The following is a 108,993-nucleotide window of genomic DNA, read 5'->3' as shown; positions in this document are numbered from 1 at the left end:
ACCGCCGGCTATACGGTCGACGATCTCTCGGTCACGACTGGCCTGACGGAAGTTGAAATCTCAAAGATCGAGCTTGGCGCCGATACCGATCCTGCCAAGCTGCAGCGCATCGCCGCCGCATTGCAGGTCTCGCCGCAGACCTTTACAGCCGCCTGACAAGCGGGGGCGGTGCGCCAAAGACAGCGCGCCGCCGCCTTCTACCTTCGCGCCTCCTGTGGCGACCGGCCGCTTTGGCCGAAATGGCCAGCGACAGCCCGCTTGCCGAAACATCCAAAAATCCGCTCGCCCGCTCTCAAAGCAGCGCCTGCCTTTTCATTCGGCAACTGTGCATCCGCAGCACCGCGCAACGACGGGTCGCGCCGTGGCCCACGCTCACAGCGTCTGGCTCTCGAGAAGCCGTGGCAGCTTGAATAACAAGAAAAATAAATGGACGAAAAACCCGCCATTTCAGGCCTTTGCAGATGTTTTCGCGATCGCTCAAAATCAAATAATTTAATATTTTCATTGAGTTTCAAAAAGTATCGTCTATATATCACCTCATCGAATATTGCTTGTGACCTTTGACACGGCGCTTCCGCGCGGCCAGATCTCCTCTCAAATATCGATCACCGCCAGAGAAATATTTCTGGTAAATTCAGCGATTGAAAGGAAATCGTCATGGCTTCAGGCACGGTAAAATGGTTCAACGGCACCAAGGGCTTCGGCTTTATTCAGCCCGACGACGGCAGCACGGACGTGTTTGTACACATCTCCGCGGTCGAACGGGCTGGCATGCGCTCGCTCAACGAAGGTCAGAAAGTGACCTTTGACGTTGTTGCCGACCGCAGAACGGGCAAGAGCTCGGCCGACAATCTCAGGGCCGAATAATTTGTCATTCGCCCTCCTCTGACCACGGATGTACTGGCAGGGAGGCGCTTGAATGACGGGAAGAGGTCGGGGAACAACCCGACCTTTTTGCGTCTCTGGGCCCCGTTTTCAGGAGACCACCATGAGCCGCAAAACCTATGAGATTGGCGACAAGGTCACGCTGAGGGCGAGTGCCGCCCAGTCGATCTTGAACAGCCGTCTTGGTCTGATCGTCGGCCTTTTGCCCAATGATCGTGGCGAGGCGCGCTTTCGCGTAAGGGTCGAAGGCGAGACGTTCGAGCGTTGCGTGCTGGAGACTGACATCGAGCATGCCGAGACTTCGAAAGAGGACGCCCCCCAGGCGGCCATCACCGGGCCCTGGCTCAAAAAATTGAGCACCAAACCCGGCAGATAATCGCGGCTTCAGGGAAATCCGCGACCGACAACAGGAGAACATCTTTTGCAGGTACTCGTTAGAGACAATAACATCGATCAGGCCTTGCGCATCTTGAAGAAGAAGATGCAGCGCGAGGGTCTGTTCCGTGAATTCAAGGCGCGCAGCAGCTACGAGAAACCTTCGGAAAAGCGCGTCCGCGAAAAGGCAGAAGCGGTACGGCGCCAGCGCAAGCTGCAGCGCAAGAAGCTCCAGCGCGAAGGCCTGTTGCCGGGACCCAAGAAGGCAGCGCGACCTTCTCGCTGAGGCTTGGGGTCGGCAAAAATCCGTCCGTTTCAGGAGACAGGTCATGACGCCACACCCCAACACTGCATTTAAACCGGCCAAGACCTCTGCGAGCGAGAAGGCCTCCGCCACCGATCACACGGCGAGAGCAATCGTTGCTGCCGAAAAGATCGCCCGCGACAAGAAGACCGAGAAGCTCAAGGCCCAGCGCCTTGAGCGCGCCGCTGCCGAACCGCCTGCGGAGGTGCCCGCAAGCAAACCATCCCGAAAATCGCGCCGGCCGCAATAGCGGCTGAAACCGAACGCGCAAGCCCGGGCACAGGCACAAGGCCTTGCGCAAGCACCTACAGCGCCGCGCGTCCTATCAGACGCGCAAAGGTCGCTGTAGACTTTGACTTGCTGCATGTCGTCGTCCTTAAATCGAGGGCGATTGAAGGAGACATGCAGTAGGATAGAATTGTCGGAGCGTCGCTTGAGCGTTCAGATGAACGTACGGCGCGCGCCGAAAACGACGGTTCCCGTCAACAGGAGGTGGCTTCATGTCATCCGCTCAGCGGCATCCATTGGCGCCCTCCGACCTGGCAATGCTCGATGGCGTGTTGCGGCGCGCAGGCTTTCATCAACGCGTCGACCTTGACGATCAAGACAGCCTTCGCCTTGCCGCCGTCTTTCTTGTCAGAAGGTTCCAGGCGGGCGTCACCACCGCAGATGCTCTGCTCGCTGAACTGCAGAGCCGGGATGGGCTGCGCACCCCGCGGCAGATTGAAACCGCAAATCTCGAACAGTGGGAAAACGACGGCGGCGCGCCGCAAAGACCCAGCGCGATTACCCGCTACACCGGTGCCCGACGCCTCCCCTGGCCGGGCGCGATATCGCCCCTGAACCCGACACCCCGTTCCGGCAGGGCCCCGAAATCCGGCAAGTCCCCAAAATCCAGATAGGCCCGAATTCCGGACAGGCCCAAAACCGCGACAGGCCACGTGCCGGAACGTCGAAGGGATGCCCTTCGAAAGGGATCTCCCTTGTGCTGGACACATTTGAGGCGCATGGTTCGACGATCGACACTGGCCGACTTGGCATATCGCGGTAGGGGGACTCCCGACCGCCAATTTCCTCCTTTATCGACAGCAGTACGTCCGCGATTTTGCGCGGAGGCGAGAGGCAACCGTGAGCCGAACGGGTGTGTAACGGGTGTGTTCGGGGCCTGAGCAGACATTCTCGCCACAGCCAATTTACGGGCGCCGCATTGCGCTTGAACGAACGGCGAGGAGCCGCAGATCCCTTACGATTGGACGAACACATGTTCCAGACGCTCGCACACAGACTTCGCCGATACGACTACACTCTGGCAGCGATCAAGGCATCGCTCGTCCTGTCCCTGCTCTTCATCGCGCTTATGACACTGAGCGGTCTTTTCTGGTGACGGGCGCTGTCGCTCCATCGTATCCCACGACATGACGCGGCCATCCGCGACTGCACCCCTCCCGTGTTGCGTTGAACTAGCGATCAGGGGCAAATTGCTTCAAGATTCTCCCGCAGGAGCCATTGCAACAAACCGGCCTCCAGCACCGCGCGCTCAACGGAACATCCCATGGCACTTCACCTCGAAACTCCCCTCCTTGAATCCCGCCCGCTAAGCCTCGCGTCCGATTGCTCCATCTGGCTGAAGATGGAGGCGCTACAGCCGCCCGGTTCGTTCAAAATCCGCGGCGTCGGTGCTGCCTGCGAGCACCATGCGCGAAACGGCAAGCGGCGTTTCGTCTCCTCCTCCGGCGGCAATGCCGGCATGGCGGTTGCCTATGCCGGCCGCCGGCTCTCGATCCCCGTTTCCGTCTTCGTTCCCGAAACGACCACCGAACGGGCAAAGGCGCTTATCCGCCAGGAAGGCGCCGAGGTGATTGTCCACGGGGCCGCTTGGGATGAAGCAAATGCCCGCGCGCTCGCATCCGTCGATGCCGAGACCGCTTTCATCCATCCCTTCGACGATCCGCTGCTGTGGGCTGGACATGCGACGATGATCGACGAGGTCGTCAAGGCCGGCCTCGCCTTCGATGCGGTCATGCTCTCTGTCGGCGGCGGCGGGCTGCTGTCGGGCGTCGCCGAGGGACTGGAGCGCAACGAGCTCCGAGAAATTCCTATTGTCACCGCGGAGACTGAAGGCACCGCGTCCTACCTCGCCTCCGTCAAGGCGGGAGAGCTGGTTGAGCTTCCCTCGATCAGCGGCGTCGCCACTTCGCTCGGCGCCCGAAAGGTCTGCAAGCGTGCCTTCGAGATCAGCCAGATCCGGCCGGTCGAATGCGTCGTCGTCAGCGACCAGTCGGCGGTAGACGCCTGCGCCCGCTTCCTCGACGACCACCGCGTGCTGGTGGAACCCGCCTGCGGCGCCGCCCTGGCCATCGCCTACGAACACGCCGATCAACTCCTGCGTTTCAAGCGCGTGCTGATGATCGTCTGCGGCGGGGCGACAACGACGGTGGAACGGCTGCAAGCCTGGCAGGCCTGATCTTTAGGCGGCACCGCCCCTTCCCGCGTGGAGTGGGAAGACAGCAACCAGTCCCCGAGGTGCCAGCGCTATAGGGGGATCGATTGGGAGGCGTCCGCCGCCCAACGTTGACCATGGTCTGGCGCTCAGGCAGTCTCTTGCCATGGCAAGAGGCGTGCTGCTCGATCTCTCCGGCGTGCTCTATGACGGCGACACGGTGTTGCCGGGTGCCATCGCGGCGGTGCTGCGGCTGCGCGCAGCTCGCCTCCCCGTCCGCTTCCTGACCAACACCACCCGCCAGTCGAAGCGCCAGATCGTCGCTCACCTCCAGCGCCTTGGCTTCGATTGCGCTGCCGACGAGGTGTTCACGCCGGTTGCCGCCGCGCGCGCCTGGCTCAAGGCGAACAGCCACCAGCCCCACCTGCTCATTCATCCCGCGCTTGAGGAAGACTTCGCCGATTGCCGCATGGACGGCCCCGTCGCCGTCGTGCTTGGCGATGCCGCGGAGCGCTTCAGCTATGAGGGCCTCAACGCCGCGTTTCGCGCCCTGATGGCCGGCTCGCCGCTGCTGGCGCTCGCCCGCAACCGCTTCTTCCGTGATCGCGACGGCGAGCTGAGCCTCGATGCCGGCCCCTTTGTCGAGGCGCTGGAACATGCGAGCGGCATCAGGGCGAGGCTCTTCGGCAAACCCTCGGCGGATTTCTTCCTGGCAGCGGCAGCGAGCATGGGCCTTGACCCGGCCGATTTGGCCATGATCGGCGACGATGCCGAAAGCGATGTCGCCGGCGCCCTTGCCGCCGGGATCGGCACCGCGATCCTCGTGCGCACCGGCAAATACCGCGAGGGCGACGAGAGCCACTTCCAGCCGGCGCCTTCGGCGGTTGTCGACGACATTACGGCAGCCTGCGATCTCATCCTGGCGGCGCAGCAGGACTGACACCCGAGGTACAGCGCCGCGCGTCTTATCAGACGCACAAAGGTCGCTGTAGAACTTCGATTTGCTGAAGCCGATTAAAGGAGACATGCAGCAGCCGAAACGGAACGGCCCTCTCTTCGGACCTCCTCGCTCCTGGCCCCTGGCGATCACGCATACGCGAACTTATATGCTGAAGTGAACCATAGATTGTTCCGCTCTACGCCAGGAAGGCAAGCATGCGCGAGACGTTCCTGTTCATTGTTCGGTGTCTTTGGTGCGTCTCCGTGGTTGGTGCCGCAACGGCCGTCGGCGCCATGATCGGCTGGCAGAGCCATGGTTGGGGCGGAGCATTCGGTCTGGCGTTGGTCGGGTTCGGCACCGGCTCGGCCCTTGCGGCCTCCCCTTCCTTTTGCCTCGACCTGCTCTTGAGCCTTGCCGATCTCGCGTAGCGACAGCGAGAACGAATGTCGCTCTCACGAAAAAAGCCGGGGCACTGCCCCGGCTTCCTGCATTCAACCGTTCGCTAAGGCTTAGTTCTTCGCCTTGTCGACCAGCTTGTTCTTGCCGATCCAGGGCATCATGCCGCGAAGCTTCGCGCCGACTTCCTCGATCTGGTGGCTGTCGTTGACGCGGCGGATGCCCTTGAAGCGGGCGGCACCCGACTTGTATTCCTGCATCCATTCCGAGGTGAACTTGCCGGTCTGGATGTCCTTGAGGACGCGCTTCATTTCGGCCTTGGTTTCTGCCGTGATGATGCGCGGGCCGGTGACGTATTCGCCCCATTCGGCCGTGTTCGAGATCGAATAGTTCATGTTGGCGATGCCGCCTTCATAGATCAGGTCGACGATCAGCTTCACTTCGTGCAGGCACTCGAAATAGGCCATTTCCGGAGCGTAACCGGCTTCAACCAGCGTTTCGAAACCGGCGCGGATCAGTTCGACGAGACCGCCGCAGAGAACAACCTGTTCGCCGAAGAGGTCGGTTTCGCACTCTTCCTTGAAGTTGGTTTCGATGATGCCCGAACGGCCGCCGCCGACGCCGCAGGCGTAGGAGAGCGCGAGGTCGAGAGCGTTGCCCGAAGCGTCCTGGTGAACGGCAACGAGGCAGGGAACGCCGCCGCCCTTCTGGTATTCGCCGCGAACCGTGTGGCCCGGGCCCTTCGGCGCAATCATGACGACGTCGAGCGAAGCCTTCGGCTCGATCAGGCCGAAATGAACGTTAAGGCCGTGGGCGAACGCGATCGCAGCGCCGTCACGGATGTTGCCGGCGATGTCGGCCTTGTAGATTTCGGCCTGCAGTTCGTCCGGGGTTGCCATCATGATGAGGTCGGCCCACTTGGCGGCTTCCGCAACCGACAGAACCGAGAGACCGTCGGCCTCGACCTTGGCAGCCGTTGCCGAACCCGGCTTCAGCGCGATGCGGATTTCCTTGGCGCCGGAATCCTTCAGGTTCAGCGCATGGGCGCGGCCCTGGCTGCCGTAGCCGACGATGGCGACCTTCTTCGACTTGATCAGGTTGATATCGGCATCACGATCGTAATAGACGCGCATTTTAGTGGTCCTTCCCGTTGTTGTCAGTTGTCTCCGCTGCATGGCTCAGGAACCATGCAGCAATTCCTGGTGCTGCAGCGGCCTTTGCGCTTCTCACGAAGCGCGGCGCTGCCATTCCTTGTGCTGCAGCGACCTTTGCGCTTCTTGCGAAGCGCGGCGCTGCCATTCCTTATGCTGCAGCGACCTTTGCGCTTTTACGAAGCGCGGCGCTGCAGTTACCTTTTCGTGCCGTAAAGCGCGAGGAAGGACGAAACCGCCTGCTCCGCCTTGCGGCTGAAACTCTTCTTCATCTCGCCGGCCTCTTCGCCGAGCAGCATCTTCAGATGCCAGTCGGAGACAACAAGCCCGTAGAGCGCGCCATAGGCCTCGTCGGCGTCGTCGAAGGTGAGTAGCCCCGCCTTGCGCCCGGCTTCGAGCAATGCTGCCGCGCGGCGGCCGATCTGCCGGCGCCCGCGCTCCTGCAGCATGTGGCCGAGCTTGGAGCCGTCGCGGCTCGCCTGGCCGATCGCCAGCCGGTTCAGCGCCAGCGACACGTCGCCCGCGAGCACCTCGAGCAGATCCTTGGCAAACACGATCAGATGACGCTCAAGGCTCTCGGCGTCGAGCGCCCTGGCGGCGACGTCCTGCGTGCGCACCTTGCTCGCCTGGAAGCCGATCATCGCCGAAATCAGCCCGTCGCGATCGCCGAACCACTTGTAGAGGCTTTCCTTGGAGCAATTGGCAGCACGCGCGATGCCGGCCGTCGTTAGCGCCTTTTCGCCGCCGTCGACCAGAAGTCGCAATGCCTGCTCGAGAACGGCGCCCTGACGTTCCGTCAGCCCCTCCCCGGCATTCGCCTCCCTTATCGCCGCAGTCATCTGCACGTCGCCTCGCTCCCGATCAGTACCGTACGGTACGGTTCGCAGTGTTCTAGTGAAGCGCACCGGAGGCGTCAAGACGATTCTCACAAGCGGGCAAAATTTCGGCGGGGACGCGGAGAAAGAGCGCCATAGGTTTCGAGGGGACTGGACCGAGGTTGATTTACCCCCACATCAAAAAGCCTATGTGCTGATCTTGCTATGCACCTTTATCGCCTGCTCCATCAAAGGCGTTCGGCACTTCCGCGGCGAAAGGTGCTGCGGGGCTTACCGGCATGGGCGGCGCACTTGTCCTTGCCCGCTTCGTTCACGTCGCCTGGGACTGAGCGTTAGCGCCCGGTTCATTGATGCGAGATTTGGTGTCAATGGAAGCAGCGCGCTGAGCGCTATGGCAACTGTGGGCCAAGAGCAGACACTATGCGGCTCGAACTGGGTAGCAATCATCAGTCCCCGACCTCATTGCGGCAGAATGTTCTGGTTCAAGTGGAAGAGATTGTCTGGATCGTAGTTGCGCTTGACCTTCTGAAGCCTTCCGTAGGTTTCAGCACCGAACGCATCGCGAACCAGATTTTCACCTTCCCCAAATCCGGGAAAGTTCAGATACAGGCGGCCAGTGGAATAGGGCTGCATGTCCCGCCAGACGTCGCGAACCCACCCGATGTTGGTGTCGTCATCAGTCGGATCGGACCAGATTGCATCGAGGCTCAGCATGAAGGGCATGGAGCGGTCGCCAAAGGCGGTGGCATCGGCGGCAACGCGTTGTACCGCACCGCCAAACTTCCAGATCGAGGCAAAAGTCTTCTCGGACGGACGTTTAGCCACCCGCTCGGTGATATCGGCGATAACGCCGTTGTCGAGGCCCGACAGGTATGTCGACTTCCAGTAGCAGCGGTCGCGGCCCGCGGGAAACAATCCGTTGTAGATGGACTGCAGCGCACGGTATGACATGCGGCCACTGAAATCGAGCAGCGGTTCACCAAAGCTGCGCAACGGCTGGGTGACACGCTCGCCCTCTTCAGCCGGACCATCATAGACTGTGGCGAGCGCCAGCACACGCTTGCCCCATGTGTATTCCGGATACGCCGGATCCCTGGGTATGGTGGAAAATTCGGCGAGACCGCTGACTTCGTCCGGCGCCGCGGCCATGTAGTCACGCCATTGCGGAAGGATGTCGTCGGCGCGTTCTTCTGGATAGGCGGGAGCGCAGAACATCAGCTCCTCTGCGATCGGATGGAGCCGAAATTCAAAGTTCACGACGATGCCGAAGTTGCCGCCGCCGCCCTTCAGCGCCCACAGCAGGTCGGCGTTTTCCGTCTCGCTCGCATGGATGAGGTCACCGCCGGCGGTAACCACATCGGCAGCAACGAGATTGTCGCAGCTAAGACCGTGCGTTCCCCGCAGCCAACCGATGCCACCCGACAAGGTAAGCCCGGCCACACCCGTGGCTGAAATCAGTCCGCCGGGCGTGGCGCGGCCGAAAGGCGTCGTTGCGGCATCGACGTCGCCCCAGGTGGCACCGCCTTCAACATACGCCCGGTCAAGTCGAGACGTGATGCGGGACGTGATGCGGGCGGCATTCATCCGAGACAAGTCGATCATCAGCCCGCCATCGCAGACGGCATAGCCGGCGACATTGTGTCCGCCGCCGCGAACGGCAATGGCAAGCCCGTGGGTGCGGGCGTGGTTTACCGACGCGATGACGTCGGCGGTGTTGCGGCACCTGGCGATCAGCGCGGGCCGCCTGTCGATCATCCCGTTCCACACCACCCGCGCAGCCTCGTAGGCGGCGCTTCCCGGAGTGAGCAGCTCGCCGCGCAGTTCATAGCGGAGTGCTTCATGCGTCATGTCGAGACCTCCTCTAGGCTTGTATCAGCCTAGTAGCGTCGGACGTTTGGGACTAAAGTCAAATTTGCTGAAAAGCGGTCGTTTCTGCCATGCTCGACCAAGAGAGCCGCGTCAAAGTTGCCATCCTCGCGGTGCCGGAGGTCACGGCCTCGGCGTTGTACGGCATGTTTGACCTTTTTTCTTCACCGGGTCGGGACTGGTCCTACATCGTCAGTGGCGAAGCAGGCGAACAGCGCATGCAGCCCTACATTGTCGCTCGATCCCGTGAGGGTTTCGAAGCCACGAATGGCATCCGGGTGCAGCCGGACCATGACTTCAACGGATGCCCGCGCCCTGATATCGTCTGCATCCCGGATTTCTTCGTGAATCCGGGCGCAAGCGTCACTGGACAGTATGAACCTGAAGCGAGATGGCTGAAGCGGTCGCATGAGGACGGCGCGATGTTGGCCAGCGCCTGTTCAGGTGCGGTGTTGCTCGGCGAAGCCGGGCTGCTCGTTAATTGTGATGCTACCATTCACTGGGGCTATGTCGCGACGCTCACCAACAACTATCCGGGCGTCCGGGTGCGAATGGACCGGTCTCTCGTGCTGAGCGGCGAAGCGCAGCGCATCGTCATGGCGGGGGGAGGATCAAGCTGGCAGGACCTCGCACTGTATCTGATCGCGCGGTTTGTCGGTCTGAAGGAGGCAATGGAAGTCGCCAAGGTCTACATGCTGCAATGGCATGACATGGGGCAACAGCCATTCGCATCGCTCATGAGCCGCCGGCAGACCACGGATGCGGTGATCAACAGATGCCAGCACTGGCTGGCGATGAACTACAAGACTCACACGCCGGTCGCCGCGATGGTAGCACTTTCCGGCCTTCCGGAACGCTCCTTCATCCGGCGCTTCACCAAGGCCACAGGTATGACTCCCCTCGACTATGTGCATGCACTGCGTGTCGAGGAAGCCAAGCAGATGCTGGAGACCACCGACCTACCGATCGAAGCCGTCGCCAACGAAGTTGGCTACGAGGATGCGAGCTTCTTCGGTCGACTGTTCCGCTGTGAGACGAGCCTGACACCTCGGCACTATCGCCTGCGATTTGGCTCCTTGCACAGAACGCTGAAGCACAAATACGGGGACGTGCGTCGAAACTGATTGTTCTCCTGTGTTGAGCGAGTGGCTGCTTGGTGCCATCAGCGGTCATTGGTGTGCCTTGCTACCGCATTTATGTCACTTGGGGCCGGCCGTGCTCACCGCGCCGCGCGGCTAGCGCACCGTTCGGCGGACGGAGCATAGGGGGCGCCGGCACCTTGTGGGCGCACCTGCGGCACAAGGCGGCAAAGATTACGAAAATATAATAATCTCAATGCTGTTCGCCGGACCCGTTCGCTTCTATTTTTAGAAGGGATTATGCCGGATAAGGCGAAGCGATGAACAAGACAGCAAAGACGGCGCGAGCCGACACCACGCCCCGCGACGACGCGGCTCCCAACGTCACCTTCATTCCCGGTGCGGTGCAGAAGGTGAAGCGCAAGCGGCGCACGCGGTCCTGGCTTTGGCTGCCGGTCGTTTTCGCAGTTGCCGGTGCCGCCTACTACGGCTGGACGCGCTTCGGCGAGGAACCGGCAACGGCTGCCATGGTGACCGATGTGGTGACGCGCGGCGACATCGAAAACAGCGTCACCGCCGTCGGCACGCTCGATGCGGTCAAATCCGTCGATGCCGGCGCGCAGGTCTCCGGCCAGTTGAAGGCGCTGCATGTCGCGATCGGCGACAAGGTCACTCAAGATCAACTGGTCGCCGAGATCGACCCGGCAACGATCGAGAACCGCATCGAGATCGACCAGGCGGAGCTCGCCAATCTCCAGGCGCAACTCATCTCCAAGAAGGCGCAGCTGGTTCTGAAACAGGCCAATATCGACCGTCAGCGCAATCTCGTCGAAACCAAAAGCGTGGCGCAATCGACGCTCGATCAGGCGATCGCCGATCTCGCCGCGGCCGAAGCCGACGTCAACGCCATCGAAGCGCAGATCCGCAAGCAGCAGGCGACGCTTGCCGGCGACAAGGTCGATCTCGGCTACACCAAGATCTATGCGCCGATGACCGGCACCATCGTCGCCAACCCGGCGAAAGAAGGCCAGACGCTGAACGCCAACCAGACGACGCCAACCATCGTCACCATTGCCGACCTCTCGACCATGACGGTGAAGGCACAGGTTTCGGAAGCCGACGTTACGAGGCTGAAGGTCGGCATGGATGCCTATTTCACGCTGCTCGGCCAGCCGGGCAAACGTTTCGTCGGCAAGCTCCGGCAGATCCAGCCGATGCCCGACACCACCAACAACGTCGTGCTCTATTACGCCCTCTTCGACGTGCCCAATCCCGACGGCGAGCTGATGATGTCGATGAGCGCGCAGGTGTTCTTCGTGCAGGCCGCCGCCAAGGACGTGCTGATCGTGCCGAGCGCCGCGCTCAGCCACCCCGCCAAGGGTACAGGCGAAGCGGCCGGCCAAGGCAATGGCCAGGCGGGCGGCGCACGGGGAGAAAGCCGCAAGGCTGAAGTCACCGTCGTCACCGCCTCCGGCGCGCTCGAAACGCGGAACGTCGAAGTGGGTATCCGCAACCGCGTCAGCGCCGAGATCAAGAGCGGCCTCGAAGAGGGCGAGAAGATCGTGGTCAGCACCGGTTCCGGCAGCAGCGGCAACGCCCGGGACGGCCGCAGCCAGCGCGGCATGCGCATGCCGCCGATGTTCTGAGGTTGGCCATGTCCCCGCTCATCTCGCTCAAGCACGTCAGCAAGACCTATTTCAACGGCGATCTCGCCGTCGAGGTCCTGCACGGCCTCTCGCTCGATATCGAGGCGGGCGAGTTCGTGGCGATCGTCGGCCAGTCCGGCTCCGGCAAGTCGACGCTGATGAACATTCTCGGCTGTCTCGACCAGCCGACCGGCGGCGACTATCTGATCGACGGCGAAAGCGTCGCCGACCTCGACACCGATGAATTGGCGGCGCTGCGCCGCCGCACCTTCGGTTTCGTCTTCCAGAGCTACAACCTCATCCCGACGGCAAGCGCTCAGGAGAATGTCGAGGTGCCGGCGGTCTATGCGGGCATGTCGGCGCGCGATCGGCACGACCGCGCCGAGGCGCTGCTTGAAGCGCTGAAGCTCGGCGAGCGGCTCGACCATCGCCCGAACCAGCTCTCCGGCGGCCAGCAGCAGCGCGTCTCCATTGCGCGCGCGCTGATGAACGGCGGCCGGGTGATCCTCGCCGACGAGCCGACCGGCGCGCTCGACAGCCAGAGCGGCTCAGACGTCATGGCGCTCTTGCGCGACATGAACAACCAGGGCCACACGATCATCGTCATCACCCACTCGCGCGAGGTCGCCGAGCAGGCCGACCGGCTGATCGAGATCCATGACGGCCGCATTGTCGCCGATCGGGCCAAGAAGAGCCGCAGCAATGCCGAAGGCGCGGCAGCGCTTGCCCACCATGTCAGCGAAGGTTCAGCGGCGATCGCCGATGTCACCGAAGCGGTGAAGATGGCGTTCCGGGCGCTGAAGGCCAACCTCTTCCGCACCATCCTGACGCTGCTCGGCATCGTCATCGGTGTCGGTTCTGTCGTCGCGATGCTGGCGATCGGCACCGGCGCGCAGGATTCGGTCCTGAGCCGTATCTCCTCCATGGGCTCGGACCTGCTCGTCGTGCGCCCCAGCATGGCGAATTTTCGCGGCAGCGCCGGCGGCAGCAACGTGACGCTGGTACCGGCCGATGCCGATGCGATCCTCGAAGTGCCGAACGTCGCCTTCGCCGTGCCCGAGATGACGAGCTCCGTCACGCTTCGCCACGGTAACATCGACTACCAGACGACCGCCAACGGCACCGTGCCCCAGTTCACGACGGCAAAATCCTGGAAAATGGCGAGCGGCGAATTCATCAACCAGAACGACATGGACACCTACGCGCCGGTCGCCGTCCTCGGCCAGACGGTGGTGAAAACCCTCTTCCCCGATGGCGACAACCCGATCGGGCAATATGTGCTCGTCAACAAGATCCCCTTCCAGGTCATCGGCGTGATGACGGAAATGGGCGCGACGTCGTTCGGCAACGATCAGGACGACGTGGTGCTGGTGCCGCTGACGACGGGCAGCATCCGCCTCTTCGGCCAGCGCAACATCAGAACCATCACAGTGCAGGTGAAGGACGGCTCGGCGATCGACATCACCCAGCAGACGATCCAGGCGCTGCTCGACCAGCGCCACAAGCGCCAGGACACGCAGATCACCAACATGTCCTCGGTGCGCGAGGCCTTCACCGAGACCTCGAACACGCTGAAGCTGTTCTTAGGCTCCGTCGCCGCGATCTCGCTCTTGGTCGGCGGCATCGGCGTGATGAACATCATGCTCGTCTCGGTCAGCGAGCGCACCCGCGAGATCGGCGTCCGCATGGCAACCGGCGCCCGCCAGCGCGACATCCTGCTGCAGTTCATCATCGAAGCACTGGTCGTCTCGGCGATCGGCGGCGCGCTCGGCGTGCTGCTCGGGCTCGGCACCGGCGCGCTTGCCGGCCAGTTCGGCATGCCCGTTTCCTTCACCCTCGGCCCCGTGGCGCTCGCGTTTACCTGCGCCTTCCTCACCGGCCTCGCCTTCGGCTTCCTGCCCGCCCGCAACGCCTCACGCCTGCAGCCGGCCGTGGCGCTGAGTGCGGATTGAGCGGCGCGGCGCGCAGCCGTCAGCCGTGCCGTGGACAAAGCGAACGCCACCACGGAAGACAGCATCCGGGCGAAGGAGGGCGACCTCAGACACGCCTGACCTCGTTGTGACACATCTCGTCGCTGGACGATGGACAGGCCGCCTGTCACCACCCAGGATAGAACCAGCGTAAACCGGGGATGATTCGCGATGTGGAAGGCGTTTGCGGTTCTTTATGTGCTTGGCTTGGTTTTCGGCCTGGTAATCGCCGCCAACCTGCTGCTGAGTTCATGGGGGCAGATGGCGTTGGCCATTGTGATCCTGGGCGGCGTGAGCACGGCCATCGCAACGCTCGCGGCAATCGGCCTCGTCGCCTATGCCTTCAACCTGCAACTCCCGCCCTTCGGTCTCTGGCGACCGTACAGCTGGCTTCTCGGCATCCTGCTCGGCGGCCTGTCGTTGATCAGCGTGGTGCAATTCGTCACCCGGTTCGAAAGGAGCGATGATGTCACCAGCCTGCTCTGGCTTTCCCTGTCGCTTCTCGTCAATTATTTCAGCTGGCTCGGCGTCTGGCGTTACGGCCGCCGCGTGTCGGCCAATGCCTAGTGCGGCGGGATCTCGCGAACGTTCACAAGGCTCACTTACCAGGAGATGCGATTGGCGATGTGGAAAATCTTTGCTGTTCTGACGTGCGGGCTGACCGCAGCGGCCTTCATCTGGTTTGCGCTCATTGTCTCCGGGCAAGCGCCAGGCGAAATCAACGTGATGGACCTGATCAGCCTGGTCATATCGGTGCCGGCAAGCATCGGCATCGTCTGCTACGCCTATGGTAAAGACATTCTGCCGCCAGCCTTCTGGGCACCTTTCGCAAAAGTCCTCACCTTCTGGACCGCGCTCTATCTCGTCGGCACGGCCTGGATGGTCCTCTCCCTCGGCATCGCCAATTCTGCCTGGAGCGAGCTGGCCGCAATGGCGGCGCTCTACGCGATCTCGCTGGTCTTTACCTATTTCGGCTGGCTTGGCGTCTGGCGCTATGCCCAGCGCGTGAAGCTGCGGCCTGCTGGCGCGAACTAGCGTACGAGCAGCGACGCTGTTGCCGATCGAGGTGTGGGGCGCGCCCATGCGCCTCCCTGCACAACAGCAGAGCAAGCGTCGTCAAGGGTTGCCGATGGTCACCCGGCGTAAGCGAAGTAGACTTTGCCGCGAGCGGGATCAACGATCGTGACACTTCCGCCCTTCCCGTAGGAATAAAACGATCCGCCTGACTGGATCGCCTTGTTGGCGTCGTCAGTCCGCCCCTCTTCAATCGGGATCGAGAAGCCGTACTTTTCCAGGTATTCCTCCAAGTTAGGAGGATGGCGCAGGGGAAGCTCCACCGCCATCATCTCCGGTTCGTCATCGTAGGGATGCCATTCGTCCCTCCTGTCGTCGACCGGTGTTGCCCGCCACGCTCCTTTTTCGCCCGAAAGCACATCGCCGAGCCCGTTGCCCTGTTTTCGCGCCCAGTCTGCGCTCTCGTCGGTCAACCGATAGACAACGAAACCGGTCTCATTGTCGCCGGGCATGAAGCCGACACCGAACAGTTCCTCGAGACGGTATTCGACTTCCGCGACTTCGAGCGGCTCAGGCACGCGTGCGAGAAGGTGGTTTCGCTCGGCAATCTTGCTGGAAATGTAGGGCGACAGGATCGCCAGCAGACCCACAGCAATGATCAGACGTCGGCGATACACCTGATCGGGACGCGTCCGCCGCCAAAGGCGCCTGAGGCCGAGAAAGAAGAGGACGACGGCGGCGATCGCCAGCAAGGCGCAAACGGCAAGCACGGCCAACACGAAGGCTGCGAAATTCATACGGGCTCACGCGAAAACATGATTGAAAACTGCCGGCGTCCCGGCAACTTGAACGGTACTGCGATTACTCAAACGCCTTGGTGGCTTTCTTGTGATCTCCGCTATCTGACGTTGAGCCGCCTGGCAACGCCACGACACAAGCACGCAAGGCCGCTGCTCCCGCTCATGATCCGCAGATTGAGGCAGAACTTGACCGCGTCCCGTTGCCGATCGACAAAGCGCATTGCATGAGGCGACTGTAGTCGCGCCCGCCAATCGTCACAGGCAACCACACAAGAGGCTCAGTTGCTCAACCTCATCCTCTACAGCGACCAGATCCACCCCGACTGCTCGGCGATCGACCTCAGGCTCGTGGACTTGCTGAAGGCCGGTGGCCGCGGAAACCGCATCGCCTATGTCGCCTCCGGCCCGGAACCGGACCGCGGCTTCTTCCTCGCCGCCCGGTCCTACTACGGCCGCTACGGCCTCGATCTGGCGCTGTTCTTCGATCTCGACGAGCCGCATTCGCCAGGCGACGTCGCGGCGCTTTTCGCCTGCGACGCCATTCATCTTTCAGGCGGGCATACCGGCGAATTTCTCGAACGGCTGAAGCAAAGCCGCATGCTCGGCCCGATCCGAGACTGGGCGCTCTCCGGCGGCATTCTCATCGGCGTCAGCGCCGGCGCCATTCTCATGGCCCCGACGATCGCGACCGATGCGCTGTTTATCGGCCTGAGGCCCGAGGACATAGCGGACGGCGACGCGCTCGATCTGGTGCCGTTCGAGTTCTTCCCGCATCTCAACGACGCCGCCGCCTACCTGCCCGCGCTCTTGCGCTACAGCACGCATACGGCACGGCCGATCATCGCCTGTAACGATAGCGCCGGCATCGTCGTCACAGGCGGGCAGATCGAATGTTTTGGAGATCCCGTGTGGATCGCCGCTGGAACCGTGCAGACAACGGGCGATATCAGGCTCGACGGATTCTCGATATCCAGGGCGTGAGATATGACAGATCCCGCGACCCTCTCATACCGAAGGCAACCTCCGATGCGCGAGCGCGACGAACTGCGGGCTATCGTCCTCAAGAGCCCGCTCCTTTCTCCGATCCTCGGAAACTGGGAGAAGATTGCACTGCCGGATGGCTGGCTGGTGGCCGGGGCAATCGCGCAAACTGTCTGGAACCACGCTTTCGGATTGCCGCCCACGCACGGCATCAGCGATATCGACATCGTCTATTTCAACGGTGACGACCTTTCCGAAGAGGCGGAGGCCGCGCACGCCGCCCGGATCGGAAGCCTGTTTGCTGGCTTGCCCATCCGGATCGATGTCAAAAACGAGGCGCGTGTCTATCTCTGGTATCGGGAGAAATTCGGCAGCCCGATCAAGCCCTATAGCTCGATGGAAGAGGCCATCGCGACATTCCCGACCACGGCAACCGCCGTTGGCATTCGCCCGGCCGGCGACGGGCTCGACATTTGCGCGCCCTTCGGCCTTGGCGACCTGCTGGCTCCCACCGTGCGGGCCAACAAGAGCCAGATCACGCGTGAGATATACGAGCGGAAGGTCAATCGCTGGCGCGCTCTTTGGCCGGGCCTCACCATCGAAAGCTGGGATTAGCGTCGGATTGAGCCAAGGCTTTCACGCGTTTGGCCGGCGCCCCTCGCCCCACCGCGTCAAGAGGCGAAATCGTCGCCCATACCTGCAGCGCCTACATCGCCCCTGCCCGCACAGCTTCGGCATGCCGTGTGGGCATTGCGCTTTCTCGCGCCCACACCGGGGCTGCCTTGCGCCTTCCAAGCTGCGCCTCGGCTTGTGTGATGCCGATGTCGGCGAGACGCTCGGCGTCGAGTTCACGCAACTGCTGCAACTGCCAGTACCGCGAGCGCGGCGAGGAGACGAGATAGAGACCGATTTCCCTGAACATGTCGAACACCCATGGTTTGTTTCTCACCATGGGCACAGTCTGCGCCTCGACTTTGCATAAAAGAAGCTTAGCATTCATATTCAAAGCATAAGAAAAACTTTGATATGAGCGCCCTGAACCTCGACTATCTCAAAACCTTCGCGCTGGTGGCCGAACTCGGCAGCTTCTCGGCGGCCGCCGAGCGGCTGGGGCTGACCCAGCCTGCGATCAGCCTGCAGGTGCGGGCGCTGGAAAAACAGCTCGGCGTGCGCCTGGTCGAGCGCGTCGGCCGCACGGCAAGGCCAAGTGCCGCCGGCGAGGAACTGCTTGCCCATGCCGGCCGCATCGAGGCTGCAACCAGCCAGGCCATCGAAGCGGTGGCGCGTCATGCCAAGGGCGTTCTTGGCCGCGTGCGGCTCGGCACCGGCGCCACCCCTTGCGCCTTCCTGCTGCCGCCGCTGCTCGCCGATCTCAAGCGCCGCTTCCCCGACCTCGATATCACGGTCACGACCGGCAACAGCGCCGACATCGTTCGGGCGGTCGACGACAACCTGCTCGATATCGGGCTGGTCACCCTGCCCGTCACCGGCCGTATCTTCGATGTCGCGCCGCTCTTCGACGAACGCTTCGTCGCAATCGCCCCTCTGGGAACCGATCTCCCCGAGAGCGTGACCGCAAAAACCCTGGCGAAGTACCCGATGATCCTCTACGAACCGGGCGCCAACACCCGCCGGATCACCGATGAATGGCTGGTGTCGGGCGGCACCGACGTCAAACCGCTGATGTCGTTCGGCAGCGTCGATGCGATCAAGGAAATGGTCGCCGCCGGCCTGGGTGCTGCCCTCGTTCCGGAGATCGCGCTGCGCGCCGGGGATCGCGAACGGCTGGAGGTGCGGCAGGTTACGCCGCCCTTCTCACGCCGCTCCGCCCTCGTGCTTCGCCGCGACAAGCGGCTCGACCGGGCGCTGCGCGAAACGCTGGCCGCCTTGAGGACGCTGGAGAACCTGGACGAGGACTAGTGAGAGTTGGACAGGTCACGGAGACCGCCAGTCCCTATCGACACCGCCTCTCGGGGACGGCACTGTTCGAGATCACGCATTGCGTGCAGGTCCTGCAAGAGTTTGAAGCCCACGTAGTCGCGGCGCGAAAACTGCCAGCGGTAGTAGCAGTCCCAATAGCTCATCACCCGATCACACGTGAGCTTATAAAACACCGGGTTCGCCCTGATAAATGCCGAGACGACGTCCCGCTCCAGGTCGGGTAGAGCCGCGTGGATATCCCGGATGATTTCGACGACGTATTCGCCGATCAGCGCGATGACGAACGGAATGGACCAGGGCTTGTTGATGTGAAGGATTTCTCGCAGAGCGGCCTGCCGCTGAAAGCCGTCCGTGCTGCGGGTGAGCAAGCAAAGGGCCACCTGGCGCTCAATCAGGCTCAGCCCCGGAAACTCCGGCCTTACCGATGGATGAACCCGGCCGGGTATACGCAAGGTCTCTCCGAGAACGTTGACCGAAAACTCGCTGTAAACATAGTCGGAACTCAGCTTGAGTGCCGCAACAGCGTTCACGGACTGGCCGCGAAGTGCCGTGGGGAAAGCCTGAGGAAATGTCCGTTCAACCATCAATCAGTTTCCGAACTACAAATGCCGCACCTCGGCCGGTGTCTCGCCCCAGTTGTCGTTCAGCCCATCGCAATAGGTCACGGGGGCTGAGACCAGTTCGTCGATATCGACGCCATCGAGGCAGGCGACGTTGATGTTGTAGTAGGTGTGGTTGGTCATGTTGGGCGCGTCGATCCGCTCGAATGGCCTGACGCCGCACTGGCTGCAGAAGAAATGATGGGCGACCGGGTTACGGCCGCGATAGTCCGTCAACGCCTCCTCGCCGGCGATCAGCCGGAAAGCCTCGGGCTTCACCACCACCGACCAGAGCCGCATCTTCAAGCAGATGGTGCAATTGCATTTCCCGGTGCCGGCGCTGATGTCCATGTCCGCCTCGATGCGCACCGCGCCGCAGTGGCAGCTCCCCCGATAGGTCCTCAGCATCCCGTTCCTCCCTGCCCCTTTTGTCGGCCGCGACTATGCCACCGGCCCCGCCGGTTGAAAATCGTCGTCCCTCAACCGTCTTCCGAATTGAGTGGGCGGAAATCGGGTGGGCGCTGCCGTCCGCCGGCAGTAGTCAAGGCGCCTCAACCAAAGAGGAGAAAGTCCATGACTATGCTGCAAGACAAGATCGTTATCGTCACCGGTGCCTCCTCGGGCATCGGCCGCGCGGTCGCCAAGCTCTTCGCCGCCGAGGGTGCGAAGATCGTCGCCAATGCCCGCGGCGAAGCGCAGCTTATGGCCGTTGTCGAAGCGATCCGCGAGGATGGCGGCGAAGCGATCGCCGTCAGCGGCGACGTCACCGAGGAAGCCACCCATATCCGGCTGGTGGAAGCGGCGCTGAAACAGTTCGGCGGCCTCGACATCGCCGTCAACAATGCCGGCGCCGTCAACGTCATGAAGCCGGTCGCCGAGATCATCGCTTCGGAATGGCAGCATTCGCTTGCCACCAACCTCACCTCCGCCTTCCTCGGCGCCCGCCACCAGATCCCGGCGATGCTTGCGCGTGGCGGCGGATCGCTGGTCTTCACCTCCACCTTCGTCGGCACCAGCGTCGGCATCCCCGGCATGGCCGCCTATGGTGCGGCGAAGGCCGGGCTGATGGGCCTCGTCAAGGGCATCACTGCCGACTATGGCGCAAAGGGCATCCGCGCCAACGCCCTGCTCCCGGGTGGCGTCGATACGCCGGCGGGCGGCAGCGCCGAGCAGAAGGAATGGGCCGCCGGCCTGCACGCGATGAAGCGCATCGCCCGGCCGGAGGAAATTGCGCAAGCCGCCCTCTTCCTCTCCGGCCCGATGGCAAGCTTCGTCTCCGGCGCGGCGCTGTTTGCCGATGGCGGCAATGCTGCGGTGAAGTGATCGTCGCGACAGTCTTGTGCGTCGGGACACGTTGCCCCGGCGCGAACCAAGCGCGCGGCCGTGTGTCCCGGAGCGACGCTACCCCAGCGGTATCTCCGTCGTCTCCTTCCCCGTGCGGATCACGAACGCCGTGTAATAGCGCGCAACGTTGCTCTCTTCGCGAAACAGCCGCTCGGTCAGGGCGTCGAGCTCATCCATGTCCTTCAGTCGCAGCATCAAAAGTGCGTCGGTCTCGCCGCTGACGCTATAGGCCTGGACTACCGCCGGCTCCTTGGCGGCCGTGTCGAGGAAGCGGCGCACGAATTGTTCGCCGTGGCGCTCGAGCTCCACAGTAATGATCGCCTTCATGGTCCGCCCGGCCTTTGCCGGATTGAGGACAGCGACGACCCGGTCGATGACGCCGGTCTGGTGAAGTCGCCTTATGCGGCGCAGGCAGCTCGATGGCGACAGGCCGACTTCAGCCGCGAGATCGGCATTGGTGCGCGAGGCATCCTCCTGCAGTAGCCTCAGAAGCTTGCTGTCGATCTTGTCCATCTCCGTCCCCCGTTGCAGCCATTTGCAATTTTATTGCATGAAAGTGCATATTTTGACCACAACTGCGAAGGGCCTCGCGCTAGTCCTTGGACAACACATTCAAGGAGACACCGTCATGGCCGTTCACATCATTTTCTACCGCAAGACGCTCGCCACACTCGAAGTCTACTTTGACCTGGTGCGCATCATCGTGCCGGTCACGATCGTTACCCATGTGCTGCAGGAACTCGGCGTGATCCGCGCGGTCGCACCCGCCTTCGAGCCGCTGATGACACTCGTCGGGCTGCCGCCAGAGCTCGCCTTCGCCTGGCTGACCGGCCTGCTTGTCGGCATCTGGGGCGCCGTCGTCGTCGTCTTCGCGCTGGTCCCGGTCTCGGAGCTGACGACTGCCGACATGACCGTCTTTTCGGCATTGATGCTGGTGGCGCATGCCATCCCGATCGAGCAACGCATCATCCAGAAGGCCGGGCCGAGCTTCCTCGTCACCGGAGCACTCAGGATCGGCGGCGGGCTCGTCTTCGCGGCATTGCTACACCAGGTCTTCGCGGTAACCGGCTGGCTTGCCACGCCGCTGAATCCCACATGGATACCGGTCAACGAGGGCTCCGGCTGGCTCGCCTTCGGCTTGAGCACGCTGAAGACGCTCGCCACCATGCTCGTGGTGCTGCTCGCCCTGAGCTGGACGATCGAGATTCTGAAGCTCGTCGGCATCCTCGGCTGGCTGAACCGGGGCATGGCGCCATTCTTCCGTCTCGCCGGCATAAAGCCTGAAACGGTGCCCTTTGCCGCCGTCGGCGTGCTCCTCGGGATCTCCTACGGCGGTGCGCTGCTGATCCGCGAGGCGCGTGAGGCCAAGGTGGAGCCGCGCCAGGTCTTCCTCGCCTGCGTCTTCATGGGCTTTGGCCACAGCCTGATCGAGGACACATTGGTGGTCGTCGCCCTCGGTGCGGATTTCACCAGCGTGTTCTTCGGCCGCCTGCTCTTTGCCATTGCGGCAACAGCCATCGTCGCGCGGGTCATCGCCTCGGCGCCGGACGCGGTGTTCTTCCGGTCCTTCTTCCGCAGGGAAGGCGTCAGGTTGGCGCCGTCGGAAGCAGGCTAGCGGTGAAGCAAGTCCAGGAAAAGTGTGAAACGGTTTTCCTGGAATTGCGTCACTTTGAAATTGCGGTATCGCAAATGCCACCAGCGGCACGGGCCGCCCCTCGATCGATCCCGAGGAGGGCCGGAGGACAGCTTTTGATCCGAGGAGGTCGTTCCTGATGACGAACTTGGATGTCCTGAATACACTTGAAAGCTGCCATCAGGCTCATTTGAGACCATCCAGCGTCAACGCGATGATGCGTACGTAGTCGCGAGTGGTCGAGTTGAGGGCCTTGGCGTCACGCGCCGCAACTGAAAGCAACTCAAACATGCGCGCGCCTGCGAGAGGCTTGAAAAGGAGGCTTTTGGCGCGAACCTCACTGAAGACGTCGATGGGTGTGAGAATGCTGACGCCGCCACCCTCAGCGACCATCGCCTTCAGAATAGTCACGGAGTTGGTCACTACCGCTCTGATTGGTGGCCTACGGGAGCGCTCCAGCATTTCGTCCACGACCGGCCCCATTGTCAGAGTGTTGTCAACAAGGATCAAAGGATACTCAAGCAGATCCTCGAGATGCAGCTCTGCGCGGCTCGCCAGTGGATGGTCCGGCCGCATGACCGCGCCTCGTTGCACACGCACCTCATGCATCAGCTTAAGGCCGATGTCTTGCGGCGCATTGAAGGTGATGGCGAGGTCGATCTCGTTGGCCATCAGCCGAGCGGTCAACTCGGCGGTGCTGCCGACGATCGCGCGAAGCGATGCGTCAGGATGACGCAACTGCAATTCGCTGAACGTCCGCGGCAGGAATTCCGCGGCCAGGCACTCCATCAAGCCGATGCGCATTTGGTGGCCGCCCGTCCCTTTTAAGTGTTCGACGGAAGCCAAAGTCCGTTGGTTGTCGCGCTGCCATTCCCTGACCTGCTCGACGATGATTTTTCCAGCTTCTGTCAACCGCATGCCGCGAGGCAACCGCTCGAAAAGCTGTGTGCCAAGCTCGGCTTCGAGATTGAGGATTTGGCGGTTAACTGCCGATGGGGCCGAGTTGACGCGTTCGGCAGCGCGACGGATTGAACCGTAGCGCGCTACCATTTCGAGCACCTTGGCTGCCTGCGTGATTAGGGGCATCGGCACGATCCACCTGACTGTCCTATTTTTGCGAACATTATGCACGAGTCTATGCGCTTGTCGTCACTCCTGGTGCGTGTAGCTTTGGCTCCATGACAAAAGACCTTCCCGTCACAGCAGATAAGTAGGTGCCAAGCTGACCCTTCAACGCCGGCACCAGAATCCGTGCCTGCGTCTGAACTTCCGACGATAACAGGAGGGCGCCCTCGACTGGCGCGATGTATGCAAATGAACAGCCCCGCAAAAGCAAAACAACACACCGCGCTGTGCGCCCTGCCCAAGGCAGAGGTACATGTCCATCTCGAGGGGACTTTCGATCCCTCCACCTTTGAGAAATGGGCGGCTGAAGCAGGCGTGGCGATGCCGAGGCCGCGCGAACGCTTGCTGGAATTCGGTGGGCTTGCTGACTTCCTGCATTTTCTCGACTGGGCGTGCGGTCTTGCAAACACAGCGGACCGATTGTCCGAGCTGGCCTATGCCTTCTGCCAGCGCCTCGCTGCCGACGGCACTGGCTATGCCGATGTCATTATCAATCCGACCCACTGGAGTGCGTGGCACGGGCGAACCAGGGCCATGATCGAAGCCCTCGATGCTGGCTTCACCGCAGCGGAACAGGATGGCCTCCCGACGGCGAGGCTTTGCATCAGCTTGCTACGCACCCAGACAGCGGATGAAGCCGCCGAAATGGTTGACCAGCTCGTTGAATGGTGCCACCCGCGCGTGGCAGCTCTATCGATCGACGGCAATGAGGCTGCCGCCGGGCGCACCGGTCCGCGCTTTGCTGACGCCTTCCGCCGCGCGGGTGCCGCTGGATTGCGGCGCACCGTTCATGCCGGCGAATCGAGCGGACCCGAGGGTGTGCGCGACGCCATCGAACTTCTTGGCGCAGACCGGATTGATCATGGTGTGCGCGCAATCGAAGACGAGAGAGTCGTGGCTCTGCTTGCGGAGCGCGGCATACCGCTCGGAATCTGTCCGACTTCCAATCTGACGCTCAACGTCTACCCATCGATGGATGCCCATCCAATCGAGCGGCTCCGCAAAGCCGGAGTGCGTGTCTCGGTGAACACTGATGATCCGAGCCTTCTCGCAACAAACTTGCCGTCGGAATATGAACTGGCCCGCTCCACCTTCGGCTGGACGGACGCAATCGTGCGCGAAGTGGCTCGGACGTCGATCGACGCGAGCTTCGCGGATGCCGACACCAAGGCGCTGCTGAAGTCTCAGCTTTCGCTTTGGCCATCGGATTGAATTGGTATCTGCTGCGGACTGTGTTTGCTCAATTCAGGTCTCAGGTAAGCGATTTCGAGACAACCGGACATTCAATTCAGCGCAACGCAGGTCAGGAAGTGGCGCAAAGCTGTCGCTGGAACATGCCCCCCGTTTGCGGCACAACCGCGTAAAACTGAAGCAATTCCTGGAAAAGCGTGCAGCGGCTTTGCGCCCGGAATGCGTCACGTCAAACCAGGATCGCGGCGGCGTGGCTGACGCCTCCGGTTTACTCCGCGGCGACCTCGGCAGGCACGCCCGCCTGCCCCGCCATCCGCCCAAACGCCGCGCGGTAGGCGGCGGGTGTCGTCGAAAGCTGCTGGCGGAAGTGGTGGCGCAAGGTCTGGGTCGAGCCGAAGCCGGAAGCTTCGGCCACCTGCTCCATGCCAAGTGCGGTTTCCTCCAGCAATTGCCGGGCGCGGGAAAGCCGCTCGGTCAAAAGCCAGCGCGCCGGCGTCGTGCCGGTCGCCGCCTCGAAGCGGCGCAGGAAGGTGCGCTCGCTCATGCCCGCCGCCTTCGCCAGCACCGCGATCGAGAAATCCTCACCCAGCCGTTCGCGCATGCGGTCGAGCAAGGGCCCGAGCCGGGCGCTTTCATGCACATCCGGCACCGCCCGCTCGATGAATTGTGCCTGGCCGCCGTCGCGGTGCGGCGGCACGACCAGGCGGCGGGCCACGCGGTTGGCCGCCTCGCTACCGAAATCGCGGCGGATCAGATGCAGGCAGAGGTCGATGCCGGCGGCACTGCCGGCAGACGTCAGCACCTGCCCGCCATCGACATAGAGCACATCGGGCACCACCTCGATATCAGGGTAGAGTGCCTTCAGTTTTTCCGTATAGCGCCAGTGGGTCGTAGCCCTCCGGCCCGAAAGCAGGCCTGCCGCCGCCAGCACGAAGACGCCGGAACAGATGGAAAGGACGCGGGCGCCGCGCTGATGCGCATCCCGCAGCGCCTGGCAGACCGCCTCCGGCACAGGTTGGTCGGCTCCGCGCCAACCCGGCACGATGATCGTGCCGGCCTCGGCCAGAAGCTCGATGCCGCCATCGGCCACAAAGCGCACGCCGCCGGTTGCCCGGAGCTCGCCGGGATCGACCGAGGCGACGGCGAAGCGATACCAGTCCTCGCCCATTTCCGGCCGCGGCAGGCCGAACATCTCGACTGCGACGCCGAATTCGAAGGTGCAGAGCCCGTCATAGGCAAGCGCCACGACGAGCGGGTTTTGGAGCGATTGGGCAGCGGAAAACGACTTTGGCATGATCTTGAGCATATATGGCAATGTTGCCAACTGCCAGCCCTCATCGGGCGCTGCTACATATCTCTTCGTCAACCCGCACGAACCCGAGGAGATCCCCGATGAGCTATGTCACCGAAACCCCTGCTGCCTCCCCCGAGATCGCCATTGCCCATTTCGCCCGGCGCCTCAGCGTCGAGACCGATTGCGCCGACGTCGCCCATGCGCTGAAGAGCGGGGAGCAGGATTTTGTGCTCTTGCATGTGGTCGGCTCGGATGCGGCTTACGCCCGCCGCCACGTGCCGGGCGCGATCCATCTGCCCCACCGCGAGATCCGCGCCGAGCGCATGGCCGAGTGGCCCGAAGATACCATCTTCGTCGCCTACTGCGCCGGCCCGCATTGCAACGGTGCGGATCAGGCCGCACTCAAGCTCGCGCGGCTCGGCCGCCCCGTGAAGATCATGATCGGCGGCATCACCGGCTGGGAAGATGAAGGCTTCGCCTTCGCCACCGGCGCAGCACCGGGTGAAGCGCAGGCCCTGCTCGCCGCCTGAGCGCCGGTCAGCGCGCACCCCTGCGGCGTGCGTCTTGTTCAAGATCGCTACGGCACTTTGAACCGCTGGATTATTGTCCCTAAATGGATTGCGATCCAAGGTATCTGCAGCAAGGCCGGCGTCCCCGCCGGCCTTCAGTAACCCACACCTAACAGGTCACCCCTTTGCACGAGATGTCGAGATGAACGCATCACCCCTCACCGTCCGCCCCTTCGAACGCCACGACGTGACCGATGTGCTGGGGCTGATGCGCGGCCTTGCAATCTTCGAAGGTTACATCGACAAATTTTTCGTGACCGAAGCGGATCTCATCGAACACGGGCTTGGCGATAACCCGCGCTTCGGCGTGCTCGTCGCGGATCTCGGCGGTCGTGCAGTCGGCATCGCCGTACACTATGTTATCCCCTGGACCTACGATCTGAAGCCGACGCTGGTGCTGAAGGAACTTTTCGTTGATGAAACAGCACGTTCCTCGGGCGCAGGCGCCGCATTGATCGCAGCTTTGAAGCGACTCGCCGCCAGCATCGGCGCGCCGCGCATCAACTGGACCGTGCTTGCGACCAACGACGCCGCCAAGCGCTTTTACCGACGCGAAGGCGGCAGCCACGATGCGATCTGGGAACCCTGGACGATGCCGGTGGAGATCACCGCGGATGGCGGCGAGTGCTAGCTATCAGCCTGGCCATGGGCCGCAAAAATGGCATCTAACCCCGGCAAAGCCTTTCTAATCCGCTTGGGCAGGCCGCCGCGCGGCCCTGCGTAGCTCTAATTGACTACTCAAATGCCCCTTAAATTTGATTGATTTCAAACCCCGCATTTGTCAAACTGCACCTGTAATTGCACACCGCAAACATACAATCTCCGGAAGAGTGGTATGGTTGCGTTTTTATTGCCGTGCAGTTGCTTTATTTATTTTTATTGCGCGCTTGAGCCTCCGTTCCCCGCGGAGGCTCAATTCATTTGAGGAACAGGCAAAGAGAAAAGGCCCCGACCATTTCCGGTCGGGGCCCTTATATTGACTGCAGTAGGGGCGCTTCAGAGGCTACGCCCCCTCAATGCCCGCCGAGCACCAGCGTCTGCACCGGCAGCATCAGGGCCTGCATGCGCAGGATCATCGCGTGCACGAGGCCCAACGCATCGACCACGTGCAGGTAGACCCAGCGTCCGGTGCTGATGCCGGGTGACTCCAGTTCGTCGTGGTTGTTGGTATAGGCGTTGGCGATGCAACTGCTGCCGGGCGGAACATCGTCAAGCACGCCGGGATAAAGCGGCTCCATGACGATCGTCAGCGTGCCCGGCTGCGAGATCTGGGTGACGTCGATGAGCTGGTCGCTCGCCCTCACCTGGCCGGAGGCGATCACCTCCTGCACGTCGGTGACCACAAGGGGAATGATGGTGAAGGGCTTGCCGATGCAGGTGGCCTCGCCGATCATTCCGACCTTCATCACTTGCGCCTCGATCTGCCCGAAGCCGGCAACAAGCCGCGCCCGGCCGGCATCTTCAGGGACGAGAACGCCCGCTGGCCGCAGAAGCGGATTGACGACCTCGCCGACCCGGAGTGCGAACTGCTGCACCCTGCCGGCCACACCGGCGCGGACCGTCGTCTTGTCGATATCGATCTCCGCCTCCTTCAGGGCCGCTTCGGCGCTCGCCTTTTGCGAAGGCAGCAGTGAAGCGAGCTTGGTCTCCAGTGTCTGCTTGTTGGAAAGGACAGCGGTGAGTGCGCCCTTGCGCCCTTCGAGGTTGACCTGCCGGCGCTCGATCTCGCGCCGTGCCACGACATTGGGGTTCAGCTTGTTGAGTTCGACTTGGGTATCGTACTCGTCCTGGGCCTGTTGCACGGCCGCCTGGGCTTCCACGATCGCGCCATCGGCGGCGACCAGCTCGGTGCGAGCGACGCTGATCTCGGCATCGACCTCGGCGATCTGGCGGCGGGCAACCTCGGCGGCAGCTTCCTGTTGGGAGCTGTCGAGCTTGAACAATGGCTGGCCGGCCTCCACCTTCTCGAAGCGCGTCGCATAGATCTCCGAAACACGCCCGCCGGCTTCCGGCAGGATTGCGACCGTGCGGAACGCCGCGGTGACGTTCTTCGTCGACGGATGGAAGTAGAAGATCAGCGTGATCAGGGAGATCGTCAGGATGATGCAGGCGGTGATGCCCCAGCGCAGCTCGAACCAGACGGAATAGAGCGTGATCTCCCGCCCGAACCTTTTGCCCTGGACATAGCGGCGGAAGAGATAGTCAGGAAGGATCGTCAGCATCGAGCAAAGCATGAATTCGAACATGGCTCAGGCCTTCCCTTCCATCGACGGCTGATCTGCAGGCGCGGCTGGATGGCTCGCCACCGGCTCGAGCTCGGCCGGTACCGGTTCAGTTGATGCATCCACCTTGCCGGCGATCCTCTCCAGAGAGCGGGAGATCGACGAGAGCGGCGATGAAAAATCCGGCAGGTCGATCAGCGCCAGGATCAGCGCCGCGATCCAGAAGATGTTGTTGTGCGTAAGCAGCGAGATCAGCCCCAGTACCGCCACCAGCTCGTATTGTACCTTGTGGCTCTTGTGCGCCATGGTTTCCGGCAGCGAATGCAGCCTGAGATAGAACGTGCCGAGGGCGAAGATCGCCAGGATCATGAAGATGACGACGACGTTGAACAGGACGTCGCTTTGTCCCGGCGCCGTGATGAATGCCGGCAAATGATGGATTGCAGTGGGATGGATGGCCTCGGACATCACGCCTCCATAAAACGGACTGAACCACGAGAATCGTACATTAACACACCCCCAGAAAACACAAGTAAAACCTTGCACCTCAGCCGCAACTTGACCTTGCGGCGCTCGACGCCCTATCAGATCAACGCTCTAGCACTTTGAAATGCCGGAGGTTTCGAGCAGGATCTTGGGCAGCATGCTGTTCCCAAGGTAACGGCAAACGATGCCCGCTCGCCCTATCGCGCCCGCGGACACCCGTACCAAACCACCCATCGCCCCAAGGAGACCGACATGGCTCAGAATATCTACGACAAGCCGGAGTTCTTCGAAGGCTACAGCCAGCTTGGACGCTCGCTGCACGGGCTTGCAGGTGCTGCCGAATGGCCGGCGATTCGCGCGCTGCTACCAGATCTATCCGGCAAGCGCGTCATCGATCTCGGCTGCGGCTTCGGCTGGTTTTCGCGTTATGCCCGCGAGGCGGGTGCGGTCCAGGTGCTCGGGCTTGATCTCTCCGAGAAGATGATCGCCCGCGCCAGGGCCGACACGCCCGATCCGGCGATCGAATACCGGATCGCCGACCTCGACCAGCTCGACCTTCCCGAAGAGAGCTTCGACTTCGCCTACAGCTCGCTCGCCTTCCACTATGTCGAGGATTTCGGCCGGCTGGTCGCCACCATCCACCGGGCGCTCGTTCCCGGCGCGCATTTCGTCTTCACCATCGAGCACCCGATCTACATGGCGTCGCTCAATCCCGGCTGGCGGCTTGAGAACGGCGAGCGCACCTGGCCGGTCGATCACTATTCGGCCGAGGGACCGCGCACCACCGACTGGCTGGCGAAGGGCGTGATCAAGCACCACCGCACGACAGGCACCACGCTCAACACGCTGATGGCAACGGGGTTCACCATCCGCCACGTAGAGGAGTGGCGGCCGACGGAGGCGCAGATCGCCGAAATCCCGGCACTCGCCGAAGAAGTCGATCGCCCGATGATCCTGATCGTGAAGGTTGAGAAGTAGGTAGCCACTTTGGTCCACCCTCGCGTCACGAGCCTGAGAGGAATGTTTCCATCGCCGCGCTGCGGCACGCATGGGTGACCCCGATCACGGCCGCTTCGCGACGGGAAACATTCGCTTTGCTCCAATAGGCCTGTCCGGATTTGACGCTCGGCCTGGACGTCGTCTCCAACATCTCAGGGAGGGTTTTGTTCACGCACCCCAGGACGAGCGCACGTACCGCCTGAATGCCGCATTCAGCGCCGTGTGCGTTCAGGCGGCTTTGGGGCATTTCCTTGAGCTGTTGATCCACACCCCTCAGCAGGAAGGCGGTTTCGTCACGTGGGAACGCATTCGCCGAGAGCACCTTTTGCAGCCGGGCCCGTTCCGCCGTGTAGCTGATCTTGGGACAGGACGGCGCGGCTTCGGCAGCCGGTGCACTGAAACCGGCAAGCATGAAGGCCATGGCATAAAGGCAGCCCAAGCGCTGATGTCTCGTCATCTGGATCCCCGACTCCCTGAAATGAGACGGGAACATAGAGATCAGAGCGCCATCCAGAAAGTGCAATTCTGCAGCACTGCACGCCTTTGCCGACGCGCAGCGCTGTCGCCCTTTCGGAGTTGCCGCATGTTTGCCCTCCGGTCGGCTGGAAGCGGCAAAGAACCCCTCAGCCCTTCTCCTTCAGCGTCTCCTTCTGGGTGATCAGCCGGGCGCTGTGCTGGCCGCTGAGATAGGTCCAGAACCAGCTCCAGGCGACCGCGAAGCGGCTGCGGGTGCCGATCAGGAAGTAAATGTGGGCGATGCCCCAGATCCACCAGGCAAGCGCGCCCTTCAGTTTGAACCGGCCGAAATCGATGATCGCGGCGCGGCGGCCGATGGTGGCGAGGCTGCCCTGGTGGCGGTAGCGGAAATCGGCGGGCGGTTTGTCGCCGGCAAGCCGCGCGCGGATGACGTCGGCCACATAGGCGCCCTGCTGCTTGGCTGCGGGTGCAATGCCCGGCACCGGCTTGCCGCCGTCATAGGTGACGGCGGCGGTGTCGCCGATCACGAAGACTTCGGGATGATCGGGCGCAGTGAGATCGGCGCCGACGATCGCCCGGCCAGCGCGGTCAGCAGTGATATCAAGCCAGCGGGCGGCGGGTGACGCCTGCACGCCAGCGGCCCAGACGAGCGTGCGGCTGGCGACGAATTCCTCGCCGATCATCACGCCCTCTTCGGTGCAGGATGTCACCGGCGTGCCGGTGCGAACCTCGACGCCGAGGCGCTCCAGCTCCTTGACCGCATAGGCCGAGAGATCCTCGCTGAAGGCAGCGAGAATGCGCGGACCCGCCTCGACCAGGAGCACGCGCGTTTGCCGCGTATCGATGCGGCGAAATTCATCCGGAAGCGTGCGATGCGCCATCTCGGCGATAATGCCGGCAAGCTCGACGCCTGTCGGGCCGGCACCGATGACGGTGAAGGTCAGGAGTGCTGCGCGGACATCCGGGTCTTCCTCCAGCTCGGCACGCTCGAAGGCGAGCAGCACGCGGCGACGGATCGTGGTGGCATCTTCCAGCGTCTTCAGGCCGGGGGCGAAGGGCTCCCATTCGTCATGGCCGAAATAGGCATGCGTCGCCCCGGTCGCCAGCACCAGCGTATCGTAGCCGATCCGCTTGCCATCCCTGAGAACGACCGCCTTTCCGGCCGCGTCCACATCCGTCACTTCGCCGAGAAGTGTCGTCACCTCCGGCCGGTCGCGCCACAGGCTGCGGATCGGCCAGGCGATTTCCGACGTCGCGATCAGCGTGGTTGCGACCTGATAGAGCAAGGGCTGGAAAAGATGGTGGTTGCGCCGGTCGATGAGGGTGATGCGAACCGGCGCGCCGGCAAGCCCTTTGACGAGCTGCAATCCGCCGAACCCGCCGCCAACGACGACCAGGTGATGCCTGTCCTGCATGTTTGCTTCCAGCTGGCTCCCAGCCGGCCTTCTATTGGACATGCCACAACATTGGGGTTGCGGTTGGCAAGGACAAGCGCAGCCACCTCATGTCACCCTTGCAAAAAGTCAAGAACGGGTTCGCCGATCGCAGCGCACTGAGCGCCCATCAGCGCTTGTTCGGAGCGAGTTGCCTGACCCGTTCGACATGCCCCCCGATTTCCTCCGGCGAAAACGGCGTGTGGCAGCGAACCTCGCTTGCCGGATCAAAGACGTGGTTTTCGGCGAACGAGGGGGCCCCGGTGCACAATGACGACGCCGACAGCACGAGCCGAGCATTCAACGCGCTTCTAAGCGCAAGCACGTTCACACTGGCGAATGTGTAAGGGAGGAGGTTGCGGAATGGGGCTCGTTATGTAGCTTAGCGGAACGCGTGCCCATACTCGCCGAGCCACTGTCATGAAAGCTGATCAGAACACTGTTTCCAGTCCGCACCCCGCTCAGAAAGGCGGTGCCGCTGCATCAGCCTACCCCACCGGGGGCGCCTCAGGCCACGCTTCACTTGCCGGTTCTATAGAACGCGGGCAAGAGCCGGTACCACTGGATATACCCTAGGACAGCAAAGACCGGGGTTGCGACGACTGTCGCCTCTGCCGGGGTCGCGATGCCTGCGTGCAGGACGACGAAGGCAATCGCGGATGCAATGAAACCTAACGGAAAAGTCAGCACGGCTAGCAGCTGGCTCATCGCCATCAAGAGGAGTTCGTTGTCGGGGTGTGCTAGCGTCGCAATAACGCTGCCGAGTCCGACGAAAAATACCGTTCCGATGTAGGCTGATTTGTAGCCCCGCATGAGATTTCCCTTCCTGTGCAGACGCCTGGCTACGCGATCTGTTCAACCCGGCATTTCTGACACAAGGGGTAGGTATTGAGCAGAGGTTCAATCATCTTGCGCATTGTCTCGAAGTCCTTCCCGTACATGTACAGGGCGGTTTCCGAAGCGCCTTCCCAGTGACTGTTTACAAAAGCCACGCCTTCCAAGAGGCGATCACACTCCTGAAAGACGAAGTTGATGTCACTGTTGGCATAAACCTCAGACGGTAAGTCGGTGCCACTGATGTAGAGCGCCAACCCCTCGTGTCTGCCAAAATCGAGAACCCGGTCCTGAGCGGGGATATGCAAGCGAGAGCCTTTGGGAGCGAGCATCGACTCCAGGGCACGAACGACAAGCTGGACGTTTTCATCGTTGAGTTCGTCGACTTCGATCTCGATGTCACAATGAGCAATCTCTCCGCACTCCTCCTGCAACGTTCCTCCGCCGACCACACGCATGCCAAAGCCTTTCCTTTGCATGAGATCGTCGAATGCGTCTTCCAATTCACCGCGGTGAATCGGTTGGAGTTTGGCGTTCAAACTGGCGATGACCACGGATTTCAAATTCGTACCCTCTGCTGGGCTGTTAAGCCGGCGGCAACTAAGTGAATCAACTGGAGCGGGTATGGGTAACATAATTGCATTCGTCCGCGACAGCCTGGCGAACATGGTCGCCAACTTGGGAACCAATCGGAACAATACAAAGCGACGTAAGTGGCGAATGCCCCTTTCCTGTTCGGCTTGGGCAACGCTGAACGCATGCGCCGCGCCTTTCATTGAAGGACGGGTATCTCACCTTCGGATTATCAAGCCCGCTTCGGGTCGCGTCGGCGCACTGCTCCTTGAGAAACGCCTCACTCCGCATAATCGACCGGCACCGCCGTGCCGCTCTTCAGGATTTCCATCGAGATCGAGGCGGAAACGTCGAAGAGCTCCACCTTGCGCACGATCTGCTTGTAGACCACGTCGTAGTGCTCGACGCGCGGCAGCACGACCTTGACGATATAGTCGTAGTTCCCCGTCAACCGATGTGCCTCGACGATTTCAGGGATATCACTGATCGCGCGGCGGAACGTCTCGATCCACTCGTCCGAATGGTGCGCCGTCTTGATCAGCGCAAAGACGGTCGTCGGCACGCCCATGCGCTCGCGATCGAGCACGACGATGCGCCTGGCGATATAACCAGCCTCCTCCAGCCGCTGGATGCGGCGCGAACAGGCGGAAAGCGAAAGATTGACCCGCTCCGCCAACTCGCCAACGGCGACACTGGCATCCTGCTGCAACAGCCCAAGCAGCTTCCTATCTCTCTCGTCAAGCACGCCGATCCCTCCACCTATTGCCGTTCATTACCGCCTATATTTGCACAAATTCTTCACAATGCGCAAATTGATCGCGCCAAGTGGCGTTCTTTACGCCAACAAAGCGAACCATTCCGGCGGCTTCGGCCGCATAGTTCTGGCCATCGAACAACGGCGTGCCCGGCGCGCCATAAAGGGAAAGAGGAATGGCGATGCGCAAGATCGGTCTTATCGGCGGCATGAGCTTTGAAAGCTCGGCAGTCTATTACCGCATGGTCAACGAGGCCGTTCGCGAGCGCCTGGGCGCCCTGCATTCGGCCGAGGTGCTGCTGCATTCCGTCGACTTCCAGTCGATCGTCGACCTGCAGAAGGCCGGCCGTTGGGATGATGCTGCCAAGCGGCTTGCCGATGTCGCCCGTGGCCTGGAAGCGGCCGGCGCCGATTGCGTGCTGATCTGCACCAACACCATGCACCTGATCGCAGACGCGGTGCAGGCGGCCGTCGACATCCCGCTGATCAACATCATCGACGAGACGGCGCTCCGCCTCAAGGCCGCCGGCAGCCGCAAGCCGCTGCTGCTCGCCACCCGCTATACCATGGAGCACGGCTTCTACGCAGAGCGCATGCGGAGCCACGGCATTGACATCATGGTGCCTGACGCGGATGGCCGGACGCTCGTCCACAACGTCATTTTCGACGAACTCTGCGCCGGCAAGGTCCTGCGTTCTTCCCGCAGGGCTTTGATCGACCTGATCGACAAGGCCGAGGCGGAAGGCGCCGACGCCGTCATCCTCGGCTGCACCGAGATCTGCCTGACCCTCGACCCCAGGGCCCTGCCGCTGCCGGGCTTCGATTCCACCGCGATCCACGCGGACGCTGCCGTCGAGTTTGCGCTCGAGGGCGCGTTGCTGGCACGGGCTGCCTGAACAGAAACGAGAAACGGGTGCAAACGCAGGGCGGGAAATCCGCCCTCCGCTTTGCGTCCAGTCATTTTCTTGGAAGCGGCTGCAGGAAGATGCGCTCGTAGCTGATGAACGGCGGATCGTCCGCGTAACGCGCATTGGCCGCGATGCCGTCCGGATCGCTGGCAACGTCACGGCGATAGCGGCGGTAAGCCGCCTCGTCCGGAAAGGTAAAGAGCGCGATGGCGATATCGCCGGCGCCCTCCTCGCCGACACCGGGAAAGCTCGTGCCGACGCCCTCGGGCCTTTCGCGCGGGATGAAATAGCCGAGGTGCGTGCCGCCATGACGCGCTATGAGCGTCATCCAGGTTCGGGCATAGGCATCGAACTCCGTCATCCGGCCTTGCGCGAGCCGGTAGCGGATTTCACAGGTGACGGGACCATCCGGCATCAGGCTTCCTCTCCCTTAAATCCAGATCTCGGGCCGCGAAGGCCGATGCAATTGCCCCAGGGATCGCGCACCTGGCACATCCAGAGCCCCTCCTGGATCGCCATCGGCCCGCGATAGAGAAGCGCGCCGAGCGCTTCGAAATGGGCAAGAGCCCGGTCGAAATCCTCGACCGCCCAATAGACGACGGAGCCTGCCGCACCGCTCGCCACCTTCTCATCCGCCTGAACGATTTCGAGATCCACCGTGCCGACCTTGAGATAGGCGAAGTCGAATTCTTCAAGCCACGAGCCCGTCGCTGTCGAGCGTCGCCCAGAAGGCACCATAGGTCAGTTCGCGCACCTTGGGCGCGACAGTGGAGCCGGCCGAAAGCGTCGAGCGGGCACCGCTCGCGTCGATCACCAGATCATAGGCGCCCACCTCGCGTCCCTCTGCATCCAGAAGCACGGCCTTGCCACCGGCCATTCGAACGTTAGCGAGCGTGACGCCGGTGCGAACCGGCAAGCCGGCGGCGATCACGGCATCATGCAGCGTGTTGAAAAGCGCCGCGCGCTGCACCGCCAGCCCGAAGCGGCCACCGACAATAGCGTCGTAGCGCACGTCGAGCACAGTGCGGCCGGATCTTGCGTCGGCGCCATAGAGCCGGTCGATCCGGCTGCCCAGCGCAAGTATCGGCTGCAGCAGGCCGAGCGCGTTCAGCACCGTCAGTCCCGTCGGCTGCAGCATCAAGCCGGAGCCGACAGGCGAGGCCACATCGAAGCGTTCGAGGATTTCCACCCGATGCCCCTGCCGCGACAGCATCAGCGCCGCCGCGAGCCCCGCCGGGCCGGCGCCCGCAATGCCGATATCAAGTGTCTTCATGGGTCCCCGAGGTGACGTAGGCAGTCGACGAAACTATAGGGAAAATCAATGCGCTAGCGCAAGTCTGCAAGACAGGACACGACGTCGCGCGTCGCGCCTCACAACCGCCCCTCATCCGGCCTGCCGGCCACCTTCTCCCCGCAGGCGGGGCGAAGGCGACGCGCGGCACCCGCTCGCTTCATTTCAGGATTTTCAGTCACGACCTTCTCGACAGCAGGTCCCTCCTGGGAACGCAGCTGTCGTCCACGTCCCCTCTCCCCGCGAGCGGGGAGAGGGTTAGGGTGAGGGGCAAACTCCGCCGGTCAGAACCGGAAACGATGGAATGAAGTGCCGCATGGGCGAACGAACCGGTCGCTCAAGGTTGGAACTCACTTCCGTGCGGTAGATGCTACGCTTCCGCGTCATAAACCTCGCGTGCCGCGCGGATCGCTCCGTGGTTTTCCAACGACCAGTCGACGAAATGCTTGAGCAGGCCGAGCAGCGAACGGCCGAGATCGGTCAGCGCATATTCCACGCTTGGCGGCTGGGTCGGGTAGACGGTGCGGTGAATGTAGCCGTCGCGCTGCAGGTCGCGCAGCGTCTGGGTCAGCATGCGCTGGGAAATGTCGGGGATCAGCCGGCGGAGCTGCGAAAAACGCAAGGGACCATCGGCCAAGGACAGGATCATCAGCGAATTCCACTTGCCGCCGATATTGTCCATGACGTCGCGCACCGGGCAGTTCTCCATGTCCATCGGAACGCCGCAGACGATCGCCACGCGCTTGCCCTTCACATCCCCGGTGAGCTTGTTCATAGGCGGTACCCTTCCTGTAACCACAGCAGAAAAAACTGCCTCCTTTACAGCTCTACCGAGATTACGGGATAAGAGCAAGTCTCAAAAAGAGACCACGTGCCGGCGCAACCTCCCAGACGGTCGGCATCAACGACGAGCGAGGAACGTGCGGGCGACCTCCCGCTGCCATCCCGTCTCAGGTTTAGAGGAAAAGGAAAGACCATGTCCGATACATTGCTCGTCACCGGCGCAACCGGCCAGCTCGGCAAGCTCGTGCTCGATCAGCTTCTTGGCTCCGGCGTCGAGCCGGCGAGGATCATCGCCACCAGCCGCGACACGGCGAAGCTTGCCGACTACACGGCCAAGGGTGTTCAGGCCCGCGTCGCTGATTTCGACGACCCGGCCTCGCTAGATAAGGCCTTTGCCGGCGCCGACCGCATCCTGATCATCTCGACCGACGCGCTCGATCAGCCGGGCAAGCGGCTGAAGCAGCACCTCGCCGCCGTGGCAGCTGCGAAGAAGGCCGGCGCCAAGCATATCCTCTACACCTCGATGCCCAGCCCCGAGACATCGGTCATCCCCTTTGCGCCCGATCATCTCGGCACTGAAAACGCCATCAAGGCGACCGGCATCCCCTACACCATCCTGCGCAACGGCTGGTACATGGAGAACCTGTTCATGGCCCTGCCGCACGCGCTTGAAACCGGCCAATGGTATTCCTCGTCCGGCGAAGGCCGTCTCGCCCACATTGCCCGCGCCGATGCCGCCAAGGCAGCCGCCGCTGCGCTTGCCTCAGCTGTGAACGAGAGCCGCACCTATACGCTGACCGGCGGCGAGCTGCGCTCGACCGACGAGATCGCCGCCCTCGTTGCCAAGGCGACCGGCAAGCCCCTCGAAGTCGTGCAAATCTCGGACGAGGCGCTGGCCGGCGGCCTGAAGAGCGCGGGCCTGCCCGACTTCATCATCCCGATCGTCGTTTCCTTCGACGCCAACACCCGCGACGGCCATATCAACATGGTGACGAACGACGTCACGACCCTGACGGGCACAGCACCGGCCAAGCTCACGGCATTCCTTGAAGCGAGCAAGGCGCGATTGGCCGGCTGAGGGGAAGCGGTCAAAAACGATGAGAGCCCGGCCGTTCGCGCCGGGCTCGCGAACCGAGACGAGATGCCGATTGCATCTTCCGCTCCGACAGCCGTATTTCGTTGGCCACCGTCGCGACTTTTGTTCTTGTTGTGTTCTATTTGATGCGCTATGAATTCCCCCAACTTCGCCACCGGAGAAAGGGGACATTATGAGCGCTTATGTGACCGTGGGTGCATTGGACTGTACCCGGTCGAATGCCTTCTATGACGCAATCCTCGCGACCATCGGATGGAGCAAGCATGTCGAGTTTCCGGACTGGCGCGCCTATTCCGAAGGCGGAACCGGCAACGGCTTTGTCCTGTGGGTCTGCAAACCTTTTGATGGTGAGCCGGCCACCGCCGGAAATGGCTCCATGGTCGGGTTCATGGTCAAGTCTCCCGCAGAGGTGGACGCTTTCTACCAGGCCGCCATGGCCAATGGCGGGGCGAACGAAGGTGCGCCTGGGCCGCGTCCGCACTATGGGCCCGACTGGTACTCCGCCTACATGCGCGATCCATCCGGAAACAAGATTTCAGTCGTCTACAACGGCTAGGGTTGCCGTTGCGAACAATACGGGACGGCTTTGCGAAAACGACGTGCACGGATCAAAGCTCAAGGCGCAGGAAGCGAAACTGAAGGAACGCGGCCGTGCTTTGGCGGGTCTCCTGGGCTTGTTTCCAGGGCGTCTGGACGGACCGTGCGCAGGGCCGCGCCTGCCGCACGGTCCGCCCGGATTTCGCGCTGCCTAGAGAGCAATTCCAGGAAAAGTGCGAAACGGTTTTCCGTCTGGAATTGCGTAATTTCAAAGACTTAGATCACTTCAGTGTTTCGATGAAACAATGAAATGATCCTAGCGTACCGCTTCCACCGGTGAAGCGTCCGCCCGCGCCGCGATCTGCGAGAGAACCAGCGCACTGACGCCGGCGAGAAAGAAGCCGGCCGACAGGTTGAGCGTCGTGCCGTCGTAAAACGCGCCCAGTGCGACCGCGAACAGGGTCGCAATCAGGCTCGATCCGGAGGCGATCAGCGAGGCCCCAAGCCCCGCCACCTGCCCCAGCGAGCGCATGGCCATGGCGTTGAGGTTGCCGAAGAGCACCCCGATCGCGAAGAACGCCGCAAAGCCGAGCACCATCAGCACGGTGAGCGGCGGCCGGCCGGCCCAAAGGGTGGATGCCGCCAGCATCGCGAGCCCCGCCACCGCCAGGCCAATGAAGCCGTAACGCGCCATCGCCTCCGAACCGAAGCGCTGCACGAGCTTGGCATTGAGGAACGAGGCAAGCCCGATGCCGGTCGCCAGCATGGCAAAATACAAGGGGAAGGTCTGCCCGATCCCGTAGGCGTCGAAGAAGAGGTCGGCCGCCGTGCTCAGATAAAGAAGCTGCGCGCCGAAGACGAGCCCGGTCGCCACGATCAGCAGCGTCACGCGACGGTTTGAGAGGATACGCCGCCCGTTCGACACGAGAAGCCGCGGGCGAAAGGGAATGCGCTTCTCTAGCGGCAACGTTTCCGGCTGGCGCATCACCAGCCACACGCCGAGAAGTCCCGCCGCCGCGAGATAGACCGCAAAGACGCTGCGCCAGCCGCCGACCGCAATGATACCCTGTGCCAGCGTCGGCGCCAGCATCGGCACGAGAATGAAGAGCGTGAACATGAACGACATCACGCGCGCCATGGCATCGCCTTCGAACTGGTCACGGATCATCGCCCGCGTCGCAATCTTCGGCCCCGAGACTCCGACGCCCTGAAGGAAGCGGCCGAGAATCACCATCTCGAGCGAGCCCGCCGCCATGGCGACGACGGTTCCGAGCGCATAGACGCCAAGACCCAGAACAAGCGCCCTCTTCCGCCCCATCGCATCGGAAAGCGGCCCGAGCAAGAGCTCTCCAAACGCCATGCCGAGGATGAAAAGCGAGATGATGTGCTGGGTGGAAAGTGGCGGCTGAACGCCGAGATCGGCCCCGATCTGGCGCAGGCCCGGCAAGAGCGCATCGATGCTGATCGAGGTCAGCGACGTCAAAAGCGCATAGAGGACGATGCGCTCACGGAAACTGGTGGGAGATGTCATTGGCTGCTTCGAGGGGAGAGGAATGGACTCTATCTATAGCAGACCCACGACAAAGTTGTAGGCGACCCAAGGGCCCTCGATCACCATGCACTGTCCTGATCGGCGCGATCTTACGATGCCCCAAAGCGCAGATGCGATGCGTCCGCCAGGCTGACGACCGCCCGGTTTCGGAAGAAATCGTCCTGGCGCAGATGCGTGATGCTTCCCGATTTTGCCGGGAAACTCAGGAAGCCGCAGGCGTCGATCGGTATCCTCATCCAGGCGGCAAGCACCAGCGTCAGCGTGAAGCCATGGGTGACGATGATCTGGGTCTCGCATGGCCGCGCGACGATGGCGTCGACGCAAGGGACGACGCGCAGCGCCACTTCGCGCCGGGTTTCTGCGCCATCGATCCCGCAATCGTGGTCGAGCCGATTGTCATCCGGCGCTGGCGTATAGCGCGCATCGAGCCAGGCCTGAGGTCTTCCACCCGCAACGCCGTAGCTGATTTCCCTGAGATCGGCGGTTTCCATCACCGGCCGTTGGAAGCGCCTTGCTATCGCATCGGCCGTCTGGGAGGCGCGGCGCAGATCGGAGCTATGGATTTCCACGTCCCTTCCGCCAACCAAAGCCACCAGCCGTTCGGCCGTTGCCTCCGCATCCTCTCTGCCGCGGGCGGTCAGATCCGTGTCGTACCAGCCACCCACCTTGCCTTCCAGGTGATGGACGGATTCCGTGTGGGTGACGACGAAGAGCTCCTTCATGGCATCGCTCGGGTTTCCGCAAGGCGCTCCTGCCGCGCAGGAACTAGGGCGCAGAGTCGCCTCAGACCTCCTGCCCGCAGGCGCGACGGAAGCGGCGCACCGTTTCAGCCATACCGTATTCCAGCGCATCGGCCGTCAGGCCGTGACCGATCGAGACTTCGGCAAGATCGGGGATGTGCCGGGCAAGCAGCGGCAGGTTGGCCACCGTCAGGTCGTGCCCCGCATTGACGTCGAGCCCGAGGCTCACGGCAATCGCAGCCGTACGGCCAAGTTCGGCGGCGATCTTCTCGGCCTTGTCCGGGTCGTCATAGCAACCGCCATAGGGGCCGGTGTAGAGTTCGATGCGATCGGCGCCGGTTTCCTTGGCGATCCGCAACGCTTCCTGGTCCTCGTCGCCATCCGCAAACAGCGAAACGCGAAAACCCTTCTTCTTCAGCCGGCCGACGACATTGCCGAGCAGGTTGTGGTTCTTGCGGAAATCCCAGCCGTGATCCGAGGTCGCCTGCGCCGGGTCGTCGGGCACCAGTGTCACCTGCTCCGGCCGATGCATCTCCACGAGACCGAGGAATTCCTCGTTCGGATAGCCTTCCATGTTAAATTCCGTCTCCGGAAACGCCTCGTCGATCAGGTCGCGGATCGGCTGCAGATCGCTGAAGCGGACGTGGCGCTGGTCGGGACGCGGATGCACGGTGAGACCGGCAGCCCCCGCTTCGAGCGCGATGCGGCCAAGCGCGGTGACGGAGGGCCACGGCAGATCGCGCCGGTTGCGGAGCATTGCGACGGCATTCAGATTCACGGACAGTTTTGCAGGCATGTCTGAACTTTCCAGAAAGCAGGCCCAAGGCGGGCCCAGACGCAGGCAATGTGGTTGCAATGTTCTACTGCATAATTGCTGAAACCGAAAACAGTTTGAGGTCCGATTATGCAGCAATTCCAAGGAGGTCGCAGGGGAGCGATGCGGCGTTTGCGCGCGGTTCGTTTGCCCGCCTTGTCTTGACCAAGTCTTGACAATCGACGTCTCTAATATGCGGGAAGGCTCAATCACGAGCGGCGAAAATGGCCGACTGGACTTCCGCTACCATCTGCCACAGGGAGAACCGGCGCAATTTTTACGTTTATTTCAGAAAAAACTCAAATTTGGCGTCTACTACCCTGACAACCACCTTTTTAGGGCTTAACTTTCCGAATCAGATCGAATGGCCCAGCCCGCGCCGCGATCGCATTTCATAGATTTTAGTTCACATGACACTGGAGCAAGAACGGATGACGACGGTCGAAAGACCCTGCGACGAGACGATTCGACGGGCCCTCCGTCGTATCCTCGAAAGCAAGGCTTTCGCGCGTTCAGAGCGCCTCAGGGCCTTCCTCACCTATGTGGTCGAGAAGGAGATGGCCGGCGAAGGCCATCAGCTCAAGGGTTACTCGATCGCGATCGACGTCTTCGACCGGCCCCAGGCCTTCAACGCCGACAGCGACCCGCTCGTGCGTGTGCACGCCGGCAAATTGCGCAAGCTGCTCAAGGCTTTCTACGAGGGCGACGGTGCCGACGACGAATGGCGGATCGCCATTCCCAAGGGAACCTATGTTCCGGAGTACCAGCGCGCCCGCAACGAGGAAGAGCATCAGGCGGAAAGCTCGCCCCGCCAGCCGAAACCGACGAAGCGGCGCTTTGCCGGGCACCGGTCCGCCTGGCCACCGGCGCCCTTCTCGTCGCCGCTCTCGGTGCTGACCGTGCTGCCGCTGCTCCTTTTCGCGCCGATGCCCTCGCAGGAAATGACGCTGGACATCGACGCGCAGGCAAAACTCTTCAACGCGCGCCACGCGACCGAGCGGGTACTGCCCTCGGTTCAGGTGAAGATGGCCGGCGCCGAAAACGAAGATGCAAAAGCGTTTGCCACGGCGCTGCGCCTTGCGGCCCAGCGCCACAAGACGCTGGCCCGCGCCACCGACGGCGACACCGGTCGCCCCGTTTCGCGCAATTCCGCCCTGTCCTTCACCGTGCAGGTGACCTGGTACGATGCGCCGGCGCAGGGCATCCGCGTCACCCTCTCCCATGATGGCGAGAACGTGCCCCTGCGCCAGGACTTCATCACCTGGAAGCGGCTCGCGTCCGAGCCGGACTTGCTTTACGAGAGCATGTCGCTGGCGACGGAACTGTTTTCGCTCGACGGCGAGATCTACGAGCACGCCCGCCAGGAGCAGATCGAAAGCCCCCTGATGGGCTGCATGGCCGCCACCCAGCGCTATCGCAAGCACCTGACCCGGGGTGCCTTCGAGGAAGCCTGGTCCTGCCAGCAGAAGCTGTCGCCGCTGCGCGGGGACGAACCGCTGTTCATCCTGAGTTCCAACAGCCCGCTCAAGGTTATCGGGCACTGACCTCGCGACCGCGTGCGCCGCATCTTCGAGGACGGAAAGCTCACCGTAACACTTTGAATCTCTGCATGTTTTCCTGGGTCGGCAACGACCCGGGGGCCATGCAATGGCAGCGGCAGCGGCCCCACCAGTCGGGGAAAGCGGTCGTCAGCCTACCAATATTAAAGACTGGTCATGTATTCGATTCGCGTATACGGTGCACGCATGCGTTGGGAATGGATGCCTGGTTGCTCGTCAGGCAAGCATCGAAGTCCTGAGTAGAGCCGCGTGGTCCACGCGGGATGCCCCAGCCGAGCAGTAGGCATTGTCGTTGTCGGTCAACGAGTGCCTCAGCACGCGGACGCGGTCCGCACCTATGAGACCCGGTGATCGCCGCCGCTTCCGGACGCGGACTGTGTACACCCTGGGTCGGTCTCGATTCAGGTCAAATATGCGGAAAATCAAACGTTACAGAGACAACGCGCCGGATAGGCGCGGCCTGTAGACCGGGGACAATCGATATGCCGCGAGACCACTGGAAATCAGAAGGCATGCTCGCCGCGCCCGAACGCGTCGGCTTCCTGCCCATCCTTCCCCTTCCCCATCACGACCCGGCGGCCCCGCTGGCGATCGCCGATATGGCCGATGCCTTCGGCGTCACCCACCGCACCCTGCATTTCTACGAGGAGAAAGGCCTTCTGACTGCCGCGCGCATGGGGCCGATGCGGGTTTACAACGAAGAACACATCCGCCGCATGGCTGTCATCAACGCCTGCCGCGAGATCGACATGCCGATCGCCGCCATCCTGGAGCTTCTGACCGGCCTTGCCGGCACCGAAGACCAGGCAGACGCCGACCAGCTGTTTCGCGAGGCGCTGTTGGCGCGGCGGCGGGAACTCGCCGCCCAGCAGGCGAACCTCCGCCGCCAGATGCAGCGCATCACCGAACTGCTCGAAGGCAGCGATGGCAGCGGCACCGCAACCGATGAAGATGACCATGTCCACCTTTCCCCGATCGAGAGCGAATGCCTGACCTTCATGGCCGAAGGTTATCCGGCCCCGCGCATCGCCGGCCTGATGGAGATGGATGTCGCAGCGGCGCTCACGCTCGAAGCCGGCATCATCCGCAAGTTCGGCGCCAACAACCGCTTCCAGGCCATCGCCAAGGCCGTACTCGCCGGAATGATCTCGGCGGAGTAACCGAAATACCTTACGCCGGTTTTCGTCTTCGCCTGACGCGTGGCGCGGTGCCGCCGCGCCTGATGCGGCACGGCCAAAGCCTATCCGGTGGGCGATCCTCCCGGGATCGTCGACAATGGGATGTCTTCAACGCCGCGCTCATGTTACGAGGCGCCTATGAGCAATTCCAGGAAAAGTGTGAAACGGTTTTCCGTCCGGAATTGCGCAAAACGACTGAAGTGAGATACCCCGATGCTTCCCTGGATAGAGCTAGACCGCGCAACCATTCCCGGAGACGGCGACGAGTTGCGCCTGAAGCAGCGCGGCCAGGAATTTTCCATCATGCTCGGCTCGACCGAACTGATGAACAGCCGGCTGAGCGGCTCGGAAGAGGCGCTGGCGACGCTCGCCTACGAGCGCATCGCCGGCGGCAAGAACATCAGCATGCTGATCGGCGGTCTCGGCATGGGCTTCACGCTGCGGGCGGCCCTCGGCGTGCTCCCGGACGATGCCAGCGTCGTCGTCGCAGAGCTCGTGCCCGCCGTCGTCGAATGGGCGCGCGGGCCGATGGCGGACCTCCACAAGGGCACGCTCGACGATCCCCGCGTCGATATCCATGTCGGCGATGTCGGCCCGCTGATCCGCTCGAAGAAGGCCGCCTACGATGCCATCCTGCTCGATGTCGACAATGGCCCGGACGGATTGACGCGCCCCTCCAACGACAGCCTTTACAGCCATACCGGCCTTCGCGCCGCCCAGGCGGCTCTGCGGCCTGGTGGCGTGCTTGCTGTCTGGTCCTCGGCGCCCGATAGCGCCTTTACCCGCCGCTTGCGCGAGGTCGGCTTTGCCACCGACGAGGTCAATGTGCGCGCCAACGGCAAGCGCGGCGGTGCCCGGCATGTGCTGTGGATGGCGACCAAACGGTAAATCGTCTCCTTAAATCGATCCCGATTTGAGGACGCTCAGCCGTTCCTTCCTGCGCTTTGACTGCCGGGGACGCCCGGCTCGCCGAGATCCCAATACAGCCCCGCCATCAGTTCAAGGCCCTCCCGCGCTATGCTGAGAGGAAGATGCTCGTTCGGCGCGTGCTGCGAGCAGCCTGGATAGGAATGCGGCACCCATATCGTCGGAAGCTGCAGGATGTCGCAGAAGACGTCGTTCGGCAGGGAGCCGCCAAGATTCGGCAGGATCGCCGGTTTCTTGCCCGTCGTGCGAGAGATCGAGTCCACCGCCCAACGGACCCATGGATGCTCCGGGTCGAGTCGTGTCGCATAAAAGACTTCGTCGCTTGCTTGTGCAATCTGTACGCTATGAAAACCGTTGCAGTCGAGATGCCGGCGAAGGGCCGGCAGCACGCCCGCCACATCGACGCCAACCACGAAACGCAACTGGCAGCGCGCCCAGGCCCGTGGAGGAATGGCGCCAACGGGTGTCTGCGGGTTACCTGCCTCGAAAGCCAGCACCGTAAATGAACTCCAGGCAAACAGCTTTTCTGCCGATGTCAGTCCGGGCTCGCCCCAGGCCGGATCGATCTTCGGCTCGTCGGTGCCGGTGTCCAAATCGCAGTCCGCGAGTACACGCCGGACACTGTCTGGAATAGCCCCGGGAAGCCACTCTGGAATGTGAATCTGGCCCGTCGGCCCGGTGATGCATGCCAGTGCGTGAGCGAGTTGAATAGCCGGATCAGAAAGCAGGCCGCCCCAATTTCCGGAATGGTGCCCGCCCTTGCGCGCGTCGATCCAGATATCGAAGCTGATGGCACCGCGCGAGCCGAGGAAAACCGTTGGCCGCCCGGCCGACAGCCGAGGTCCATCCGAGGCGATAAGAACATCGGCCTGGAACAGCTTCCTATGAGCCGTGGCAAGTTCACGCAGGCCCGGCGATAGCTTCTCCTCGCCCATTTCCATGAGAAATTTGGCGTTGAAGCCAAGCTTGCCACGAGCCTCCAGCACGGCCCGCAATGCACCGATGTTGATCGAATGCTGGCCTTTATTGTCAGCGACGCCGCGTCCGTACCATCTGCCGTGACGCTCGGTCAGCTGCCAGGGCGACAGTCCTTCCTCCCAGCCGTCCTCCAGCCCGCGGATCACGTCACCGTGGCCGTAGCCCAGTACCGTCGTCTGTTCTGGCGCCTCGATACGCTCGGCGAAAAGGAACGGCCAATCGCGCTCGAACAATGTGCGGCAGCTAAAGCCAAGTGCCACCAGGGCTGGCTTGATCTCCGTCTCGATGTAGTCGACGAGCACTGACGCGCGGTCAGGGTTCTGACTCTCGGTCGGCATGCGTACGCGACGTGCCAATTCCTCGAGAAGGGCACCGGAATCAAAATAGGCCTGCGCCCTCGCAACGGCTGCTTCGCGGGTCATGCCGCAAAATAACACCCAGAAAGGATTTTCGAAACAACGCGCGTGCGAGGCGTCAGCGAACGATCGTCAGTCGCTCCGCCGCGCGGGTAATCGCGGTGTAGAGCCAGCGTTCCCGCGTATCGCGGAAGGCCCAGCTTTCATCGAACAAAACGACGTTGTTCCACTGCGAGCCCTGCGCCTTGTGCACCGTCAGCGCATAGCCGTAGTCGAACTCGTCGTAGCGTTTGCGCGTCGTCCAGGGGATCTCGCCCTCGACGTCCTCGAAAGCCGCCTTCAACAGCTTGATCTTGGCGGCACCGCGATCCATGTCGTCGTCTTCAGGCCGGATCATCAGGTTGATGCCGGGCTTCACCGTTTCCTTCGACGAACTCATCACCTGCCACAGCGAACCGTTGAGCAAGCCCTTGGCCGGATCGTTCCTGAGGCACACGAGCTTGTCGCCGGATTGCGGATAGTCACTGGTAAAGCCCTTGAGTTCGCGCAGGCGCTGGTTGTAGCGCCGGCGGGTCTTGTTGGTGCCGACAAGCACCTGATCCGCCTCCAGCACCAACTCCTGGTTCACCTGCCCGCGACCGATCACCTGCGTGGTGCCGTAGTCGCCATGCATGATCTCGTTGCCTTCGCGCACCTGCATGGCGAGCTGGATGATCGGATTGTCGCGCGCCTGACGGTGAATGTCCGTCAGCAGGTAATCCGGCTCCTGATTGGTGAAGTAGCCGCCGCCCGAGACCGGCGGCAGCTGGCCGGGATCGCCGAGCACCAGGATCGGCGTGCCGAAGCTCATCAGGTCCTTGCCGAGCGCTTCGTCCACCATCGAGCATTCGTCGACGATGATCAGCGCTGCCTTGGCGACCGGGCTCTGGCGGTTGATTGCAAACATCGGCGCGATCGAGGTCTTGCCGGTTTCCTCGTCGGAAACCTCCTCCTCGCCGCGCGGCCGGTAGATCAGCGAGTGGATGGTCTTGGCGTTGCTCGCACCCTTGGAGCGCAGCACTTGCGCGGCCTTGCCGGTGAAGGCGGCAAACAGCACGTCGCCATCGACATGTTCGGCAAAGTGCCGGGCAAGCGTCGTCTTGCCGGTGCCGGCGTAGCCGAACAGCCGGAAGAGCGGCGAGCGGCCTTCTTTCAGCCACTGCGAAACGGCCTTGAGGGCCTCATCCTGTTGCGGTGCGAACTGCATGGGGCTGAGTGTCAGGATTCGGGCGGCACACGCAAGCCCGGATTTGTGGGCTGCGCGGCCCCTGTGACGGCAGGTTGGCGAGAACTACGCGACAATTCACGAAATTGCCACGCAAAATCAATATCTTTTCGCCTGACCGCATCTGTCGCGCTACCCGGACCAGAGATCTTTTGTTCACGTTTTTTTCTCCCAACTTGCATTCTCCACGCAGCCGCGAGCCCTCCCGGCGAGTGTGGCGACATCGCTCGCCTCATTTCCGGCCGACGATAGCTGTGGCACTTTCTTGCCGTACCCCTTGAATGCAACGCCGCATTGTTGCTAACGAGCGGGACATTGATGGCGCCGCGCCCCTGCCACTGCATGTTTCCTTAAATCCCATCTGATTTAAGGATCAAAATATGCAGTAATTCAAAGTGCTACAGCGACCTTTGCGCGTCCCATAAGACGCGCGGCGCTGTAGTGGCGACCATCGCTCGAAGCCCGTCGAGGCAGGCCACGAATGGCCGTTCCGCCTTTTCGGGGTCATGCCGGAGAATGCCCGTGACGACCGACAAGCCCAAAGCCGCGTCCTCTCCGGAAAAGGTCGGCATCGGACGGCTGGCGCCGTGGCTGCAATGGTGCCTGCTTTCGGCCATCTCCCTCGTGCTTGCGTCCTTTTTCGAATTCATCGGTCTACCTGCCGGGCTGCTCATGGGTCCCATGCTCGCAGCAGTACTCGTCGGCATGAACGGCGGCACGATCCGCCTGCCGCGGCAGCTCTTCTTCTGCGTGCAGTTCATCCTGGCGATGATGATCGCCGGCGCCATGACGCCGGGCATGCTCGTGACCTTCTCCGGCAACTGGCCGCTGTTCCTCGCCGTCATCCTTTCGGTCATCGCCGTCAGCACGCTGTGCGGCTGGGTGATCACCCGCATGCGCATCCTGCCGGGCACGACGGCAATCTGGGGCTCATCGGCCGGTGCCGCCTCGACCATGCTTTTGATGGCCGATGCCTATGGGGCCGACGCCCGCCTCGTCGCCTTCATGCAATATCTGCGCGTGATCTTCGTCGCCAGCACCGCAACCCTCGTGGCGCATATGTGGGTTACCGGGGCTGAAGCCGAGCAAAGCACGCACTGGTTCGCGCCGATCGACGGCTTGCTCTTCCTGGAGACGATCGCCTTCGGACTTGCCGCAGCCCTTGCCGGTCGCTTCCTGCGCGTGCCCGCCGGCGCCTTCCTGCTGCCCTTCCTTGTCGGCGCCGTGCTGAACGTCACCGGCGTCGTGACCACCGTGTTGCCGCAATGGCTGCTGGCGCTCTGTTTTGCGGCTCTCGGTTGGAACATCGGCCTTGGCTTCACCCGCCAGATCCTCATCCACGCGCGCCGCGCGCTGGTGCCGACGGTCATCTCGATCATCGTGCTAATCTCCTTCTCCGGCCTGCTCGCGGTGCTCCTGATCAAGGTCGTCGGCATCGATCCGCTCACCGCCTATCTCGCCACCAGCCCGGGCGGGCTCGACTCGATCGCCGTCATTGCCGCCTCGAGCAATGTCGATCTGTCCTTCGTCATGGCGCTGCAGACCGCGCGCCTGCTGATCATCACCATGATCGGCCCGGCGCTCGCCCGCTTCGTCGCCGACCGGGCTTGAGCCACTCGGGATCTACACGCCCGACCGCACCTTGAAGCGCGCCAGCGCTGTGATGACCGCTTCCTTGACCAGCCGCACGCGCAGCAGTTCCGCCGCCTGTTCATGGACCAGCATCCAGAGATCGGGGGCCAAGGGCTGCACCTCCGGCAACAGAGGCACGAACCCTGCCGACTGGACCGCAAAGGCAGGCAACACGGCGAGCCCTAGCCCGTTTTTCACCGCCACCATCTGCGCACCAAGGGAGGTGAGACGCATCGACGGCTGGAGACCGGGGCAGAGCGTTTCGACCCAGGCCACCATGATCAGGTAACTCAACTCCTCGCTCCAGCCGATCACCCGGTGGCGGTAGAGGTCAGCCGGCGTACCTGGCGTGCCGTGGCGTTCAAGGTAGCTGGGTGCTGCATAGAGGCCGAAGGCGAGAGAGCCGATCTTGCGCTGACGATAATTGCCCTGCTGCGGCCGGACGAGGCGCAGCACGATATCCGCCTCCTCGCCGATCAGCCGCACCGGCCGGACGCTCGAATGCATCGCAAGGCGGATCTCCGGATGGCTTTGCAAGAGCCCCGCCAGCCCGGGCAACAGCACCTCCTGCCCGAGCAGTTCCGGCACGTCGATACGGACCGGCCCGGCGAGATCGCTGTCCTTCTCGCGCGCCGTGCGCTCGAAGACGCGCATCTGCGCCTCGGCGCGCTCAGCCGGCGCCAGCAAGTCTTCGCCGGCGGGCGTCAGGTCATAACCGTCGCGATGGGACCGGAAGAGCTTAACCTGCAACGCCGCTTCCAGTGCCTCGATCCGGCGCGACACGGTCGATGCGCTCACACCAAGCCTGGCCGACGCGGCACTCAACGACCGCGCATTGGCGACGGCCAGAAAGAACTTCAGATCATTCCAGTCCATTTGCTTTCCATTTTTGGAAAATCGGATTGCGCAAAGGTTTCTCGACCGACGCTGAAAAATCAAGCAGATTCCGCGTAATCCCTTGGAGAGAGCAGCATGGCGATCGAGACTGAAGCCTTCCAATTTTCCGAATTTGGCGCACCAGAGGTACTCGCTTTCAGTACCGAGGCGCTGGCCGACCCCGCGCCCGGCGAGATCCAGATCCGCCACCTCGCGATCGGCGTCAATTACATCGACATCTATCATCGCCGCGGCACCGCCCCCCTCCCGCTGCCAAGCGGCCTCGGCGTCGAAGGCGTCGGCGTCGTCACGGCACTTGGCGAAGGGGTGGCGGGCTTTGCTGTCGGCCAACGCATCGCCTATGTCGGCGGCCCGCCCGGTGCCTATGCCACCCACCGCGACTTGCCCGCCGCACGGGCGCTGGCGCTGCCCGACGCGCTCGACAGCATTGAGGTCGCAGCACTCGTCTTCAAGGGGCTGACCGTCGAGTATCTCATCCGCCGCTGTTTTCCGGTCAAACGCGGCGACACGGTGCTGTTTCATGCGGCGGCCGGCGGCGTCGGCTCGATCGCCTGCCAATGGCTCAAGCACCTGGGCGCGACCACCATCGGCACGGTCAGCTCCGCCGAAAAGGCCGAGATCGCCCGCGCCAACGGCTGCGATCATGTGATCCTCTATACCGAGGAGGATTTTCAGGCGCGTGTTGCCGAGATCACCGGCGGCCAGGGTGTCGATGTCGTTTATGATTCCGTCGGCGCCGAAACCTTCGCCAAATCGCTCGATTGCCTGCGCCCGCGCGGCACGCTGGTTTCGTTCGGCGCCTCCTCCGGCCCGGTGCCGCCGCTTGACGTCTCCTTACTTGCGGCCAAGGGCTCGCTCTATGTTACCCGCCCCTCGATCGCGCATTACACCGCAGACCGAAGGGAATACGAGACGGCGGCGCGAGACCTGTTTGGCGCGATTGAGGCAGGGATCGTTCGCGCCTCCGCCATCACCACCTATCCGCTGTCGCAAGCGCGCAAGGCCCACGAGGACCTGGAGGCCCGGCGCACGACCGGGTCCGTGGTTCTGCTGCCCTGAACAGGGGCTGCTTCCAGCAAATCACCGTCCTTTTGCCGGCTGCGCGATTGCCAAACGCGCGGCCGGTCGCTTCGTTTGCGTCGGTTCCGGCAGCGAAATGGAGGAACCGAAACAGCCACCAGTTTTCCGGGAATAAATCCCCCGCGCACCGTGTCTCACGGTTGGATCTGCAAGCTTGCGGCTCTTGCGGTACGGGACGAGGAGGCATCCGCCCGTTTCCGGACAGGAAAATCATCTTGAGGAAGGACAATTGCCATGAGAACGTTTCCATTGACGATCGCCATGCTCCTTGCCGCCAGCGCCACGGCCTTCGCCGCGCCGCCGGTCAAGGAAGTCGAATCGGCCAAAGGCAAGGTACTGGCCGGTGAAAACGGTATGACGCTCTATACCTACAAGGACGACCATGGCGGCGTGTCCAGCTGCTACGACAATTGCGCCAAGAACTGGCCGCCCTTCCTGGCGGAAGCCAGCGCCAAGGCCGAAGGCGCCTATACGCTGGTCGAGCGCAAGGACGGCAAGAAACAGTGGGCCAAGGACGGAATGCCGCTCTATTTCTTCGTCAAGGACAAGAAGATGGGTGACATTACCGGCGATGGCGTGAAGGGCGAATGGGATGTCGCAAAGCCGTAATGGCGGCAATGCGGATGCGGGGGCCGAAAACCCCGCATCCGACCGGTTCGAAGAGGACGTGCTGGCGCTGGTGCCGGCGCTGAGGCGCTATGCCCGCAGCCTCGTGCGCTCGGATCCGGATGGCGAGGACCTGTTGCAGGATTGCGTGGAGAAGGTGCTCGCGCGCCGCGCGCAGTGGCGCGGCGTCAACCTGCGCGCCTGGGCCTTCACCATCATGACCAATCTCGGCCGCAACCGGCACCGCTACCTCTCCATGCACCCGCAGGTGGCGCTGGAGGAGGATCTGGGGCTCGAGGCGGAGAACCGCGAAAGCGACCCACTCGAACGCTCCAAGCTCGAACGGGCGCTGAACGGCCTTTCGGCCGACAACCGCTCGGTGCTGATGCTCGTGGTGATCGAAGGATATCGCTATCAGGACGTGGCCGAGATGATGGCCATTCCGATCGGCACCGTGATGTCGCGGCTCTCACGCGCCCGACGCCAGCTGGCCGAAGCCATGAAGGACGACAATGTGATCAGCATGCGGAGACCGAAATGACGGAAGATCTCAACACCGTCTCCGAAGACGACCTGCACGCCTATGTCGACGGTTTCGTAACCCCACGGGAACGCGAACGGATCGAGCAATGGCTGGAGAGCAACCCCGCCCGCGCCGAAGAAGTCAGGCAATGGCAGGCGCAGGCGGTGGACCTTCGTGCGCTCTTCGCCGGCTATGCCCACAGCGACACAAACGACCGCGCCTTGCTCTCGAAAAGTAACCGCAACGATCTTCCGCAATCGGACCCGGACAAGGACAGGCGATCCGCCACCGGCCATCTGCGCGCCATCGCCGCCGGTCTCGCCCTCTTTGTCGCGGGCGCGCTGACCGGCCTCTACGCGCCATCTCTGTTTTCCGCCCGTGGCGGCAACCAATCGATCGAGACAGCCGACAGCCTGCCGCGGCAAGCGCAATCGGCCTTCCTGGTCTATGCCAGCGAAGTGCGCCACGCCGTCGAGGTCGGTGCCGACGAGCAGAGCCATCTCGCCACCTGGCTCGGAAAACGCCTCGACCATCCGCTGTCGATCCCCGATCTCTCCTCGCTCGGCTTCTCGCTGGTCGGAGGCCGGCTGCTGCCGGTCAATGGCAAGGCGGGTGCGATGTTCATGTATGAGGACGGCACCGGACGCAGGCTCACCGTGCTTCTCGGCCGCAACGACGACAACCGCGAGACCAGTTTCCGCATCGACAGCGTCGACGGCGTCGAGACCTTCTACTGGATCGACGGCCCGATCGGCTACGCCGTCACCGGCGAGGTGCCGCGCAGCCTGCTGCAACAGGTGGCCGACGAGTGCTACCGCCAGTTCGACAAGAGCGAGGCGACGGGAAGCTGAGACGACAAGGCGCCGTCTCCGGCGCGCCTCTGCCCGATCAGAAGAAGCCGAGCAGCTTGTAGCGGGTCTTGCGGCGCGCATCGTTCCAGAACATGCGGAACAGCAGGAACTGCGTCCACAGCGACATCGGCGGCAGCTTGTCCTTCAGCCGGTAGCAACCGACGGTGTACTCCCAGCGCTGGGCAAACTTCTGCCGGAAGGTCTTGGCGCCATAGCGCTGAACCGATCCCGAACCCTCGATGAAATGGAACTCGGGCCCCTCCACATAGGCGACGAGATCGCGCACCACGAACTCCGTGATGATGTAGGAGGCGCCGGTCCAGGGATAGCTGAACTCCGCATAGCGCCGGAGCAGGATCTCCAGGCTGCCTTCCGACCGATAGATGCCGTACACCCATTCCGACGGATAGCTCAGATTGCGCGGGAGCTTGCCGTCGCGCACGCGCTGGGCAAAATTGAAGACATCGCGGTTGGGGGTGGCAAGGCGTCCCTTGCCGTTGTTGAAGCGCCGGACGTCCGAAACCCCGAGCAGCTTGGTCTCGTCCGCGTCCAGGGCGGCGACGAGGCGCGACAGGTAGTCGAGCGTCGAGAAGTCGTCGCAGGCCCTGAGGCAGAAATATTCGCCGAGCTCGGTACCGAGGCGGAAGCACTTGAGGAAGTTTTCGTCGGCCTTGAGGTGCACCTCGTTCTCGAGCACCTCGAAACGAGGATCCTTCGCCGCGAAGGCTTTGGCGATTTCCAGTGAACCATCGGTCGACCTGTTCTCGACGATGATGGCGCGAAAATCCCTGAAATCCTGATCCGCGATGCACTGCAGGCACTTTTCCAAGGTCTTCGCACCATTGAAGACCGGAAACAGAACGACGAGTTTCGCCTTCTCCATTCTCACTCCAAACCATTCGCCGAGCGGCGCTTCAGGCGCGCTCAAGCCGCGTTATGAATCCGAGATCCAGCAGTTGCCGCGATCCGGTGAACTGAACCGAAACATCCGAGGTCAATTGCAGGCCGCCGGCGTTTGCGATGTTCTCCTTGATCTTCACATAGACGGCGGAGGTATCGAAATACTGCCCGCCTGCCGCGGCCGCATCGACGACCTCGGCATAGTCGGCAAAGAACTTGAAATGCAGCAGCACACCCATGGCGGCCGGAAAATTCCGGTCATAGGGCAAGGGCTGATGGATGCTGGGCCCGAAACAGCACTCGCCGTCCCAGAACAGCACCGGATACTTGACCATCTCCAGGTCGGTTCCGAACTTGCGATAGCGCGGCCCACCCTTGACGCTGAAGGCCCGCTTCATCGCATTCATGACGTAGCCGGTGGCATCGAAATGATCGGCAATTTCCCAGGGGGCCTGTTGCTCCAGCTTTTCAACGTCGGCGCGCTCGAGATCGACAGGATACATATCGAGCATGGGGGCGAGCATGCGGCGGGCGCCCATGCGCTCCAGCGCCGGAATGAGCCACTTCAGTCCGCGTTCCTCATAGCCGTCATAGACGAGATACTCGTCGGAATCGACATTGACGTACCATCGGCCGGTGCCATAGCGCTCGAACAGCGTTTCCCGCCACTCGCGCCCGCGCCGCGCCTCCTTGAAGCGGACGACGGACGACCAGACGTCGACGTCGGGCTGCGCCACCAGGTATTCGCGCGTGCCGTCGGACGAGACGTCGTCGATGCAGATGAAGCGTGTCACCCCGAGCTTGCGGTAATGCGCCAGGAACGACGGCATCAGCTTGAGGTCGTTGTGGGTGATGAACATCAACGGGATATCGTCGGGCGACAAGGTCGCCGGGCCCCGCGCGCTCAGGCACGTCAACTCGTGCCGGCGTCTCTTTTTCCTCTCCCGTCGGGCCATCCTTTTTGTTTCCAGCCATGTGCTGAGACGTTCGAGCGGCGTTCTTCTGAACATCTCCGCCGCCGCCTCCATGGAGGAAAAAGGATATCGCGTTTCGCCCACGGCAAGCTCCAGATCGTTTAGATTAGCAGCCTCTACGTGAAAAACCGTCTGCGATCAACTTGCGAAAGTCCCGCGCATGGGAGCCTTCGAAATCAGGGCCGCTCAGGGTCGTTGGCAAGCACGATCGGCTGCCCGTGCGGCGTCGCTTCCGCCGCCCGCTGCCAGCTCTGCGTCAGGTCTTCAAGCTCGCGGCCGGAGGCGAGCGAGAGCTCGGTGACGAGGCGCGAGAGCGCGGCCACCCAGCAATCGTAGTAGTCGCTGGCGTCCGCCTTGCGGCCAGGCTTGTAGAGCTCGGCCGAAAGCGCCTCGGCCCATTCCGGCCAGGAGAACACGCCCTTTTCGTGCAGGCGAACGGTCATGGCAAAAGCGTTCGCCTGCCATGGTTCGGCGAAGACTGGATCGCCCTCCGGCGATCTCGGCAGCTCGGCCGAGGCAACGAGCGGCGACGTCACCTTACACGTGTTCAAGGTAGCTCTCCCAGGCATCGATCGAGACCGTCAGCGTCGGGTCGGCGCCCTCGCCCCAGATCTCGGGCCCATCGAAGACGACCGTATAGACCCATTGCGGATTTTCGCCGCGGCCATGGGCGTTGTCATCAGGGAAGACGAAGAAGCCCTGCACCGCCTCCACCCGGCCAAGCTTGGCGCGGGCGTAGCGCGGCAGCCGCGTGTGTGTCTCCGGATTGAAATTCTTCGTCTTCACCCGGTCTCCGGCAGCAAAGCGTGGTTGCCCTTCCGCCGGGCGGTCGCAAGGCCCGCCCTTCGCCAGCACGCCGGCCACCATCTCGGCCTTCAGCACCCGCTTCGGCGCCGCACCCTGTTCCAGCCTATGCCCGCCATCGAGTTCGGCTTGGGTGACGAAGCCGTGGCGCTTCAGCAGCGTCTCCAGCGCGCGGGTCCAGATCTCGTAGTAGCTCGCCGAAAGATAGGTCGCCGGCGGCAGGTTTTCGCGCGCATGCCGGCTTTCGTCGATCGTCCAGGCACCGAAGGCGCCGCAGGAAAGCGTGACGCCCAGCGCCCGCTTTTCCCATTCCTCGTGGAAATAGGGTTCGACCTTTTCCGGCGCCACCCGCCCGAGGCCATGGGCGCCGCCGAGATCGTGCGGACCGTTCATCGGAGCGTCTCCCCGGAAAGGGCTAAGCCCGTGCCGATCATGGCATCGCGCGTCACCAGCCCCGCGAGTTCCTCCTCGCTGAAACCGTCCGTATCTGCCGGACGCTCCGGGATCACCAGATAGCGCAGCTCCGCGGTCGAATCCCAGACGCGGATGCGCGTCGTCTCCGGCAAGGTCAGACCGAACTCCTGGAGCACCCCGCGTGGGTCGATGACCGCGCGCGAGCGATAGGGCGGCGCCTTGTACCAGACCGGCGGCAGGCCGAGCACCGACCACGGATAACAGGAGCAGAGGGTGCAGACGACGAGGTTGTGGGTCTCGGCCGTATTGAACACGGCGCGCATGTGCTCGCCCTGCCGGCCGGTATAGCTGAGGCTGGCGATCGCCTCCGTCGCATCGCGCTTCAGCCACTCGGCGAAATCGGGGTCGACCCAGGCCTTCGCCACCACGCGGGCACCGTTGCGCGGGCCGATCTTCGTCTCATAGGTCTCGACGATCGCGTCGATCGCCGCCGGATCGATCAGCCCCTTCTCGGTCAGCACTGTTTCCAGCGCCTTCACCCGCGCTTCCATGTCGGTGAAATGGTTGTCGTGGTGATGATGGTCGTGATCGTGACCATGATGGTGTTCGGACATTGCCTGGCTCCTCGCAACGGCGCACCCCTCGGGCGCAAACGGCGCTGCCTCCTCACTCGGGCGATAGTGGTAGCTGATGAAATCCGGATTCGAAATCGATTTCATCAGCGACCGGCGACCAGAATTGTCACCGTAACAAGTCCGGTTCCATGAAAATCGGCAGCATTGAAAAATGCTCTATTATGTAGGATCCACCAACGCGCGAGGCTAAAGCCAGCAAGAGCGCCGTTTTCCACGTATGTTACAGTAACGTAATTGCTATTTCACGGCCTCGTGAAAGGGTTCACGCTGTCCGATTTGCAGACCCGCTGACTCAAACTCTCATGAAGACAAACTTGTCCAAAAGGTACTCGCGGAGCATGCTCGGGAGTCGGGAAACGTGCATCGCGCCATAGACATCCGGCAACGTGGTGTTGTCCGCGCCAATCCAGAGTCTTACTCAACAAATGGAGGGCAGCATGAAACCTACCAGAAGCAAGCTTCCACTATTTGCAGCTCTTGTCGCCTCAACCATCGTCAACGGCGGAAATCTAGCTTTCGGCCAGACGGCGGCCGAAATCCCACCGATTCTGGTTACCCCAGATAAAGTAGAGTCTCGCATTGGTACGCTCAATTTCAAGGATGGCGCGCCGAGTGCAGACACCGTCGACAAGGTTTATGACACGCTTGATTTCACTCGCGCCCTTGACGCGTTCCTCAACAGCTATGGCGGCGCATCCGCCTACGCGATCCGGAAAGGTCTTCTCAGCATCGGCGCAGAGGACAATACGGTCACCATTTACCCTGAACTGATGGATTCGAAGTCGCTGTTCCTCACGGCCAACGCCGATACCGTCTATTACTTCAGTATAGTGGATCTCACGAAGGGCCCGATGGTGGTCGAGCAGCCATCCATGGGGGTCGGCACAATCAACGACATGTGGTTTCAGTGGATCATCGACGTCGGATTCCCCGGTCCCGATCGCGGCGAAGGCGGAAGATACCTGCTGCTACCACCTGGTTATGACGGTCCGGTTCCGGAAGGTGGTTTCTACGTGGCGCGGTCGAAGACGAACCGGGTCATCTATGCATCTCGCGGTTACCTTGTAGACAACGATCCGAAGCCCACCGTCGAAAACATCAAGAAGACGATCAAGATCTATCCCTACACACCCGGAGGCGTTGGTACGAGTATCGCGACGGCGCTCGAAGGCAAGGTCAAGCTCGAAGCGAACGCGAAGGTTCCAGAGACCAAGTTCGTGGAGGCGAGCGGGAAAGCGTTCAATACGATCCCTCCAAGCGATTACGCGTTCTTCGAGATGATCAACGCCAACGTTCAGGACGAGCCAGCCGATTCCTATAATCCAGAGCTTGCCGGACAATTGGCGGCCATCGGAATCACGAAGGGAAAGGAATTCAAACCGGACGAGCGGATGAAAAAGATTCTGACCGACGCCGCAGCGGTGGGAAACGCGGCCAGCCGTGTGTTGAATTGGCGTTTCAGCGGGCCCCATCCTGATTGGTCGTACTATCCAGACTCAATGTGGGGAAACATGCTGTGGCAGGGTGGCGCGAATTTCGAAACGCCGCCGCCGATGATCACAAAGGACGGCCTGTTCGACCCGCTACCGCCGACTGGCGCGCGTACCCTTGATTCCAAGACGGCCTTCTACTTCGGCTACACGCTCGACTCGCCCGGCATGATCATGCGGCTCCCCAAGGTCGGGTCGCAATATCTCATGGGTTTCCTGGACGCCAACAAGAACGACCTCGACGGCGGCAAGACCTACAAGGTCACGCTGCCGAAGGACATTCCGGCGGCCGCGTTCTGGTCTCTCACTCTCTACGACAACCAGTCGCGCTCGATGCTACAGACGCCGCAAGGCTACCCGCGCGCCGGCAGCCAGAGCTATCCATCGCCTGCCGCGGAAGCGGAACCGGATGGCTCGACGACGATCTATTTCGGCCCAACCCAACCCGAGGGGGTGAAACGCGGCAACTGGATCCAGACCATGCCCGGCAAAGGCTGGTTTACGCTCCTGCGTCTCTACGGTCCGCTGGAATCGTTCTTCACGAAGGAATGGCGGCTAAGCGAGATCGAACTCGTGCCCTGATGGTGGGAATGTGGGAGCAATGCTGACAAATCGCGGGGGAAGTAGCCTCCCGCGAGGTGCGACGTGATCGCGAGAATTCACACCACCGCTGCGCCTTGCCCATGTGATCGGCGCCGCCGTGCTTTTCGGCACCGGCGCACCCCTCGGGCGCAGACGGCGCTGCCTCCTCACTCGGGCGATAGTGGTAGCTGATGAAATCCGGATTCGAAATCGATTTCATCAGCGACCGGCGACCAGAATTGTCATCGTAACAAGTCCGGTCGCGACTAAACTTTGACGATACATGATGCTTTCGCGCGCAACCGCCTCCGCTATTCTAGCACCATGAAGGTTCTGATTCTCGGCGCCACCGGCTTCATCGGCTCGGCGCTCCTCGATCGTCTTGTCAGCGACGGACACATGGTAACCGGCCTCGGCCGCCATGTCGCCCGCGCGCGGCTGAAACGGCCGCAGGCGCAATGGTTCGCCGCCGACCTCGCCGACATGCGCGCTGCCAGCGACTGGCGAGGGTTGGTCGAGGCCCATGACGTCATCGTCAACTGCGCCGGCGCGCTGCAGGATGGTTTGGCCGATGATGTCGGTTCGACGCAGGAGACGGCGATGCTGGCGCTTTACGAAGCGGCGAAGGCATCGCCGGTGCGGATCGTCCAGATCTCCGCACCCCAGAACTCAGCGTCATTGGGCGGCGCCGGCAGCGACAGCGCCTTCCTCGCCACCAAGTTCCGTGCCGACAAGGCGCTTGCGGCAAGCGGCGTTGCGCATGTCATCCTTCGGCCGGCGCTGGTGCTTGGCCGCAACGCCCATGGCGGTTCGGCGCTGCTGCGTGCCCTTGCCGCGCTGCCCTTCGCCATCCCGCTCGTGCATGTGGGGTCACGTGTCGAAACGGTCGCGATGAGCGATGTTGCCGAGGCCGTCAGCGCGGCCGTTGCCGGGCTGATGCCCGAAGGAAGCGATCTCGTGCTTGGCGACGAGACACCGCCGACGCTTGGCGAACTCGTGGCACTGCACCGTGAGTGGCTTGGCCTGCCCGCCGCTAGAACCGTCTCGCTGCCCGCAGCACTTGCAGCACCCGTCGGTTTCCTTGCCGATATCGCCGGCAGGCTTGGCTGGCGTTCGCCGCTGCGCTCGACAGCACTTTCGGTAATGGCCGGCGGCGTTTCTGCCGCGGGTTGGACCCGAGCCCCCGGCCCGTTCCTGTCCGCCCGCCAGAGCCTTTCAGCCAATCCATCGGGCGTTCAGGACCTCTGGTTTGCCCGACTTTACCTGTTGAAGCCGCTGATGGTCGTCGGGCTTTCGCTCGTCTGGCTGCTGTCCGGGCTGATACCGCTTTTTGCCTTCGACGCGGCTCGGCAGCATTTCCTGCGGTTTCTCACCGATGGCCCGGCAACGGCGATGACGCTTGCCACCTGCCTTGCCGATATCGCCCTTGGCATCACGGTCCTCGTCCGCCCCTTGGCGAAGCGTGCGCTGCTGGGCATGCTCGCTCTGACTTTCGGTTATCTCGTCACTGCAAGCCTCGTCGAACCCGCACTCTGGGCCGATCCGCTCGGACCACTCGTCAAGGTCCTGCCTTCGATCCTCGCGACGCTTGCGACGCTTGCCATTCTGGATGAACGCTGATGCTGCTCGAAGATGTGCTGCGCCTTGCCCATGTGATCGGCGCCGCCGTGCTCTTCGGCACCGGCGCAGGCATCGCCTTCTTCATGCTGATGGCCCGGCGCACCCGCGATGCGCGACTGATCGCCCATGTCGCCGGAACGGTGGTCATCGCCGATACGGTCTTCACCGCCACGGCCGTGGTGATCCAGCCGATCACCGGCTATCTGCTGGCGACGAGCATCGGCTGGTCGCTGACGGAAGGCTGGATCGTGTTGTCGCTGATCCTCTATGTGATCACCGGTCTCTTCTGGCTCCCGGTCGTCTGGATCCAGTTGCGGCTGCGCGATCTTGCCCGTCTTGCAACGGCAAACGGTGCGTCGCTGCCACGGGAATTCGACCGGCTCTACGCCATCTGGTTTGCCTGCGGTTTCCCGGCCTTCCTTGCCGTGACCGGCATCTTCTGGCTGATGCTCACCAAGCCGCAATTCGCACTATTTTAGCATCGGCCAGAGGCTGACGACGAGCAGCACCGCCATAGTGATGTTGAACCATTTCAGCCGCGACGGCTCCGACAGCCATTGCCTGAGCGCCGAGCCGAAGCCTGCCCAAGTGGACACGCTCGGCACGTTGACCAGCGCAAAGACCAGACCGACGACCAGCACGCTGAACAGGTAGCTGTCGCTGCTGGTATAGGTCGCCATGGCCGAAACCGCCATGACCCACGCCTTGGGATTGACCCACTGAAAGGCGGCAGCCGCCAGGAAGGTCATCGGATTGGCGCCGGCCTTGCCTTCGGAAAGGGAACGCGAGGTGCCGATCTTCCAGGCGATCCAGACGAGATAGGCACCGCCGGCAAATTTCAGGACCGTATAGAGGAGCGGCACGGAGTGGAGCAGCGCGCCGAGACCGAAGCCGACGGCGATCAGGAGCAGGAAGAAGCCGGCGCCGATGCCGAGCATATGCGGAACGGTACGCACGAAGCCGAAATTCACGCCAGACGCGAACAGCATCATGTTGTTCGGCCCCGGCGTGATCGATGTGGTGAACGCAAACAAAAACAACGCCAGAAGCGTATCGGCCTGCATGGCTTCCTCCGGTCTAATTGGGTCAACATAGTTGACCTATTGACCGGCACCAGTCGCGAACTTGTCATGGTGACAAGTTGCAGTGCATTCGCCCTCTGTCGGCTCGCGCGAACCGACTGGCGGCGCAGCAAGGGCCGCACCGCCTCGCCTGTCAAAGAACGGCGCCCGGCCTCAGCCCCACTTCATCTCGCCCTTGGCGACCTTGGCGCCGAGCTCAAGCGTGGAGACGCCTGCGAGATCCGGATAGCGCTTGGTCATCGCCGCAATCAACTCGGCGCTATCCTTGGACGCGGCGGCCGCTTCGTTGAAGGCGGCGAGATAGTCGCGGGTAAAGCGGATGGCTTCCACGCCTTCCGGCCCGCGATCACTCTTGTGCGCCGGCACGACGACCTCAGGCTTGCGCGCCGCCATGGTTTCGAGCGCTTCAATCCATTTCTGCCGGCCCTCGACGGTCGCCTCGTCGGCGACCCAGACATGCGAGCCGGAATAGACGAGCACGCCGCCGAAGACCGCGTTCAGTTCCGGCACGAAGAGATAGCGCCGGTCCTTCATCCCCTCGATCGTCACGATCTCGATCGTGTTGCCCTCGAGCGTCAGCGACGTACGATCATCCGGCTCCGGCATTACCACATCGGCAAGCGTCTGCGGGCCGTTGTCCTTGAGTTGCGGTCCCCAGGTCTCAAGCTTGCCTTCAACATTGGCCTTGATCGCCTCGACGGTTGCCGAAGCCGCGATCACCTTGGCATCCGGGAAGGCCCCAGTGACCGGCTTGAGGCTGAAATAGAAGTCCGGGTCGTTGCAGCTCACATAGATCGTCGTCAGTCGCTTGCCCGTCGCCTTGATCGCCTCCGCAACAGCGCGGCCGTCGGAAAGCGTAAAGCCGCCATCGATCAGGATCGCGTCACTCTCGCCGGTCAGGAGCACCGGCGTGCGGTTGAAGCCGGCATCGTCAGCCTGGAAGTAGCGCCACTGGAGCTTCGAGGCTGCCTTGGCAAGCGCGCTGCCGATCGGCTGGATGAGGATCGCGGCGCCGGCCGCCGCCACAGTCTTGAGTGCGGTCCGCCGGGTCAACTGGATCTGCATGGGGTCTCCTTGGGCTGTCTATGGAACAGGCCGGAAAGATGGCGGCACCCGCGCTCTTGAAAAAGCCCTGTACCGCGAACAGATTGTTCAAAGCATTCAGACAATCACCGGAAAATACGCGTGACCGTAAACCTAAATCGCCTCTCCCATTTCGTCGCCGTGGTCGAAAGCGGCTCGTTTACCGCCGCCGCTGACAGGCTCGGTCTCGCTAAGGCCGCCGTCAGCCATCAGGTCGCCCAGCTCGAAAAGGAACTCGGAACGACCTTGCTGGTGCGCACCACAAGGCGGCTGAGCCCGACCGCCACCGGCCAGCGCTTCTATGAACGCGCAGCGCTGATCCTGCGCGATGCCGAGGAAGCCGTCGGCGCGGTATCGGCCGAAACCGAAATCCCGAGCGGCACGCTGACGCTGACGGCGCCGCTCGATTATGGCGCCAAGGTCGTGACCAACGCGGTCGCCGCCTATCTCCACGCCTATCCGACGATGCGGGTGGATCTGAGCTTCAACGACACCGTGCTCGACATGATCGAAAAGCGGCTCGACCTCGCCATCCGTGCCGGCTGGCTCATCGACTCCAGCGAACGGGCAAAACGCATCGGCACATTCGAGCAATATCTCGTCGCCTCACCCGCCTATGCCGCAAGACTCGGCAAGCCAACGCACCCCGAGCATCTGGCCGAGGCAAGCTGGATCGCCAATGGCGCGCTGAAGGCGCCGCTGGATTGGATCTTCACGCGTGCTGCCGGCGAACGGACGACAATCCTCGGCAAGGCGCTGGTGACCGCCGACAGCACCGATTCCGCCCATTGCTGCGTCGTCGCCGGCATCGGTGTCGCGGTGCTGCCCGACTATCAGGTGCGCGGCGATATCGCCGAGGGCCGCCTCGTGCGGCTGCTTGCCGATTGGGCGCTGCCTGCGGGCGGCATCCATGTCGTCTATCCGCCCTCCCATTTCCGCCCTGCCCGCGTGCGCGCCTTCGTCGAGATCCTCCAGCGCATGGAGAAGGAGCGCGGGCGACTTGCTGGCTGATGAGCGATGGCTCGAAAGACCGATGGGATGCGCTAGATTGCCGGCTACAGCGTTTGCTGAAAGCGTTTCCGGTTTAAGGATAGAAAAATACGGTACTGCAAAGTGCTACAGCGACCTTGGCGCGTCTTGAAAGACGCGCGGCGCTGTAGGCGATTCCGGCCCGCGAGGAGAACTGCATGCACGACCCGATCCCGACCACCACGCTACCCGGCGGCCGCCAGGTCCCCGTTCTCGGCCAAGGCACCTGGCGCATGGGCGACATGGCTTCGCGGGCTGCCGACGAGGTGAAGAGCCTGCAGCTTGGCCTCGATCTCGGCATGACGCTGATCGACACGGCGGAGATGTACGGCAATGGCGCCTCGGAGCGCATCGTCGGCGAAGCGGTGCGCGGGCGCCGCGACGAGGCCTTCATCGTCAGCAAGGTGCTGCCGTCGAATGCCAGTCGGATCGGCACTGAGGCCGCCTGCGAACGCAGCCTGAAGCATCTCGGCATCGACCATATCGACCTCTATCTCCTGCACTGGCGCGGCGGCTATCCGCTCGCCGAAACCGTCGCCGCCTTCGAGGCGCTGAAAAAGGCCGGCAAGATCGGCGCCTGGGGCGTGTCGAATTTCGACGTCGACGACATGGAGGAACTGTTGTCGGTGCCGGACGGAAAGAACGTCGCCGTCAACCAGGTGCTCTACAACCTCTCGCGCCGCGGCATCGAGTTCGACCTTTTGCCCTGGTGTCAAAAGCGTGGCATCGCGATCATGGCCTATTCGCCGCTCGACGAAGGCCGGCTGCTCCGCCATCCGGATCTCATCCACATCGCCAAGGCGCATCAGGCGACGCCATCGCAGATCGCGCTTGCCTTCCTGAAAACCCGTCCCGGCGTGATCTCGATCCCCAAGACCGGTTCGGCGGACCGCGCCCGCGAAAACCGCGACGCGATGGACATTCACCTGACGGCGGAAGACCTCGGCGAACTCGACCGCGCCTTCCCGCCGCCGAAGCGCAAGCGATCATTGGAGATGATCTAACCAGCCGCCAGCTTGAGCATTACCGCAGCAACCCGCGCAGGACCGGACAGGCCTTTCTCTGGCCGGACAGCCCTTCCGGAGTTGCAACGATGCGTCTGAGACCGGCGCGCTTTCGCGTATTGGACGGCAGCTTGATCGCCGAAGCCAGCCCCAGGCGCGAAAGCAGGCGGATGAACCACCAGCCCAGATCGATCTGCCCGTCCTCGATCCCGAGCCGGGCGGATTCCGGAAAGGCGTGGTGATTGCCGTGATAGGCTTCGCCGAAGGTCACCAGACCGAAACGCGGCAGGTTGTAGCCCTGCACCGCGACGCCATCGACGCGCCACCCCTGCTCGCCGCCACGATGGGCGAAGTGACCGACCAGCCAATGCCCTATAAGCGAGACGGAAACACGGACCGCCACACCCCAGATCACCCAGGAAATGCCACCGAAGACGAAGAGCGCCAGCGCCAACGGCGCTTGCTGCAGCATCCATGTCACTTCAAGGAAGCGATAGAACCGATCCTGCGCGACACGGTCTTCAATGATAAATCGCGGCGGATGATCAAGCGCCAGGACGCAATGCATCTGCCAGAAGGCGTCCTGAAGGAAAGGTCGGCGGTGGGCGAAGAGATCGTGACAGACCTGCTGGCGCTGCGCCCAGTCGCGAATGTCATGGGCGTAGATCATGCCGAACGGCCCGGCCATGCCGACAAGCACACCGAAGGTGACGAGGATGCGCTCGAGCCAGAGCGGCGCTTCGAAGGAGCGATGGATCAGCAGCCGGTGCATGCCAACCGAATGGCCGAGGCAGATCGTAAGGGCCGTCAGAACGATGAAGACCACAAGGGCGTCCAGCGAAAACGTCATTGGCGCACCGATGAGGGCCACGAGCGTCATTCCGGAGATCCAGAGCGACTTGCCTCGAACCCAGACGACCTTGCCGTTCACCGGGTCGCTATCGGGCTGCGCTATCATTCTGCCAGTCGACACGACATTCATGGCACCCTCCACAACAAAACCCAGACCAGTTTTCAGGCAACACTGAAGGACCCGATTGAAAACAACCGGCGCAGAAGTTATTTAGGAAATAAACTAATTACATATTTACCCGCGAATAGGTATTTAGGCAATATCCTAATTACCTATTGATCGATCTGCCGGCGACAAAGGAGATGTTGTGAACGACGACACGCTTAACCAGGATGCAGGCGGCTCGGCGCAACGTGTGTTCAACGCACTATCGTCGCTGCATCGACGCAAGATACTGGCCTATCTCTCAGCCTCCAGCCTGACGGCGGGCGAGATTGCCGAGCGCTTCAACATGAGCAAGCCCTCGGTGTCGCAGCATCTGACGGTGCTGGAGAACGCCGGCTTGATTGCCAAGGAAAAGCGCGGCCAGTTCGTTCATTACACCATCGTGACCAACAATCTGATCAACACGCTGAATGGTTTTGCCCAGGAAGTCTGCCCCGTCAGCCGGCCCCTCAAGCGGGAGAGCGAAGCCAAGGCGAAGTCAAAGTAGGACATCCCCTCATCCGCCCGGTGAGGGGATGCGCCCCTCATCCGGCCTGCCGGCCACCTTCTCCCCGCCTGCGGGGAGAAGGAAATCGCCGCGCCCGCTCGCCCCAACAAAACCGTTGGCGTCCTGCTCGTCCCTGAAAGAACTCCGGGCGGTCAGCGCACAACCGCGTCCCCTCTCCCCGCCTGCGGGGAGAGGGCTAGGGTGAGGGGCTGTCCGGGGGGCGGACAGCCCGTGTAACCCACGCTGGAAATCATAGTCCCTACGGGCCGCGGTTCACCGCGGCGATGCCGTTGCGGCAGACTTGGGTCAGCCGGAGCGGCTCCCTATCTCCACCACCACCTTGCCCTTGGCACGACCGGATTCGAGATAGGCAAAGGCGTCCGAAACATCCTTCAGCGGAAATACACGGTCGATGACGGGCCTGATCGTCTTGGCCTCGATGAGATCGGCGAGCTCGGCAAGTTCGGCACCATCAGGATGCATGAACAGGTAGCGGTAGGCGACGCCATGTTTCCTGGCGACGGCGCGGATCCGGTAGGATGCAAGCCAGAAAAGCGACCTCAGGAACAGGCCGCGGCCCAGATCCTTTCGCGCGGTTTCAGGTTCGGGCATGCCGGCGATGGAGACCACTTTGCCGCCGCGCTTGACCACGCAGAACGACTTCATGAGCGTTTCGCCGCCAAGCAGATCGAAGACGCCGTCCATGTCGCGCAACTGCTCCTCGAACCTTTCTGTCGTATAATCGATCACCACATCCGCGCCGAGTTCTTCGACCAGCGCACGGCCACGGGGCGAGGCCGTCGTCGTTACCTCCGCTCCCAGCCATTTCGCCAGCTGGATGGCGAAGGTGCCGACGCCACCGGCCCCACTGGGTATGAAGATCCGGCTGCCTTGGCTCACATGAAGCTCGTCGCGCAGCGCCTGTAAGGCCGTGAGGCCGGCAAGCGGCACGCCGGCTGCCGTGTTGAAATCGATCGATGCGGGCATCTTTGCCAGAAACTGTTCAGGCACGACCGCATACTCGGCCAAGCCGCCCATGGCCTCCTTGGGCATACGCGCAAAGACACGATCTCCCGGCGTGAACAACGTGACGTCTTCTCCCAGCGCCTCGACGACGCCGGCAAGTTCGTTGCCCATGACAACAGGCCACGGATAGCGCTGGACGACCTTGAGCATGCCTTCGCGCGTCTTGTAGTCGACAGGATTAAGTCCTGCGGCATGCACCCGGACAAGCACCTCGCCGCGCGCCGGTTGTGGACGCGAAACGTCACGCAGCTCGGCAGCGTCGGGCCCGCCGTATCGCGTCAGAACAAACGCCTGCATCTGCATGAACATGACCCCGCCGCCTGATATTGCTTGTTTTGTCAGCGATTAGTCGGCGAGAAATACCGGCGAAGTCAACAGCGCGTGGCTTCCGGCGGCTTCCGCCGGGGCGCCGACAGCCCCTCATCCGCCCGGTGAGGGAAGCGCCCCTCATCCGGCCTGCCGGCCACCTTCTCCCCGCACGCGGGGAGAAGGAAACGCGTGGCGAGCGCCCGGTGCGAAAAGCATCGTGCTCCGACTGTGGCTATTCCGGCTTTGGAAGGTTCGACCTGGCGCGGCAAACCCGGCGCCGTCCCCTCTCCCCGCTGGCGGGGAGAGGGCTAGGGTGAGGGGCAACCCCGGCACGCAGTGTAAGGGGCGATCCAGCTTCAAGGACAAGGGCAGCCCCCACGTGAAGCGTGGGGCTGCCCAAGTTTGAAGTGTGATGGCAGCTACAGGCGCCAGGACACACCCTCACCCGCCGCAAAAATCACATGCCCTGCGGGCCGCGGTTCATGGCCGCAATACCCGTGCGGCAGACTTCGATGAGGCCGAGCGGCTTCATGATGGCGATGAATTGCTCGATCTTCGACGGCTTGCCGGTGATCTCGAAGACGAAGTGATCGATGTTGGCGTCGATGACCGAGGCGCGGAAAGCGTCGGCGAGCCGCAGGGCCTCGACGCGGTGGTCGCCCGAGCCGTGCACCTTGACGAGCGCCAATTCACGCTCGATCGGCCGGTCGTGGCCAAGGCTTGCGGCGCGCACCGTCAGGTCGACGACGCGGTGGACCGGCACCAGCCGCTCGAGCTGGTTCTTGATCTGGTCGAGCACGTGCGGCGTGCCGCGCGTCACGATGGTGATGCGCGACAGGTGCGCCTCGTGTTCCGTTTCCGAAACCGTGAGGCTTTCGATGTTGTAGCCGCGGCCGGAGAACAGCCCGATGACGCGGGCAAGGACGCCCGGCTCGTTGTCGACGAGAACCGAAAGCGTGTGGGTTTCGGCGAGCTCGGTCTCCTTGGCGATGAAGTAGGCGGAGCCGGTCGGTTGAAGGTGTGCGTTCATTTCGGTTGGTTCCTCTACCTAACTCAGACGAGCTGACGGCCCTTGGCGTCGATCGCGTTGGCGACCGCTTCGTCCGTGGCTTCGTCGGGCAACAGCATCTCGTTATGCGCCTTGCCCGAGGGGATCATCGGGAAGCAGTTGGCGAGATTGGCAACGCGGCAATCGAAGATGACCGGTGCCGGCGTGTCGATCATCTGGCGGATCGCAGCGTCGAGCTCGCTCGGCTTGTCGCAGCGGATGCCGACGCCGCCATAGGCTTCCGCCAGCTTGACGAAATCAGGCATCGCCTCGGTGTAGGAGTGCGACAGGCGGTTGCCGTGCAAGAGCTGCTGCCATTGCCGCACCATGCCCATGTACTGGTTGTTGAGGATGAAGATCTTGACCGGCAGGCCGTACTGAACGGCACAGGACATTTCCTGGATGCACATCTGGATCGAGGCGTCGCCGGCGATGTCGACGACGAGGCTGTTCGGATGCGCGACCTGGACGCCGATGGCGGCGGGGAAGCCATAGCCCATGGTGCCGAGACCGCCCGAGGTCATCCAGCGGTTCGGCTGCTCGAAGCCGAAGAACTGCGCCGCCCACATCTGGTGCTGGCCGACTTCCGTCGTGATGTAGGTATCGCGGCCCTTGCTCAGCTCAAAGAGCCGCTGGATCGCATACTGCGGCATGATGACGTCGTCGTTCGGCGCATAGGCGAGCGAATTGCGGGCGCGCCACTTGGTGATCATCTCCCACCAGTCCGAGAGACGCGCCTTGTCAGCGCTTTTGGAAGCAGCACGCCACAGGCGAACCATGTCTTCCAGAACCGTGCCGACATCGCCGAGGATCGGCACGTCGACGCGCACGTTCTTGTTGATCGACGACGGGTCGATGTCGATGTGGATCTTCTTGGAGTTCGGCGAGAACGCGTTGAGGCGGCCGGTGATGCGGTCGTCGAAGCGGGCGCCGATGCAGATCATGACGTCGCAGTCATGCATCGCCATGTTGGCTTCGTAGGTGCCGTGCATGCCGAGCATACCGAGCCAGGCCTTGCCGGAGGCCGGATAGGCGCCGAGGCCCATCAGCGTCGAGGTGATCGGGAAGCCGGTTAGTTCGACCAGTTCGCGCAGCAGATGCGAGGCTTCCGGACCGGAATTGATGACGCCGCCGCCGGAATAGATGATCGGCTGGCGCGCGTTGCGCATCAGTTCGACCGCTTCCTCGATCTTCTTCAGATCGCCTTGCTTCTTCGGCTGGTAGCTCTTCTGGGTCGGAACGGCTGATGGAGGCGTGTAGGTGCCGGTCGCAAACTGGATGTCCTTCGGGATATCGACGACGACGGGACCCGGGCGGCCCGACTGGGCAACGCGGAAAGCCTCATGGATGATGCGGGCGAGATCGTTGACGTCCTTGACCAGCCAGTTGTGCTTGGTGCACGGCCGGGTGATGCCGACGGTGTCGCATTCCTGGAAGGCGTCGGAGCCGATCAGCGAGGTCGGAACCTGACCGGAGATGCAGACGAGCGGGATCGAGTCCATCAGCGCGTCCTGCAGCGGCGTCACCGCATTGGTGGCGCCGGGGCCTGACGTGACCAGCATGACGCCGACCTTGCCGGTGGAGCGGGCGTAACCTTCGGCCATATGGCCGGCGCCCTGCTCGTGGCGAACGAGGATGTGCTGGATATCGTCCTGCTGGTGGATTTCGTCGTAGATCGGAAGCACGGCGCCGCCCGGATAGCCGAAGATATGCTCGACGCCGTTGTCTCTCAGTGCCTGGAGAACGATCTCCGCGCCTGTCATCTGGTTTTCTGTACCGCTCATTGACTTGCTTCCGTCCCTTTTTCCAGTTGGGTGCTTAGCTTGTTTGAAGGCATAAAAAAAGGCCCCGTCAGGAGCCTCGTTCAGCGCATGGGTGGCTACCGCCGGATGGTTACACCATCCTGCCCATGCGCCGTCCCACCACAAGAATAACCGCGAAATTTTTCATGGGCCGAGTTGATAACCACAAAAGCCCAAGGCGTCAACGGCTTTTAGTTACACGATCAGGCTCTCGCGCGGAACATTGTTGCGCGAGCCGGGGCGCCCGGCCCGGGGCCGGTTGAGAAAACCGGGCGGCAAGGTGCCGAAGCGGCTCATTCCGGCACCAGATCATGTCAGCCTGCCGCGTGCCGACCAGAACGCCGGCGCAGCGGCCTTGCAATCGCGTCGACACTATTTGATTAACCTGCTAGTATCCGTGACTTACGATTGCAAGCGTACGGTTCGGCGCGGAGATTCACCTCTCGCGCGAGGTGAATCTCCGCGCGATCATTTGTCTGCCATTTATTCTTACGCCACTTATCGCCACCCTCGGAGCGATCGCTACCGGGAGGCGACCTCATGTAAGCCGAGTGCGGCATAGAGGGAGAACAATCAGATGGTGAAGCTTGTGCAGAAAGCCGTGGTGCGTTCCACCGCGACGGTGTCGGCTGCGGTATTGGCATTAATCGTTGGCATGGGAACACCTTCAGGCGCGAAGGCCGGGGAGGCTGAGGCCAAGAGCCTGCTCAAGGCCATGTCCGACTATTTGGCGGCGCAGAAGACCATATCTTTTGGTTATGATACTAATCTCGAGGTTGTTACCAAGGATCACCAGAAGCTCCAACTGGCGAGTTCTGGAACGATCGATCTCACCCGGCCCGACAAGATTCGTGCGACGCGCACTGGCGGCTTCGCCAATGTCGAGATGATCTTCGACGGCAAGACTCTCACGGTTCTCGGCAAGGACGCCAATCTCTATACCGAGGTCGAGAAGACCGGCACGCTGGACCAGCTCGTCGACGAGTTGCGGGAAAAGCTCCAGAAGCCCATGCCTGGCGCCGATTTGCTTCTGTCGAATGTCTACGATGTGCTGATGACCGACGTTGTTGACGTAAAGGACCTCGGCAGCGGCGTAATCGGCGGCACCGAATGCGATCATCTGGCATTTCGCACCAAGGAGATCGACTGGCAGATCTGGATCGCTCAGGGCGAGCGCCCCTATCCCTGCCGGTATGTCATCACCAGCAATCAGCTTGACCAGGCACCGCAATACAGCGTCCAGACCAGGGACTGGAAGACCGGCAGTGAGGTTGCTGCGGACGATTTCGGCTTCAAGAACGAGACCAACGCCAAGAAGGTCGATCCGAAAGAACTCACCGATATTGATGAACTGCCCGGCCATCTGGCCATAGGAGGCGGCCAATGACCGTGTCAAAGAAATTGAGAATTGTGCTGCTCGCCGGCATCGTCGGCTTTCCAGCACTGCAAGCGGCGGAGCGCATTCCAGCATCGAGTTCGTACAGTTTCGTCTCGACAGCCGAGGCCAGGGTCGGGCGTCCGCTTACGCCGGTCAGCGTGGCCGGAGTGGCGCGGCGCACCGTGCGCCGCTGCGCAGTTGGCGTCTACTACTGCTAAATCGCAGCCGAGAAGCTCAATGCGCTCCTATGGTCGGGTGATCAAGACGTGCAGCTACTGCATGTTTCTTTAATCGTAGCCGGTTAAAGGACAAAAACATGCAGTAGGCTCCCGCTTCAGGCGGTAGCGGCGAGCGCCGGATAGTCGACGTAACCCTTCGCGGTGCCGCCGAAATAGGTCATGCGGTCGGCGTCGTTCATAGGCGCGTCGGCTTTCAGCCGGTGAACGAAATCCGGATTGGCCAGCACCATCTGGCCGTAGGCCTCCAGATCGGCGAGCCCCGATGCAAGATCGGAACCGATCTCGTCGCGTCCGCGGCCGGGCCTGTTCAGGATCAAGGGCTGCATCCACAATTTGCGAAGCGAGGCGAGCAGCGGCTCGTCGCCCGCATGCATGATGTGCAGATAGGCAAGGCCCAGCTTGTCGAGTTCGGCCACCAGATAACGATAGAGATCCGGCCCTTCGGCACCCTCGTCGATGCCCCACGTCGCAAGGCCGGGAGAAAGCCGGATGGCCGTGCGGTCCGCACCGATCTCCTCGGCGATGGCCGCGGCCACCTCGATCGCGAAGCGCGCGCGGTTCTCGATCGATCCGCCATATTCGTCGGTGCGGGTGTTGGCGCTCGGCGCCAGGAACTGATGAACCAGATAGGCGTTGGCGCCATGGATCTCGACGCCATCGGCACCGGCCTCGATTGCGCGACGGGCCGCATGGCGGAAGTCAGCGACCGTCTGGCGCACCTCTTCTGACGTCAGCGCCCGCGGCGTCGGGATATCCTGCATGCCCGTCGCCGTGAACATGCCACTCCCCGGCGCGATCGCCGACGGCGCGACGCCCTGGCGGTGATGCGGCGTGTTGTCCGGATGCGACATGCGTCCGGCATGCATGAGCTGGAAGAAGATATGACCGCCCCTCTCGTGCACGGCAGCAGTAATCTTCTTCCAGCCGGCGACATGCGCATCGGTGTAGATGCCGGGTGTGGTGAGATAGCCCTGGCCATCGTCCGAAGGCTGGGTGCCCTCGGTCACGATCAGGCCGACGCTGGCGCGCTGGGCGTAATATTCGGCGGCGAGTGTGCCGGGCGTACCATCGAATTCGGCGCGGCTGCGGGTCATCGGCGCCATGGCCAGCCGGTTGGCAAGCGTGTAGCGACCGATACGGACAGGGTTGAATAGCGTGCTCATTGGGCTCTCCATGTTGAGGCGCTTTATCGTGTTGCAGCCCTTGTCCACTATTCCGACGCTGGGATAAATCTGGGAAGATTGAAATTACTATTCCATTGATGGAGCAATACGGTGACCCATCTGAATGACATGGCACTGTTCGTCGAAGTGGCGAAAGCCCGAAGCTTCCGCAAAGCGGCGGAGGTTGTCGGCATGCCCAACTCCACCCTGTCGCGACGGATCAGCGAATTGGAGAAGGCGATCGGGTTGAGACTGCTCAACCGCACGACGCGCAAGATCGAGCTCACCGAAGCGGGCCAGCTCTACTATGAGCGCAGCAAACGCATCGTCGACGAAGCGCGCCTCGCGCACGAGCAGCTTGGCGCCATGCTGGAGCAGCCGAGCGGCCTCCTGCGCGTCTCAATGCCGGTCGATTTCGCGACCATCTACATGACGCCGCTGATCGCGGAATTCGCCCGGCGCTATCCCGGCATCACCTTCGATTTCGACCTGACGCCGCGACGCGTCGATCTGGTGGCGGAGCCCTTCGACGTGGTGATCCGTGCGGGCGAACTGCAGGATTCACGCCTGATTGCGCGGCTGCTCGGCCGCCACGCACGCTATCTCTACGCTTCCCCTGCCTATCTGGCGGCGTCTGGGGAGCCACAGGATCCGGCGGATCTGGCCCGCCACGACTGCATCTGCATGCCGCGGGCAACGGACTGGACGCTGCATGATGGCCGAAACCACAAGATCGAAGTTTCGGTCGGCGGCCGCTTCACGGTCAACAATGTCGGCATGATGAGCGCACTTGCCGTCAACGGTCAGGGTATCGCGTTGCTCGCCGAACGCATTGCCGGTGACGATTTCGCCGAGGGTCGGTTGAAGCGTGTGCTGCCCGCCTGGGAAGGCACCTCCGTCGCAATCCACGCCATCACCGAAACGCGGCTGCTGCCGGCCAAGACCCAACGCTTCATCGAATTTCTGCAGCAACAGATGGGACGCAGCTAGAGTAAGTCGCGCAAAAGTACGCAGCGGTTTTGCGAAACGACATTCGAAAAATCGAAAAAAACGCGAGGAGCGAATCTGAAAGATCGCAACGCGCTTTGACCGCGAACGCCTTCATCTTCCGGCCCTAGTGAGAACACGCTAAAATATAGACAGCATGCGGAGAGCGGGATGGCAAACGGGCGCGTCGAGCGGCGACTTGCGGTCATCATGGCCACCGACATTGTCGGCTACTCCCGTCTGACGGAGGCTGACGAAATTCGCACGCTCGGCACTGTGAAGCGGCTGCAGACGTCCATCCTTGCTCCCAGCATCGCCGCCTGCAGCGGGCGGATCGTCAAGCTGATGGGTGACGGCGCGCTGGTCGTCTTCGACTCCGCCGTCAACGCGGTGGATTGCGCCCTATCGCTGCAGGAGGCGCTCGCTTCCGACCAGCTGGAGCAGCCTCCCGACGACCGCATCCTCGTCAGGATCGGCATCAATCTCGCCGACGTCGTCATTGAAGGAGACGATCTCCTTGGCGACGGCGTCAACGTCGCCGCGCGCCTGCAGGCCTCGGCGTCCCCCGGTGGCATATGCATCGCCGATGTCGTCCATCGGCAACTCAGCGCCAAGAACCGATCGGCCTTCCTCGACGGCGGCGAGATCGCGCTGAAGAACATCACGCGCGCCATCCGCGTCTGGCACTGGACGGACGCACCGACAATGGGGCCGGCGGCCTCGCAAGCCTGCGCGCACACGTCGATCGCGGTCCTGCCGTTCGAGAACCTCGGCGGCGCGGCGGAGCAGGTCTTCTTCAGCGATGGCATCAGCGAGGACATCATCGGCGGGCTCGCGCGGTTCCGCTCGCTTTCCGTCACATCAGCCAGTTCATCCTTCAGCTTCCGCGATCGGAGTGTCGATAGAAGGGAGATCGGCCGCCGGCTCGGCGCCACCTACCTCGTCGAGGGCAGCGTCCGCCGCGCCGGCGAGCGGATCCGCGTCACCGCGCAGCTGGTCGAGGCTGCGAGCAGCGCACACCTCTGGTCGGACCATTACGACCGAAGCCTGACGGATATTTTCGCGGTGCAGGACGAGGTGACCCGGACGATCGTCTCCACCCTCGTCGGGCACATCGAGAGCGCCGACCTGCGGCAGGCGCTCCGCAAGCCGCCGACGAGCCTTGCGGCCTATGAATTCTATCTGCATGGGCTCGCGCATATTCGCGGCTACGAGCCGGAAGACAACCGGCAGGCATGCGCCATGTTCCAGGCGGCCGTCGACCGCGACCCGCATTTTGCCTTGGCTTACGCCCATCTGGCACTCGCGATCACCGCCGCGCAAGGCTACGCCAATGCCCCGCAGGACGTTCTCGACCGTGCCCTGGCCATGGCGCGCAAGGCGGTCTCGCTCGACGAGACCGAAGGCGGTTGCCAGCGGCTGCTGGCGCTCATTCACGTCAATCGCCGCGAATTCGAGTTGGCCGAGCGGCACTATCGGCGCGCCTATCTGCTGAACCCCAATGATGCCAATACGCTGGTGCAGATGGGAGGCCTCTTTGCGCGACGCGGCAAGCTTGATGAAGCAATGGAGTGGATCAACGAAGGCTTCCGGTTGAACCCGTTTCCGCCGCCCTGGTATAGCGCTGCACTCGGCAACGCCCTTTATATCCTCGGCCGCTATGAAGAGGCGGCCGCGGCGCTCAAGGAGTTGCCCAATCCCGGCCCCTTCACGCTCGCGCGCCTTGTCGCCTGCCATGCGCAGGCCGGCAGCAGCGCCGCCGCCGAGGAGACGAAGGCCCGCCTTCTGCAGGTGCGCCCGGACTTCTCGACGGAAGACTTCATCCGGCGCGGCCTCCTGCTTGAGCTGGACGAACACCGCGACCTGTTCCGCCAGGGCCTGCTGAAGGCAGGACTGCCGGCGTGACGCAATCGGCTGGCCCGATCATGGAACCGTTTCGCACCGGAATTTGCTTCAGAAGCGCGAAAAGCCCGCGAGCGGCGGCATGATGAAACCGCGCCCGTCACCGATGAAGGGCGCAAGCCCCTTTGCCACCGCCTCGCTCGGATTGCCGTAGACCTCGAGCCGCTCCACCGTGCAATGGGCAGACACATCCTGGATATGCGCGTCGGACATCTGCCAGTGTCGAAGCACGTCCTGCGAATTGCGATAGAGCTGGATACTTACCGCCTGCATCGCCTTCTCGTCGATGAAGGTCTGCACCATCAGCTGCGGCGCGTGCCTTTCAACGAAGGTGATTGCGCTCAGCACCGCCTCGCGGAACGGATCGAGATGGCCGGGGGTGATCCTCATCAGGTTTCGAAAAAGCAATTGCTCGGTCATGCCGTCCTCCATGTCGCTTGTCGCCTGGCTCCCCCGGGCCGGGCTAGAACCGGGAATGATGCTCCGCGCGTCGTCATGGAAGGGTTTGTAGGAGCTCAACTATAGTTGAGGTCAAGCCTAGTAAATCTCGTGCACCGCGCATTAACAGTTGCCGTGGAAGATTAGCATTGCCCGAAGATCCCTTGATATCGTCGACCAGACGGAAGCCGCGTCTCACGGCTGTTGTGGTGGCAGCAGGAACAGGGTCATGCCGAAGATCACGTAGACCGTCAGCGCCAGCACGCCCATGTACCAGGCAGAACGGCCGGCATTCGACAGCAGCGTCGCCGCCATCGTCGCGACCAGCATCATCACGATGGCCCCCGGCCAGAACTGCAGGTCCATCGGCTGCGGCCCGAGCACATAGCTCAAGAGCACGAGCAGCGGCGCGATAAAGAGAGCGATCTGCACCGCGCTGCCGAGCGCGATGCCGACGCTCAGGTCGAGCCGGTCCTTGCGCGCGGCGGAAAAGGCGGTCGCCATCTCGGCCGCGGCGCCGACGAGCGCGACGACGACGAAGCCAACGAAGGCCGGCGTCATGCCAAGCTCTTCCGCCGCCACCTGCACCGAGCCGACGAAAACCTCGCTGACGAGCGCCACCAGTACGGTCACCACCAGAAGCACGCCGATACCGGTCGCCAGCGGCCAATGCGCCTCCTCTCCGTCATGCCCGGAGCCGGCGGAAATGAAAAGTTCGCGATGGGTCCTGAGCGAAAACAGCATCCAGAGCCCGTAGACGACGATCAGGACAACAGACAGGCCGGCGCTCAATTGCTGGGTGAAGGGCGTCTGCGGCTGACCGTCGGCTGCGCCGATGAGCGACGGCACGAGAACCGCGACCGTCGCCATGAACAGAAGGCTCGCCAGGAAGCGCGCATTCACCCGGTTGAACTCCTGCAGGTGATAGCGCAGTCCGCCGAAGAGGAACGAGCCTCCGAGCATGAAGAGCGTATTGGTGACGATGGCACCGGCGATCGAGGCCTTGACCAACAGGTACTGACCGGCGGCGAGCGCCATCAGCGCGATGACGAGTTCCGTCAGGTTGCCGAGCGTGGCGTTGAGGAGCGCGCCGATCGTATCGCCGGTTCGTGCCGCGACGGACTCCGTCGCCTGGCTGAGCAGGGCCGCAAGCGGCACGATGGCAGCCACCGAAAGGAGAAAGAGCAATGTGTGTGCCCCCGGCCAGATGTGCTCTCCCGCGATCGCCAGGGGGACGAAAACGAGAAGCCAGAGAATGGGTGTCCGGCGCACGTAATCAAATGCACTGCCCATGGCCGCCTCCCCCCGCCAACCGGCAAGCCTAAACCGGATGCCATCTCCGGCTGGATGCTGTTGGTCAGGGCATAGGATTATTCCGCTTCCGGCAAAGGCGCATTGACTTTTATCAAGTCGCACGCGCTACCGTTGACCAGCCGCGCCACGAGATCGCCGCGCAGACGCTCCAGGTCACAGCGGCAGCTCCGTCGAGAGCTTCACCTTCTGCATGGGCACATCCGTCTTGACGCTCTGCACCCCCTTGATCCGGGTCAGGTGCTCGATCTGAAAGCGCCTGTAGTCGTCGAGATCGCGGGCGACGATCCGGAGCAGGAAGTCGCATTCGCCGGCCATAAGGTGGCATTCGACGATCTCCGGCAGACGCTTCACCGCCTCGTTGAAGTCGTCGACCGACTTGGCGTCCTGCCCCTTCAGCCACACCCGGGCAAAGACCGTGAGGCCCATGCCGACTTTGGAAGCGTCGAGCAGCGCGACGTAACGGCTGATTACGCCGGCGTCTTCCAGGAGCTTCACGCGCCTGAGACAGGGTGAAGGCGAAAGCCCCACCTCCCTGGCAAGCTCCACGTTCTGCAGGCGGCCGTTTCGCTGCAGGGCGGCAAGAATCCGCCGATCGATGGCGTCAAGTTCGATTGGCATCGGATGCCTCTTTTCTCTCTCATTTTACATACAGATGCCAAATTTTCGCAATTACGAAGCATAAAAGCAACCCGATTGCGCGGCCGCATGGCTAGTCTCCGCCACCAAAGGAGACGCCATGAGCAGCATAGAATTGGATACCCTCGGCGAGGTCGCAAAACCTGTCGGGGCCAGCGAATTCCTCCGGGGGCTGACCGCAGCCGTGCCGGTGCAGATCGGCTTTGTTCCCTTCGCGCTGGTGCTTGGGGCACAGGCCGCGCAGAAGGGCCTGAGTCCGGCGGAGGTCCCGTTGATGACCGGCTTCAATTTCGGCGGCGGCTCGGAATTCGCCGCCATCGATCTGTGGACCTCGCCGCCGCATATCGCGCTGATCGTCGCCATCACCTTCCTGATCAACAGCCGGCACCTTTTGATGGGGGCCGCGCTGGCACCCTTTCTCGGCGCCTTACCGAAACGGAAGGTTTTGCCGGCGCTGTTTTTCATGTGTGATGAAAGCTGGGCGATGGGGCTTGCCGATGCGCGTGCCCGGTCTGTCTTTAGCATGCCCTACTTCCTCGGCGCCGGCATCGCGCTCTGGGCCTGCTGGATGGCCTTCACCGCTGTCGGTGCGGCAATCGGCCCGATGATCGGCGACGTCGAGGTCTATGGGTTCGACATGGCCTTCCCCGCGGTGTTCCTTGTGCTGCTCAAGGGCATGTGGACCGGGCTGCGCACCGCCCGCCCCTGGCTCGTCAGTCTCGTGACCGCCGCCCTCGTCTACCTGTTTGTCCCCGGCGCCTGGTATGTGGCAGCCGGTGCGCTCTCCGGCCTCATCTCCAGCTATCTCCTTGCGAAGCAGCCATGATCGACACATCGACTCTTCTCACCATCCTGCTGATGGCGTCGGTCACATACATGACCCGCGCGCTTGGCTATCTGGCGCTGCGCGGCCGCACGCTCGGCTATCGGGCAACCGCCGTGATGGAGGCTGCACCGGGCTGCGTGCTGATCTCGGTCATCGCTCCGGACTTCGTCTCCGACAAACCGGCAAGCCTGATCGCGCTGGCGGTCACGCTTGTGGCCGCCACCCGGTTGTCGCTGCTGCCGACCGTGCTGATCGGTGTCGCCTCGGCCGGCATCCTGCGCCACGTCCTGGGCTGACCGTCGCGCAAATCCGCGAAACCACTTGTTAAATCCCCCCGGCTAACATGAGCGACCGTGATGCCGGGGTTTTTGCGTTGCTGAACAATGATCTTCATTCCTCAATCCGCGCAGGAGAGCAGGATCGCCGCGACGGCCTGAAGCCCGGCAACCGGTTTCTGGGGCGTGTCGTCGCGTGCAACGGCGCGCGCGCCACCATCGCCGCCGTCGCCGAAAACGGCGAAACGTCGCTGACCGAACTCTGGTCGGTCGGGCGGCTGATCTCGATCTCCGTCGGCAGAAACCGTGTCGTGGCGCTGGTCTATTCCATGCAGACCGCCTCAGCCGAATGGGGCGAGGAAGCCAACAACACCTTCCGCATCGAAGTCGAGCTGATGGGCGAGGTCCACAGGGGGGCCGATGGGCGCGAGGCGTTTTCCGCCGGCATCAGCCAATATCCCTATCTCGGCGCCATCGTGCACCGCATTCGCGCGGCCGACCTTGCCCGCATCTACGATTCCGGCCGCAGCGACAGCTGCATCATCGGCAAGCTCACCCAGGATGAGAGCCTCGACGCGACGATCCACGTTCCCTCGATGCTGGCCAAGCACTTCGCCATCGTCGGCACGACCGGCGTCGGTAAATCGACCGCAGTCACGTTGCTGCTCAACAAGGCGATCGCCTCGGATCCGAAGCTGCGCGTGCTGATCCTCGACCCGCACAACGAGTTCGCCGCCGCCTTCCCGGAGCTTGCGGTCGTCATCGACACCGACACGCTCGACCTGCCCTTCTGGTTCTTCCGCCTCGAGGAATTCGCCGAGGTGATCTTCCGCGGCCGCCCGGCACCGCCCGACGAACTCGACATGCTGCGCGACATCATTCCCGAAGCGAAGAAGGCTTTCCGGGGTGGCGAATCCGGCCTCATGCGGCGCCAGACCGAGAAAAGCTCGATCACCGCGGATACGCCGGTGCCTTACCGCATCGCAGACCTCTTGGCGCTGATCGACGAACGCATCGGTCGGCTCGAGGGGCGCAACGACAAGCCGCATCTGCGCTCGCTGAAGGTCAAGATCGTCTCGGCGATCAACGATCCGCGCTACCATTTCATGTTCTCCTCGAACACCATCACCGACACGATCCAGGACACGATCGCCAAGATCTTCCGCATTCCCGGCGATGGGAAGCCGATCGCCACCTTCGAACTTGCCGGCATTCCCTCGGAAGTCGTCAATTCCGTCGCTTCGGTGCTCTGCCGCATGGCCTTCGAAATCGGCCTGTGGAGCAATGGCGGCATTCACATGCTTGTCGTCTGCGAAGAGGCGCACCGCTACGTGCCGGCCGATCCCTCGCTCGGCTTCCTGCCGACCCGCCAGGCGATTGCCCGCATCGCCAAGGAAGGCCGCAAATACGGCGTCTCGCTCGGCGTCATCACCCAGCGCCCCGGCGAGCTCGACCCGACGATCCTTTCCCAGTGCTCGACGGTCTTTGCCATGCGGCTTGCCAACGACCGCGACCAGGAGATCATCCGTTCGGCCATTCCGAACTCCTCGACCTCGACCACCAGCTTCATCTCCTCGATCGGCAACGGCGAAGCGATCGCCTTCGGCGAGGCCGTCGCGGTGCCGATGCGCATGCGTTTCAACCGTATAGCCGAAGAGCGCCTGCCGCGCGCCCACGGCATCGTCGACCGGATCGACGAGGATGCGCCGCCGACCGTCGATCTGCGTTCGATCGTCAGCCGCATGCGGGCGATCAACGGGCCGGATATTTCCGGCTTCCAGCAGAGCTACATTGCCGCAACGGCCGGCAGCGAAGAGCAGCGCTGGGACAGCGAACTCGGCGCCACATCCGCAAGCGAGGCGGAGCATGGCTTCGCCGACGAGGCCCTCTCTGCCGAGCCCTACCGCCCGGACATGCTTCCACGCAGCACCATTTCCCCCAATCCCGAGCTGGAGCGCTTCAACCAGATCCGCCAACAGCTTCTGAACGAAAAGCCCGCGGCCGAGCAGCCCGCGCCTCGCTTCGGGGCGCCGCCGCCCACAGCACACGATTCGCCGCCCGCCGCGGGCGATCGACCGCGCGCAGGGTCGCTCCGGGAAAGCCTGCTGAAACGGCCGCTCGGCAGCATCATCCGCAAGACCTAGCGCAAATTCCTGTCGCCCCTTGCGCGACACCCCGCCTTGCCAGGGAAATTGGGGCACCGATAGAGTACGGGTCATGATTGCCTCGTGATCCGGGCGCTCATCCAAAAGTGCGCCCGCAGGGAGGAAAATCTTGCCTGAGAATGATTGCGATGCATCTGCGGCCGGCACTCTCTTTCTCGGGGCCAACCAGAGCCCCACGATCAAGCCGCGTTTCCTCTTTCTCTCGGCGGCAAAGGCATGAACGCGGCGGTCGCTTGGCATGCCGCGGAACCTTTGCAGCGCCCCGTCGTTGGTCCACACAATCCTGTGGCGCAAACAGCCGGCGGATCTTCAAGCACTCAACGAAAACGAAGTCAGGAGGCCGCCATGGTCGCAAGCGTAACCCCTTTCTTGATGTTCCAGGATGGCGCGGCGGAGGCAGCGATGGCCTTCTACATGTCGCTGTTCCCGAATGCCGAGGTGCTGGGCGAGCAGGGTCCTGAAGGCAGCATCAAGGTCGCGCTCTTCCGGCTCGGCGCACAGAGGGTCAAGTGCATCGACAGCCCGGTCAAGCACGCCTTTGATTTCACCCCGTCCTTCTCCTTCTTCGTCGAATGCCAGAGCGAGGACGAGATCATCACGCTCGCGACCATGCTGGCCGAGGAGGGCGCCGTGCTGATGCCACTCGACAATTACGGTTTCAGCCAGCGCTTCAGTTGGGTCAACGACCGCTTCGGGGTTTCGTGGCAACTGAATTTGGCGGCCTGAGCGCAGTTCTGCCGAGCGAGACTGACGTGTCAGCCCCTCAAATCGGCATAGTCCCACGATGCCTCAAGCCGGAGACGGGCCTCTTTGACAAGGTCGGCGTAGTCCGCCCCAAAAGGTGCGACCAGTTGCTTTTCCAGATCCGCAAGCACCCCGTGCAGCACAGCGCATTCAGCGGTGCTTTCGAAGCATTCCGCGCCCGGCGCGGGAGCATCATTCTCCTCGCACCAACGGGAAAGAAGGTCGAAAAGTACGAGGGCTTCATCGGGAGAAAGGCGGATTTCCGCGCTGTCGGGAAGTGATTTCTGCTCGTTTTTCATGATCGGGAGTTGGCCCCTCCGCTCGACAACACGGCCTCGGCGCTCTCGATCCGCCGCCAGCGCTCGTCGAGCTGGTTGCGGAACCAGGTCATCTGGCGCTTGGCATATTGCCGCGTTGCCGCAGCACCCATCTCGATCACCTCGGCCTCGTCCAGTTCGCCCCTCAAGAGTGCCGCGATCTGGCTGACGCCGATCGCCTTCATGAGGGGCATTTCCGGCGACAGGTCGAGCGCAAGCAACGCCCGCACTTCATCGATCGCGCCGCCGGCAAGCATCAATTCGAAGCGGCGGTTGATGCGGTCGTGCAGGAGCTTGCGCTCCGGCAGCACCACGTATTTTTCCGCCCGGTCCGGATCGACGATCATCGGACCGTTCTGCTTTTGGAAGAAGCGGATCGGCTTGCCGGTCGCCTCCACCACTTCGAGCGCCCGAACGATCCGCTGGCCGTCGCCGACGTTCAAGGTCGCCGCCGTCTCCGGATCCTTGGCGTCAAGGTCGCGATGCAGGATCTCGGGTCCTTCCGCCTTCAGCCGTTCGCGCAGCCGTTCGCGGATCGCGGCCGGGATCTCGGGCATATCGGAGAGACCACCGGTCAGCGCCTTGAAATAGAGCCCGGTACCGCCGACGAAGACCGGTAGCCGCCCTTCGCCCTTGAGCCGCGCCACAACCGCCTGCGCCTCGCGCAGCCAGGCGCCGGTGGAATAGGCGGATGCCGCCGGTACATGGCCGTAGAGACAGTGCTCCACGCCGCCCATATCCTTATCGTCGGGCCGCGCTGTCAGCAGCCGCAGCGTGTCGTAGACCTGCATGCTGTCGGCGTTGATCACGACGCCGCCGTGCCGGCGCGCCAGTTCGACCGCAAGCGCAGACTTGCCGCTGGCGGTCGGCCCGGTTATCAGGATCGCGTCGCTCTCGGTTTCAAGGTTATTGTCCATGGCTCTCGTTGCCACGCTTATCGCCAATCCGTCAAATCCTGTTCTGACGCCAGCACTCGCGGAAGCCGCCGCCGATGCCGTCAAGGCGTCCGGCCTCTATTGGCTGGCCGATGGCGTTGCCTGTGACATCGCGCTCACCGACGGCACCGATCCGGATGCGGCCGAAACCCTGCTGCGCGGTGTGATCGGCGGCGCGCCGATCGATGTCGCCGTGCAGGACGCCGAGAACCGCCGCAAGAAGCTGCTGATCGCCGACATGGATTCGACCATGATCGGCCAGGAATGTATCGACGAGCTCGCCGCCGAAGTCGGCCTCAAGGACAAGGTGGCGGCCATCACCGCCCGCGCCATGAACGGCGAGATCGCCTTCGAGCCGGCGCTGATCGAGCGCGTCGCGCTTCTGAAGGGCCTGCCACTCAGCGTCGTCGGCGAGGTGATCGCCAGGCGCATCACGTTGACGCCAGGCGGACGCACCCTGATCGCGACGATGAAGAGCAAGGGGCATTACACCGCGCTCGTCTCCGGCGGCTTCACCGTCTTCACCGGACCGATCGCCGAGATGCTCGGCTTCGACGAGAACCGCGCCAACACGCTGATCGCCGAAGACGGCATCCTGACCGGCGAGGTCGCTAATCCCATCCTCGGCAAGCAGGCCAAGGTCGATGCCCTCATCGACATCGCCGACCGCCTCGCTATCTCGACGGACGAGGCCCTTGCCGTTGGTGACGGTGCCAACGATCTCGGCATGATCCAGCTTGCGGGCACCGGCGTGGCGCTGCATGCCAAGCCTGTGGTCGCCGAACAGGCCAAGGTCCGCATCGACCACGGCGACCTGACCGCCCTTCTCTATCTGCAGGGCTATCGCAAGACGGATTTCGTCGGATGATCATCTCCGAGACCGAGCGGCTGCGCATTCGCGCCTGGAAGGAAAGCGACCGCGATCTCTTCTTCGCGATCAACAGCGATCCCAAGGTCATGGAATTCTTCCCCTTCCGCCGCAACCGCGCGGAAGCCGACGCCCTCTTCGATCGTGTCGGCCGCGGCATCGCCGAGACCGGTCTGGGTTTCTTCGCGATAGCGCTGAAAGCCGACGACCGGCCGATCGGCTTCTGCGGCCTCGCCTTGACCGACCTGGAGCCGCACCTGCCCAAGGGAACGGTCGAGATCGGCTGGCGACTGGCGCCGTCCTATTGGGGCAAGGGGTTTGTCACGGAAGCCGCCTCCGAACTCCTGCGCTACGCCTTCGAGGAGAAGGGGCTCGACGAGGTGGTCTCCTTCGCGATCGACGCCAACACCCGCTCGACGGCGGTCATGCAACGGCTCGGCATGCACCGCGACGCCTCCCGCGACTTCGACCACCCCCGCGTCCCCGCCGATCAGCCGACATTGGTCCCTCACGTGCTCTACGCCACCAGCGCCGCCGAGTGGCGGAAGCGGAACGCGAAGTAACGACGCCTTCTTTCGACAGGATTGCCCCTCACTATCCTGCCGGACATCTCTCCCCGCAGGCGGGGAGAAGGTGCCGGCAGGGCAGTGCGGGCAGACTGCAACGCCCTTGGCGCGCCTCACCTCTCCCGCCCGGCGCCCGGGTAGCTCCGCTCGATCCATTCAACAAACGCCTTCGCCGCATCCGACAGCGCATCGAAGCGCCGCGCCACGAGAAAGAATGCGCCATAGGGCACAGATACCTCGAAAGGCTGGATCAACCGCCCGGCGATCACATCATCGCGCGCATGGTCGCGGTCGATCAGCCCTGCGCCGCTGCCACGGAGCGTCGCCTGCAGCACCATCGAACCATCGGCAAAGATGGCGCCGCGCTCGAGCTTCACCGGCGCGGCACCGGCGGTCGCGAACCATTGTTCCCAGAGCTGCCGGCTATCCTCATGCAGAAGCGCGTGCTGCAGCAGGTCGTCGGGGCGATCGAGCGGCTGCCCGGCGCCGGCGAGCGCCGGCGCGATCACCGGGATCATCTCGACTTTCGCGAGCGGTCGCGCCTCCACCCGCGGCCATGAAACGGCGGTCAAGCTATGGCGGATGGCGATGTCGGCGTCGCTGCTGCGAAACTCGGCGAGCCGGGATTCCGCATCGATCACCAGGTCGATCTCCGGGTGCGCCTCCTGAAACTCCTGCAGATGCGGCACCAGCCAGCACCCGGCAAAGGAAGGCTCGGCGCTGACCTTCAGCGTCTGCGAGAGCCGCCGCCCCGAAAGCACATCGAGGCTCTCTCCGACCATGTCGAATGCCGACGTCAGCACGCCAAGCAGCACACGGCCATCGGCCGTCAGCCGGACGCTGCGGTGATGTCTTTCGAACAGCGGCCGGCCGATCAGGTCCTCGAGCTCGCGCACCTGCCGGCTGATCGCGGCCTGCGAAACGAAAAGCTCGGCGGCGGCCAGCGTGAAGCTCTCCAGCCGTCCCGCCGCCTCGAAACTCCGCAGCGCCGTCAGGGGCAATCGTCCGCGCTTCATGCATAACCTCAAGTTATCCGAAGCCGACAGTAAACTCGTTTGAGGGACAGGGGCAAGTGCGGTGAAATACAGGTCAGAAAGGAGGTGCGGCCATGCTTGCGATTATCGACATCCTGTTCGAAGCCCTGCGGCTGATGACCTTCCAGCCGGCCCGCAGGAAGTCCTGCACGCACCCTCGAGCGGCAGAGAGTGACGACTGTTAGTCTGCGGCGCTTCAACTCCGCACCCAGACCGAGGTTCCGGCAGCACGATCGTAAACGGGGTCCCGCTTTCGGATGAGACTCACGGTAATCCAAGCAAACCATCCGACGAATATGAGCCCTGCGAGAATATTGGCGCCGACGAAGACCGGGTGGGTGAGCAGAACAAACGGGTCCCAGGCCCCACGTGCCACAGCGAGTTCAAATCCCAACGTCACCAGCATACCGGGAACGACCGCAGCAAACATCACGGCGTAACGCAGCAAAGCCGAACGGACAGGTACGCCAACGGCGAAGGCATCCCGATGGCTCGCCGTTCGGATAGAAAGCAACTGCTTGCCGAGCGTCGCGCCGCGGCGGCTTTCCAGCACCACGAGATACGCCAGGAATACAATGAAGCCGAGGAAATCGACGGGCCAGACGTCGCGTTGTTTCCCGTCTGCTCCCAGATAATAGGTTTGCGAAATCCGGGTCGTGGTCCCAGCTTCAACGGTAATCTTGCCGACCGTCAAAGTTCTTTTCAGGTCGAACCCAGCCAACGTAACCCGGCATTCAACGACGCTATTGTAATCGGCTGGTGGCGGTGGCGTAGGCGCTATCGGAAGATCACCAATATCTTCGCAAACCGTACTTTGGAAACCAAAACTGGCCTGCACGGCTCCGCCGGTTAGCATGAACAGAACGACGACCACAGCCTGCATCGGCAGGGCGACAACCATAAAGTCTATGAGGAATGCTATGGCTCGTCGCCAGAAGCCTGCGCGCGATACGACATTTTCAACGCTGTCCGTCATCAGATTCCCCCGGCGAAATGGGATCTGTTCGACCCCAGTTCGCTAGGTGTAAGGACAACCTTGCGGGGAAATCAATACCTGCCCTACCCGCGCCAGCCGCTCGTCGCCACAATCGCATCCAACTCCGAAAGAAACGCGGACAACCGCACGCCCTTTTCTGGTCGCGAACGCAGGATGAGGGGCGGCTGCAAACCACGACCGGAAGAGATCTGAATCAAAAACTGAACAGGTGGATTCTATCTTCAAGCCTGTCCGCCGATCGCACTGAAAAGACTCGACAATCGGCGGCAGGACAGCAGCAAAACACGCGGCGGCGGCTGGCCATCGTGGCGGGCTCGCCTACTCCACCCGCACCGTGACGAAGCGCAGTTCGCCGGTCTTGCTGGAGAGCATCAAGAGCGCGTTGCGGCGGCCGTTCGATTTCAGCTCCTCCACCCGATCGGCGACGTCGCCCGGCGTATCCATCGCCTCCTGGCCGACCTCGACGATCACGTCGCCCGGCTCGACACGGCGTTCCGCCGCCGCCGAATTCGGCGAGACCTCGGTGATGACAACGCCGTCCACGTCTTCGGCAATGCCGTATTTCTTGCGTGTCTCCTCGTTCAGCGTCGCAAGCTTCATGCCGAGCACGACATCGGTCGCGGGCAGCGGGGGTGCTTCGGGCTTGTCCGGCTTCTGCGTCTCGTCGTTGGTTGTCGCCGCCGGCGCGGCAGCGACCTCATCGCCATCTTCGAGGCGACCGAGCGTCACCTTGACCGTCTGCTCCTTGCCGTCGCGGACGACCACCACGTCGACCGCCTTGCCGACGGGGCTTTCGGCAACGGCGCGCGGCAGATCGCGCATCTCCGTGACGTCCCGGCCGTCGAACTTGACGATGACGTCGCCGGCCTTGATCTCGCCATGGGCAATCGGCCCGCCTTCGATGATGCCGGAGACGAGCGCGCCATGCGGCGTCGCCATCTTCAGGCTCTCGGCGATATCGTCGGTCACCGGCTGGATACGGACGCCGAGCCAGCCGCGCCGGGTCTCGCCGAAATCCTTGAGCTGCAGCACGACATTGGCGGCAAGCTCCGTCGGTACCGAGAAGCCGATGCCGATCGAGCCGCCCGACGGCGAGATGATCGCGGTGTTGATGCCGATCACTTCGCCGGCCATGTTGAAGAGCGGCCCGCCGGAATTGCCGCGGTTGATCGCCGCGTCCGTCTGGATGAAGTTGTCATAGGGGCCGGCATTGATGTTGCGGCCGCGCGCCGAGATGATGCCGACGGATACCGAGCCGCCGAGGCCGAACGGATTGCCGATCGCCATCACCCAGTCACCGATGCGCATCTTGCGGGAATCGCCGAAAGGCACCGCCTTCAGCGGCGTCTTCGGCTCCACCTTCAGCACGGCCAGGTCGGTCTTGGTGTCCTTGCCGACGAGCTTGGCCTTCAGCTTGCTGCCATTGGCAAAGTTGATCTCGATGTCGTCGGCGCCTTCGATCACGTGGTTGTTGGTGACGATGAAGCCCGAGGGGTCGATGACGAAGCCGGAGCCGAGCGAATCGACGGTGCGCTGGCGGTTACCGCCCTGGCCACCCTGCCCTTTGAAGAATTCGTCGAAATAGGGCTGGTAGGGCGAGCCCTCCGGCACCTGCGGTGCCGGCGCGTCGTCGTCGTTCTTGACCTTTTGCGAGGTCGCGATGTTGACGACGGAGTCCAGCAGCCCGGCGGCGAGATCGGCAACGGAAGCGGGACCGTTGGTCGGCGGGCGAATGGCCGTGTTCTGGGCGAGCGCCGTAGTGCTGAAGGCAAGCGCGCTTGCGAGCGCCAGAACGCCCAGGGTGCCGCCAAGCGAGTGAGCTCGGAATTTCGTTCGCGTGGACAAGTCGCTTAAGCTCCTCTGGCTGTTCGATGGTCGACCGCTTCTCTTGGCCGCCACCTCTCCTGCCTACGGCGCCGGGCGCCATAGCACTTTGATTTTTCGCACAATTTTGCGTCGACCGGAACCGGCATGAGCGCTTATGCAGCAGGAACCTTCGACGCAATCCGCAAACCGCGCGACACTCGATCTTCTCCTGAAGATAAGGCGGAATTCGGAAGCGTCCACACACGATTTCCTGATCCCCGCGCAGAGGACTGCTGGAGGTCGGAAGGTTGCGGTTGCGCGTTCTTGGAAGGAGGCGCGACGTGTCAGGTCGTTAGGTCGTGCCCGTGGTCTTTCAGGGCCTGCACCGCCTTGTCGAGATCGGAACCGGCGACGAAGACATAGTCGGTGCTGAAGGTCGAATTGGCGAAGACGCCGACGCCGGCGGCCGAAAGCGGCCGGAGCACGGACGAGAGCACGCCGGGAACGTCAAAGGCAAAGTGCTGTTCGACGCGGAAGCAGCGCCAGCCGAGCGAACTCTGGACGCTGGAAGGCACGCGGGCGGCTCGGCAGACCAGCGTCATCTCTTCGCGGGAGCTCGACACGGTCCAGAAGCCCGGCCCCGGCAACCATTCCGGTATGCTGGAGCCGATAGTGAGGCGGGTGATCGCGTATTCGGCATCGACCAGCCGGATCAGCAGTTTATGTGGCATTTCGCATTATCCTCGAAGCAACCATACAAGTCCGACCCCGGCAGCCACGGAAAAGAGCCCCGCCAGTCGAAGCTGATGTTCGGGGACATACGGCAAACGCTTCGCCATTTCCACCAAAACCAAAGGGGCCAGTGCGTACACCAGCCCCTCGATGATCAGGAAGAAAGCAAATCCCGTCAGAAAGTCTGACATCGTCCGCTTAGTTCCCGGTTGTTGGCTGCGGCGCGGGACCGGCCGGCGCAGCACCTTCGGAATCGTTGAAATAACGGAAGAATTCCGAATGGGGCGAAAGCACGAGCGTCGTGTCCGGGCTACCGATCGACTGGGTATAGGCCGCCATCGAGCGGTAGAATTCGAAGAACTTCGGATCGCGCGCAAAGGCGTCGGCAAAGGTCCTCGTCCGTTCGGCTTCGCCCTCACCGCGCAGGATTTCCGAATCGCGCTGCGCCTCGGCGACGATCTCGACGACCTGACGGTCGGCGATGGCGCGGCGACGCTGGCCGGCTTCGTTACCGCGGGCGCGGATCAGTTCGGCTTCGGCGAGACGCTCGGCCTTCATGCGGTCGAAGGTCTGCTGCGAGACTTCCTGCGTCAGGTCGGTGCGACGGATGCGAACGTCCTCGATGTTGAGGCCGAGCGACTCTGCATCGGTTTTGAGGTCGGCGCGAACTTCGCGCATCATCGATGCACGCTCGTCCGACAGTGCCGCTTCGAAGCCACGCAGACCGTAGACGCGGCGCAGCGATGCGTCGAGACGGGTGCGCAGGCGTGCCTCGGCCGAATCGCGGTCGCCCGAAACGGTTTCGCGGAAGCGGCGGGGATCGGCGATCTTGTAGACGACGAAGGCGTCGACTTCATAGAACTTGCCGCCCGAGACCTGGACGCGGATGTTGTCGAGATCGAAGCGCAGCGCCTGGTCCTCGACATATTGCACGCGATCGGCATCCATGAAGGCGAAGGGCAGCTTGAAGTAGAGGCCCGGCTCCGTCTTGACGTCCTGGATCTGACCGAAGCGGACGACGATCGCCTGCTGGCGTTCGTTGACCACGAAGATCGACGAATAGAGACCGACGAAGACGACGGCGAGCAGGATCAGGATGACTGAGGTACGATTGTTGATCACTGTGCTGCTCCCGCTGCTGCTGCTGCACCCGACTGGGCAGGCCGGCCAATTTCATTCAGCGGCAGATAGGGCAGAACGCCCTGCCCGTTCTTCTCGTCGATGATGACCTTCTTCGACTTGCCGAGAACACCCTGCATCGTTTCGAGATAAAGACGCTTGCGGGTCACGTCAGGTGCCTTGGAATATTCGTCATAGACGGAGATGAAGCGCTGCGCCTCACCCTGTGATTCCTTGACGACGCGGTCCTTGTAGGCGGCCGCCTCTTCACGGATCTGCGCGCCCTGACCGCGGGCCTTACCGAGCACCTGGTTGGCGTACTGGTTGGCTTCTTCGACGAAGCGGTCTTCGTCCTGTTCGGCACGCTGCACTTCGTCGAAGGCGTCGGCCACTTCGCGCGGCGGCGCCGCATCCTCGATCGCGACGGTGTTGACGGAGACGCCGGCACCATAGGTGTCCATCGTCGCCTGGATCGTGCTCTTCACGTCGGCAGCGATCGCCTGACGGTTGTCGCGGAAGATGTCCTGCGCCGGACGGCGTCCGACGACCTCGCGCATGGCGCTTTCGGCCACCCGCTGCAGCGTGTCGGCCGGGTTCTCGACGTTGAACAGATAGGCCTTCGGGTCGGTGACCGAGTAGAGCACCGAGAACTGCACATTGACGATGTTCTGGTCGCCGGAGAGCATCAGGCCCGCATTGGACTGACCACCAGTGCGCCCACCAATGTTTTGCTGCTGCTCCGTCACCTTGACGATCTCGACCGTTTCGAGCGGCCAGAAGTGATAGTGCAGGCCCGGCATCGAAATTTCGTCCTTCGGCTTGCCGAAGCGCATCTCGACGCCGCGCTCGTCCGGCTGCACGGTATAGATCGAATTGATCAGCACGAAACCGACGATCAGCAAGCCAATGATGGCGAAGACGCCACCGTTGAAGCCGCCGGGAACAACGTTCTTAAGCTGGTCCTGACCGCGGCGAATGATCTCTTCCAGATCCGGTGGGCCGCCCTTGCCGCCACGCGGTCGGTTGGGCCCCTGACCCCATGGACCCTGATTGCCACCGCCGCCGCCGCCCCAAGGGCCGCCGCCGCCATTCTGATTGCTCCAGGGCATCAAAACCTCTCTTTTGAAAACTTTCCACGCCGAACGGCCGCGCCACCGCACGGTCGTTCATGCTGTGAAACCGTTATAGGTATCCGCCGCATCGCTTTCAACGCGATACGCCCGAGTTCACCGTAAATGGTTCAAAATAGTTGACGATCCGGCGCGTCAGGCTGTCGCACGTCGCTTCCAGGTGACGAAATGCATGGCGTGACTGTCCTTTTCGCCCTGCGGCAGGTCTTCTTCGAACACCTTCTCGAAGACTTGCGCGTCGATATCAGGAAAGCGCGTGTCACCGTCGACCTCCGCCTGGACCTCGGTCACATGCAGGATATCCGCCATGCCGATCGACTGGCGATAGATCTCGCCGCCGCCGATGACGCAGATCTCGTCGGCACCTGTCGCCCGAGCCTCGCGGATCGCGAGCGCGATCGCGGCATCGAGCGATGGCACGACGCTGGCTCCTTCGGCGACAAAATCCGTGTTGCGGGTGATGACGATATTGGCCCGGCCAGGCAGCGGACGGTTCAGCGAAGCCCAGGTCTTGCGCCCCATGATGACAGGCTTGCCGATCGTCAGCGCCTTGAAGCGCTTGAGGTCGGTCGAAAGCCGCCAGGGCAGATCTCCGTCTCGCCCGATGACGCCGTTGGCGGCAACGGCGACGACGATCGATATCTTCGGATGGGTGCTCTTCGTTTCAGTCATGGGACGCTTTTCAGTCATGGAACCCTTGCGGTTTGCTGTCGATTTCCCTTGCCCGGTCGTAGGCCGCCCGGTCCGTCACCACGCGGATATAGCGGTCGACCACCGTGCTTTCCGGCAGGATCTTGCGCATCCATTGCAGCGCGCTTGCGAGCAGCAGATCGGCCGCACTCATCGTTTCGCCGAGCAGATAGGTCCGGCGGGTGAGCACGTCGATCACATGGGCGCACATTTCGTTGTAGAGCCGCGCCTGCGCCGGATTGTTGATGGTGGCGCCGGAGATATGGGCGAGCGCCGTCGGCTCGATCACCCCGGCATAATAGGCGAGCCAGGAGAGATAGGCGCCGCGCTCCTTGTGACCGGGCGGCCGGCCGAGGCTGCAATCGGGATAGAGGTCGGTCAGATATTGCACGACCGCCGCCGATTCCCAGATCACCGCGCCGTTGTGAATGAGCGCCGGCACCTGCTTGTGCGGATGTGGATTGTTGTCATCCGGCGCGCCGGAGCCATCCCAGCGGCGGATCGAGACGTAGCGAATCTCGTATTCGGCACCCAGCTCCTCAAGCAGCCAGACGATGCGCGACGAGCGGGATAGAGGCGCGTGAATGAGTGTGAGCATCAGTACCTCCCTTGAGGGCCAGCCCTCCCCGGTCACTCGCCGCTGCAGCCCTCGCCAATCGGCCTCATGGCCACGTCCACGCATGGCAGCGGGGCCCCCCGCACGCGCCAAGACGTCGCTTGAGCGCAGGCGGGTCCGCCTCGCCCCGGTGCCTTAGACCGCGATCGGCGCCTTGATCGTTGAATCAGCTTCGTAGCCGACGAGCGTAAAGTCTTCGAAGCAGAAAGAAAACAGGTCCTTCACGTCAGAATTGATTTCCATCCGCGGCAACGCCTTCGGCGTGCGGGTCAGCTGCAGCCGGGCTTGTTCGAAATGGTTGTGGTAGATATGCGCATCGCCGAGCGTGTGCACGAAATCGCCGAGCTTCAGGCCCGTCACCTGCGCCACCATCATCGTCAAAAGCGCGTAGGACGCGATGTTGAAGGGCACGCCGAGGAAGATGTCGGCGGAGCGCTGGTAAAGCTGGCAGGAGAGCTTGCCGTCGGAGACGTAAAACTGGAACAGGCAGTGGCATGGCGGTAGCGCCATCTCGTCCACCAGCGCCGGGTTCCAGGCCGAGACGATGTGGCGGCGCGAGTTGGGGTTGGTCTTCAGGCTCTCGACGAGGCCTTCGATCTGGTCGATGTGACGCCCGTCCGGTGCCGGCCAGGAGCGCCATTGATAGCCGTAGACCGGGCCGAGATCGCCGTTTTCGTCGGCCCATTCGTCCCAGATGGTGACGCCGTTTTCCTTGAGGTAGGCAATGTTGGTATCGCCCTTCAGGAACCAGAGCAGTTCATGGATGATCGAGCGCAGGTGCAGCTTCTTGGTCGTCAGCACCGGGAAGCCCTCGGCGAGATCGAAGCGCATCTGGTGGCCGAAGACCGAGCGCGTGCCCGTACCCGTCCGGTCGCCCCGGTCGGTTCCGTTGGTCATCACATGGTCGAGAAGGTCGAGATATTGCTGCATGGTCTGGCGCCGCCGATTCGTATTGCCCTAAATTTAGGACGAAGCCGGCGGCGAACCAATGACCAAGCGACGATTATCCCGGATAATTCGGCTGCCCTGGAGCGGGATGAGGAAAAGTGCACGCGCTTCTCCGCCCGCATCCCGCTCTAACTATGAGAGGCGATCACGCTTATGGTTTGGGTCGATCGACCCAAACCATCGTGATCTACAGCGCTTGCAGCTTCCCGAGGTTCTTCGCCACCAGGTAATAGAAGGTAACACGCGACTTGGAGCGATCGGCGGACATCTCCTTGACCGTGGCGGCGATCGCCGTATCCGCATCGGCGCCGCTGATGCCGAGTTTCTTCTCGCACCATTTTTCCTTGACCCGCTCGAGCTCCTTCGGATCCGTCGCCGACACGAGCGAAGAATCCTTGTTGCGAAGCGCAATGCCAAGGTGACGCACGATCTTGTTCACGATCGCTTCGTCGGCGCCGCTGTCGTATTTCTGCACATCTGCGAGGTAGTCCGTCATGAGGCCTCCAGGTTGCTTTGTTTCTCGAAACTGCAGCCGGACATTGCCGGCCGCATGCAGCAGCGGGAGTTTTTCATGGATGCCGGTCAAGTCAAGGCGGTTCGGTGCCGGCACAGTCCGAGACAAAGTCATATATCCGACACATCCCCCTTTTCTTGGAGACCGGAAAGACCTATATGAACGGTGCCGTCTTCGGGCGGCTATGGCAATAAACGGGCGATGAAATAAACCCATTGGACCCGGGGGCGGTACCCGGCGCCTCCACCAAAAACCGATCTTCACCAGATCGGCTTTTGATGGGGGCGAAATAGGATCGACAAGGGCGTAAAGATCGACTTTTTGCTCGGCATTGTACCACCGTTATCGGGCTAAACTTATAGTTGCAAACGACAACTATGCTGAAGCACGTCTCGCTGCTTAATCGCGGTGCGACACTTCAAATCAAGTCCTTCCGGGTAGCACCGTAAGGCGGGGTCCGAAGGCACCTGGCAACAGAAGCCTTCACCTTCTCCCCCGCCTCGAAATGGTCTATAGATGCTCAAATAATTGACTCGTCCCTTGTGGATGGGCAATGAAGCGTGACGGCGGCTAGCCGGCAGCAAGCAGTAAGATTGAGTTCGAGGAAAGACGGGACACTCATGGGCCAGGACCACATCCGCTACGACATTCTGGCACAGGACGCGCTCCGCAGCGTCATCCGCAAGGTCCTGACCGAAGTCGCCACGACAGGCCATCTGCCCGGCGAACACCACTTCTTCATCACCTTCCTGACCGGCGCGCCGGGCGTGCGCATCTCGCAGCACCTCAAGGCGAAGTATCCCGAGCAGATGACCATCGTCGTCCAGCACCAGTTCTGGGAGCTGAAGGTCACTGACGTCGGCTTCGAGATCGGGCTTTCCTTCTCCGACACGCCGGAACGCCTGGTGATTCCGTTCAACGCCATCCGCGGCTTCTACGACCCCTCGGTCAATTTCGAGCTGGAGTTCGATGTCGCCGCCGGCGAGGAAGAGGAAGTGGAATCGGCCGAAATCACCGCCTATCCGGTCCCGGAAGAAAACGGCGAAGCCACGGCCAAGGAAGACAAGCCGACCGAACCGAAGAACGGCGGCGGCTCCGTCGTTTCGCTCGATTCCTTCCGCAAGAAGAACTGATCACCACCGACTGCAAGCTCCCCCTGGTCGCAGCCGATCGGGGGACCGGGATCATGCAGCCACGCGAAGTGCTACAGCGACCTTTGCGCATTGAAGACGCGCAGCGCTGAAGGAGCATCGGATCATGACCGGCGACGTCGTCAATCTGCGCCAGTTCCGCAAGCGCCAGCAGCGCACGGAAAAGGAAAAACAGGCCGAACAGAACCGCATCTCCTTCGGCCGCACCAAGGCTGAAAAATCCCTGACAAAGGCGCTGAACGACAAGGCGGAGATCCGCCTTGACCAGGGCCGCCTCGAGCGGCCGGCCAAGGACGAAAGCGGCGACAGCAAGGACTGAGCCGCCCTTCCCGAAGAAAACGATTCCGGAGCAAGGACTTGCGACCGCTTTCCGAATCGAATTGCCAAGCAGTTGAATCGATCCCGCAGCCCGCGTGCGGCGGTTTTCCGCCCGCAGCACGCTCCAACTTATTACAATCGATCCCGTTTACGGGGCGATCCGCCCCAAAGTCATTTTGATCCAGAGACCGGACAATGATCCGTAAGCACTCCGCGACCCTGCACGGCCACCGCACCAGCTTCTCGCTCGAAGACGCGTTCTGGCAGGAACTGAAGGCGATCGCCGAGACAAGGGCGATGCCGCTCGCGCAACTCATCGCCGAAATCGACGACCAGCGCACGCCCGATAGCAACCTTTCCTCGGCGCTACGGGTCTACGTGCTGGAATGGCTGAAATCGAAACTTGCGCTGCCGTCGCCTGACGCGAACTGACGCGCAACCCATTGCGCCAACAACAAGAAATCACCTACAGCGCCGCGCGTGTTATCAGACGCGCGGCGCTGTAGCACTTTGATTTGTCTTAAATCGAGGTCGATTCAAGGAGACATGCAGTTCGCCACTGTGTGGCCCTTGCAACAGCAGCACCGGTTTTGCCCGCATCCGCTCCCGTTCGCCGCCGAATTCGGTTGTTTTCGCAGCAACTTATATAAAGATGTGCGTATCGAGGGTGGCAAGTCTGAGTCGCCACCACTGTGGGAGGCGTATCATGAGAATCTCTACGCGTATCGGCCTTACGGCCTGCTTGAGCCTGGTGTCCTGCCTTTCGGCCAATGCGGCCGATATCACGCCGCTGATGGCGCCGACGGCGCCGGTGGAAGAAACCGAGAGCGGCTGGCAGTTTACCGTCGCCCCCTATTTCTGGATCGCAGGCATTTCCGGCGACACGGCGCAATTCGGTCTTCCCACCGTCCATATCGACTCCGACTTCGGCGACATCTGGGACAATCTGGATTTTGCGGCCATGGGCATAATTGAAGCCCGCAAGGACCGCTTCAGCATCTTCTCCGACTTGATCTATTCCAAGCTTTCCGGCGACGGCAAGGCGCGCGGAATTTTCACCGACACGGTGGATGTCGAATCGGAGACTTTCGCCGGCCTTATCGCCGTTGGCTATACGGTGTTTGAGGATCAGCAATCGCACCTTGACGTTGTCGGCGGCGCCAAGGTCTGGTCGGTCGATACCACCATCTCCTTCCATGGCGGGCCGCTCGACGGCGTCAGCCGTGAAGACGGAGAAACCTGGGTCGACGGCATGGTGGGCCTGCGGGGAGCCTACTACATGACGCCGGAAATCTACCTGACCGGCTGGGGGATCGTCGGTGCTGGCGGCGCCGATATCGATTGGGATGTAGGGCTCGGCCTCGGCTACCGCTTCAGCGACACCATCTCGGCTGTCGCCGGCTATCGTGCGGTCGGCGTCGATTACGACAACGACGGCTTCATCTTCGATACGGTGCAGCAGGGCCCGATCCTCGGCGTTTCCATACGCTTCTGAAGCACTCGCACGCGTAGAATCCGGTTGTCGGGCAGCCGGGTTCAAGAGGTGGTGATCCAGCCGTCACGTTTGTCGGCGCGGATCCCGACCGCTTACAGCGCCGCGCGTCCAATCAGACGCGCAAAGGTCGCTGTAGCACTTTGAAGTGCTGCATGTTTTGTCCTTTAATCGGGTACGATTAAAGGAAACATGCAGTAGCAGACGTCGCGCAGCAAGAGTGGTCGCAGACTATCTGACCAGGCGAATTGCACCCGGATTGTTGATGGTGTTGTTCGCAAGCACCGGCTTGCAGTCCAGCTTGAAGCTGCTGTTGCCGATCATGGTGATCTCCTGCGCGACGATGCGCACGCATTCGCCGGCAGTGGAGCCATTGCCGGCATACTGGATCTCGCGCGAGGCCGGCATGTAGATGATGCCCGCAAGCGACGAGGCGCTGTTGCCGTTGATCGTCGCCGTCGCCGTATTGTTCCTGGCGGCAACGATCGAGAAGCCTGCCCAGTCGCCCGTCAGGAATGGCGTGACATTGAAGGTCGCGCCGCCGTGAATATCGAGCTGGGCACCGTTCAGCAGGAAAAAGGTGACGCCCTCACCCGTGAGCACCGACTGGCTGGCGAGTTTCAAGGTGCCGCCATCGATGATGTAGGAGCCCGGCCGCAAAAGAACCTTGCCCTTGATCTCCAGGCTGCCATAGGTGCCGGGCTTCAGTTCGACGGTATAGCCGGCGGGCGCGTTGTTCGGCGTCTTGCTCGTGCCGTTGCAGTCGCCGTTGCCGCCACCGCCGGCCACGAAGTTCTGTCCGCATCCGGCGAGGTTCACCCAGCTCCCCGTCGTCGGCATTTTCTTGAACCGGAAGGGGTCCGGGATTGGCAGAACATCTTCCACTGCCTTGCCGCAGGCGAGTTCGAGATGGGCAAGCGTCGCCGAGACCTTGCCCGCCGCATAAAGACATTCGGCCTTCAAGGTGGCCGAACCGCTGAGATAGATCGACTGCGCATCGCTCGAATTCGACGTGATCGTACAGCCTGACGTATCGACAGTGGCACTGCCGCTCACTTCGAACGCCCGGGGTGCGGTCGGGTGGAGTGCAAGAATGCACGCTTCCCTACCCGGCATGCGCGCGGCGACGCTTTCGCGATTGATCGTATAGGGTTGAAGGCCCCAGAACAGCGGAGCGTATTTGAGCGCATAGGTCGTCGTCGCCGTGCTTTCGACGCCAAGGGCGCCGAAAGCAACATTGAACGCCTGCGTCGCCACCGGCGTCGAACTCTCCGACCCGATCTCGTCGACGATCTCCGGCATGCCGAAATTGGCGAAGAAGGTGCTGTTCGCCAGATCTTTCGCTTTGGCTTCATCCTCCCCTTCGCCATAGGACTTGACCGCGGAAAAGGCGGCCGCGTCGAGCGCGTCCTGCATCTTTGCGGATTCTAGATTGATGCGGGCGAGATTGATGGCGACGGAAGCGCCCGTGAACAACGGTATTATCACCAGAGCAGTCATGACGGCAAAGTTGCCGTTTTCGTCCTTAAGGATGCGGACGAGCTTGTTCTTCAGATCGCATTGCATCTTGTTCGTTGCCCCCTCAACAGATCACGACGACTTCGGAGCCAGGTGGCCCCAAAGCAAAAGGCGTCATCGATTCCAATGAGTTGGAGCTAGATGCGGCCAATTGGCCGCGCCCCTCTCTGCGCTCCAAAACAGATTGCTAATTTAGTTATCAATCGTGGAGAAAGGACTTCAGAAATTGTTAAACTTTGTCGCATTCGGCGCTACACGGGCGTAATCCCCAGCGAAAACCGGAAGCATTGCCGCTATCTGGCGGCGAGCGCATCTGCGGAAACGTGGCAGGTCTGATTAAGCATGTCGCCAGACCTTCAGGGCAGAGATCACCAAAATGACGGCGAGCGCAGGCAGCAGGACCGCATTGGGCACGACACCCAAGAGCAATCCGCCAATGAATGTACCCAAAACTGAGCCCGACGCCATGACCAGCAGAAAGCGCTTGTTCTTTCCAAGAACGGCGAAGCTTTGATCGCGACTGTAGCGGGTGAACCCGACAAGCATCGTCGGCAGACTCACGGCGAGTGAGAGGCTTCCGGCGAGCTTGATGTCCGCGCCGAACAACAGGACCAGTGTCGGAATAAGCAGCTCGCCACCCGCGACGCCCAAGAGCGAGGCGACAATCCCAATCATGAAACCGGCGAGCACGCCGGCGATAAGCTGCGCCCCTCCAGTCAAGAGCGGCTGGCCGCTGCTCGCGTCATGGCCGACAACCAGAACGACCGCGATCGCAACTAGCAGAACCGCAATGACCTTATAGAGCGTTTCGGACTTGAGACGCGTGGCCCAGCCGGCACCAAACCACGCGCCCAACAGGCTCCCCGCGAGCAGGTTCACAACGATGAACCAGTTTGCCGCGATCGCTGCAAACGGAACGGTCGCAGCCCGGAACGGAAGGGCCGACGCGACGACAACCAGGCTCATCGCCTTGTTGAGAATGACGGCCTCCAGGGCCGCAAAGTTGAACATCCCGATGAGCAGCGGCAAGCGGAACTCGGCGCCCCCAAGACCGATTACGCCACCGAGTGCGCCGATAGTTGCGCCTCCAAAAAATGCAGCCGGCGTATTGCGAGCAGCGGGGGACGTGTGGGCAGAATTTTCCATGAACGATACATATGTCGAAACGCAACGATACGGATAGCAATCTGATGGCAGCAAGTGTGTCAAATTGCCGATGGTAAATCTCGTCAGCGAAGGAACCCTTCAGTGGACAACAATCTTCGCCGCGTCGTGTTCTTCGTCGCCTTGTTGAACCTGGGCTACTTTGCGGTTGAATTCGTCGTTGCGCTGGCCATCGGCTCGGTCTCGCTCTTGGCGGACAGCGTTGACTTCCTCGAAGATGCGTCCGTGAACCTTCTGATTTTCTTTGCGCTGGCATGGACGGCGCGGAACCGCGCTCGGGTCGGCATGGCGATGGCATTCATTCTGCTCGTCCCTGCGCTGGCTTTCTTATGGACGGCCTGGGCGAAGTTCATGGATCCAATCCCGCCTGAGCCCTTTGCCCTGTCCCTGGCTGGCTTTGGCGCTCTCCTGATCAACCTGTTCTGCGCCTACCTTCTCGTCGCTTACCGTCATACGAGCGGCAGCCTCACACGGGCTGCGTTCCTGTCGGCCCGCAACGATGCTTTCGCCAATGTCGCCATCATCGGCGCGGGACTGGCGACAGCTTACCTGTGGCAGTCAGCCTGGCCGGATTTGATTGTTGGCCTGGGGATTGCACTGATGAACCTGGATGCGGCGCGGGAAGTCTGGGAAGCTGCGCACGAAGAACACGACGTCGCGGTCTAAAGCAATTCCAGGAAAAGTGTGAAACGGTTCTCCGTCCGGAATTGCGCAATTTCAAACAGTTGGAGCATTTCACTGTTTCAATGAAACAGTGAAATGCTCCAGCTCGTCTGGAGCCTGTTGCCGCCCTCGGTAGGCCCGCAAGGCCCGCCGGACCCTGCACGGGCGCAACGCGCGGAAAACCACGTCAGGAGCCGGGCCTGTCGTTTCAGATTTGAGCGCTGGTTATTGCACCGTGATGTCGGGCAGCACGTCGAAGTCCAGCCTCTGGCCGGGTGCCGGCCCCGTGCTGCCGCCTTGGACATCGTCGGCCCCGCTCTGCGGCGGGATCGGCTGCTGTTCTTGGCCGGCACCGCGCACGCGCGATGGCCCCTGTTGTGCCCGGCGTGCAGCTTCGGCCTGCCGTTCCGCTTCGGCCCTGCGCTCCGCTTCGGCCTTGCGCTCGGCCTCGGCGCGCGCTTCCACTTCGGCCTTGACGCGGGCCGCTTCCGCTGCCCCGGCAGCACGCCGGCGCTCTTCGGCAATGGCACGTCGCCGTTCAAGTTCGCGGGCTTCCGCCTTCGCCTTGTAAAGCGCCACTTCACGGCGCAGCCGCTGCTTCTCCAGCACGTTCGCCTGCAGGATCTCGACCCGGCGGCGCTCGCGTTCGAAGGCGCGCAGCGACAGGAAATTGGCCAGATCGGCCACGTCGAGGCTGACGCCCGGCGCCTCCAGCAGGCCGGCATAGCCGATCCGCACGCGCGGTTCGCTACCGGCAAGCGCTTCCTCGCCGGGCCGGAAGGTCAGGTCGATGCCGCCATCGATCCGGCCGGCCGCAAGGTCAAGCGCTGCTCCGCCCATGAAGGCGGCACTGCCATCGCCGGCCGTAACGTTCTGCACCCGCAGCACGCCGCCGGCAACGCTGAAGGGAGCCTTGACGACGCCGACCACCGATTGGCCGGAGAACACGGCCGCTTCCGCCGCGCTGCGGATGCTATCCGCCGAGATCCGGGTCTTCTGACCATCGGCAGCAGCAATCAACTGCGGCAAAGCCGCACTATTGACGCCGTTCAGCGTCATGCCGTTGAAGGTCGCGGTGCCCGAACCGCTTGCCGCATGGGCCATCGCCTCCGGTGTCGCGCCGGATGCTTCCAGCGCGACGGAAAGATCGAATGTCCCGGTCGCCACCGGTGCGCCGGCATGGGTCCAGCCCGCCTGGGCCAGGTCGCCGCCCTTGACGTCCAGGCGCGAACGCAGGAAGCCGGAGCCGTTGGCGTTACCGACCTGCACCCGCCCGGCAAGCTTGCCACCCAGCCAGTCGCCGGTGGCATCGGTCAGGGAAAGCTCGTCGCCCTTCCACTCCATCTTGCCGGCAAAGCTCGTGACCGCGCCATAGACGCCCGGCCAGAATTTTCCTGCCTGCACGTCGAGCGCGACGTTGAGGCCGGTCCAGGCCGGCTGCGCCAGGGCACTCTTCGAGAACGCGCCGTTCGCATCCTCGACCGCGCCCAGGATGCCCTCGCCCAGCCAGGCAAGATCGAGCGTATCGACGGTGAGCTGGCCAGTGGCGGCGCCCGGCGATTTGCGGTCCACGGTCAAGGTGCCGGTGAAGGCGTTGTTGTCTGCCTTGCCCTCGACCGCCGTCAGCGCGATTGCCTCCGGGCTTGCGGCAACATCGGCCGAGATCGTCAGCGGCAGGCCGCTCCCCATCTGCGGCAGCGCGACCCCCTGCAGCAGCAGATAGGGCTCGACGTCCTGGGTCTGGAGCGTGACCTTTGCCTGGCCTTCGAGGAAGCGGTCGCGGGAAAGATCGACATTGCCCTTGGCTGCCAGCGACGACTTCTCGGTGGTGAAGGTCACCGTGCCGTTGGCCTTCGACCCTTCGGTGCTTTGCAGCTTGAGCGAGAGGATGCCGTTGGCGTCCGCATCGAAGGGCAAGGGATCAAAACCGGTCTGACCGAGAAGCAGGCGGGTTTCAGGGTTTTCAAGCGTCGCTTCGAGCAGCATCGCCTTGCCGGTCAGAGCCTGCACCATATCCGGCGCCTGGTAGCTGGCCGCAATCTTGGTGCCGTTCGCCGTGCCGAAGATGCCGAAGGTCGCCGGCGCATTGCCTTCCTTGTTGCCGGCCGTCAGCGTCACGTCGAAAGCCGCGTCGCTATAATAGGGCCCGGCCTTGATCAGCTGCCTGAGCGCCGGATGATTGACCGCGTGCCGGCCGATCATTTCCAGGAATGGCGTCAGGTTCTTGGCGGCAAGTTTCATCTTGGCCGAGACGACGGGCTTTTCCAGATCGCCGCTAGCCCGACCGGAGAAAGCCAGCTGAGCGCCGGCAAGCGAGCCGATCGCCAAGCGTTCGGCCTGGAGCTGGCCGTTCTTCAGCGTCAACACCGCCTGCACGTCCTTGGCTTCTTCACCGAAGGCGGAGAACTCGTCGGCCGAGAGGTCGGCGGCGATCGCATGCTGAAGCAGCGTCTCGGTGGAGGCATCGCCCGCCACCAGTCCAGTCAGCGCCTGAAGCGCCTCGAAATCGATGCGGTTGCCCTTGAGCTGCAGCGAGAGGTTCGGCTGCTGCTCGGCGAAGGATTGCCGCTCGAGCCGACCCTTCAGGCTTGCCTCACCTGCCGCCAATTCGAGGTTTTCGAACTGCTGCAGCGTATCGGTCAGGTTCACCTTGGCCGAAAAGCCGGCGGTCTTCAGCTTGCGGATCGCCGGGTCGACCGAGCCCGCCAGCCAGTTCGCAAGACCGGAGGGCTGGTTGGAGGCGAGCAGCAGGTCGCCGCGGAAGCTGCGCTGTCCCTTGAGGTTCAGCCGCCCCTTCGCTTCGAGTTGCGTGCGCCCCGGCAAGAGCGCCACGACATTGTCGATCACCCAGCCGGCGCCATCGGGCTGGACGTCGATGCGCACGTCGCGCACCGTCGTGTCGCCGACGACAATCGCCGGCAGCTTCAGGCTGGCACGGCCCGGCACCTGCGGAATGGGGATGTCGGCCGCAATAGCGAGCATCGCCTCCAGCCGCTGGCGCATGGAAATCGCAGGATCGCGGCCGGTCTTGGCATTGCGGCTCGGACCGATGCGGCTGACGTCGATCTGCTGGCCGTCGGCGATCAGCAGGAACTTCTGGTCCTTGCCGGTGTCGAGCGTCGCCTCGCCGGTCACCACATAAGGGTCGTCCGACGAGCCTACCTCGAAGCGATAATCCGGAACGCGGATGCTTTCGTTGGTAAGCTGGAAATCACCGTTGATGCGCAACGGCGCCCGCGCGTCATCCTTCTCCTCGCCCTGCCGGTTTTCCGTCAGGGTGAAGCGGCCGCTGTAAACGGGTTTGAAATCGACGATCTTCAGCGCGCCATCGGTTTCGACGCCGAAGGGGCGCTTGTCGGGCGTCACCCTTGCCTTGAGGCTGAGCGCCCCGGCTGCGTCCACCTCGTTGCTGGTAAAGGAGAAGCTGCCGGCTTCGCCGTCGAGCGCCGCACGCCCCTCCACTTTCCAGGGACCGGTAAGCGAGCGGGCGGAAACATCGGCGGCAAGCCCGCTTACGCGGCGGGTTCGGCCGGTCTGCTCGTCGACAAATTCGATCTGGCCATTGATGATCTCGACGTTTTCGAGCACGACGGTCTTGGCCGGGATCGAGGTGCGGCGACCGCGCGCCCAGTCGAGCGTACCATCCGGCAACAGCCTTACCTTGGCCTTCGGCCGGTCGAGCCGCATGTCGAAGATCAGCGCCTCGCCGCTCAGGAACGGCGCCAGTTCCGCGCTCATGGAAAACTGCGCCACCCGGATCAGTGGCTCACCGTCTTCGCTGGCGCCGACGCGCACGTCGTTCAGCGTCACGGTCGGAAACGGGATCAGCCGCGCATCGACGCTGCCATGCACGACGACCGGCTTGCCCATGATGCGGCTCGCCTCGCGCTCGAACTCCTTTCGAAAATCCGTCCAGTCAATGAACCACGGAGCGATCAGCGCCGCGAAGAGCGCAACGACCACAAGTCCACCGACGGCAAGCAGAATTCGCGAAAGCACCGTGCCTACATTCCCATACAATTCATCGGCGCGTTGCGCGCCGCGCATCACTTGACCGCCAGAGGCTCGCGCCCTGACGCTCTGATTTGCCGCATAATTCGGTCAGGGTCGATTCCGACTTCGGAACTATGCAGTACCACACTTTGGCGCCGGCGCATTGCCCGAAAAATTGGGCCAAAACCTGACGCCCCCGCGCGGGGTTCCGCCTCAGGCGAAGATCTTGCCTGGGTTGAAGATATTGTCCGGATCGAGCGAACGCTTGACCTGCCGCATCAGGTCCAGCGCGTCACCAAGCTCGGCTTCAAGAAACGGCATCTTTCCCTGGCCGATGCCGTGTTCGCCGGTACAGGTTCCATCCATTGCGAGCGCCCGGGCGTTCAGCCGCTCGACGAAAGCCTCGGCCCGCGCCACGTCGGCTGCGTCCTTGTCGTCGAACAGCAGGCCGACATGGAAGTTCCCGTCACCCGCATGCCCGACGATCGGCGCCGTCAGCCCGTGGGCGGCGCTGTCCTCCTGGGTCGCCACGACGCAATCGGCCAGCCGCGAGATCGGCACGCAGACGTCGGTCGACAGGATCGCCGCACCCGGGATCAGGCTTTTCTGCGCCCAATAGGCATTGTGCCTGGCTTTCCAGAGCCGCGCTCGCTCTTCCGGATTGGTCGTCCACTGGAAGCCTGACGAGCCGAACTCCGCCGCGATCTCGCCAAACTGGCGCGATTGCAGTTCGACGCTCTCGGCGTTGCCGTGAAATTCCACGAAGAGCGTCGGCGTTTCGGCATAGGAAAGGCCGGAATAGCCATTGCAGGCCTTCATCTGCAGCGCATCGAGAAGCTCGATGCGCGCTACGGGAATGCCCGACTGGATCGTGAGGATCACCGCGTTGCAGGCGTCTTCGATCGTCGGGAACGGGCAGACGCCGCCGGAAATGACCTCCGGGATGCCCTGGAGCCTGAGCGTGATCGAAGTGATGATGCCGAGCGTGCCTTCCGCGCCGACGAAAAGCCGCGTCAGATCGTAGCCGGCCGAAGACTTGCGCGCCCGGTGCGCGGTGCGGATCTCGCGCCCGTCTGATGTCACCACCGTCAGCGCCAGCACATTGTCCTTCATCGTGCCGTAGCGCACCGCATTGGTGCCCGAAGCCCGCGTCGAGGCCATGCCACCGATCGAGGCATTGGCACCGGGGTCGATCGGGAAGAACAGGCCGGTGTCGCGCAGATAGGTGTTGAGCTCTTCGCGGGTAATGCCCGGCTCCACCCGGCAATCGAGATCCTCGGCATTGACCTCCAGCACCTTGTTCATGCGGGCAAGATCGACCGAGATGCCGCCATTCGGCGCATTGATATGGCCCTCGAGCGAAGAGCCGGTGCCGAAGGGGATCAGCGGCACCTTGTGCCGGGCCGCAATCCGAACGATCTCACGAACGTCTTCGGCGCTTTCGGCAAACACCACCGCATCGGGAAGCTGTGCCGGAATGTAGGTGGTGGTGTGGGCGTGCTGGGCGCGGATCGCCTCGCCCGTCTGGAACCGGTCGCCGAAGCGGGCAGCCAGTTCTTCCTTCGCCGCCGTGATTCCGGCCTCGTTTCTCACGCCAGCTCTGATCGCCTTCAATGCCACGGAAAACGTCCTTCCTCCTGCATCTGCGGCATCCCCTTTGCAGATGCCCGGGAAGCGCAGTCATTTCAAGGCGCTACTGTGCAAATCGGAATCACTTTGTCCAGACGCTCGCGCACTTCTTGGGGAACGTAGCGCAGGAAAACGCCTGACGTGAGACCGGAGTGTCACAAGCCGGTGCGTCGCGCCATCTCGATGCGTCGTCTGACGGCGGGCGAACCACCGAAGATCCTTTCGGCAATGCCACGTATGAGGGCAAAAGCCGCAGAAAACACCTGCTGTTCGGCCCGTCGTGGATTATGATGATGCGACGAAGGAAGGAGAGGCAAATGCCGGGTCTGCTCGCTTTGCTCACCGCGTCGATCTTTTTCGGCGCCGCCATCTACATCAACTGGGCCGAACATCCCGCACGGCTCCATCTCGACGATCGTGCGGCACTGGTGCAGTGGGTCCCGTCCTATCGCAGGGGCTTCGAGATGCAGGCGACGCTCGCTCTTGTCTCCGGGCTGCTCGGTGCCGCCGCATGGGGGCAGACCGGCCATATCCTCTGGGGCATGGGTGCCGCCATCATCATCATGAACTGGCCCTATACGCTGCTCTTCGTCATGCCGGTCAATCGCCAGCTGGAGGCAACGCGGCCGGAGGAGACCGGAGACGAAAGCCGCGACCTGCTCCGGCTTTGGGGCAGGCTTCATGCCGGGCGAAGCGCGCTCGGCGGGCTGGCGGCAACGATCTTTCTCGTCGCCGCCTGGCTCGAATAGCAAGGCCCGGCGGAGGGGCGCTTCCGGCTCAGTGCGCCTCCAGCGCCGCCGCTGCGTCCATCTCCTCGTGCAGCTTGCGCTCCTCGTCCGCATGCGGCTTGGTGAAGCGGGCGATGACGAGGTAGGCGACCGGCGTCAGGTAGAGCGTGACGATCACCGCCAGCCCGAGACCGCCGACCAGCACCCAGCCGAGTGCGATGCGCGCTTCCGCGCCCGCGCCGCTTGCCAGCACCAGCGGCACGGCGCCGACGATGGTGGCGATCATCGTCATCATCACAGGGCGAAGGCGGACGTTGGCAGCGTTCTCGATCGCCGAGCGCACGTCCTGGCCGCGATCACGCAGCTGATTGGCGAATTCGACGATCAGGATGCCGTTCTTCGCCATGATGCCGACGAGCATGACGAGGCCGATCTGACTGTAGATGTTGAGCGTATTGCCGGTCATGATCATCGCAAAGACGGCGCAGGCAAGTCCGAGCGGCACCGTCGACATGATGATGAGGCCGCTGACGAAGCTTTCGAACTGGGCGGCGAGCACCAGGAAGATGATGACGAGGGCAAAGCCGAAGGTGACGAAGAGGCCGTTGGCGTTTTCGTTGAGCGTCGCGGCTTCGGCAAGCGGCATGATGCGAGAACCGGGCGGCAAGAGCGGTTCGGCCATCTGCTCGACCATGGTGAGCGCCTCCCCTAGCGCGAGGTCGGACTTCAGGCCGGCCGAAAGCGACACGGCGCGAAGCTGCGATTCCCGCGAGAGCTGCGGCGCCACCGCCATCTCCTCGACGCTGGCGATGGTCGACATCGGCACGATCTTGCCGTCTCCAGCCTTCAGGAAGATGTTCTGCAGATCGGTCGGGTCGTTGACCGGATTGGTGGAGGACAAGAGCTTCACCGGGTAGGATTCGCCGTCGACGTAGACATCGACGACGCTGTTGCCGTCGAGC

At 62.7% G+C, this 108,993-nt stretch carries 117 protein-coding genes, 1 other RNA gene and 1 pseudogene (2 of these 119 running past the window's edge); 57 read left to right on the top strand and 62 right to left on the bottom strand.

All coding sequences use genetic code 11. From position 1 onward, the window contains the following. The 5 genes from V7S54_RS12040 to V7S54_RS12020 form a co-directional block, all read left to right on the top strand. A protein-coding gene (locus V7S54_RS12040; protein WP_065376291.1) for a helix-turn-helix domain-containing protein crosses the window boundary here: on the top strand, positions 1–156 show its 3' portion. The gene continues 87 nt to the left of window position 1, outside the view; only the last 156 of its 243 coding nucleotides appear in the window; its start codon lies beyond the left edge, outside the window; it ends in the stop codon at positions 154–156. Positions 157–657: 501 nt separating this feature from the next. Further along, the gene (locus V7S54_RS12035; protein WP_057253733.1) at positions 658–867 is read left to right on the top strand and encodes a cold-shock protein; all 210 of its coding nucleotides are present in this window, start codon (positions 658–660) and stop codon (positions 865–867) included. Positions 868–988: 121 nt separating this feature from the next. Continuing rightward, entirely contained in the window at positions 989–1,261 is a 273-nt protein-coding gene (locus V7S54_RS12030; protein ID WP_065376292.1) for a hypothetical protein, read from the top strand. 45 nt (positions 1,262–1,306) lie between these two features. Next, the gene (gene rpsU / locus V7S54_RS12025; RefSeq protein ID WP_057253728.1) at positions 1,307–1,546 is read left to right on the top strand and encodes a 30S ribosomal protein S21; all 240 of its coding nucleotides are present in this window, start codon (positions 1,307–1,309) and stop codon (positions 1,544–1,546) included. A 43-nt stretch (positions 1,547–1,589) separates the two neighbouring features. Next, positions 1,590–1,814 carry a hypothetical protein gene (locus V7S54_RS12020; protein WP_065376293.1) on the top strand — a complete coding sequence of 75 codons (225 nt, stop codon included), beginning with the start codon at positions 1,590–1,592 and terminating at the stop codon, positions 1,812–1,814. Positions 1,815–2,067: 253 nt separating this feature from the next. Here V7S54_RS12020 and V7S54_RS12015 read toward each other — a convergent pair whose 3' ends face one another. Next, complete coding sequence (locus tag V7S54_RS12015) at positions 2,068–2,337, bottom strand: hypothetical protein (protein ID WP_065376294.1); 270 nt, start codon at positions 2,335–2,337, stop codon at positions 2,068–2,070. A gap of 488 nt (positions 2,338–2,825) precedes the next feature. Here V7S54_RS12015 and V7S54_RS12010 point away from each other — a divergent pair, with 488 nt between their 5' ends. The 4 genes from V7S54_RS12010 (at position 2,826) to V7S54_RS11995 (ending at position 5,372) form a co-directional block, all read left to right on the top strand. Beyond that, positions 2,826–2,948, top strand: a complete 123-nt coding sequence (locus V7S54_RS12010) for a hypothetical protein (RefSeq protein ID WP_268753064.1) — start codon at positions 2,826–2,828, stop codon at positions 2,946–2,948. A gap of 168 nt (positions 2,949–3,116) precedes the next feature. Beyond that, positions 3,117–4,028: a pyridoxal-phosphate dependent enzyme gene (locus V7S54_RS12005; RefSeq protein WP_065376295.1), complete on the top strand. Its 912-nt coding sequence runs from the start codon at positions 3,117–3,119 to the stop codon at positions 4,026–4,028. Positions 4,029–4,170: 142 nt separating this feature from the next. Continuing rightward, positions 4,171–4,944: a TIGR01458 family HAD-type hydrolase gene (locus V7S54_RS12000; protein ID WP_065376296.1), complete on the top strand. Its 774-nt coding sequence runs from the start codon at positions 4,171–4,173 to the stop codon at positions 4,942–4,944. Between the two features lie 215 nt (positions 4,945–5,159). Further along, positions 5,160–5,372 carry a hypothetical protein gene (locus V7S54_RS11995; RefSeq protein WP_065376297.1) on the top strand — a complete coding sequence of 71 codons (213 nt, stop codon included), beginning with the start codon at positions 5,160–5,162 and terminating at the stop codon, positions 5,370–5,372. Between the two features lie 81 nt (positions 5,373–5,453). Here the strand turns inward: V7S54_RS11995 and ilvC are convergent, their stop codons facing one another. The 3 genes from ilvC to V7S54_RS11980 form a co-directional block, all read right to left on the bottom strand. Beyond that, positions 5,454–6,473, bottom strand: a complete 1,020-nt coding sequence (gene ilvC, locus V7S54_RS11990; protein ID WP_065376298.1) for a ketol-acid reductoisomerase — start codon at positions 6,471–6,473, stop codon at positions 5,454–5,456. 215 nt (positions 6,474–6,688) lie between these two features. Beyond that, complete coding sequence (locus V7S54_RS11985) at positions 6,689–7,330, bottom strand: TetR/AcrR family transcriptional regulator C-terminal domain-containing protein (RefSeq protein WP_255571032.1); 642 nt, start codon at positions 7,328–7,330, stop codon at positions 6,689–6,691. A 456-nt stretch (positions 7,331–7,786) separates the two neighbouring features. Continuing rightward, complete coding sequence (locus V7S54_RS11980) at positions 7,787–9,175, bottom strand: FAD-binding oxidoreductase (RefSeq protein ID WP_336408346.1); 1,389 nt, start codon at positions 9,173–9,175, stop codon at positions 7,787–7,789. A gap of 89 nt (positions 9,176–9,264) precedes the next feature. Between V7S54_RS11980 and V7S54_RS11975 the strand changes: the two genes are divergently transcribed. From V7S54_RS11975 to V7S54_RS11955, 5 genes are all read left to right on the top strand, one after another. Beyond that, positions 9,265–10,317, top strand: a complete 1,053-nt coding sequence (locus tag V7S54_RS11975; protein ID WP_065374862.1) for a GlxA family transcriptional regulator — start codon at positions 9,265–9,267, stop codon at positions 10,315–10,317. Between the two features lie 275 nt (positions 10,318–10,592). After that, positions 10,593–11,918 carry an efflux RND transporter periplasmic adaptor subunit gene (locus tag V7S54_RS11970; RefSeq protein WP_065374863.1) on the top strand — a complete coding sequence of 442 codons (1,326 nt, stop codon included), beginning with the start codon at positions 10,593–10,595 and terminating at the stop codon, positions 11,916–11,918. A gap of 8 nt (positions 11,919–11,926) precedes the next feature. Next, positions 11,927–13,870 (top strand): MacB family efflux pump subunit, encoded by a 1,944-nt coding sequence (locus V7S54_RS11965; RefSeq protein WP_065374864.1) that lies wholly within the window; start codon positions 11,927–11,929, stop codon positions 13,868–13,870. Positions 13,871–14,059: 189 nt separating this feature from the next. Beyond that, positions 14,060–14,455 carry a hypothetical protein gene (locus tag V7S54_RS11960; protein WP_065374865.1) on the top strand — a complete coding sequence of 132 codons (396 nt, stop codon included), beginning with the start codon at positions 14,060–14,062 and terminating at the stop codon, positions 14,453–14,455. Positions 14,456–14,506: 51 nt separating this feature from the next. Beyond that, on the top strand, positions 14,507–14,923 hold the full coding sequence (locus V7S54_RS11955; protein WP_141679422.1) for a hypothetical protein: 417 nt from the start codon (positions 14,507–14,509) through the stop codon (positions 14,921–14,923). 98 nt (positions 14,924–15,021) lie between these two features. On the opposite strand, the gene V7S54_RS11950 is transcribed toward V7S54_RS11955, so the two are convergent. Next, positions 15,022–15,699 carry a hypothetical protein gene (locus V7S54_RS11950; protein WP_065374867.1) on the bottom strand — a complete coding sequence of 226 codons (678 nt, stop codon included), beginning with the start codon at positions 15,697–15,699 and terminating at the stop codon, positions 15,022–15,024. 285 nt (positions 15,700–15,984) lie between these two features. Here V7S54_RS11950 and V7S54_RS11945 point away from each other — a divergent pair, with 285 nt between their 5' ends. Together V7S54_RS11945 and V7S54_RS11940 are read left to right on the top strand one after the other, a co-directional pair. Next, positions 15,985–16,683: a Type 1 glutamine amidotransferase-like domain-containing protein gene (locus tag V7S54_RS11945; RefSeq protein WP_141679423.1), complete on the top strand. Its 699-nt coding sequence runs from the start codon at positions 15,985–15,987 to the stop codon at positions 16,681–16,683. Between the two features lie 45 nt (positions 16,684–16,728). Then, on the top strand, positions 16,729–17,298 hold the full coding sequence (locus V7S54_RS11940; protein ID WP_065374868.1) for a nucleotidyltransferase family protein: 570 nt from the start codon (positions 16,729–16,731) through the stop codon (positions 17,296–17,298). A gap of 91 nt (positions 17,299–17,389) precedes the next feature. On the opposite strand, the gene V7S54_RS11935 is transcribed toward V7S54_RS11940, so the two are convergent. Further along, the gene (locus tag V7S54_RS11935) at positions 17,390–17,605 is read right to left on the bottom strand and encodes a DUF1127 domain-containing protein (protein ID WP_336556962.1); all 216 of its coding nucleotides are present in this window, start codon (positions 17,603–17,605) and stop codon (positions 17,390–17,392) included. Between the two features lie 104 nt (positions 17,606–17,709). On the opposite strand from V7S54_RS11935, the gene V7S54_RS11930 reads away from it, so the two are divergent. Beyond that, positions 17,710–18,603, top strand: coding sequence for a LysR family transcriptional regulator (locus tag V7S54_RS11930; RefSeq protein WP_065374870.1), 894 nt, complete (start codon positions 17,710–17,712; stop codon positions 18,601–18,603). Here V7S54_RS11930 and V7S54_RS11925 read toward each other — a convergent pair. Beyond that, positions 18,600–19,208 carry a hypothetical protein gene (locus V7S54_RS11925; RefSeq protein ID WP_065374871.1) on the bottom strand — a complete coding sequence of 203 codons (609 nt, stop codon included), beginning with the start codon at positions 19,206–19,208 and terminating at the stop codon, positions 18,600–18,602. The two genes, V7S54_RS11930 and V7S54_RS11925, sit on opposite strands and share 4 nt — an antisense overlap. A gap of 15 nt (positions 19,209–19,223) precedes the next feature. Further along, a complete protein-coding gene (locus tag V7S54_RS11920) occupies positions 19,224–19,631 on the bottom strand; it encodes a GFA family protein (protein WP_065374872.1) in 408 nt (135 codons plus the stop codon). 165 nt (positions 19,632–19,796) lie between these two features. Between V7S54_RS11920 and V7S54_RS11915 the strand changes: the two genes are divergently transcribed. Beyond that, positions 19,797–20,546: an SDR family oxidoreductase gene (locus V7S54_RS11915; protein ID WP_065374873.1), complete on the top strand. Its 750-nt coding sequence runs from the start codon at positions 19,797–19,799 to the stop codon at positions 20,544–20,546. 78 nt (positions 20,547–20,624) lie between these two features. Here V7S54_RS11915 and V7S54_RS11910 read toward each other — a convergent pair whose 3' ends face one another. Beyond that, a complete protein-coding gene (locus tag V7S54_RS11910) occupies positions 20,625–21,080 on the bottom strand; it encodes an Lrp/AsnC family transcriptional regulator (protein ID WP_065374874.1) in 456 nt (151 codons plus the stop codon). A gap of 115 nt (positions 21,081–21,195) precedes the next feature. On the opposite strand from V7S54_RS11910, the gene V7S54_RS11905 reads away from it, so the two are divergent. Further along, the gene (locus tag V7S54_RS11905; RefSeq protein ID WP_065374875.1) at positions 21,196–22,182 is read left to right on the top strand and encodes a nucleoside recognition domain-containing protein; all 987 of its coding nucleotides are present in this window, start codon (positions 21,196–21,198) and stop codon (positions 22,180–22,182) included. A gap of 204 nt (positions 22,183–22,386) precedes the next feature. Here V7S54_RS11905 and V7S54_RS11900 read toward each other — a convergent pair whose 3' ends face one another. After that, complete coding sequence (locus tag V7S54_RS11900) at positions 22,387–23,286, bottom strand: LysR family transcriptional regulator (protein ID WP_065374876.1); 900 nt, start codon at positions 23,284–23,286, stop codon at positions 22,387–22,389. Positions 23,287–23,514: 228 nt separating this feature from the next. On the opposite strand from V7S54_RS11900, the gene add reads away from it, so the two are divergent. Next, the gene (gene add, locus V7S54_RS11895; protein ID WP_141679425.1) at positions 23,515–24,537 is read left to right on the top strand and encodes an adenosine deaminase; all 1,023 of its coding nucleotides are present in this window, start codon (positions 23,515–23,517) and stop codon (positions 24,535–24,537) included. Between the two features lie 247 nt (positions 24,538–24,784). Here the strand turns inward: add and ftrA are convergent, their stop codons facing one another. Then, positions 24,785–25,822 carry a transcriptional regulator FtrA gene (ftrA, locus tag V7S54_RS11890; RefSeq protein WP_419178165.1) on the bottom strand — a complete coding sequence of 346 codons (1,038 nt, stop codon included), beginning with the start codon at positions 25,820–25,822 and terminating at the stop codon, positions 24,785–24,787. A gap of 86 nt (positions 25,823–25,908) precedes the next feature. Between ftrA and V7S54_RS11885 the strand changes: the two genes are divergently transcribed. Together V7S54_RS11885 and V7S54_RS11880 are read left to right on the top strand one after the other, a co-directional pair. Continuing rightward, entirely contained in the window at positions 25,909–26,340 is a 432-nt protein-coding gene (locus V7S54_RS11885) for a rhodanese-like domain-containing protein (RefSeq protein WP_065374878.1), read from the top strand. Between the two features lie 181 nt (positions 26,341–26,521). Then, complete coding sequence (locus V7S54_RS11880; RefSeq protein ID WP_336408347.1) at positions 26,522–27,010, top strand: GNAT family N-acetyltransferase; 489 nt, start codon at positions 26,522–26,524, stop codon at positions 27,008–27,010. Positions 27,011–27,392: 382 nt separating this feature from the next. On the opposite strand, the gene V7S54_RS11875 is transcribed toward V7S54_RS11880, so the two are convergent. Together V7S54_RS11875 and V7S54_RS11870 are read right to left on the bottom strand one after the other, a co-directional pair. After that, complete coding sequence (locus V7S54_RS11875) at positions 27,393–28,625, bottom strand: HlyD family secretion protein (protein ID WP_065374879.1); 1,233 nt, start codon at positions 28,623–28,625, stop codon at positions 27,393–27,395. Positions 28,626–28,628: 3 nt separating this feature from the next. Further along, positions 28,629–29,069 carry a hypothetical protein gene (locus tag V7S54_RS11870; protein WP_065374880.1) on the bottom strand — a complete coding sequence of 147 codons (441 nt, stop codon included), beginning with the start codon at positions 29,067–29,069 and terminating at the stop codon, positions 28,629–28,631. A gap of 270 nt (positions 29,070–29,339) precedes the next feature. On the opposite strand from V7S54_RS11870, the gene V7S54_RS11865 reads away from it, so the two are divergent. Continuing rightward, positions 29,340–30,065 carry a class I SAM-dependent methyltransferase gene (locus V7S54_RS11865; RefSeq protein ID WP_065374881.1) on the top strand — a complete coding sequence of 242 codons (726 nt, stop codon included), beginning with the start codon at positions 29,340–29,342 and terminating at the stop codon, positions 30,063–30,065. Positions 30,066–30,090: 25 nt separating this feature from the next. Here the strand turns inward: V7S54_RS11865 and V7S54_RS11860 are convergent, their stop codons facing one another. From V7S54_RS11860 to V7S54_RS11835, 6 genes are all read right to left on the bottom strand, one after another. After that, on the bottom strand, positions 30,091–30,543 hold the full coding sequence (locus tag V7S54_RS11860; protein ID WP_141679426.1) for a hypothetical protein: 453 nt from the start codon (positions 30,541–30,543) through the stop codon (positions 30,091–30,093). 166 nt (positions 30,544–30,709) lie between these two features. Continuing rightward, positions 30,710–31,978: an NAD(P)/FAD-dependent oxidoreductase gene (locus V7S54_RS11855; RefSeq protein ID WP_065374883.1), complete on the bottom strand. Its 1,269-nt coding sequence runs from the start codon at positions 31,976–31,978 to the stop codon at positions 30,710–30,712. Positions 31,979–32,515: 537 nt separating this feature from the next. Next, positions 32,516–32,809 carry a hypothetical protein gene (locus V7S54_RS11850; RefSeq protein WP_065374884.1) on the bottom strand — a complete coding sequence of 98 codons (294 nt, stop codon included), beginning with the start codon at positions 32,807–32,809 and terminating at the stop codon, positions 32,516–32,518. Between the two features lie 29 nt (positions 32,810–32,838). Continuing rightward, positions 32,839–33,384 (bottom strand): hypothetical protein, encoded by a 546-nt coding sequence (locus V7S54_RS11845; protein WP_234793062.1) that lies wholly within the window; start codon positions 33,382–33,384, stop codon positions 32,839–32,841. Positions 33,385–33,683: 299 nt separating this feature from the next. Then, complete coding sequence (locus tag V7S54_RS11840) at positions 33,684–34,148, bottom strand: Lrp/AsnC family transcriptional regulator (RefSeq protein WP_065374885.1); 465 nt, start codon at positions 34,146–34,148, stop codon at positions 33,684–33,686. A gap of 34 nt (positions 34,149–34,182) precedes the next feature. Then, complete coding sequence (locus V7S54_RS11835) at positions 34,183–34,347, bottom strand: hypothetical protein (RefSeq protein ID WP_176707572.1); 165 nt, start codon at positions 34,345–34,347, stop codon at positions 34,183–34,185. On the opposite strand from V7S54_RS11835, the gene V7S54_RS11830 reads away from it, so the two are divergent. Next, positions 34,334–35,053, top strand: a complete 720-nt coding sequence (locus V7S54_RS11830) for an aspartate/glutamate racemase family protein (RefSeq protein ID WP_082640709.1) — start codon at positions 34,334–34,336, stop codon at positions 35,051–35,053. The two genes, V7S54_RS11835 and V7S54_RS11830, sit on opposite strands and share 14 nt — an antisense overlap. A gap of 61 nt (positions 35,054–35,114) precedes the next feature. Here V7S54_RS11830 and V7S54_RS11825 read toward each other — a convergent pair whose 3' ends face one another. The 4 genes and pseudogenes from V7S54_RS11825 to V7S54_RS11810 all read right to left on the bottom strand — a co-directional run bounded on the left by V7S54_RS11825 (position 35,115) and on the right by V7S54_RS11810 (position 37,131). Further along, entirely contained in the window at positions 35,115–35,480 is a 366-nt protein-coding gene (locus tag V7S54_RS11825) for an NIPSNAP family protein (protein WP_065374886.1), read from the bottom strand. Next, complete coding sequence (locus V7S54_RS11820) at positions 35,480–35,803, bottom strand: VOC family protein (RefSeq protein ID WP_065374887.1); 324 nt, start codon at positions 35,801–35,803, stop codon at positions 35,480–35,482. The genes V7S54_RS11825 and V7S54_RS11820 overlap by 1 nt, the downstream gene beginning before the upstream one ends. Then, a pseudogene (locus tag V7S54_RS11815) lies at positions 35,781–36,338 on the bottom strand (FAD-dependent oxidoreductase); the annotation flags it as partial. The gene V7S54_RS11820 and the pseudogene V7S54_RS11815, both read right to left, overlap by 23 nt. Positions 36,339–36,726: 388 nt before the next feature. Further along, positions 36,727–37,131: a winged helix-turn-helix transcriptional regulator gene (locus tag V7S54_RS11810; protein ID WP_058321302.1), complete on the bottom strand. Its 405-nt coding sequence runs from the start codon at positions 37,129–37,131 to the stop codon at positions 36,727–36,729. A gap of 201 nt (positions 37,132–37,332) precedes the next feature. On the opposite strand from V7S54_RS11810, the gene V7S54_RS11805 reads away from it, so the two are divergent. Beyond that, complete coding sequence (locus tag V7S54_RS11805; RefSeq protein ID WP_065374888.1) at positions 37,333–38,217, top strand: SDR family oxidoreductase; 885 nt, start codon at positions 37,333–37,335, stop codon at positions 38,215–38,217. A gap of 190 nt (positions 38,218–38,407) precedes the next feature. Continuing rightward, positions 38,408–38,791, top strand: a complete 384-nt coding sequence (locus tag V7S54_RS11800) for a VOC family protein (RefSeq protein WP_065374889.1) — start codon at positions 38,408–38,410, stop codon at positions 38,789–38,791. A gap of 297 nt (positions 38,792–39,088) precedes the next feature. On the opposite strand, the gene V7S54_RS11795 is transcribed toward V7S54_RS11800, so the two are convergent. The 3 genes from V7S54_RS11795 to V7S54_RS11785 form a co-directional block, all read right to left on the bottom strand. Further along, complete coding sequence (locus V7S54_RS11795) at positions 39,089–40,303, bottom strand: multidrug effflux MFS transporter (RefSeq protein WP_065374890.1); 1,215 nt, start codon at positions 40,301–40,303, stop codon at positions 39,089–39,091. Between the two features lie 110 nt (positions 40,304–40,413). Continuing rightward, positions 40,414–41,046, bottom strand: a complete 633-nt coding sequence (locus tag V7S54_RS11790) for a histidine phosphatase family protein (RefSeq protein ID WP_065374891.1) — start codon at positions 41,044–41,046, stop codon at positions 40,414–40,416. Positions 41,047–41,107: 61 nt separating this feature from the next. Further along, entirely contained in the window at positions 41,108–41,860 is a 753-nt protein-coding gene (locus tag V7S54_RS11785) for a pyridoxine 5'-phosphate synthase (RefSeq protein WP_065374892.1), read from the bottom strand. A 449-nt stretch (positions 41,861–42,309) separates the two neighbouring features. Between V7S54_RS11785 and V7S54_RS11780 the strand changes: the two genes are divergently transcribed. From V7S54_RS11780 to V7S54_RS11770, 3 genes are all read left to right on the top strand, one after another. After that, positions 42,310–43,422 (top strand): hypothetical protein, encoded by a 1,113-nt coding sequence (locus V7S54_RS11780; RefSeq protein ID WP_065374893.1) that lies wholly within the window; start codon positions 42,310–42,312, stop codon positions 43,420–43,422. Positions 43,423–43,919: 497 nt separating this feature from the next. Next, positions 43,920–44,597, top strand: a complete 678-nt coding sequence (locus tag V7S54_RS11775; protein WP_442892554.1) for a MerR family transcriptional regulator — start codon at positions 43,920–43,922, stop codon at positions 44,595–44,597. 231 nt (positions 44,598–44,828) lie between these two features. After that, positions 44,829–45,503, top strand: a complete 675-nt coding sequence (locus V7S54_RS11770; protein WP_065374895.1) for a hypothetical protein — start codon at positions 44,829–44,831, stop codon at positions 45,501–45,503. Positions 45,504–45,538: 35 nt separating this feature from the next. Here the strand turns inward: V7S54_RS11770 and V7S54_RS11765 are convergent, their stop codons facing one another. Together V7S54_RS11765 and V7S54_RS11760 are read right to left on the bottom strand one after the other, a co-directional pair. After that, a complete protein-coding gene (locus V7S54_RS11765; RefSeq protein ID WP_065374896.1) occupies positions 45,539–46,942 on the bottom strand; it encodes a M20 family metallopeptidase in 1,404 nt (467 codons plus the stop codon). A 52-nt stretch (positions 46,943–46,994) separates the two neighbouring features. Next, a complete protein-coding gene (locus V7S54_RS11760; protein WP_057253637.1) occupies positions 46,995–48,122 on the bottom strand; it encodes an ATP-dependent DNA helicase in 1,128 nt (375 codons plus the stop codon). Between the two features lie 534 nt (positions 48,123–48,656). Here V7S54_RS11760 and V7S54_RS11755 point away from each other — a divergent pair. Continuing rightward, positions 48,657–49,751 (top strand): AbrB family transcriptional regulator, encoded by a 1,095-nt coding sequence (locus V7S54_RS11755; RefSeq protein WP_065374897.1) that lies wholly within the window; start codon positions 48,657–48,659, stop codon positions 49,749–49,751. A 12-nt stretch (positions 49,752–49,763) separates the two neighbouring features. Here V7S54_RS11755 and V7S54_RS11750 read toward each other — a convergent pair whose 3' ends face one another. Then, entirely contained in the window at positions 49,764–50,648 is an 885-nt protein-coding gene (locus V7S54_RS11750; RefSeq protein ID WP_065374898.1) for a LysR family transcriptional regulator, read from the bottom strand. Positions 50,649–50,744: 96 nt separating this feature from the next. Here V7S54_RS11750 and V7S54_RS11745 point away from each other — a divergent pair, with 96 nt between their 5' ends. The 4 genes from V7S54_RS11745 to V7S54_RS11730 all read left to right on the top strand — a co-directional run bounded on the left by V7S54_RS11745 (position 50,745) and on the right by V7S54_RS11730 (position 53,729). Next, the gene (locus tag V7S54_RS11745) at positions 50,745–51,728 is read left to right on the top strand and encodes a quinone oxidoreductase family protein (RefSeq protein WP_065374899.1); all 984 of its coding nucleotides are present in this window, start codon (positions 50,745–50,747) and stop codon (positions 51,726–51,728) included. A gap of 255 nt (positions 51,729–51,983) precedes the next feature. Then, complete coding sequence (locus tag V7S54_RS11740; RefSeq protein WP_065374900.1) at positions 51,984–52,358, top strand: COG4315 family predicted lipoprotein; 375 nt, start codon at positions 51,984–51,986, stop codon at positions 52,356–52,358. After that, positions 52,342–52,896, top strand: coding sequence for an RNA polymerase sigma factor (locus V7S54_RS11735; protein ID WP_065374901.1), 555 nt, complete (start codon positions 52,342–52,344; stop codon positions 52,894–52,896). The genes V7S54_RS11740 and V7S54_RS11735 overlap by 17 nt, the downstream gene beginning before the upstream one ends. Beyond that, positions 52,893–53,729 (top strand): anti-sigma factor family protein, encoded by an 837-nt coding sequence (locus V7S54_RS11730; RefSeq protein WP_065374902.1) that lies wholly within the window; start codon positions 52,893–52,895, stop codon positions 53,727–53,729. Before V7S54_RS11735 ends, V7S54_RS11730 begins: the two co-directional genes overlap by 4 nt. 37 nt (positions 53,730–53,766) lie before the next feature. Here the strand turns inward: V7S54_RS11730 and V7S54_RS11725 are convergent, their stop codons facing one another. The 5 genes from V7S54_RS11725 to nthA form a co-directional block, all read right to left on the bottom strand. Continuing rightward, positions 53,767–54,612, bottom strand: a complete 846-nt coding sequence (locus V7S54_RS11725) for a glycosyltransferase family 2 protein (RefSeq protein WP_065374903.1) — start codon at positions 54,610–54,612, stop codon at positions 53,767–53,769. Positions 54,613–54,643: 31 nt separating this feature from the next. Beyond that, entirely contained in the window at positions 54,644–55,585 is a 942-nt protein-coding gene (locus V7S54_RS11720; protein WP_065375031.1) for a glycosyltransferase family 2 protein, read from the bottom strand. 194 nt (positions 55,586–55,779) lie between these two features. Next, the gene (locus V7S54_RS11715; RefSeq protein WP_065374904.1) at positions 55,780–56,154 is read right to left on the bottom strand and encodes a nitrile hydratase accessory protein; all 375 of its coding nucleotides are present in this window, start codon (positions 56,152–56,154) and stop codon (positions 55,780–55,782) included. Next, positions 56,141–56,800, bottom strand: a complete 660-nt coding sequence (gene nthB, locus V7S54_RS11710) for a nitrile hydratase subunit beta (RefSeq protein ID WP_065374905.1) — start codon at positions 56,798–56,800, stop codon at positions 56,141–56,143. The genes V7S54_RS11715 and nthB overlap by 14 nt, the downstream gene beginning before the upstream one ends. Further along, entirely contained in the window at positions 56,797–57,435 is a 639-nt protein-coding gene (nthA, locus tag V7S54_RS11705; protein WP_065375032.1) for a nitrile hydratase subunit alpha, read from the bottom strand. The genes nthB and nthA overlap by 4 nt, the downstream gene beginning before the upstream one ends. A 458-nt stretch (positions 57,436–57,893) precedes the next feature. Here nthA and V7S54_RS11700 point away from each other — a divergent pair, with 458 nt between their 5' ends. The 3 genes from V7S54_RS11700 to V7S54_RS11690 all read left to right on the top strand — a co-directional run bounded on the left by V7S54_RS11700 (position 57,894) and on the right by V7S54_RS11690 (position 61,627). Next, positions 57,894–59,528 carry a DUF1254 domain-containing protein gene (locus V7S54_RS11700; RefSeq protein WP_065374906.1) on the top strand — a complete coding sequence of 545 codons (1,635 nt, stop codon included), beginning with the start codon at positions 57,894–57,896 and terminating at the stop codon, positions 59,526–59,528. Positions 59,529–59,852: 324 nt separating this feature from the next. Beyond that, positions 59,853–61,148, top strand: coding sequence for an SDR family oxidoreductase (locus V7S54_RS11695; RefSeq protein ID WP_065374907.1), 1,296 nt, complete (start codon positions 59,853–59,855; stop codon positions 61,146–61,148). A 2-nt stretch (positions 61,149–61,150) separates the two neighbouring features. Then, positions 61,151–61,627, top strand: a complete 477-nt coding sequence (locus tag V7S54_RS11690) for a DUF2269 family protein (protein ID WP_065375033.1) — start codon at positions 61,151–61,153, stop codon at positions 61,625–61,627. Here V7S54_RS11690 and V7S54_RS11685 read toward each other — a convergent pair. Then, positions 61,619–62,212, bottom strand: coding sequence for a LysE family translocator (locus tag V7S54_RS11685; protein ID WP_065374908.1), 594 nt, complete (start codon positions 62,210–62,212; stop codon positions 61,619–61,621). The two genes, V7S54_RS11690 and V7S54_RS11685, sit on opposite strands and share 9 nt — an antisense overlap. A 171-nt stretch (positions 62,213–62,383) precedes the next feature. Beyond that, entirely contained in the window at positions 62,384–63,295 is a 912-nt protein-coding gene (locus V7S54_RS11680) for an MBL fold metallo-hydrolase (protein ID WP_065374909.1), read from the bottom strand. Between the two features lie 120 nt (positions 63,296–63,415). On the opposite strand from V7S54_RS11680, the gene V7S54_RS11675 reads away from it, so the two are divergent. Both V7S54_RS11675 and V7S54_RS11670 read left to right on the top strand, forming a co-directional pair. Further along, on the top strand, positions 63,416–64,324 hold the full coding sequence (locus tag V7S54_RS11675) for a LysR family transcriptional regulator (protein ID WP_327078034.1): 909 nt from the start codon (positions 63,416–63,418) through the stop codon (positions 64,322–64,324). A gap of 176 nt (positions 64,325–64,500) precedes the next feature. After that, positions 64,501–65,346, top strand: a complete 846-nt coding sequence (locus V7S54_RS11670; RefSeq protein ID WP_065374911.1) for an aldo/keto reductase — start codon at positions 64,501–64,503, stop codon at positions 65,344–65,346. Positions 65,347–65,365: 19 nt separating this feature from the next. Here V7S54_RS11670 and V7S54_RS11665 read toward each other — a convergent pair whose 3' ends face one another. Further along, complete coding sequence (locus tag V7S54_RS11665) at positions 65,366–66,328, bottom strand: acyl-CoA desaturase (protein ID WP_065374912.1); 963 nt, start codon at positions 66,326–66,328, stop codon at positions 65,366–65,368. A 178-nt stretch (positions 66,329–66,506) separates the two neighbouring features. Here V7S54_RS11665 and V7S54_RS11660 point away from each other — a divergent pair, with 178 nt between their 5' ends. Next, positions 66,507–66,851, top strand: a complete 345-nt coding sequence (locus V7S54_RS11660; RefSeq protein WP_065374913.1) for a metalloregulator ArsR/SmtB family transcription factor — start codon at positions 66,507–66,509, stop codon at positions 66,849–66,851. 306 nt (positions 66,852–67,157) lie between these two features. Here V7S54_RS11660 and V7S54_RS11655 read toward each other — a convergent pair whose 3' ends face one another. The 3 genes from V7S54_RS11655 to V7S54_RS11645 all read right to left on the bottom strand — a co-directional run bounded on the left by V7S54_RS11655 (position 67,158) and on the right by V7S54_RS11645 (position 71,018). Then, the gene (locus V7S54_RS11655; RefSeq protein ID WP_234793056.1) at positions 67,158–68,186 is read right to left on the bottom strand and encodes an NADP-dependent oxidoreductase; all 1,029 of its coding nucleotides are present in this window, start codon (positions 68,184–68,186) and stop codon (positions 67,158–67,160) included. A 457-nt stretch (positions 68,187–68,643) separates the two neighbouring features. Continuing rightward, positions 68,644–69,216 (bottom strand): acetolactate synthase small subunit, encoded by a 573-nt coding sequence (gene ilvN, locus V7S54_RS11650; RefSeq protein WP_065374914.1) that lies wholly within the window; start codon positions 69,214–69,216, stop codon positions 68,644–68,646. 23 nt (positions 69,217–69,239) lie between these two features. Further along, positions 69,240–71,018 carry an acetolactate synthase 3 large subunit gene (locus V7S54_RS11645; RefSeq protein ID WP_065374915.1) on the bottom strand — a complete coding sequence of 593 codons (1,779 nt, stop codon included), beginning with the start codon at positions 71,016–71,018 and terminating at the stop codon, positions 69,240–69,242. Positions 71,019–71,613: 595 nt separating this feature from the next. Between V7S54_RS11645 and V7S54_RS11640 the strand changes: the two genes are divergently transcribed. Both V7S54_RS11640 and V7S54_RS11635 read left to right on the top strand, forming a co-directional pair. After that, positions 71,614–72,423 carry a DUF2092 domain-containing protein gene (locus V7S54_RS11640; RefSeq protein ID WP_065374916.1) on the top strand — a complete coding sequence of 270 codons (810 nt, stop codon included), beginning with the start codon at positions 71,614–71,616 and terminating at the stop codon, positions 72,421–72,423. After that, on the top strand, positions 72,420–72,632 hold the full coding sequence (locus tag V7S54_RS11635) for a hypothetical protein (RefSeq protein WP_065374917.1): 213 nt from the start codon (positions 72,420–72,422) through the stop codon (positions 72,630–72,632). The genes V7S54_RS11640 and V7S54_RS11635 overlap by 4 nt, the downstream gene beginning before the upstream one ends. Positions 72,633–72,748: 116 nt before the next feature. Here V7S54_RS11635 and V7S54_RS11630 read toward each other — a convergent pair whose 3' ends face one another. Beyond that, complete coding sequence (locus V7S54_RS11630) at positions 72,749–73,828, bottom strand: alkene reductase (protein WP_336408349.1); 1,080 nt, start codon at positions 73,826–73,828, stop codon at positions 72,749–72,751. A gap of 99 nt (positions 73,829–73,927) precedes the next feature. Here V7S54_RS11630 and V7S54_RS11625 point away from each other — a divergent pair, with 99 nt between their 5' ends. Together V7S54_RS11625 and V7S54_RS11620 are read left to right on the top strand one after the other, a co-directional pair. After that, positions 73,928–74,806 (top strand): LysR family transcriptional regulator, encoded by an 879-nt coding sequence (locus V7S54_RS11625; protein WP_065374919.1) that lies wholly within the window; start codon positions 73,928–73,930, stop codon positions 74,804–74,806. A gap of 168 nt (positions 74,807–74,974) precedes the next feature. After that, positions 74,975–76,708, top strand: coding sequence for an adenylate/guanylate cyclase domain-containing protein (locus V7S54_RS11620; protein ID WP_065374920.1), 1,734 nt, complete (start codon positions 74,975–74,977; stop codon positions 76,706–76,708). Between the two features lie 48 nt (positions 76,709–76,756). Here the strand turns inward: V7S54_RS11620 and V7S54_RS11615 are convergent, their stop codons facing one another. The 3 genes from V7S54_RS11615 to V7S54_RS11605 all read right to left on the bottom strand — a co-directional run bounded on the left by V7S54_RS11615 (position 76,757) and on the right by V7S54_RS11605 (position 79,075). Then, positions 76,757–77,125, bottom strand: a complete 369-nt coding sequence (locus V7S54_RS11615) for a hypothetical protein (protein ID WP_065374921.1) — start codon at positions 77,123–77,125, stop codon at positions 76,757–76,759. A gap of 213 nt (positions 77,126–77,338) precedes the next feature. Then, a complete protein-coding gene (cax, locus tag V7S54_RS11610) occupies positions 77,339–78,436 on the bottom strand; it encodes a calcium/proton exchanger (protein ID WP_065374922.1) in 1,098 nt (365 codons plus the stop codon). A 174-nt stretch (positions 78,437–78,610) separates the two neighbouring features. After that, positions 78,611–79,075 (bottom strand): Lrp/AsnC family transcriptional regulator, encoded by a 465-nt coding sequence (locus V7S54_RS11605; protein WP_141679430.1) that lies wholly within the window; start codon positions 79,073–79,075, stop codon positions 78,611–78,613. Between the two features lie 118 nt (positions 79,076–79,193). Here V7S54_RS11605 and V7S54_RS11600 point away from each other — a divergent pair, with 118 nt between their 5' ends. From V7S54_RS11600 to V7S54_RS11585, 4 genes are all read left to right on the top strand, one after another. After that, positions 79,194–79,919, top strand: coding sequence for an AzlC family ABC transporter permease (locus V7S54_RS11600; protein ID WP_065374923.1), 726 nt, complete (start codon positions 79,194–79,196; stop codon positions 79,917–79,919). Continuing rightward, positions 79,916–80,215, top strand: coding sequence for an AzlD family protein (locus V7S54_RS11595; RefSeq protein WP_065374924.1), 300 nt, complete (start codon positions 79,916–79,918; stop codon positions 80,213–80,215). The genes V7S54_RS11600 and V7S54_RS11595 overlap by 4 nt, the downstream gene beginning before the upstream one ends. Before the next feature lie 47 nt (positions 80,216–80,262). Further along, complete coding sequence (locus tag V7S54_RS11590) at positions 80,263–82,338, top strand: ATP-binding protein (RefSeq protein ID WP_141679431.1); 2,076 nt, start codon at positions 80,263–80,265, stop codon at positions 82,336–82,338. Between the two features lie 366 nt (positions 82,339–82,704). Next, complete coding sequence (locus V7S54_RS11585) at positions 82,705–83,085, top strand: VOC family protein (protein WP_336408350.1); 381 nt, start codon at positions 82,705–82,707, stop codon at positions 83,083–83,085. 29 nt (positions 83,086–83,114) lie between these two features. Here the strand turns inward: V7S54_RS11585 and V7S54_RS11580 are convergent, their stop codons facing one another. After that, complete coding sequence (locus V7S54_RS11580) at positions 83,115–83,402, bottom strand: hypothetical protein (RefSeq protein ID WP_065374926.1); 288 nt, start codon at positions 83,400–83,402, stop codon at positions 83,115–83,117. Next, the gene (miaA, locus tag V7S54_RS11575) at positions 83,399–84,337 is read right to left on the bottom strand and encodes a tRNA (adenosine(37)-N6)-dimethylallyltransferase MiaA (protein WP_065374927.1); all 939 of its coding nucleotides are present in this window, start codon (positions 84,335–84,337) and stop codon (positions 83,399–83,401) included. Before miaA ends, V7S54_RS11580 begins: the two co-directional genes overlap by 4 nt. Here miaA and serB point away from each other — a divergent pair. Both serB and V7S54_RS11565 read left to right on the top strand, forming a co-directional pair. Next, positions 84,336–85,223 (top strand): phosphoserine phosphatase SerB, encoded by an 888-nt coding sequence (gene serB / locus V7S54_RS11570; protein ID WP_065374928.1) that lies wholly within the window; start codon positions 84,336–84,338, stop codon positions 85,221–85,223. The two genes, miaA and serB, sit on opposite strands and share 2 nt — an antisense overlap. Continuing rightward, positions 85,220–85,786, top strand: coding sequence for a GNAT family N-acetyltransferase (locus tag V7S54_RS11565; protein ID WP_065374929.1), 567 nt, complete (start codon positions 85,220–85,222; stop codon positions 85,784–85,786). The genes serB and V7S54_RS11565 overlap by 4 nt, the downstream gene beginning before the upstream one ends. 116 nt (positions 85,787–85,902) lie before the next feature. Here the strand turns inward: V7S54_RS11565 and V7S54_RS11560 are convergent, their stop codons facing one another. The 11 genes from V7S54_RS11560 to V7S54_RS11510 form a co-directional block, all read right to left on the bottom strand. Continuing rightward, a complete protein-coding gene (locus tag V7S54_RS11560) occupies positions 85,903–86,805 on the bottom strand; it encodes a LysR substrate-binding domain-containing protein (protein ID WP_065374930.1) in 903 nt (300 codons plus the stop codon). A 214-nt stretch (positions 86,806–87,019) separates the two neighbouring features. Further along, complete coding sequence (locus tag V7S54_RS11555) at positions 87,020–87,799, bottom strand: RDD family protein (protein WP_065374931.1); 780 nt, start codon at positions 87,797–87,799, stop codon at positions 87,020–87,022. A 339-nt stretch (positions 87,800–88,138) separates the two neighbouring features. Continuing rightward, on the bottom strand, positions 88,139–89,665 hold the full coding sequence (locus V7S54_RS11550) for a DegQ family serine endoprotease (RefSeq protein ID WP_442892553.1): 1,527 nt from the start codon (positions 89,663–89,665) through the stop codon (positions 88,139–88,141). Between the two features lie 305 nt (positions 89,666–89,970). After that, complete coding sequence (locus V7S54_RS11545; protein WP_057253576.1) at positions 89,971–90,357, bottom strand: ACT domain-containing protein; 387 nt, start codon at positions 90,355–90,357, stop codon at positions 89,971–89,973. 6 nt (positions 90,358–90,363) lie between these two features. After that, a complete protein-coding gene (locus V7S54_RS11540; RefSeq protein ID WP_065374933.1) occupies positions 90,364–90,549 on the bottom strand; it encodes a DUF2065 domain-containing protein in 186 nt (61 codons plus the stop codon). A 7-nt stretch (positions 90,550–90,556) separates the two neighbouring features. Next, the gene (hflC, locus tag V7S54_RS11535) at positions 90,557–91,480 is read right to left on the bottom strand and encodes a protease modulator HflC (protein ID WP_065374934.1); all 924 of its coding nucleotides are present in this window, start codon (positions 91,478–91,480) and stop codon (positions 90,557–90,559) included. Continuing rightward, entirely contained in the window at positions 91,477–92,586 is a 1,110-nt protein-coding gene (gene hflK / locus V7S54_RS11530) for an FtsH protease activity modulator HflK (RefSeq protein WP_065374935.1), read from the bottom strand. The genes hflC and hflK overlap by 4 nt, the downstream gene beginning before the upstream one ends. A gap of 156 nt (positions 92,587–92,742) precedes the next feature. Further along, positions 92,743–93,279 (bottom strand): dihydrofolate reductase, encoded by a 537-nt coding sequence (locus V7S54_RS11525; protein ID WP_065374936.1) that lies wholly within the window; start codon positions 93,277–93,279, stop codon positions 92,743–92,745. Positions 93,280–93,289: 10 nt separating this feature from the next. Continuing rightward, positions 93,290–93,895 (bottom strand): glutathione S-transferase, encoded by a 606-nt coding sequence (locus tag V7S54_RS11520; protein WP_065374937.1) that lies wholly within the window; start codon positions 93,893–93,895, stop codon positions 93,290–93,292. A 153-nt stretch (positions 93,896–94,048) separates the two neighbouring features. Next, entirely contained in the window at positions 94,049–94,843 is a 795-nt protein-coding gene (locus tag V7S54_RS11515) for a thymidylate synthase (RefSeq protein WP_065374938.1), read from the bottom strand. A gap of 205 nt (positions 94,844–95,048) precedes the next feature. Further along, positions 95,049–95,357, bottom strand: coding sequence for a DUF2853 family protein (locus V7S54_RS11510; RefSeq protein ID WP_065375037.1), 309 nt, complete (start codon positions 95,355–95,357; stop codon positions 95,049–95,051). 146 nt (positions 95,358–95,503) lie between these two features. Between V7S54_RS11510 and ssrA the strand changes: the two genes are divergently transcribed. From ssrA to V7S54_RS11485, 5 genes are all read left to right on the top strand, one after another. Next, positions 95,504–95,863: a transfer-messenger RNA gene (gene ssrA, locus V7S54_RS11505) on the top strand. A 132-nt stretch (positions 95,864–95,995) separates the two neighbouring features. Beyond that, entirely contained in the window at positions 95,996–96,508 is a 513-nt protein-coding gene (locus V7S54_RS11500) for an SspB family protein (RefSeq protein WP_057253562.1), read from the top strand. A gap of 124 nt (positions 96,509–96,632) precedes the next feature. After that, a complete protein-coding gene (locus V7S54_RS11495; protein ID WP_065374939.1) occupies positions 96,633–96,845 on the top strand; it encodes a DUF4169 family protein in 213 nt (70 codons plus the stop codon). Between the two features lie 194 nt (positions 96,846–97,039). Beyond that, the gene (locus V7S54_RS11490; RefSeq protein ID WP_057253558.1) at positions 97,040–97,276 is read left to right on the top strand and encodes a ribbon-helix-helix domain-containing protein; all 237 of its coding nucleotides are present in this window, start codon (positions 97,040–97,042) and stop codon (positions 97,274–97,276) included. A gap of 274 nt (positions 97,277–97,550) precedes the next feature. Next, a complete protein-coding gene (locus V7S54_RS11485; RefSeq protein WP_065374940.1) occupies positions 97,551–98,339 on the top strand; it encodes a hypothetical protein in 789 nt (262 codons plus the stop codon). Positions 98,340–98,567: 228 nt separating this feature from the next. Here V7S54_RS11485 and V7S54_RS11480 read toward each other — a convergent pair whose 3' ends face one another. Both V7S54_RS11480 and V7S54_RS11475 read right to left on the bottom strand, forming a co-directional pair. Beyond that, complete coding sequence (locus V7S54_RS11480) at positions 98,568–99,902, bottom strand: TadE/TadG family type IV pilus assembly protein (RefSeq protein ID WP_065374941.1); 1,335 nt, start codon at positions 99,900–99,902, stop codon at positions 98,568–98,570. 288 nt (positions 99,903–100,190) lie between these two features. Then, positions 100,191–101,000: a sulfite exporter TauE/SafE family protein gene (locus V7S54_RS11475; protein ID WP_083203676.1), complete on the bottom strand. Its 810-nt coding sequence runs from the start codon at positions 100,998–101,000 to the stop codon at positions 100,191–100,193. 102 nt (positions 101,001–101,102) lie between these two features. Here V7S54_RS11475 and V7S54_RS11470 point away from each other — a divergent pair, with 102 nt between their 5' ends. Next, complete coding sequence (locus tag V7S54_RS11470) at positions 101,103–101,684, top strand: cation transporter (RefSeq protein ID WP_065374942.1); 582 nt, start codon at positions 101,103–101,105, stop codon at positions 101,682–101,684. Between the two features lie 222 nt (positions 101,685–101,906). Here V7S54_RS11470 and V7S54_RS11465 read toward each other — a convergent pair whose 3' ends face one another. Beyond that, complete coding sequence (locus tag V7S54_RS11465) at positions 101,907–105,644, bottom strand: AsmA family protein (protein WP_419178166.1); 3,738 nt, start codon at positions 105,642–105,644, stop codon at positions 101,907–101,909. A 243-nt stretch (positions 105,645–105,887) separates the two neighbouring features. Further along, a complete protein-coding gene (locus V7S54_RS11460) occupies positions 105,888–107,294 on the bottom strand; it encodes an FAD-binding oxidoreductase (protein WP_065374943.1) in 1,407 nt (468 codons plus the stop codon). A 326-nt stretch (positions 107,295–107,620) separates the two neighbouring features. Between V7S54_RS11460 and V7S54_RS11455 the strand changes: the two genes are divergently transcribed. After that, positions 107,621–108,052, top strand: coding sequence for a DUF1772 domain-containing protein (locus V7S54_RS11455; protein ID WP_065374944.1), 432 nt, complete (start codon positions 107,621–107,623; stop codon positions 108,050–108,052). A gap of 28 nt (positions 108,053–108,080) precedes the next feature. Here the strand turns inward: V7S54_RS11455 and V7S54_RS11450 are convergent, their stop codons facing one another. After that, on the bottom strand, positions 108,081–108,993 hold the final stretch of the coding sequence (locus tag V7S54_RS11450; protein WP_336408351.1) for an efflux RND transporter permease subunit. Its footprint extends 2,225 nt past the window's final position; 913 of the gene's 3,138 nt are visible here — the last part of the coding sequence; the start codon falls outside the window, past its right edge; its stop codon occupies positions 108,081–108,083.

It is taken from the genome of Ensifer sp. CCNWLY38 (genome assembly GCF_037120565.1).
GTDB lineage: Bacteria > Pseudomonadota > Alphaproteobacteria > Rhizobiales > Rhizobiaceae > Ensifer > Ensifer adhaerens_H.
The sequence above is the reverse complement of the archived record's forward strand: the minus strand, read 5'-3'. Positions and strand labels throughout refer to the sequence as shown.

What these genes read in the sequence shown, in the direction of transcription:
- V7S54_RS12035 (WP_057253733.1), top strand. Translation starts at nt 658, where the DNA reads ATGGCTTCAGGCACGGTAAAATGGTTCAACGGCACCAAGGGCTTCGGC.
- V7S54_RS12030 (WP_065376292.1), top strand. Translation starts at nt 989, where the DNA reads ATGAGCCGCAAAACCTATGAGATTGGCGACAAGGTCACGCTGAGGGCG.
- V7S54_RS12020 (WP_065376293.1), top strand. Translation starts at nt 1,590, where the DNA reads ATGACGCCACACCCCAACACTGCATTTAAACCGGCCAAGACCTCTGCG.
- V7S54_RS12010 (WP_268753064.1), top strand. Translation starts at nt 2,826, where the DNA reads ATGTTCCAGACGCTCGCACACAGACTTCGCCGATACGACTACACTCTG.
- V7S54_RS12005 (WP_065376295.1), top strand. Translation starts at nt 3,117, where the DNA reads ATGGCACTTCACCTCGAAACTCCCCTCCTTGAATCCCGCCCGCTAAGC.
- V7S54_RS12000 (WP_065376296.1), top strand. Translation starts at nt 4,171, where the DNA reads ATGGCAAGAGGCGTGCTGCTCGATCTCTCCGGCGTGCTCTATGACGGC.
- V7S54_RS11995 (WP_065376297.1), top strand. Translation starts at nt 5,160, where the DNA reads ATGCGCGAGACGTTCCTGTTCATTGTTCGGTGTCTTTGGTGCGTCTCC.
- ilvC (WP_065376298.1), bottom strand. Translation starts at nt 6,473, where the DNA reads ATGCGCGTCTATTACGATCGTGATGCCGATATCAACCTGATCAAGTCG.
- V7S54_RS11985 (WP_255571032.1), bottom strand. Translation starts at nt 7,330, where the DNA reads ATGACTGCGGCGATAAGGGAGGCGAATGCCGGGGAGGGGCTGACGGAA.
- V7S54_RS11980 (WP_336408346.1), bottom strand. Translation starts at nt 9,175, where the DNA reads ATGACGCATGAAGCACTCCGCTATGAACTGCGCGGCGAGCTGCTCACT.
- V7S54_RS11975 (WP_065374862.1), top strand. Translation starts at nt 9,265, where the DNA reads ATGCTCGACCAAGAGAGCCGCGTCAAAGTTGCCATCCTCGCGGTGCCG.
- V7S54_RS11970 (WP_065374863.1), top strand. Translation starts at nt 10,593, where the DNA reads ATGAACAAGACAGCAAAGACGGCGCGAGCCGACACCACGCCCCGCGAC.
- V7S54_RS11965 (WP_065374864.1), top strand. Translation starts at nt 11,927, where the DNA reads ATGTCCCCGCTCATCTCGCTCAAGCACGTCAGCAAGACCTATTTCAAC.
- V7S54_RS11960 (WP_065374865.1), top strand. Translation starts at nt 14,060, where the DNA reads ATGTGGAAGGCGTTTGCGGTTCTTTATGTGCTTGGCTTGGTTTTCGGC.
- V7S54_RS11950 (WP_065374867.1), bottom strand. Translation starts at nt 15,699, where the DNA reads ATGAATTTCGCAGCCTTCGTGTTGGCCGTGCTTGCCGTTTGCGCCTTG.
- V7S54_RS11940 (WP_065374868.1), top strand. Translation starts at nt 16,729, where the DNA reads ATGCGCGAGCGCGACGAACTGCGGGCTATCGTCCTCAAGAGCCCGCTC.
- V7S54_RS11935 (WP_336556962.1), bottom strand. Translation starts at nt 17,605, where the DNA reads ATGTTCAGGGAAATCGGTCTCTATCTCGTCTCCTCGCCGCGCTCGCGG.
- V7S54_RS11930 (WP_065374870.1), top strand. Translation starts at nt 17,710, where the DNA reads ATGAGCGCCCTGAACCTCGACTATCTCAAAACCTTCGCGCTGGTGGCC.
- V7S54_RS11925 (WP_065374871.1), bottom strand. Translation starts at nt 19,208, where the DNA reads ATGGTTGAACGGACATTTCCTCAGGCTTTCCCCACGGCACTTCGCGGC.
- V7S54_RS11920 (WP_065374872.1), bottom strand. Translation starts at nt 19,631, where the DNA reads ATGCTGAGGACCTATCGGGGGAGCTGCCACTGCGGCGCGGTGCGCATC.
- V7S54_RS11915 (WP_065374873.1), top strand. Translation starts at nt 19,797, where the DNA reads ATGACTATGCTGCAAGACAAGATCGTTATCGTCACCGGTGCCTCCTCG.
- V7S54_RS11910 (WP_065374874.1), bottom strand. Translation starts at nt 21,080, where the DNA reads ATGGACAAGATCGACAGCAAGCTTCTGAGGCTACTGCAGGAGGATGCC.
- V7S54_RS11905 (WP_065374875.1), top strand. Translation starts at nt 21,196, where the DNA reads ATGGCCGTTCACATCATTTTCTACCGCAAGACGCTCGCCACACTCGAA.
- V7S54_RS11900 (WP_065374876.1), bottom strand. Translation starts at nt 23,286, where the DNA reads ATGCCCCTAATCACGCAGGCAGCCAAGGTGCTCGAAATGGTAGCGCGC.
- add (WP_141679425.1), top strand. Translation starts at nt 23,515, where the DNA reads ATGAACAGCCCCGCAAAAGCAAAACAACACACCGCGCTGTGCGCCCTG.
- ftrA (WP_419178165.1), bottom strand. Translation starts at nt 25,822, where the DNA reads ATGCTCAAGATCATGCCAAAGTCGTTTTCCGCTGCCCAATCGCTCCAA.
- V7S54_RS11885 (WP_065374878.1), top strand. Translation starts at nt 25,909, where the DNA reads ATGAGCTATGTCACCGAAACCCCTGCTGCCTCCCCCGAGATCGCCATT.
- V7S54_RS11880 (WP_336408347.1), top strand. Translation starts at nt 26,522, where the DNA reads ATGAACGCATCACCCCTCACCGTCCGCCCCTTCGAACGCCACGACGTG.
- V7S54_RS11875 (WP_065374879.1), bottom strand. Translation starts at nt 28,625, where the DNA reads ATGTTCGAATTCATGCTTTGCTCGATGCTGACGATCCTTCCTGACTAT.
- V7S54_RS11870 (WP_065374880.1), bottom strand. Translation starts at nt 29,069, where the DNA reads ATGTCCGAGGCCATCCATCCCACTGCAATCCATCATTTGCCGGCATTC.
- V7S54_RS11865 (WP_065374881.1), top strand. Translation starts at nt 29,340, where the DNA reads ATGGCTCAGAATATCTACGACAAGCCGGAGTTCTTCGAAGGCTACAGC.
- V7S54_RS11860 (WP_141679426.1), bottom strand. Translation starts at nt 30,543, where the DNA reads ATGACGAGACATCAGCGCTTGGGCTGCCTTTATGCCATGGCCTTCATG.
- V7S54_RS11855 (WP_065374883.1), bottom strand. Translation starts at nt 31,978, where the DNA reads ATGCAGGACAGGCATCACCTGGTCGTCGTTGGCGGCGGGTTCGGCGGA.
- V7S54_RS11850 (WP_065374884.1), bottom strand. Translation starts at nt 32,809, where the DNA reads ATGCGGGGCTACAAATCAGCCTACATCGGAACGGTATTTTTCGTCGGA.
- V7S54_RS11830 (WP_082640709.1), top strand. Translation starts at nt 34,334, where the DNA reads ATGGCGATGCGCAAGATCGGTCTTATCGGCGGCATGAGCTTTGAAAGC.
- V7S54_RS11825 (WP_065374886.1), bottom strand. Translation starts at nt 35,480, where the DNA reads ATGCCGGATGGTCCCGTCACCTGTGAAATCCGCTACCGGCTCGCGCAA.
- V7S54_RS11820 (WP_065374887.1), bottom strand. Translation starts at nt 35,803, where the DNA reads ATGGTGCCTTCTGGGCGACGCTCGACAGCGACGGGCTCGTGGCTTGAA.
- V7S54_RS11810 (WP_058321302.1), bottom strand. Translation starts at nt 37,131, where the DNA reads ATGAACAAGCTCACCGGGGATGTGAAGGGCAAGCGCGTGGCGATCGTC.
- V7S54_RS11805 (WP_065374888.1), top strand. Translation starts at nt 37,333, where the DNA reads ATGTCCGATACATTGCTCGTCACCGGCGCAACCGGCCAGCTCGGCAAG.
- V7S54_RS11800 (WP_065374889.1), top strand. Translation starts at nt 38,408, where the DNA reads ATGAGCGCTTATGTGACCGTGGGTGCATTGGACTGTACCCGGTCGAAT.
- V7S54_RS11795 (WP_065374890.1), bottom strand. Translation starts at nt 40,303, where the DNA reads ATGACATCTCCCACCAGTTTCCGTGAGCGCATCGTCCTCTATGCGCTT.
- V7S54_RS11790 (WP_065374891.1), bottom strand. Translation starts at nt 41,046, where the DNA reads ATGAAGGAGCTCTTCGTCGTCACCCACACGGAATCCGTCCATCACCTG.
- V7S54_RS11785 (WP_065374892.1), bottom strand. Translation starts at nt 41,860, where the DNA reads ATGCCTGCAAAACTGTCCGTGAATCTGAATGCCGTCGCAATGCTCCGC.
- V7S54_RS11780 (WP_065374893.1), top strand. Translation starts at nt 42,310, where the DNA reads ATGACGACGGTCGAAAGACCCTGCGACGAGACGATTCGACGGGCCCTC.
- V7S54_RS11775 (WP_442892554.1), top strand. Translation starts at nt 43,920, where the DNA reads ATGCCGCGAGACCACTGGAAATCAGAAGGCATGCTCGCCGCGCCCGAA.
- V7S54_RS11770 (WP_065374895.1), top strand. Translation starts at nt 44,829, where the DNA reads ATGCTTCCCTGGATAGAGCTAGACCGCGCAACCATTCCCGGAGACGGC.
- V7S54_RS11765 (WP_065374896.1), bottom strand. Translation starts at nt 46,942, where the DNA reads ATGACCCGCGAAGCAGCCGTTGCGAGGGCGCAGGCCTATTTTGATTCC.
- V7S54_RS11760 (WP_057253637.1), bottom strand. Translation starts at nt 48,122, where the DNA reads ATGCAGTTCGCACCGCAACAGGATGAGGCCCTCAAGGCCGTTTCGCAG.
- V7S54_RS11755 (WP_065374897.1), top strand. Translation starts at nt 48,657, where the DNA reads ATGCCCGTGACGACCGACAAGCCCAAAGCCGCGTCCTCTCCGGAAAAG.
- V7S54_RS11750 (WP_065374898.1), bottom strand. Translation starts at nt 50,648, where the DNA reads ATGGACTGGAATGATCTGAAGTTCTTTCTGGCCGTCGCCAATGCGCGG.
- V7S54_RS11745 (WP_065374899.1), top strand. Translation starts at nt 50,745, where the DNA reads ATGGCGATCGAGACTGAAGCCTTCCAATTTTCCGAATTTGGCGCACCA.
- V7S54_RS11740 (WP_065374900.1), top strand. Translation starts at nt 51,984, where the DNA reads ATGAGAACGTTTCCATTGACGATCGCCATGCTCCTTGCCGCCAGCGCC.
- V7S54_RS11735 (WP_065374901.1), top strand. Translation starts at nt 52,342, where the DNA reads ATGTCGCAAAGCCGTAATGGCGGCAATGCGGATGCGGGGGCCGAAAAC.
- V7S54_RS11730 (WP_065374902.1), top strand. Translation starts at nt 52,893, where the DNA reads ATGACGGAAGATCTCAACACCGTCTCCGAAGACGACCTGCACGCCTAT.
- V7S54_RS11725 (WP_065374903.1), bottom strand. Translation starts at nt 54,612, where the DNA reads ATGGAGAAGGCGAAACTCGTCGTTCTGTTTCCGGTCTTCAATGGTGCG.
- V7S54_RS11720 (WP_065375031.1), bottom strand. Translation starts at nt 55,585, where the DNA reads ATGGCCCGACGGGAGAGGAAAAAGAGACGCCGGCACGAGTTGACGTGC.
- nthB (WP_065374905.1), bottom strand. Translation starts at nt 56,800, where the DNA reads ATGAACGGTCCGCACGATCTCGGCGGCGCCCATGGCCTCGGGCGGGTG.
- nthA (WP_065375032.1), bottom strand. Translation starts at nt 57,435, where the DNA reads ATGTCCGAACACCATCATGGTCACGATCACGACCATCATCACCACGAC.
- V7S54_RS11700 (WP_065374906.1), top strand. Translation starts at nt 57,894, where the DNA reads ATGAAACCTACCAGAAGCAAGCTTCCACTATTTGCAGCTCTTGTCGCC.
- V7S54_RS11695 (WP_065374907.1), top strand. Translation starts at nt 59,853, where the DNA reads ATGAAGGTTCTGATTCTCGGCGCCACCGGCTTCATCGGCTCGGCGCTC.
- V7S54_RS11685 (WP_065374908.1), bottom strand. Translation starts at nt 62,212, where the DNA reads ATGCAGGCCGATACGCTTCTGGCGTTGTTTTTGTTTGCGTTCACCACA.
- V7S54_RS11680 (WP_065374909.1), bottom strand. Translation starts at nt 63,295, where the DNA reads ATGCAGATCCAGTTGACCCGGCGGACCGCACTCAAGACTGTGGCGGCG.
- V7S54_RS11670 (WP_065374911.1), top strand. Translation starts at nt 64,501, where the DNA reads ATGCACGACCCGATCCCGACCACCACGCTACCCGGCGGCCGCCAGGTC.
- V7S54_RS11665 (WP_065374912.1), bottom strand. Translation starts at nt 66,328, where the DNA reads ATGAATGTCGTGTCGACTGGCAGAATGATAGCGCAGCCCGATAGCGAC.
- V7S54_RS11655 (WP_234793056.1), bottom strand. Translation starts at nt 68,186, where the DNA reads ATGTTCATGCAGATGCAGGCGTTTGTTCTGACGCGATACGGCGGGCCC.
- ilvN (WP_065374914.1), bottom strand. Translation starts at nt 69,216, where the DNA reads ATGAACGCACACCTTCAACCGACCGGCTCCGCCTACTTCATCGCCAAG.
- V7S54_RS11645 (WP_065374915.1), bottom strand. Translation starts at nt 71,018, where the DNA reads ATGAGCGGTACAGAAAACCAGATGACAGGCGCGGAGATCGTTCTCCAG.
- V7S54_RS11640 (WP_065374916.1), top strand. Translation starts at nt 71,614, where the DNA reads ATGGTGAAGCTTGTGCAGAAAGCCGTGGTGCGTTCCACCGCGACGGTG.
- V7S54_RS11635 (WP_065374917.1), top strand. Translation starts at nt 72,420, where the DNA reads ATGACCGTGTCAAAGAAATTGAGAATTGTGCTGCTCGCCGGCATCGTC.
- V7S54_RS11630 (WP_336408349.1), bottom strand. Translation starts at nt 73,828, where the DNA reads ATGGAGAGCCCAATGAGCACGCTATTCAACCCTGTCCGTATCGGTCGC.
- V7S54_RS11620 (WP_065374920.1), top strand. Translation starts at nt 74,975, where the DNA reads ATGGCAAACGGGCGCGTCGAGCGGCGACTTGCGGTCATCATGGCCACC.
- V7S54_RS11615 (WP_065374921.1), bottom strand. Translation starts at nt 77,125, where the DNA reads ATGACCGAGCAATTGCTTTTTCGAAACCTGATGAGGATCACCCCCGGC.
- cax (WP_065374922.1), bottom strand. Translation starts at nt 78,436, where the DNA reads ATGGGCAGTGCATTTGATTACGTGCGCCGGACACCCATTCTCTGGCTT.
- V7S54_RS11605 (WP_141679430.1), bottom strand. Translation starts at nt 79,075, where the DNA reads ATGCCAATCGAACTTGACGCCATCGATCGGCGGATTCTTGCCGCCCTG.
- V7S54_RS11600 (WP_065374923.1), top strand. Translation starts at nt 79,194, where the DNA reads ATGAGCAGCATAGAATTGGATACCCTCGGCGAGGTCGCAAAACCTGTC.
- V7S54_RS11595 (WP_065374924.1), top strand. Translation starts at nt 79,916, where the DNA reads ATGATCGACACATCGACTCTTCTCACCATCCTGCTGATGGCGTCGGTC.
- V7S54_RS11590 (WP_141679431.1), top strand. Translation starts at nt 80,263, where the DNA reads ATGAGCGACCGTGATGCCGGGGTTTTTGCGTTGCTGAACAATGATCTT.
- V7S54_RS11585 (WP_336408350.1), top strand. Translation starts at nt 82,705, where the DNA reads ATGGTCGCAAGCGTAACCCCTTTCTTGATGTTCCAGGATGGCGCGGCG.
- V7S54_RS11580 (WP_065374926.1), bottom strand. Translation starts at nt 83,402, where the DNA reads ATGAAAAACGAGCAGAAATCACTTCCCGACAGCGCGGAAATCCGCCTT.
- serB (WP_065374928.1), top strand. Translation starts at nt 84,336, where the DNA reads ATGGCTCTCGTTGCCACGCTTATCGCCAATCCGTCAAATCCTGTTCTG.
- miaA (WP_065374927.1), bottom strand. Translation starts at nt 84,337, where the DNA reads ATGGACAATAACCTTGAAACCGAGAGCGACGCGATCCTGATAACCGGG.
- V7S54_RS11565 (WP_065374929.1), top strand. Translation starts at nt 85,220, where the DNA reads ATGATCATCTCCGAGACCGAGCGGCTGCGCATTCGCGCCTGGAAGGAA.
- V7S54_RS11560 (WP_065374930.1), bottom strand. Translation starts at nt 86,805, where the DNA reads ATGAAGCGCGGACGATTGCCCCTGACGGCGCTGCGGAGTTTCGAGGCG.
- V7S54_RS11555 (WP_065374931.1), bottom strand. Translation starts at nt 87,799, where the DNA reads ATGACGGACAGCGTTGAAAATGTCGTATCGCGCGCAGGCTTCTGGCGA.
- V7S54_RS11545 (WP_057253576.1), bottom strand. Translation starts at nt 90,357, where the DNA reads ATGCCACATAAACTGCTGATCCGGCTGGTCGATGCCGAATACGCGATC.
- V7S54_RS11540 (WP_065374933.1), bottom strand. Translation starts at nt 90,549, where the DNA reads ATGTCAGACTTTCTGACGGGATTTGCTTTCTTCCTGATCATCGAGGGG.
- hflK (WP_065374935.1), bottom strand. Translation starts at nt 92,586, where the DNA reads ATGCCCTGGAGCAATCAGAATGGCGGCGGCGGCCCTTGGGGCGGCGGC.
- V7S54_RS11525 (WP_065374936.1), bottom strand. Translation starts at nt 93,279, where the DNA reads ATGACTGAAACGAAGAGCACCCATCCGAAGATATCGATCGTCGTCGCC.
- V7S54_RS11520 (WP_065374937.1), bottom strand. Translation starts at nt 93,895, where the DNA reads ATGCTCACACTCATTCACGCGCCTCTATCCCGCTCGTCGCGCATCGTC.
- V7S54_RS11515 (WP_065374938.1), bottom strand. Translation starts at nt 94,843, where the DNA reads ATGCAGCAATATCTCGACCTTCTCGACCATGTGATGACCAACGGAACC.
- V7S54_RS11510 (WP_065375037.1), bottom strand. Translation starts at nt 95,357, where the DNA reads ATGACGGACTACCTCGCAGATGTGCAGAAATACGACAGCGGCGCCGAC.
- V7S54_RS11500 (WP_057253562.1), top strand. Translation starts at nt 95,996, where the DNA reads ATGGGCCAGGACCACATCCGCTACGACATTCTGGCACAGGACGCGCTC.
- V7S54_RS11495 (WP_065374939.1), top strand. Translation starts at nt 96,633, where the DNA reads ATGACCGGCGACGTCGTCAATCTGCGCCAGTTCCGCAAGCGCCAGCAG.
- V7S54_RS11490 (WP_057253558.1), top strand. Translation starts at nt 97,040, where the DNA reads ATGATCCGTAAGCACTCCGCGACCCTGCACGGCCACCGCACCAGCTTC.
- V7S54_RS11485 (WP_065374940.1), top strand. Translation starts at nt 97,551, where the DNA reads ATGAGAATCTCTACGCGTATCGGCCTTACGGCCTGCTTGAGCCTGGTG.
- V7S54_RS11480 (WP_065374941.1), bottom strand. Translation starts at nt 99,902, where the DNA reads ATGCAATGCGATCTGAAGAACAAGCTCGTCCGCATCCTTAAGGACGAA.
- V7S54_RS11475 (WP_083203676.1), bottom strand. Translation starts at nt 101,000, where the DNA reads ATGGAAAATTCTGCCCACACGTCCCCCGCTGCTCGCAATACGCCGGCT.
- V7S54_RS11455 (WP_065374944.1), top strand. Translation starts at nt 107,621, where the DNA reads ATGCCGGGTCTGCTCGCTTTGCTCACCGCGTCGATCTTTTTCGGCGCC.